The organism is Gilliamella sp. wkB108, assembly GCF_001690195.1.
Classification (GTDB): domain Bacteria; phylum Pseudomonadota; class Gammaproteobacteria; order Enterobacterales; family Orbaceae; genus Gilliamella; species Gilliamella apicola_L.
This window is the reverse complement of the sequence record NZ_LZGM01000066.1, coordinates 1-108,832: the sequence shown is the minus strand read 5'-3', so window position 1 is coordinate 108,832 and position 108,832 is coordinate 1. Positions and strand designations below refer to the sequence as shown.

Annotated in this window: 95 protein-coding genes, 1 rRNA gene, 4 pseudogenes and 1 riboswitch; of the genes and pseudogenes, 47 read left to right on the top strand and 53 right to left on the bottom strand. The window is 35.9% G+C overall.

The window, feature by feature from the left end:
* Nucleotides 1–597: ribosomal RNA gene (locus A9G11_RS06655) — 16S ribosomal RNA — on the bottom strand; the annotation flags it as partial.
* Between the two features lie 378 nt (nt 598–975).
* Nucleotides 976–1,791 (bottom strand): glutamate racemase, encoded by an 816-nt coding sequence (murI, locus tag A9G11_RS06650; RefSeq protein WP_065618716.1) that lies wholly within the window; start codon nt 1,789–1,791, stop codon nt 976–978.
* Between the two features lie 218 nt (nt 1,792–2,009).
* On the opposite strand from murI, the gene metK reads away from it, so the two are divergent.
* Genes metK through A9G11_RS06630 form a run of 4 tightly spaced genes read left to right on the top strand, consistent with a single transcriptional unit; the run spans nt 2,010 to nt 5,115 of the window.
* Nucleotides 2,010–3,161 carry a methionine adenosyltransferase gene (gene metK, locus A9G11_RS06645; protein ID WP_065618715.1) on the top strand — a complete coding sequence of 384 codons (1,152 nt, stop codon included), beginning with the start codon at nt 2,010–2,012 and terminating at the stop codon, nt 3,159–3,161.
* Nucleotides 3,145–3,648, top strand: coding sequence for a SprT family zinc-dependent metalloprotease (locus A9G11_RS06640; RefSeq protein WP_065618714.1), 504 nt, complete (start codon nt 3,145–3,147; stop codon nt 3,646–3,648). Before metK ends, A9G11_RS06640 begins: the two co-directional genes overlap by 17 nt.
* 13 nt (nt 3,649–3,661) lie before the next feature.
* Nucleotides 3,662–4,279, top strand: coding sequence for a hypothetical protein (locus A9G11_RS14175; RefSeq protein ID WP_141674365.1), 618 nt, complete (start codon nt 3,662–3,664; stop codon nt 4,277–4,279).
* Nucleotides 4,273–5,115 (top strand): 23S rRNA (adenine(2030)-N(6))-methyltransferase RlmJ, encoded by an 843-nt coding sequence (locus A9G11_RS06630; protein WP_065618712.1) that lies wholly within the window; start codon nt 4,273–4,275, stop codon nt 5,113–5,115. The genes A9G11_RS14175 and A9G11_RS06630 overlap by 7 nt, the downstream gene beginning before the upstream one ends.
* Nucleotides 5,116–5,232: 117 nt before the next feature.
* On the opposite strand, the gene A9G11_RS06625 is transcribed toward A9G11_RS06630, so the two are convergent.
* The 17 genes from A9G11_RS06625 to A9G11_RS06545 all read right to left on the bottom strand — a co-directional run bounded on the left by A9G11_RS06625 (nt 5,233) and on the right by A9G11_RS06545 (nt 23,891).
* On the bottom strand, nt 5,233–5,601 hold the full coding sequence (locus tag A9G11_RS06625) for a diacylglycerol kinase (protein ID WP_065618711.1): 369 nt from the start codon (nt 5,599–5,601) through the stop codon (nt 5,233–5,235).
* A 20-nt stretch (nt 5,602–5,621) separates the two neighbouring features.
* Nucleotides 5,622–6,581, bottom strand: a complete 960-nt coding sequence (gene accA, locus A9G11_RS06620; RefSeq protein ID WP_065618710.1) for an acetyl-CoA carboxylase carboxyl transferase subunit alpha — start codon at nt 6,579–6,581, stop codon at nt 5,622–5,624.
* A 243-nt stretch (nt 6,582–6,824) separates the two neighbouring features.
* Entirely contained in the window at nt 6,825–10,304 is a 3,480-nt protein-coding gene (gene dnaE, locus A9G11_RS06615; protein WP_065618709.1) for a DNA polymerase III subunit alpha, read from the bottom strand.
* A 199-nt stretch (nt 10,305–10,503) separates the two neighbouring features.
* Nucleotides 10,504–11,595, bottom strand: coding sequence for a glycerol dehydrogenase (locus tag A9G11_RS06610; protein WP_065618708.1), 1,092 nt, complete (start codon nt 11,593–11,595; stop codon nt 10,504–10,506).
* Between the two features lie 251 nt (nt 11,596–11,846).
* Nucleotides 11,847–13,091, bottom strand: coding sequence for a beta-ketoacyl-ACP synthase II (gene fabF, locus A9G11_RS06605; protein ID WP_065618707.1), 1,245 nt, complete (start codon nt 13,089–13,091; stop codon nt 11,847–11,849).
* A gap of 156 nt (nt 13,092–13,247) precedes the next feature.
* Nucleotides 13,248–13,481, bottom strand: a complete 234-nt coding sequence (acpP, locus tag A9G11_RS06600; RefSeq protein WP_034910452.1) for an acyl carrier protein — start codon at nt 13,479–13,481, stop codon at nt 13,248–13,250.
* 151 nt (nt 13,482–13,632) lie between these two features.
* Nucleotides 13,633–14,367, bottom strand: a complete 735-nt coding sequence (gene fabG, locus A9G11_RS06595) for a 3-oxoacyl-ACP reductase FabG (RefSeq protein WP_065618706.1) — start codon at nt 14,365–14,367, stop codon at nt 13,633–13,635.
* Between the two features lie 19 nt (nt 14,368–14,386).
* Nucleotides 14,387–15,322, bottom strand: coding sequence for an ACP S-malonyltransferase (fabD, locus tag A9G11_RS06590; RefSeq protein WP_065618705.1), 936 nt, complete (start codon nt 15,320–15,322; stop codon nt 14,387–14,389).
* A gap of 36 nt (nt 15,323–15,358) precedes the next feature.
* A complete protein-coding gene (locus tag A9G11_RS06585) occupies nt 15,359–16,312 on the bottom strand; it encodes a beta-ketoacyl-ACP synthase III (protein ID WP_065618704.1) in 954 nt (317 codons plus the stop codon).
* Between the two features lie 4 nt (nt 16,313–16,316).
* The gene (gene plsX / locus A9G11_RS06580) at nt 16,317–17,363 is read right to left on the bottom strand and encodes a phosphate acyltransferase PlsX (RefSeq protein WP_065618703.1); all 1,047 of its coding nucleotides are present in this window, start codon (nt 17,361–17,363) and stop codon (nt 16,317–16,319) included.
* Between the two features lie 33 nt (nt 17,364–17,396).
* Entirely contained in the window at nt 17,397–17,564 is a 168-nt protein-coding gene (gene rpmF, locus A9G11_RS06575) for a 50S ribosomal protein L32 (protein WP_025316508.1), read from the bottom strand.
* A 4-nt stretch (nt 17,565–17,568) separates the two neighbouring features.
* Entirely contained in the window at nt 17,569–18,078 is a 510-nt protein-coding gene (yceD, locus tag A9G11_RS06570; protein WP_065618702.1) for a 23S rRNA accumulation protein YceD, read from the bottom strand.
* Between the two features lie 303 nt (nt 18,079–18,381).
* A complete protein-coding gene (locus A9G11_RS06565) occupies nt 18,382–18,852 on the bottom strand; it encodes a hypothetical protein (protein WP_065618701.1) in 471 nt (156 codons plus the stop codon).
* 370 nt (nt 18,853–19,222) lie between these two features.
* The gene (locus A9G11_RS06560; RefSeq protein ID WP_065618700.1) at nt 19,223–20,164 is read right to left on the bottom strand and encodes a TPM domain-containing protein; all 942 of its coding nucleotides are present in this window, start codon (nt 20,162–20,164) and stop codon (nt 19,223–19,225) included.
* Nucleotides 20,165–20,169: 5 nt separating this feature from the next.
* Complete coding sequence (locus A9G11_RS06555; protein ID WP_065618699.1) at nt 20,170–20,769, bottom strand: LemA family protein; 600 nt, start codon at nt 20,767–20,769, stop codon at nt 20,170–20,172.
* Between the two features lie 179 nt (nt 20,770–20,948).
* Entirely contained in the window at nt 20,949–22,478 is a 1,530-nt protein-coding gene (locus A9G11_RS06550) for a PTS transporter subunit EIIC (protein WP_065618698.1), read from the bottom strand.
* A gap of 87 nt (nt 22,479–22,565) precedes the next feature.
* Nucleotides 22,566–23,891 carry a 6-phospho-alpha-glucosidase gene (locus A9G11_RS06545; protein ID WP_065618697.1) on the bottom strand — a complete coding sequence of 442 codons (1,326 nt, stop codon included), beginning with the start codon at nt 23,889–23,891 and terminating at the stop codon, nt 22,566–22,568.
* Between the two features lie 235 nt (nt 23,892–24,126).
* Here A9G11_RS06545 and A9G11_RS06540 point away from each other — a divergent pair, with 235 nt between their 5' ends.
* Complete coding sequence (locus tag A9G11_RS06540) at nt 24,127–24,831, top strand: GntR family transcriptional regulator (protein ID WP_065618696.1); 705 nt, start codon at nt 24,127–24,129, stop codon at nt 24,829–24,831.
* Nucleotides 24,832–24,854: 23 nt separating this feature from the next.
* Here A9G11_RS06540 and A9G11_RS06535 read toward each other — a convergent pair whose 3' ends face one another.
* The 10 genes from A9G11_RS06535 to pgk form a co-directional block, all read right to left on the bottom strand.
* Nucleotides 24,855–25,556 carry a GntR family transcriptional regulator gene (locus A9G11_RS06535; protein WP_065618695.1) on the bottom strand — a complete coding sequence of 234 codons (702 nt, stop codon included), beginning with the start codon at nt 25,554–25,556 and terminating at the stop codon, nt 24,855–24,857.
* Nucleotides 25,557–26,176: 620 nt separating this feature from the next.
* Nucleotides 26,177–26,488, bottom strand: coding sequence for an antibiotic biosynthesis monooxygenase family protein (locus tag A9G11_RS06530; RefSeq protein ID WP_065618694.1), 312 nt, complete (start codon nt 26,486–26,488; stop codon nt 26,177–26,179).
* A gap of 84 nt (nt 26,489–26,572) precedes the next feature.
* Nucleotides 26,573–30,790: a DNA-directed RNA polymerase subunit beta' gene (gene rpoC, locus A9G11_RS06525; RefSeq protein WP_065618693.1), complete on the bottom strand. Its 4,218-nt coding sequence runs from the start codon at nt 30,788–30,790 to the stop codon at nt 26,573–26,575.
* A 90-nt stretch (nt 30,791–30,880) separates the two neighbouring features.
* The gene (rpoB, locus tag A9G11_RS06520; protein ID WP_065618692.1) at nt 30,881–34,909 is read right to left on the bottom strand and encodes a DNA-directed RNA polymerase subunit beta; all 4,029 of its coding nucleotides are present in this window, start codon (nt 34,907–34,909) and stop codon (nt 30,881–30,883) included.
* Between the two features lie 247 nt (nt 34,910–35,156).
* A complete protein-coding gene (rplL, locus tag A9G11_RS06515) occupies nt 35,157–35,525 on the bottom strand; it encodes a 50S ribosomal protein L7/L12 (protein ID WP_065618691.1) in 369 nt (122 codons plus the stop codon).
* A 59-nt stretch (nt 35,526–35,584) separates the two neighbouring features.
* The gene (rplJ, locus tag A9G11_RS06510) at nt 35,585–36,082 is read right to left on the bottom strand and encodes a 50S ribosomal protein L10 (RefSeq protein ID WP_065618690.1); all 498 of its coding nucleotides are present in this window, start codon (nt 36,080–36,082) and stop codon (nt 35,585–35,587) included.
* A 232-nt stretch (nt 36,083–36,314) separates the two neighbouring features.
* Entirely contained in the window at nt 36,315–37,016 is a 702-nt protein-coding gene (rplA, locus tag A9G11_RS06505) for a 50S ribosomal protein L1 (protein ID WP_065618689.1), read from the bottom strand.
* A 3-nt stretch (nt 37,017–37,019) separates the two neighbouring features.
* Nucleotides 37,020–37,448: a 50S ribosomal protein L11 gene (gene rplK, locus A9G11_RS06500; RefSeq protein WP_065618688.1), complete on the bottom strand. Its 429-nt coding sequence runs from the start codon at nt 37,446–37,448 to the stop codon at nt 37,020–37,022.
* Between the two features lie 195 nt (nt 37,449–37,643).
* Complete coding sequence (gene fbaA, locus A9G11_RS06495; RefSeq protein ID WP_065618687.1) at nt 37,644–38,723, bottom strand: class II fructose-bisphosphate aldolase; 1,080 nt, start codon at nt 38,721–38,723, stop codon at nt 37,644–37,646.
* 75 nt (nt 38,724–38,798) lie between these two features.
* Nucleotides 38,799–39,962: a phosphoglycerate kinase gene (pgk, locus tag A9G11_RS06490; RefSeq protein ID WP_065618686.1), complete on the bottom strand. Its 1,164-nt coding sequence runs from the start codon at nt 39,960–39,962 to the stop codon at nt 38,799–38,801.
* A 227-nt stretch (nt 39,963–40,189) separates the two neighbouring features.
* Here pgk and rpsT point away from each other — a divergent pair, with 227 nt between their 5' ends.
* From rpsT to dtd, 4 genes are all read left to right on the top strand, one after another.
* Nucleotides 40,190–40,453 carry a 30S ribosomal protein S20 gene (gene rpsT, locus A9G11_RS06485; protein WP_025316521.1) on the top strand — a complete coding sequence of 88 codons (264 nt, stop codon included), beginning with the start codon at nt 40,190–40,192 and terminating at the stop codon, nt 40,451–40,453.
* 118 nt (nt 40,454–40,571) lie between these two features.
* On the top strand, nt 40,572–41,198 hold the full coding sequence (locus tag A9G11_RS06480) for an SPOR domain-containing protein (RefSeq protein ID WP_065618685.1): 627 nt from the start codon (nt 40,572–40,574) through the stop codon (nt 41,196–41,198).
* A gap of 8 nt (nt 41,199–41,206) precedes the next feature.
* Nucleotides 41,207–42,049 (top strand): virulence factor BrkB family protein, encoded by an 843-nt coding sequence (locus tag A9G11_RS06475; protein WP_065618684.1) that lies wholly within the window; start codon nt 41,207–41,209, stop codon nt 42,047–42,049.
* Between the two features lie 7 nt (nt 42,050–42,056).
* Nucleotides 42,057–42,491: a D-aminoacyl-tRNA deacylase gene (gene dtd, locus A9G11_RS06470; RefSeq protein ID WP_065618683.1), complete on the top strand. Its 435-nt coding sequence runs from the start codon at nt 42,057–42,059 to the stop codon at nt 42,489–42,491.
* A gap of 114 nt (nt 42,492–42,605) precedes the next feature.
* On the opposite strand, the gene A9G11_RS06465 is transcribed toward dtd, so the two are convergent.
* Nucleotides 42,606–43,961 (bottom strand): histidine-type phosphatase, encoded by a 1,356-nt coding sequence (locus A9G11_RS06465; RefSeq protein ID WP_065618682.1) that lies wholly within the window; start codon nt 43,959–43,961, stop codon nt 42,606–42,608.
* Nucleotides 43,962–44,272: 311 nt separating this feature from the next.
* On the opposite strand from A9G11_RS06465, the gene dauA reads away from it, so the two are divergent.
* Together dauA and A9G11_RS06455 are read left to right on the top strand one after the other, a co-directional pair.
* On the top strand, nt 44,273–45,946 hold the full coding sequence (gene dauA / locus A9G11_RS06460) for a C4-dicarboxylic acid transporter DauA (protein ID WP_065618681.1): 1,674 nt from the start codon (nt 44,273–44,275) through the stop codon (nt 45,944–45,946).
* A gap of 184 nt (nt 45,947–46,130) precedes the next feature.
* On the top strand, nt 46,131–46,676 hold the full coding sequence (locus A9G11_RS06455; protein ID WP_065618680.1) for an HdeD family acid-resistance protein: 546 nt from the start codon (nt 46,131–46,133) through the stop codon (nt 46,674–46,676).
* 153 nt (nt 46,677–46,829) lie between these two features.
* Here A9G11_RS06455 and rsgA read toward each other — a convergent pair whose 3' ends face one another.
* Nucleotides 46,830–47,858: a small ribosomal subunit biogenesis GTPase RsgA gene (rsgA, locus tag A9G11_RS06450; RefSeq protein ID WP_065618721.1), complete on the bottom strand. Its 1,029-nt coding sequence runs from the start codon at nt 47,856–47,858 to the stop codon at nt 46,830–46,832.
* A gap of 79 nt (nt 47,859–47,937) precedes the next feature.
* On the opposite strand from rsgA, the gene orn reads away from it, so the two are divergent.
* The 5 genes from orn (at nt 47,938) to A9G11_RS06425 (ending at nt 54,001) form a co-directional block, all read left to right on the top strand.
* Nucleotides 47,938–48,501, top strand: a complete 564-nt coding sequence (gene orn / locus A9G11_RS06445; RefSeq protein WP_065618679.1) for an oligoribonuclease — start codon at nt 47,938–47,940, stop codon at nt 48,499–48,501.
* Nucleotides 48,502–48,506: 5 nt separating this feature from the next.
* A complete protein-coding gene (gene waaA, locus A9G11_RS06440; protein ID WP_065618678.1) occupies nt 48,507–49,772 on the top strand; it encodes a lipid IV(A) 3-deoxy-D-manno-octulosonic acid transferase in 1,266 nt (421 codons plus the stop codon).
* A gap of 15 nt (nt 49,773–49,787) precedes the next feature.
* Nucleotides 49,788–50,759 (top strand): ferrochelatase, encoded by a 972-nt coding sequence (gene hemH, locus A9G11_RS06435; RefSeq protein WP_065618677.1) that lies wholly within the window; start codon nt 49,788–49,790, stop codon nt 50,757–50,759.
* 285 nt (nt 50,760–51,044) lie between these two features.
* On the top strand, nt 51,045–52,376 hold the full coding sequence (locus A9G11_RS06430; RefSeq protein ID WP_065618676.1) for a CoA-disulfide reductase: 1,332 nt from the start codon (nt 51,045–51,047) through the stop codon (nt 52,374–52,376).
* A 203-nt stretch (nt 52,377–52,579) separates the two neighbouring features.
* Nucleotides 52,580–54,001, top strand: coding sequence for a cation:dicarboxylate symporter family transporter (locus tag A9G11_RS06425; protein ID WP_065618675.1), 1,422 nt, complete (start codon nt 52,580–52,582; stop codon nt 53,999–54,001).
* A gap of 73 nt (nt 54,002–54,074) precedes the next feature.
* Here A9G11_RS06425 and galU read toward each other — a convergent pair whose 3' ends face one another.
* The 8 genes and pseudogenes from galU to A9G11_RS06400 form a co-directional block, all read right to left on the bottom strand.
* On the bottom strand, nt 54,075–54,989 hold the full coding sequence (gene galU, locus A9G11_RS06420; RefSeq protein WP_065618674.1) for a UTP--glucose-1-phosphate uridylyltransferase GalU: 915 nt from the start codon (nt 54,987–54,989) through the stop codon (nt 54,075–54,077).
* 532 nt (nt 54,990–55,521) lie between these two features.
* Nucleotides 55,522–56,025 carry a hypothetical protein gene (locus A9G11_RS06415; RefSeq protein ID WP_065618673.1) on the bottom strand — a complete coding sequence of 168 codons (504 nt, stop codon included), beginning with the start codon at nt 56,023–56,025 and terminating at the stop codon, nt 55,522–55,524.
* Nucleotides 56,026–56,085: 60 nt separating this feature from the next.
* A complete protein-coding gene (locus A9G11_RS06410) occupies nt 56,086–56,223 on the bottom strand; it encodes an entericidin A/B family lipoprotein (RefSeq protein ID WP_065618720.1) in 138 nt (45 codons plus the stop codon).
* A gap of 41 nt (nt 56,224–56,264) precedes the next feature.
* Nucleotides 56,265–57,458 (bottom strand): amino acid aminotransferase, encoded by a 1,194-nt coding sequence (locus A9G11_RS06405; protein WP_065618672.1) that lies wholly within the window; start codon nt 57,456–57,458, stop codon nt 56,265–56,267.
* A gap of 231 nt (nt 57,459–57,689) precedes the next feature.
* Nucleotides 57,690–57,794, bottom strand: a pseudogene (locus A9G11_RS14010) (Rid family hydrolase); the annotation flags it as partial.
* A 179-nt stretch (nt 57,795–57,973) separates the two neighbouring features.
* Nucleotides 57,974–58,075 (bottom strand): annotated as a pseudogene (locus A9G11_RS14005) (Rid family hydrolase); the annotation flags it as partial.
* Nucleotides 58,076–58,256: 181 nt separating this feature from the next.
* A pseudogene (locus A9G11_RS14000) lies at nt 58,257–58,358 on the bottom strand (Rid family hydrolase); the annotation flags it as partial.
* Between the two features lie 181 nt (nt 58,359–58,539).
* Entirely contained in the window at nt 58,540–58,923 is a 384-nt protein-coding gene (locus A9G11_RS06400; protein WP_065618671.1) for a RidA family protein, read from the bottom strand.
* Nucleotides 58,924–59,105: 182 nt separating this feature from the next.
* On the opposite strand from A9G11_RS06400, the gene ffh reads away from it, so the two are divergent.
* Nucleotides 59,106–60,473, top strand: a complete 1,368-nt coding sequence (gene ffh / locus A9G11_RS06395; protein WP_065618670.1) for a signal recognition particle protein — start codon at nt 59,106–59,108, stop codon at nt 60,471–60,473.
* A 111-nt stretch (nt 60,474–60,584) separates the two neighbouring features.
* Here the strand turns inward: ffh and A9G11_RS06390 are convergent, their stop codons facing one another.
* Together A9G11_RS06390 and ispB are read right to left on the bottom strand one after the other, a co-directional pair.
* Complete coding sequence (locus A9G11_RS06390) at nt 60,585–61,457, bottom strand: EamA family transporter (RefSeq protein ID WP_065618669.1); 873 nt, start codon at nt 61,455–61,457, stop codon at nt 60,585–60,587.
* A 111-nt stretch (nt 61,458–61,568) separates the two neighbouring features.
* The gene (ispB, locus tag A9G11_RS06385) at nt 61,569–62,555 is read right to left on the bottom strand and encodes an octaprenyl diphosphate synthase (protein ID WP_065618668.1); all 987 of its coding nucleotides are present in this window, start codon (nt 62,553–62,555) and stop codon (nt 61,569–61,571) included.
* Between the two features lie 162 nt (nt 62,556–62,717).
* Between ispB and A9G11_RS06380 the strand changes: the two genes are divergently transcribed.
* Nucleotides 62,718–63,521 carry a TonB family protein gene (locus tag A9G11_RS06380; protein WP_065618667.1) on the top strand — a complete coding sequence of 268 codons (804 nt, stop codon included), beginning with the start codon at nt 62,718–62,720 and terminating at the stop codon, nt 63,519–63,521.
* A 142-nt stretch (nt 63,522–63,663) separates the two neighbouring features.
* On the opposite strand, the gene pepP is transcribed toward A9G11_RS06380, so the two are convergent.
* On the bottom strand, nt 63,664–64,971 hold the full coding sequence (pepP, locus tag A9G11_RS06375; RefSeq protein WP_065618666.1) for a Xaa-Pro aminopeptidase: 1,308 nt from the start codon (nt 64,969–64,971) through the stop codon (nt 63,664–63,666).
* A gap of 32 nt (nt 64,972–65,003) precedes the next feature.
* Complete coding sequence (locus A9G11_RS06370) at nt 65,004–65,546, bottom strand: UPF0149 family protein (RefSeq protein WP_081298447.1); 543 nt, start codon at nt 65,544–65,546, stop codon at nt 65,004–65,006.
* A 127-nt stretch (nt 65,547–65,673) separates the two neighbouring features.
* Here A9G11_RS06370 and A9G11_RS06365 point away from each other — a divergent pair, with 127 nt between their 5' ends.
* The 4 genes from A9G11_RS06365 to crr all read left to right on the top strand — a co-directional run bounded on the left by A9G11_RS06365 (nt 65,674) and on the right by crr (nt 68,704).
* On the top strand, nt 65,674–66,015 hold the full coding sequence (locus A9G11_RS06365) for a hypothetical protein (RefSeq protein WP_065618665.1): 342 nt from the start codon (nt 65,674–65,676) through the stop codon (nt 66,013–66,015).
* 138 nt (nt 66,016–66,153) lie between these two features.
* A complete protein-coding gene (gene ptsH, locus A9G11_RS06360) occupies nt 66,154–66,411 on the top strand; it encodes a phosphocarrier protein Hpr (RefSeq protein WP_065618664.1) in 258 nt (85 codons plus the stop codon).
* A gap of 52 nt (nt 66,412–66,463) precedes the next feature.
* Complete coding sequence (gene ptsI / locus A9G11_RS06355) at nt 66,464–68,191, top strand: phosphoenolpyruvate-protein phosphotransferase PtsI (RefSeq protein WP_065618663.1); 1,728 nt, start codon at nt 66,464–66,466, stop codon at nt 68,189–68,191.
* 9 nt (nt 68,192–68,200) lie between these two features.
* Nucleotides 68,201–68,704, top strand: a complete 504-nt coding sequence (crr, locus tag A9G11_RS06350) for a PTS glucose transporter subunit IIA (RefSeq protein WP_065618662.1) — start codon at nt 68,201–68,203, stop codon at nt 68,702–68,704.
* 93 nt (nt 68,705–68,797) lie between these two features.
* On the opposite strand, the gene pgi is transcribed toward crr, so the two are convergent.
* Complete coding sequence (gene pgi / locus A9G11_RS06345; RefSeq protein WP_065618661.1) at nt 68,798–70,447, bottom strand: glucose-6-phosphate isomerase; 1,650 nt, start codon at nt 70,445–70,447, stop codon at nt 68,798–68,800.
* 267 nt (nt 70,448–70,714) lie between these two features.
* On the opposite strand from pgi, the gene A9G11_RS06340 reads away from it, so the two are divergent.
* Nucleotides 70,715–71,467: an IclR family transcriptional regulator gene (locus A9G11_RS06340; RefSeq protein WP_065618660.1), complete on the top strand. Its 753-nt coding sequence runs from the start codon at nt 70,715–70,717 to the stop codon at nt 71,465–71,467.
* A gap of 172 nt (nt 71,468–71,639) precedes the next feature.
* Here A9G11_RS06340 and A9G11_RS06335 read toward each other — a convergent pair whose 3' ends face one another.
* Nucleotides 71,640–72,782 (bottom strand): iron-containing alcohol dehydrogenase, encoded by a 1,143-nt coding sequence (locus A9G11_RS06335; protein ID WP_065618659.1) that lies wholly within the window; start codon nt 72,780–72,782, stop codon nt 71,640–71,642.
* Nucleotides 72,783–73,014: 232 nt separating this feature from the next.
* On the opposite strand from A9G11_RS06335, the gene A9G11_RS06330 reads away from it, so the two are divergent.
* The 14 genes from A9G11_RS06330 to A9G11_RS06265 all read left to right on the top strand — a co-directional run bounded on the left by A9G11_RS06330 (nt 73,015) and on the right by A9G11_RS06265 (nt 88,713).
* On the top strand, nt 73,015–73,920 hold the full coding sequence (locus A9G11_RS06330) for a dihydrodipicolinate synthase family protein (RefSeq protein ID WP_081298446.1): 906 nt from the start codon (nt 73,015–73,017) through the stop codon (nt 73,918–73,920).
* 35 nt (nt 73,921–73,955) lie between these two features.
* Nucleotides 73,956–75,476 carry a UxaA family hydrolase gene (locus A9G11_RS14170; protein WP_065618658.1) on the top strand — a complete coding sequence of 507 codons (1,521 nt, stop codon included), beginning with the start codon at nt 73,956–73,958 and terminating at the stop codon, nt 75,474–75,476.
* Between the two features lie 51 nt (nt 75,477–75,527).
* Complete coding sequence (locus A9G11_RS14165) at nt 75,528–77,045, top strand: UxaA family hydrolase (protein ID WP_065618657.1); 1,518 nt, start codon at nt 75,528–75,530, stop codon at nt 77,043–77,045.
* 45 nt (nt 77,046–77,090) lie between these two features.
* Nucleotides 77,091–78,389 (top strand): lactate racemase domain-containing protein, encoded by a 1,299-nt coding sequence (locus A9G11_RS06315; RefSeq protein WP_065618656.1) that lies wholly within the window; start codon nt 77,091–77,093, stop codon nt 78,387–78,389.
* Between the two features lie 80 nt (nt 78,390–78,469).
* A complete protein-coding gene (locus A9G11_RS06310; protein ID WP_065618655.1) occupies nt 78,470–79,747 on the top strand; it encodes an MFS transporter in 1,278 nt (425 codons plus the stop codon).
* A gap of 126 nt (nt 79,748–79,873) precedes the next feature.
* On the top strand, nt 79,874–81,190 hold the full coding sequence (locus A9G11_RS06305) for a LarC family nickel insertion protein (RefSeq protein WP_065618654.1): 1,317 nt from the start codon (nt 79,874–79,876) through the stop codon (nt 81,188–81,190).
* The gene (locus A9G11_RS06300) at nt 81,187–82,008 is read left to right on the top strand and encodes a hypothetical protein (protein ID WP_065618653.1); all 822 of its coding nucleotides are present in this window, start codon (nt 81,187–81,189) and stop codon (nt 82,006–82,008) included. The genes A9G11_RS06305 and A9G11_RS06300 overlap by 4 nt, the downstream gene beginning before the upstream one ends.
* 25 nt (nt 82,009–82,033) lie before the next feature.
* Entirely contained in the window at nt 82,034–82,711 is a 678-nt protein-coding gene (gene larB / locus A9G11_RS06295; RefSeq protein ID WP_065618652.1) for a nickel pincer cofactor biosynthesis protein LarB, read from the top strand.
* Between the two features lie 15 nt (nt 82,712–82,726).
* Nucleotides 82,727–83,506 (top strand): class I SAM-dependent methyltransferase, encoded by a 780-nt coding sequence (locus tag A9G11_RS06290; RefSeq protein ID WP_065618651.1) that lies wholly within the window; start codon nt 82,727–82,729, stop codon nt 83,504–83,506.
* Nucleotides 83,507–83,520: 14 nt separating this feature from the next.
* Nucleotides 83,521–85,134, top strand: coding sequence for a nickel ABC transporter substrate-binding protein (gene nikA, locus A9G11_RS06285; RefSeq protein WP_065618650.1), 1,614 nt, complete (start codon nt 83,521–83,523; stop codon nt 85,132–85,134).
* Between the two features lie 184 nt (nt 85,135–85,318).
* Nucleotides 85,319–86,254 (top strand): nickel/cobalt ABC transporter permease, encoded by a 936-nt coding sequence (gene opp1B, locus A9G11_RS06280; protein ID WP_065618649.1) that lies wholly within the window; start codon nt 85,319–85,321, stop codon nt 86,252–86,254.
* A 4-nt stretch (nt 86,255–86,258) separates the two neighbouring features.
* Nucleotides 86,259–87,131 carry an ABC transporter permease gene (locus A9G11_RS06275; protein ID WP_081298445.1) on the top strand — a complete coding sequence of 291 codons (873 nt, stop codon included), beginning with the start codon at nt 86,259–86,261 and terminating at the stop codon, nt 87,129–87,131.
* Nucleotides 87,128–87,994, top strand: coding sequence for an ABC transporter ATP-binding protein (locus tag A9G11_RS06270; RefSeq protein WP_081298444.1), 867 nt, complete (start codon nt 87,128–87,130; stop codon nt 87,992–87,994). The genes A9G11_RS06275 and A9G11_RS06270 overlap by 4 nt, the downstream gene beginning before the upstream one ends.
* Complete coding sequence (locus A9G11_RS06265) at nt 87,988–88,713, top strand: ABC transporter ATP-binding protein (RefSeq protein WP_065618647.1); 726 nt, start codon at nt 87,988–87,990, stop codon at nt 88,711–88,713. The genes A9G11_RS06270 and A9G11_RS06265 overlap by 7 nt, the downstream gene beginning before the upstream one ends.
* Before the next feature lie 326 nt (nt 88,714–89,039).
* Here A9G11_RS06265 and metA read toward each other — a convergent pair whose 3' ends face one another.
* The 6 genes and pseudogenes from metA to rne all read right to left on the bottom strand — a co-directional run.
* Entirely contained in the window at nt 89,040–89,972 is a 933-nt protein-coding gene (metA, locus tag A9G11_RS06260) for a homoserine O-acetyltransferase MetA (protein WP_065618646.1), read from the bottom strand.
* 193 nt (nt 89,973–90,165) lie between these two features.
* On the bottom strand, nt 90,166–90,981 hold the full coding sequence (locus A9G11_RS06255; protein ID WP_141674362.1) for an ATP-binding cassette domain-containing protein: 816 nt from the start codon (nt 90,979–90,981) through the stop codon (nt 90,166–90,168).
* Between the two features lie 21 nt (nt 90,982–91,002).
* A complete protein-coding gene (locus A9G11_RS06250; protein WP_065618644.1) occupies nt 91,003–91,992 on the bottom strand; it encodes a peptide ABC transporter ATP-binding protein in 990 nt (329 codons plus the stop codon).
* 2 nt (nt 91,993–91,994) lie between these two features.
* The gene (locus A9G11_RS06245) at nt 91,995–92,855 is read right to left on the bottom strand and encodes an ABC transporter permease subunit (protein WP_065618643.1); all 861 of its coding nucleotides are present in this window, start codon (nt 92,853–92,855) and stop codon (nt 91,995–91,997) included.
* Nucleotides 92,848–93,777, bottom strand: a complete 930-nt coding sequence (locus A9G11_RS06240) for an ABC transporter permease subunit (protein ID WP_065618642.1) — start codon at nt 93,775–93,777, stop codon at nt 92,848–92,850. Before A9G11_RS06240 ends, A9G11_RS06245 begins: the two co-directional genes overlap by 8 nt.
* 778 nt (nt 93,778–94,555) lie before the next feature.
* Nucleotides 94,556–96,532 (bottom strand): annotated as a pseudogene (rne, locus tag A9G11_RS06235) (ribonuclease E); the annotation flags it as partial.
* A gap of 753 nt (nt 96,533–97,285) precedes the next feature.
* Between rne and syd the strand changes: the two are divergent.
* From syd to A9G11_RS06200, 7 genes are all read left to right on the top strand, one after another.
* Nucleotides 97,286–97,819 (top strand): SecY-interacting protein, encoded by a 534-nt coding sequence (gene syd, locus A9G11_RS06230; RefSeq protein WP_065618640.1) that lies wholly within the window; start codon nt 97,286–97,288, stop codon nt 97,817–97,819.
* A gap of 119 nt (nt 97,820–97,938) precedes the next feature.
* Nucleotides 97,939–99,114: an amino acid aminotransferase gene (locus A9G11_RS06225; RefSeq protein ID WP_065618639.1), complete on the top strand. Its 1,176-nt coding sequence runs from the start codon at nt 97,939–97,941 to the stop codon at nt 99,112–99,114.
* A gap of 446 nt (nt 99,115–99,560) precedes the next feature.
* Nucleotides 99,561–100,922: an adenylosuccinate lyase gene (purB, locus tag A9G11_RS06220; protein WP_065618638.1), complete on the top strand. Its 1,362-nt coding sequence runs from the start codon at nt 99,561–99,563 to the stop codon at nt 100,920–100,922.
* A complete protein-coding gene (locus A9G11_RS06215) occupies nt 100,919–101,440 on the top strand; it encodes a GNAT family N-acetyltransferase (RefSeq protein ID WP_065618637.1) in 522 nt (173 codons plus the stop codon). Before purB ends, A9G11_RS06215 begins: the two co-directional genes overlap by 4 nt.
* Complete coding sequence (locus tag A9G11_RS06210; RefSeq protein WP_065618636.1) at nt 101,440–102,222, top strand: amino acid ABC transporter substrate-binding protein; 783 nt, start codon at nt 101,440–101,442, stop codon at nt 102,220–102,222. The genes A9G11_RS06215 and A9G11_RS06210 overlap by 1 nt, the downstream gene beginning before the upstream one ends.
* Nucleotides 102,219–102,890, top strand: a complete 672-nt coding sequence (locus A9G11_RS06205) for an amino acid ABC transporter permease (protein ID WP_065618635.1) — start codon at nt 102,219–102,221, stop codon at nt 102,888–102,890. The genes A9G11_RS06210 and A9G11_RS06205 overlap by 4 nt, the downstream gene beginning before the upstream one ends.
* An 11-nt stretch (nt 102,891–102,901) precedes the next feature.
* A complete protein-coding gene (locus A9G11_RS06200; protein WP_065618634.1) occupies nt 102,902–103,654 on the top strand; it encodes an amino acid ABC transporter ATP-binding protein in 753 nt (250 codons plus the stop codon).
* Between the two features lie 55 nt (nt 103,655–103,709).
* On the opposite strand, the gene A9G11_RS06195 is transcribed toward A9G11_RS06200, so the two are convergent.
* Nucleotides 103,710–105,071, bottom strand: a complete 1,362-nt coding sequence (locus A9G11_RS06195) for an MmgE/PrpD family protein (RefSeq protein ID WP_065618633.1) — start codon at nt 105,069–105,071, stop codon at nt 103,710–103,712.
* Nucleotides 105,072–105,305: 234 nt separating this feature from the next.
* Here A9G11_RS06195 and folK point away from each other — a divergent pair, with 234 nt between their 5' ends.
* From folK to gluQRS, 3 genes are all read left to right on the top strand, one after another.
* Complete coding sequence (gene folK / locus A9G11_RS06190; RefSeq protein ID WP_065618632.1) at nt 105,306–105,791, top strand: 2-amino-4-hydroxy-6-hydroxymethyldihydropteridine diphosphokinase; 486 nt, start codon at nt 105,306–105,308, stop codon at nt 105,789–105,791.
* A 135-nt stretch (nt 105,792–105,926) separates the two neighbouring features.
* Nucleotides 105,927–106,382, top strand: a complete 456-nt coding sequence (gene dksA / locus A9G11_RS06185) for an RNA polymerase-binding protein DksA (protein WP_065618631.1) — start codon at nt 105,927–105,929, stop codon at nt 106,380–106,382.
* Between the two features lie 42 nt (nt 106,383–106,424).
* Complete coding sequence (gene gluQRS, locus A9G11_RS06180) at nt 106,425–107,315, top strand: tRNA glutamyl-Q(34) synthetase GluQRS (protein WP_065618630.1); 891 nt, start codon at nt 106,425–106,427, stop codon at nt 107,313–107,315.
* On the opposite strand, the gene moaA is transcribed toward gluQRS, so the two are convergent.
* Nucleotides 107,295–108,269, bottom strand: coding sequence for a GTP 3',8-cyclase MoaA (gene moaA / locus A9G11_RS06175; protein ID WP_065618629.1), 975 nt, complete (start codon nt 108,267–108,269; stop codon nt 107,295–107,297). The genes gluQRS and moaA overlap by 21 nt on opposite strands.
* Nucleotides 108,264–108,395: riboswitch (molybdenum cofactor riboswitch) on the bottom strand. (Overlaps the previous gene by 6 nt.)
* Between the last annotated feature and the right edge of the window lie 437 nt (nt 108,396–108,832).

Below are 108,832 nucleotides of genomic sequence, written 5' to 3'. Positions count from 1 at the left end.
CTAACTTAATCATCCGCCTACATGCCCTTTACGCCCAGTCATTCCGATTAACGCTCGCACCCTCCGTATTACCGCGGCTGCTGGCACGGAGTTAGCCGGTGCTTCTTCTGTAATTAACGTCAATTGTTGCACCTATTAGATACAACACCTTCCTCATCACCGAAAGTACTTTACAACCCGAAGGCCTTCTTCATACACGCGGCATGGCTGCATCAGGGTTTCCCCCATTGTGCAATATTCCCCACTGCTGCCTCCCGTAGGAGTCTGGACCGTGTCTCAGTTCCAGTGTGGCTGGTCATCCTCTCAGACCAGCTAGAGATCGTCGCCTTGGTGAGCCTTTACCCCACCAACTAGCTAATCCCATATGGGTTCATCAAATGGCACATGGTCCGAAGATCCCATGCTTTGGTCTCTCAACTTTATGAGGTATTAGCAGTCGTTTCCAACTGTTGTCCCTCGCCACTCGGCAGATCCCCATACCTTACTCACCCGTCCGCCACTCGTCATCAAGTGCAAGCACTTATGTTACCGTTCGACTTGCATGTGTTAAGCCTGCCGCCAGCGTTCAATCTGAGCCATGATCAAACTCTTCAATTTAAAGTTTGATGCTCAATAACTGTCTCTGACATATTCAAATGAATCTTCAGTGTCACTTATCAAGACTTTATCTTTTAAGTCCGTAGACTTTATTCTTTCGTCTCGCAAGTGCCCACACAGATTGTCTGTTTCTTAATTTTTAAAGAGCTGACAGTATCATTTACGCTTTCGCTTTTACTGTCTCAAGGGCTGCGTATACTACGCTACACCTTCATATTCGTCAAGATCTTTTTTCAAAATTTTTGATCCTGTTCACTAAACTTTCGCTGCCTTGTTTTCGTTGACTGCGTGTCAGTGGATGCGCATTATAGGGACTTCTTTTTTTTTGGCAAGTAAAAAAGATCATTTATTATTTCAGTCGCGTAAGCTTTAGACACCTTAAATCTTAATTGTTTGATATTTATTAAGATTATAATTTTCAAATTTTGAGATTAGTTTTTCTACATATTGATTATATATTGTACTTAATACAATATTGTTGGTTAATGATGCCTTTTCTTTACTTAGATCATACTGTTCGTTGAGTAAGTTATAGACACGCGACGCAATAGCATTACCAGAATCAATAAACGTTGTATGTGGAAATATTTTTTGTAATTCATCTTTAATGAATGGGTAATGTGTACAACCTAATACTATGGTATCGGGGATAGTTGGTAGAGACAGCCATGGTTGTAATAATTTTTTTAATTGTAAAATATCAACCGCATTACCCTGTAATTTGCTCTCAGCAATAAGCGCTAACTCAGATAATCCCAGAAGATTAACAGTACAATCTTTGGCAAACTCTTGAATTAAATGAGTGGTATATGCTCTTTGTATTGTGGCTTTGGTTGCTAAAAGTCCGATACATTTATTTCGACTAATTTGACTAGCTGGCTTTATTGCTGGTACTACGCCCACGATAGGGAAAGCAAATTTAGAACGTAAACTTGGCAAACAAATTGTACTTGCGGTATTACAGGCTATAACAGCTAAACTAATAGAATAAGATTTTGTAATAGTTTCAATCACCGAAGTTACACGATCAATAATCACTTCTGCACATTTATCACCATAAGGAAACATCTCGTTATCAAAAGCATATAGGTAATGCAAATTAGGCATTTTTTTGTAGATTTCATCATAGACGGATAATCCACCAATACCAGAATCAAATATTAATACCGAAGGAGATTGTCTTACATTATTCATATCTTACAACTGAAAATTATTTGGGAGTAGATAAGTTAAAATGGCACTATCCTAAATTGATTGAAAATTAATGCAAGCAATTTTGTTTAAGGTAATGCTGGCTTTTTTTTATATAAGTTATTAGAATAGACGTCTAGATGTTAAAACTGCCAAAATAACAATCACACAGCTCAATTTAGTATTTCAAGACTCACAGACCATAAATAAGAAGGTATATCATGTCAGAATTTCTATTTACTTCAGAATCCGTTTCGGAAGGTCATCCAGATAAAATCGCTGATCAAATTTCAGATGCTGTACTCGATGCTATTTTAAAGCAAGATCCTAAAGCTCGTGTCGCTTGTGAAACATATATAAAAACAGGTATGGCTCTTGTCGGTGGAGAAATTACCACTTCAGCTTGGGTTGATATAGAAGAGTTAACTAGAAAAACGATTAATGATATTGGATATACTAGTTCTGAAATGGGATTCGACGCTAATTCATGCGCGGTCCTTAATGTAATTGGTAAACAGTCCCCTGATATTAATCAAGGTGTCGATCGACAAAATCCTTTAGAACAAGGTGCCGGCGATCAGGGCATTATGTTTGGTTATGCAACAAATGAAATGCCAAATTTAATGCCTGCAGCTATTAGTTATGCTCATGATTTGATGCGTCGCCAAGCAGAAGTTAGAAAAAACGGAGCGCTTCCATGGTTAAGACCTGATGCAAAAAGCCAAGTCACATTAATTTATGAAGATAACCAAATTAAAGGAGTGGATACCGTAGTCTTATCAACCCAGCACTCTCCTGATATTGAACAAAAAGCGCTACATGAAGCGGTAATGGAAGAGATTATCAAACCAACTTTACCAGCAGAATGGTTAACCTCTCGAACTAAATATTTTATTAACCCTACTGGACGTTTTGTTATTGGCGGTCCTATGGGTGATTGTGGATTAACTGGGCGTAAAATTATTGTTGATACTTATGGGGGAGCTGCTCGTCATGGTGGTGGAGCCTTTTCAGGTAAAGATCCTTCTAAAGTCGACCGTTCAGCAGCTTATGCTGCTCGTTATGTAGCAAAAAATATTGTTGCAGCAGGACTTGCTGATAAATGTGAACTACAAATATCTTACGCAATTGGTATTGCAAATCCAACTTCAATTTATGTTAATACCTTTGGAACTGGAAAAATAGATCAAGAAAAAATTGTCTCTTTGATCAAGGAATTTTTTGATTTAAGACCTTACGGACTTATTCAAATGTTAGATCTTATTCAGCCAATTTATCAAAAAACTGCAACTTATGGTCATTTTGGTCGAGACATGTTTCCTTGGGAACAAATAGATAAAGCAGAAGTTTTACGCGATGCAGCAGGATTATAAAAGAATACCAATTTATTTACACAACCAGGTCATGGCTTGCTTAAGAAAATACTTAACGCAAGCCAATAATCTCTTGCAAACCCACTATATTGAACCCAAAATCATCTATAAAGTTAAAGGAAGTATAGCTGGTAGTGCTTTTTTAACGCGTTGGGAAATTCAATTAAATTCAACGATGCTTAGTGAAAACGGCATCGTCTTTATTGAAGAAGTGGTACCTCATGAACTAGCACATCTGATAGTTTATAAAAAGTTTGGAAAAGTAAAACCTCATGGCAATGAGTGGCAATATATTATGTCTCAAATTCTGGGTAAAATACCAAAAACCACGCACAATTTTGCTATCAAACGTACAAACTTTATATATTACTGTCAATGCCAAGAACATTTCTTGACCAAAATAAGGCATAATAAAATTCAGCACAATAATACTGAGTATTTATGTCGTAAATGCGGTACTATACTTAGACTTAAACATTCTAGTTGATATTAAATATTACATGTGCAAATTTGATTTTCATTTTTATAAAAGTTCCGTATTCATTATAATTCTTGCCGTACTGCTTTACATTACAGGTAATTTCTTCATACCATTATACAATGGATTAACTGTTTCATTAGTTGAACACTCACAATCGCTATTTTTATTATTCATGTGTGGTTATACCTATCACTATACCAAACGTATAAACGGTAATAGTGATCTTCATAAATTCTGGATCTGGACAATATTTTGGTGGTTTATGCTCTTTGGACGAGGAATAAGCTGGGGACGTGATTTCTTCCCTGATGTACCTCGTTTTTACTACAAAATTATTGCAAGTTTTTTAATCGCCATCCCTATACTGAGCATGTTTTTACCCACAATACGTCGTGAAATTGTCAGACGCTTTAAATTTGAACCAATCCCTGTCTGGCATGTAATATTGGCGTTCTTATTTTTAGGTATTGCTGATATTGCTGAACATCATCGTATTGGTCATCAATTTTTAGTTTTATCTAGAGAACGAAAAGATTTAATTGAAGAGTTAATGGAAATACCTTGTCTTTTAAGTTTAGGTTTAGTCACCTTCTATATGCAAAAAAATGAACAAAAAAGGTTAAATTCATCATGTTAAGTTATCGTCATAGCTTTCATGCGGGTAATCATGCTGATGTCCTGAAGCATATTGTTTTAACCCTTTGTCTAGAAGCATTAAAAGAAAAAGAAAAACCTTTTTTGTATTTAGATACACACTCTGGTGCAGGCCGATATTTATTAACAAGTGAACATTCTGAAAAAACTGGAGAGTATTTATCAGGCGTCAATTTAGTGTGGCAACAAACTAATATTCCTGAACAACTTAATACTTATTTTTCTGTATTAAAACGTTATAACCCATTTGAAAATCTAAAATATTATCCTGGCTCTCCTTTAATTGCCAAACAATTATTACGTGAGCAAGATAAACTCAATCTTACCGAACTGCATCCTACTGATTACCCATTGTTACGGCAAGAATTCAGTAAAGATAAACGAGCTAAAGTATTACGTGAAGACGGATTTTCCCAACTTAAATCAAAATTACCTCCGGCATCTCGTCGCGGAATAATTCTGATCGATCCCTCTTATGAGATAAAAGAAGATTATCAAAAAATACCGGCTGCATTATTAGAAGCTTACAAACGCTTTGCTACCGGTATTTATTTACTTTGGTACCCAGTTATTTCGCGTACCCAAACGCAAAGAATGATTGACGGTATTGTAAACTTGGGGATTAAGCGAATATCGCAGTTTGAATTAGCAATAAAACCTGATAACAACCAAAAAGGTATGACGGCATCAGGGATGATAGTAATTAATCCACCTTGGAAATTACATCAACAAATGCAAACTATAATGCCATGGCTAACAGATATTTTAGATACAAAACAAACAGGAAGTTTCACTATTAAACAGTTAGTATCAGAATAAAATTATTATTTCAAATGCGAGGGTAACCTCGCATTTTTCACATTCTATTGGCTATAATTTAAATAACACTTATTGCAGAATATAATGCCTAAGAAAATAGTAATAGATAACCATAAATTATGGAAAAAAGTGACAAGAAAATAGATAAATCCACAAAACAATCGTGAGTAAAAGCGAAAGACAAACTGCCGCAGAACCATAATCCTTTGCTCTACCAGATAGTTCATGTCTCTCACTACCTATGCGATCAACAACACACTCAATTGCACTATTTATTAATTCTACAATCATCACCACACCGATAGAACCCAGTAATAAAATCCTTTCGTAAATTGAAAAATTGATCAACATAACCGTTATATAAGCTACTACCAATGCAATTAATTCTTGACGAAAAGCGGTTTCATATTTGAACGCCGATTTAAAACCTTTTATAGAGTATTTCGTTGCATTAATAATTCGTTGTAGTCCCGTCGCTTTTTCCATATTAAAATCCTATAACAAGTCTATCTTGCGTATCCATAATTCATCAAACGTTGGAATCGTCTCTCAAGTAATACCGACAACTCCATAGTTTCAAGTTCATCCAGATCGCTAATCAATTGTTGTTTAAGTGAAGCAGATACCGCGACATAATCACGATGAGCACCACCAAGAGGTTCAGCTATAACAGAATCAATAAGATTTAACTTTAACAATTTATCTGCTGTCATATTCATTGCTTCGGCAGCAATAGGTGCCTTATCTGCGCTTTTCCACAAAATTGAAGCACATCCTTCCGGTGAAATAACTGAATAAGTACTATATTGAAGCATATTTACCTTATCAGAAACCCCAATAGCCAAAGCTCCACCAGAACCACCTTCACCTATAACTGTACAAATTGTTGGCACTTTTAGGCGTGACATTTCCCGTAAATTGCGTGCGATTGCTTCTGATTGGCCTCGCTCTTCAGCGCCAATACCGGGATAAGCACCGGGTGTATCAATAAAAGTAATAATTGGCAATTTAAATCGCTCTGCTAATTGCATCAATCGTAAAGCTTTCCGGTAACCTTCGGGTGCTGGCATACCAAAATTACGGTAAATTTTTTGTTTCGTTTCACGTCCTTTTTGGTGACCAATAACAACCACCGGACGATCATCAATGCGAGCAATGCCACCTACAATGGCTTTATCATCAGCATAGGCTCTATCGCCAGCTAGTTCATCAAAGTCTGTAAAAATTTCTTTGATATAATCTAAGGTATAAGGTCGATTAGGATGTCTGGCTAATTGTGCCACCTCCCAGGGTGATAAACTTGAAAATATTTTTTTTGTTAATTCTCGGCTTTTTTTATTTAATTGTTTAATTTCTTTATCTAAATTAATATCTAATTCAACTTGTTGTGAATCAATATTCTTTAAGGAATTAATTTTTGCTTCTAATTCCGCGATCGGCTTTTCAAATTCCAAAAAATTGTTCATAACGCTTATGATTGCCTCTTATTTTATTTTGTATTTTTTCAAATACACTACCAACAACAGTATACTGACTATTTCTTAAGATAAAATTAAGCCAATTCTACTATGTAATACTCATTGAAGTCATCTATATTATCTCTAATAAGATCTAATAATTAAAATACTACTATGCCTTTATTAATAGGCATTTTATTAATCAAATACTTAACTTTAAAAGTATCACTCTTTATACAAATCCAATAATGATTAATCGAATTCAAATTCGATACGATCGTTGCCGAGTAATGTTTTCAACTCAACAATCAGGGCATCTTCTGGCACAATTCTCCATGTAGTACCAAATTGGATTCGCACCACAGAATCTTCTCGGTGATAATATAAATTAACCAGTACACTACCATGTCGATAAGGTTCAAACAGCTGTTGTAATCGCTGTAAAGTTGTACGATCTGCTTCATTTTCTGTTAACGTAATGGCTAAGCCTTTAACATATTTAGCTCGAGCATCTTTCAAATCGACTATATCACGCACCGTCATTTTAAGACCGCCATTAAAATCATCATGACTGACTTGTCCGGTTACAATTAAAATTTTATCTTTTACTAATAAATGCTCAAATTTTTCCAATGAATCGGCAAAAAGCATGGCATCAATACGACCCGATCTATCATCTAGGGTAAATAAACCAATTTTATTACCTTTTTTAGTAATTCTTACTCTAGCATCTACAACAATGCCAGCTAAGGTTATTAGTTTTCCCCAACCGGTAGGCGATGCTTCACTAATACGTAAGCCACCAGCATAACGATTCAATTCTTTTAAATATTGGGTGACAGGATGACCTGTTAAATAAAGCCCTAAAGCATCACGTTCTCCGTCAAGTAAGACTTGTTCTGGAAGCTCTGGTACTGCGGCATAAGCATGTTCAACTTGTTCTGGCTCTTCTGCTAGTACCCCAAACATATCTTCCTGACCAATATTTTGAGCTTTAGTATATTGATCGGCTGCTTGCATTGCATCATTAATACTATGCAAAATAGCTGCCCGATGAGGGCCTAACTTATCAAAAGCGCCTGCCATAGTTAATTTTTCTAGGACACGACGATTAATTTTTTTAATATCACTACGCGCACAAAGCTCAAAAATATTTTTAAAATATCCACCACTATTACGTGCTTCAACAATAGCCTCAATTGGACCTTCTCCTACACCTTTTATTGCGCCGATTCCGTATACAATTTCGCCTTTTTCATTAACATGAAAATGATAGAGTCCACTATTAATGTCTGGAGGATTAACTTTCAATCCCATTCGTAAACATTCATCAACTAAACCAACAATTTTATCAGTGTTATCCATGTCAGCAGTCATTACCGCAGCCATAAATTCTGCTGGATAGTGTGTTTTTAACCATAAAGTTTGGTAAGAGACTAGGGCATAAGCAGCAGAATGAGATTTATTAAAACCATAACCTGCAAATTTCTCTACCAGATCAAAAATGCGCATGGAAAGTTCACCATCCACACCTTGTTTTTCTGCCCCTTCTTTGAATACAGAGCGTTGTTTTGCCATCTCTTCAGGTTTTTTCTTACCCATTGCACGACGAAGTAAGTCGGCTCCACCTAATGTGTAACCAGATAATGTCTGAGCAATTTGCATAACCTGTTCTTGATATAAGATTATGCCATAGGTCGGTTCTAAAATAGGTTTTAAAGATTCATGTTGGTGATTAATGTCCGGATAAGAGACTTCCTCTCGACCATGTTTTCGGTCAATAAAATTATCTACCATACCTGATTGCAACGGCCCCGGGCGAAATAGAGCCACCAATGCAATCATATCTTCAAAGCAGTCAGGTTTTAAACGCCTGATTAAATCCTTCATACCACGTGATTCTAATTGGAATACGGCGGTAGTTTCTGCTTTCAATAATAATTCAAAAGATTTTTCATCATTAAGAGGAATGTGGGTAATATCAACTTTTTCTTTACCTTCTCGCACTTGTCGTTCATTAATCATTTTGATAGCCCAATCAATAATGGTTAATGTTCGTAGTCCCAGAAAGTCAAATTTTACTAATCCTGCATATTCAACATCATTTTTATCAAATTGGGTAACCGGATGATGTCCTTCCGGATCACAGTATATCGGCGAAAAATCGGTAATTTTTGTAGGTGAAATCACCACGCCACCGGCATGTTTACCGGCATTTCGAGTTACACCCTCTAATTGCCGAGCAATATCAATTAATGATTTAATTTCTTCATTGTTGTCATATAATTCTTGAAGTTGCGGTTCTACTTCAAATGCTTTTGCTAACGTCATTCCCGGATCTGGAGGAATTAATTTTGAGATTCGATCGACAAATCCATATGGATGCCCAAGTACTCGTCCTACATCACGAATTACCGCTTTAGCAGCCATTGTACCAAAGGTAATAATCTGGGAAACAGCTTCACGTCCATACATTTCAGCGACATGATCGATAACCAGATCGCGTTTTTCCATACAAAAATCGACATCAAAGTCAGGCATAGAAACACGTTCTGGGTTCAAAAAACGTTCAAAAAGAAGATCAAAAGCTAAAGGATCTAAATCAGTAATTTTTAATGCATAGGCAACCAGTGAACCCGCACCCGATCCCCTTCCGGGACCAACTGGAATATCATTATCTTTTGACCACTGTATAAACTCCATCACTATCAGAAAGTAACCGGGAAATCCCATTTGATTAATAACAGTTAATTCTGTTTCTAAACGCTCATCATACTCTGCTCGTTTTTGTTTTCTTACTTCAGGGTCGGGAAAAAGAAATTCAAGTCGTTCCTCTAATCCTTCGCGTGATTTGTGAACCAAGAAATCCTCAGTTGACATTTCACCTGTTGGAAATTTAGGTAAAAAATACTCCCCTAACCGGATTGTGACATTACACCGTTTAGCAATCTCTACACTATTGGCTAATGCCTCTGGTATATCTGAAAATAATTCACACATCTCTTGTTCAGAACGTAAATATTGTTCAGGTGAATAATTTTTAGGTCTATTAGGATCTTCAAGAGTATTACCGTCATGAATCGCAACACGTATTTCATGTGCTTCAAAATCAGAAGCAGTTAAAAATCGAACATCATTAGTGGCAACAACCGGCAACATATATTGTTCAGCCAGTTTTACTACACTATGGATAAATAACTCTTCATTTGCTCGCTTAGTACGAACTAATTCAAAATAGAAATGATCAGCAAAATTGGCAGTATAAAATTGTAAAGCGTTATCAACAATTGTCTGATTATTTCGGATAATACCTATACCAATATCGCTTTCTCGTCCGGCTAACAGGATTAATCCATTATGATACTCAATTAACCATTCATGATCTACAACGGGTAAATCACCAATATAACCACGTTGATAAGCTTTTGAAATTAAAAGAGTAAGATTTTGATAACCTTCATTGTTTGTTGCCAAAATGGTTAAACGAAAAACATCATCAGGCAAATCAGCGCTTTTAATCGCTAAATCAGCACCAATAATTGGTTTAATCCCTTTTGACATTGCTGATCCATAAAATTTCACCAGTCCACAGAGATTAGTAAAATCAGTGATTGCGAAAGCTGGCATCTGTAACTTGCTTACTTCATTTACTAAAGTACCCACTTTAGCAATTCCGTCAACCATTGAGAAATCACTATGCAAATGAAGATGAATAAACTTAGGTTCGGCCATAATTACCAAAAATGATTATACAAATAAAAAATTAAGCAAGATTATATCACAAGCAGCATGAATATTCTTAATCTCTTTGGGTATCGAAATTATAAGCGATACCTGATAATAAAAACTCTCGTTGCACAACCGCAACGAGAGTATCTTGCTACTGAAACTGATAATATAGTTTCAAAAAAAGAAACAAAGCGATAAAAAACTACTTACGACGTAATCCTTCGGCATTAGCTGCTTTTATGGCAGCAAATACAGTATCTGGATTGACTTGCGCTGGAGAGTTATGTATCGATTCCCCTTCTGCACAAGCTAAAATAGCTACCTTCATCAAATCTTCATCACTGACATTTGACAAACCTATTTCAGCAAGGGTAGTTGGTAAACCGACCGATTCACAAAATGCATAAACTGTTTCGATCATATTTGGATCACTATCAATCAACATGAGCATTGCCAGAGTACCAAAGGCTACCTTTTCACCATGCCAGTAATTATGTGTGGCTTCCAATGCTGTGAACCCGTTATGGATAGAATGAGCTGCAGACAATCCTCCACTTTCGAATCCTAAGCCTGAAAGAAGCGTATTAGCTTCAATTACATGTTCTAATGCTGGCGTAACCACTTTTTGCTCACAAGCATTTTTTGCTAACACACCATATTCCAATAATATATCAAAACAGAATTTTGCTAAGGCAAATGCTGAAATTGGTCCTGACCGACCTGACATATTAGCAGCTTTAGATTGACGGCAATCTTCAGCTTCGAACCATGTTGCTAAAGCATCTCCCATCCCTGCTACCAAAAATCGTGCTGGTGCTTTAGCGATAACATTTGAATCAACTAAGACTAAATCTGGATTACGTGGTAATACGAAATAGCGTTTGAACTCACCTGTTTCTGTATAAATAACAGACAAAGCACTGCATGGTGCATCAGTTGATGCTAGCGTCGGTACGACCACACATGGATAATTTAGTCCTGCGGCAACCGCTTTGGCCGTATCAATAGCTTTACCACCACCAATACCAACAATCACATCAATCTGCTGAGCTTTGACCAATTCACTGATTCTGTCAATCTCTTCATCACTACATTCCCGATTAAAAACATCAATAGCAAATTCAATATTGCTGGATAATGACTTTTCAATCACTTCCGATAAATTTTTATGTGCAGATGGACTTTCTAGCAAGAGTGCTTTTTTACCAAGTCGCGCCAACTCTTGACCTAAGCAATTTTCAATTGCATTAAAACCTTGAATATAACGATTAGGAAAAAGTGCAGTAGTAATCATAATAACAGCTCCTTAAATATAAAATAAAAATTTGTTTATCAATAAAACCTGTCATCAGCAATCAATAATGAAAGATGTTTATCAATATAATTTTTATAACATACGCTTTTATTTCCAATTAATCTAATCGGGTGTGACAAAAATGTGGTACAAACCACATTTTTATTTATCTAAGATGAACTGTTATTAGTGGTAAGGAAAAAACAAGGATCTGTTCCCATCACAAGATGTGATGGGAAAGTCAAATAGAATTAGATTTTCTTAAATAACACTGAACCATTGGTACCACCGAAACCAAATGAGTTACAAAGTGCATATTCCAAATTTTTAACTTGGCGGGCTGTATGTGGTACATAATCGAGATCACATCCTTCATCAGGATTATCTAAATTAATTGTTGGTGGTACTGCCTGATCTCGTAATGCCAATATAGTAAAAATGGACTCCACTGCACCTGCGGCTCCAAGTAAGTGACCTATCATGGATTTAGTTGAACTAACTAGCACTTTATTAGCATTTTCTCTAAAAATACTCTTTACTGCCTGAGTTTCTGCTTTATCTCCAGCCGGTGTAGAGGTTCCATGCGCATTAATATAACCAACTTGCTCTGGTGTAATACCTGCATCACGTATAGCACATTTCATTGCTAATGCCGCACCACTACCATCTTCTGGCGGTGAAGTCATATGATAAGCATCGCTGCTCATGCCAAAACCAACAACTTCAGCGTAAATCTTAGCACCTCGTTTTTTAGCATGTTCATACTCTTCCAAGAATAGAATTCCTGCGCCATCACCAAGTACAAAACCATCGCGATCTTTATCCCATGGGCGACTTGCACCTTTAGGATCATCATTGTTAGTTGATAAAGCACGTGCAGCACCAAAACCACCAATTCCCAGTGGAGTACTTGCTTTTTCACCACCACCAGCTAGCATTGCATCTGCATCGCCATAAGCAATGATTCTTGCTGCATGACCAATGTTATGCACACCTGAAGAACAGGCTGTTGCGATAGTAATACTTGGTCCTTTTAAACCGTAAATAATAGATAAATGACCCGCAATCATATTAACAATGGTTGAAGGTACAAAAAATGGACTAATTTTACGTGGTCCACCAAAAACTAATGCACTATGATTTTCTTCAATTAACCCAAGTCCTCCAATACCTGAACCAATCGCACAACCAATTCGTTCTGCATTTTCTTCCGTGATATCAATGCCAGCATCTTGCATTGCTTGCATACCTGCAGCTATACCATACTGGATAAAATAATCCATTTTGCGCGCATCTTTGCGTGAAATATTATAATCTTCACCATTGAAGTTTTTAACCATCGCTGCGAAACGCGTTGCGAAAGGGGCTGTATCAAAGTGTTCGATGAGTTCAACACCACTTTGACCTGCTAATAATGCTTGCCAAGTGGATTCAACTGTATTACCTACTGGAGATATCATGCCCATTCCGGTAACAACAACTCTGCGTCTAGACACATTGTCCTCCAGAAAAGGATTGAAATGAAATTTGAATCAATGAAAATTCTATCATTAAGCTTATTTAATTTATATTTAGTCTATTTTACTTAAAAAAAAGACACAAATACAAACTAGGCGATCATCTGACCGCCTATTGAGAAAATTCTGCCAACCTTATTGATTTGCAGTAATATAATCAATTGCTGATTGTACAGTTGTGATTTTTTCAGCTTCTTCATCAGGAATTTCAGTATCAAATTCTTCTTCTAAAGCCATAACTAGTTCAACTGTATCAAGAGAGTCAGCGCCAAGATCTTCAATGAAAGAAGATTCATTTTTCACTTCTTCCTCTTTCACACCAAGTTGCTCAACAATAATTTTCTTAACTCGCTCTTCAATAGTGCTCATACTCTTTTTTTTCCTATAAAAATCGCCGAAAGTGGCGGTGAATGTAAGTTTATAAAATGTTGAAAAAGATGCAAACCATTTTTCAACCCAATTGCTTATTTTTTGCTCAAACCATCAAAAATATCGGTCTATTTTACACTATTCTAACTCATTACACCATATACATGCCACCATTGACATGTAAAGTTTCACCTGTGATGTAAGATGCTTCATCAGAAGCTAGAAAAGCAACTACATTAGCTACTTCAGCAGGTTCACCTAACCGTCCAGCTGGAACTTGCGCAAGAGTTAATGCTTTTTGTTCATCGGTTAGTGCATCGGTCATATCCGTTGCAATAAATCCTGGTGCGACAACATTAACCGTTATACCACGAGATGCCACTTCACGAGCTAATGATTTACTAAAACCAATTAGTCCTGCTTTAGCTGCTGCATAATTAGCTTGCCCTGCATTACCCATAGTACCAACAACAGAACCAATTGTCACAATTCTGCCATAACGTTTTTTCATCATTGTGCGCATTAATGCTTTTGATAGACGAAAAACAGAAGTTAAATTAGTATCTAAAATAGCTTGCCATTCATCTTCTTTCATTCTCATTAGTAAGTTATCACGAGTAATACCCGCGTTATTCACTAAAATATCAATATCGCCAAATTCTGTTTTAATTGCACTAATCACTGATTCAATAGATGCATCATCAGTGACATTTAAAGCAAAACCTTTACCTTTTGAGCCTAAATATTGACTGATAGCATCAGCCCCTTTTTCGGTCGTTGCCGTACCAATTACTGTTGCACCACAAGCAACAAGTTTTTCTGCAATTGCTTTGCCGATACCACGGCTGGCACCTGTTACTAAAGCAATTTTTCCTGATAGATTCATAACTACCTCTTTTTATCTTTTACTTAGTATTTTCTAGTGCAACATCTAACGAAGTTTTATCATTAACCGCGCAACCAGAAAGTGAATCAACAATACGTTTAGTTAATCCTGTTAAAACTTTACCCGGTCCCATTTCAACTAAAAGAGTCACATCTTGTTTAGCCATTTGTTCTACTGTTTCAGTCCAACGAACAGGACTATAAAGCTGTGCAATTAAAGCGGCCTTTATATTTTCAGCAGAGGTTTCAACTTTTACATTAACATTATTGATAACGGCAAATTTCGGTGTATTAAACACAATGCTATCTAAAGTCGCCGCTAATTTCTCAGCCGCAGGTTTCATTAGCGCACAATGAGATGGAACACTTACTGCAAGTGGCAAGGCTCGTTTAGCACCCGCTTCTTTACATAGAGCGCCAGCACGTTCGACGGCTTCTTTATTGCCAGCAATGACAACTTGTCCAGGAGAGTTAAAATTAACAGGGGCTACAATTTGACCTTGGGCAGCTTGTTCACAAGCTTTACTGATTGATTCATTATCTAGTCCAATAATGGCATACATTGCACCTGTTCCACTTGGTACCGCTTCTTGCATTAATTTACCACGAAGTTCAACTAACTTAATCGCATCTTTAAAATCAATCACACCAGCACAAACTAATGCTGAATATTCGCCCAAACTATGACCAGCCATAAAAGCGGGTTGGCTACCATTCAAACTTTGCCAAACTCTAAAAATAGCTACCGATGAAGCCAGTAATGCCGGTTGAGTTTGCCAAGTTTTATTTAACTCTTCAGCAGGCCCTTGTTGTACTAAAGTCCATAAGTCATAGCCTAAAACTTCAGATGCTTCATCAAATGTTGATTTCACAATTGGATAATTATCGGCTAAATCTTTTAACATACCGACGGCTTGTGAGCCTTGTCCCGGAAATACCATTGCAAATTTGGTCATTATAAAATCCTTGATCATTCAAAACATAACATACTATTAAAATCTAATTAATGCCGATCCCCAAACAAAACCGCCACCAAATGCCTCTAATAAGATTAATTGGTCTCGCTTAATACGCCCATCGCGTACACCAACGTCCAATGCACATGGTACAGAAGCTGCTGAGGTATTACCCTGTTTATCTAAAGTAACTATTACTTTACTCATATCCATGTTTAAACGTTTAGCAGTTGCCGAGATAATGCGTAAATTAGCCTGATGAGGTACTAACCAGTCTAAATCAGATTTATCCAAACCAGATTCCGTTAAAAGCTCATCTACCAAATTTGAAAGCTCTTTAACAGCAATTTTAAACACTTCATTACCATGCATTGTCATATACACAGGATTAGTCATATCCCGACGATCAACATAAGGGTATTTTAATAACTCACCATAGCGACCATCAGCATGGAGATGTGAAGCGATAATACCAGGTTGTTCTGATGCACCCACCAAAACCGCCCCGGCACCATCACCAAAAATAATAATGGTTCCACGATCATTTGGATCAACGCCACGAGTTAACATATCGGAACCAACAACTAGGGCATATTTAGTTGCACCACTTTTAATATATTTATCGGCAATATCAAGCGCATAAACAAAACCAGAGCATGCAGCTGATACATCAAAAGCAATCACATCAGCAATATCTAATTTGGCTTGTAATTCAGTTGCAGAACTTGGGAACGCATTAACCGATGTGGCAGTGGCAACAATGATTAAACCGATCTCATTTTTATCAATATTAGCCATGTCAATCGCGTTGATTGCTGCCTGATAGGCCATAGTTGTTACGGTTTCATCAGGAGCTGCGATACGTCTTTCTTTAATACCTGTACGTGTTGTGATCCATTCATCACTAGTATCGACCATTTTTTCAAGATCGGCATTGGTTCTGATTTGTTTTGGAAGATAACTCCCTGTTCCTAATATCTTTGTATACATCTATTTATTCGCTCTTAGGTAGTGCAGAAGAAAGGCTACTAGCAATCTTCTCAGGTATATTTGTTTGTATAGCTAAAATAGCTTGTTCTATTGCTGCAAAAAATGACTTTTGGTTAGCACTACCGTGACTTTTAATTACAATGCTTTGGAGTCCCAACAAACATGCTCCATTATATCGTCCGGGATCTAAATAACCAAAATTTTTTGCGATCTTTCTTTGTAACCATTTACTCAATAATTTCATTAGTAATGAATGGTGACCTAAGGATAGTTTAAAAGAGGACATGAAAATTTTGATTAAGCCTTCTACGGTCTTAAGCGTCACATTACCGACAAAACCATCACACACTAATACATCTGTTTTACCGGTCAAAAGTTCGTTACCTTCCAAATAACCAATAAAATTTATCTGATCATTTGATTTCAAAATAGAAGCCGCTGAACGAATCTTATCCAATCCTTTAATATCTTCTTCGCCAATATTTAACAAAGCTACGCGAGGATGAGTGATCTTATGCACAGTTTTAGCCAAAATTTCACCCATTATCGCAAATTGTACCAGCATATTACTATCACATTCAGCATTGGCACCTAAATCAAGCACAACCGTATTTTGGTTATTTAGTGCTGGTATAGTCGCAACTAATGCTGGACGATCTATACCGGTAAGAGAATGGAGAAGTAATTTAGACAATCCCATCAATGCACCTGTATTACCTGCGCTAACACATGCCTGTGCCTGATTATCTTTGACCAGTTCAAGAGCCATTCTCATTGACGAACCTTGACTGTGTCGGATAGCGTAGGAAGGTTTCATATCATTAGCAATAACAGAGGTTGATTTAATCACCTTTAAGCGATTGTTAGCTTGATATTGATTAATAAGTTCTGCATTTTCTTTAGACAAAAAGGAGCCAATTTCTGTTGGATCGCCCACCAGAAAAATGGAAAGATTTGGATAACGATTTAGCGCTTGTATTGTAGCAGGAACAACAACACGAGGACCGAAGTCCCCGCTCATAGCATCTAACGCAATGGTTAGATTATCCAAAATGTCACCTGAGGATTTCTAATTATATAATAATTACTTAGAAATCACTTTACGACCACGATAATAACCATCAGCGGTTACGTGATGACGTAAATGTGTTTTTCCTGATTCATCAACTGAGATATTAGCTACAGTTAATGCATCATGAGAACGACGCATACCACGTTTTGCACGAGTTTTACGATTCTGTTGAACAGCCATGGATTTACCCCTTATTCTTTAAACTAACTAAAATTGCAAACGGATTTGGTTTTTCATTCTCAGCTGGAATTTCGCCAAATACCATATCTGCCTCTGACACTTCGCAGTGTTTACTATCATGTACCGGTGCAATTGGCAATGAGAGAATAATTTCGTCCTCAAGTAACGCTAATATATCTACTTCGCCAAACTCGTTCATTAGAACAGGTTCATAATGTTCCGGTAGCGTCTCTGCTTGAGCATCGCTCTTAACAGGACTAAATTTATTCATCACATGAACTTCTGTGATAAAAGGTTTAAAGCAACGTTGACATATCAACTCTAACGTCGCTTTTGCATCAATTGTGATAACGCAAAGTCTTTGCTCATCGTAATCAAAAGATAAGCGACACTCAATATCACTTTTCAGATTTTCAACCCGCTTGGCACTTTTTGCTGGATAATATCCAACATAATCAAGTCTCTTTTGTGCTGCTTTAATTGGGTCAATTGTTAATGGCAATTTATTTTGCATAAGATATGCATGTTACCTTAAAATTATTAAGTGTTGTTAAAAACTACACAATACTGTAAGGCGCGCATATTACCTTTAAATAAGGCTTTCGTCAATGGGCGCTTACAATATAATTTGTTTTAGTTATTGATTATTACCTTAATATTGTTATTGTTTAACGATTTATTTTTTGTAAAGAAGTTTCAGGTTAACTATACGTTTAAGTATAAATCAATCCTACATTCAACTAAAATAAGCATACATTTTGCTCATCACAATAGATGAGTCTATTTATCTTGTGACGCTATTATGTTCTTTATTTAGTTACTTTGATAAAAGTGTAGCGATTTTTTGTAAAAAAGATTGAATTTCTGGGGAGTAGGAATAGCTTGATTGAAAAATCCCCCAAGAGTTCTTACTGCCATCATCAAAAAAAATAACAATTAAAAAACCTCCACCATCGTTTAAACTAAAATGAATATTGTTTGATCCTTTTAAAAACTCTTGCGGTACCTGTCTTAATAGATTTTCTGGATAGTTGACAATCTCGCCTTTTCTATTAGCTAAATCACAAGACACTATTCCCTCTTGTGATGAACAAATAGGATCATCCAAAAATCTTTCGATGGAATCTTGCTTAATAACTAACCTAAGAATAGAAGGAGGAAATGTAGAATACACACTGCTTACTGAAACCATTACCACATTTTTATTCGTATCTGTTTGAGCATAAACTTGCATACAAAATAGAGATAAAAACAAGGCAAATATAGAAATTGATTTTGTAATTGTCATTACATATCCTTAATATCTAACACTTCTATCTTTTCTAATAAGATCCCATTGCCATTTATAGAATGAATACATTTTTTATAAAATTGGAAGATTAACGTTTGCGTTTAGATGATTGACAAATTATTGTTTAAATTCAATGTTAACTTTTTGGAGCAAGGTTTTTCTCATAATTATTGTGTATATGATTGAGATAACATATGTCTACTTTTTAGCGAGGATCATTTTTTTAATTGGTTAGTTAGATCATAATGATAATTATCCTATAAACTCTTATACTAAAACATATAGTTAACCTGAAACATCTTTACAAGCTAAATAGATATCTAATTATTAGCTATAGTATGGCTTTTTTGTTTTATGCTTAATCTATCTACCAACTACCAGATGCACCGCCTCCATTACTACGGCCACCTCCGCCACCTCTAAATCCACCACTTGAACGATTGCTAGATCCTGATCCACCTCCACGCCCTGTAAAGTTACCACCACCTCTACTGCTATTGCTTTTACGTAAATGTACAAAAACACATAAAAACATGGTACCCAAACAAGTAATCAATAATATTTTTAATGTAATAAGTAACGAATAACCATTGCAAAACGTAAATCCCCCCACCGACAATCCATTAAGTACTCCGGTGGCTAAAATCCGTAAACAATATTGTTTTAATGAACTCATCGATGATTTAAGTCCAAATACCAGATTTATAACAAGACAAAGAAAAAAACAAATGGCAAATGAAATCATACCATAATTAAGCAGGCGCTGACCAAATTCGCTATTCACTATAGTATTAAGACTAGCATCTTGGTTGTTAACAAATTCAGGTAAAGAATCACTCATATACGGTACTAACATCGATAAAGCATCTTTGATACCTTGATAATAGTTATTTTGTTTAAATTGTGGCTTTAACTGGTTTTGAATTATATTGTCAGCTATTAGATCAGTAATCGATCCTTGTAACCCCATACCTACTTCAATATGCATGCGTTTGTTTTCTTTGGCTATCAACAATAAAACACCGTTATCACGACTTCTTGCACCAATCTTCCATTTTTCAAAAACTCTAACAGCATATTGTTCAATCGTTTCATCATCAAGTTTTGCAATCATCAGTACCACAATTTGTGCGCCATCAGTACGTGTATTTTCAAAATTGTACAAGTAGGATTCAAGTTCACTACGTTGCGATGCTGTTAGCGTTCCAGACGTATCTATTACATCACTATTAAAAGGAGGAATGTTAGTCAGTCCGTAACTGTAGCAACTGATGATCAGCCAAAAAATCAGTATGAAAAAATTTTTCATTTTATTTACTGACTAAAATTGACATTTGGCGCATTAGATATTTCTTTCTCGTTTTCAACAGTAAATTGCTGTTTAGGTTGTTCATTTATTATATCAGCGACCCATTTTGTCGGTAACCCACGGATAAAACTATTATAGGCTTGGACTGCTTCAATATAACGACCACGTGCCACAGCTATTCGGTTTTCAGTGCCTTCAAGTTGAGTCATTAAATTTTTATAAAGTGTATCGGCTTTTAGCGCTGGATAATTTTCACTTACAGCAATAAGATGGCTTAATGCTGTACTTAATTCAGATTGCGCCTGTTGGAACTTGGCAAATATCGCAGGATCGGACAGTTGCTGCGCATTAATCTGAATGGAGCCTACTTTAGCACGGGCTTCTGTTACCTCTGTTAACACTGCTTTTTCATGCTCAGCATAACCTTTTACGGTATTAACTAAATTCGGGATTAGATCTGCTCGTCTCTTATACTGATTGAGAACTTCTGCCCAAGAAGCTGCTACTTTTTCATCCTGAGATTGAATGCTGTTATAACTATTAAAAAAGACAAACACTCCAACAACAACGAGTAACAAAATGAGATAAATCGGTTTTAATTTCATAGCAAGCCCTAATAGTTAATTAATTCACAATTAAGTTTGTAAAAAGGTAAAGTATTATATCAAGATTTGAAAAGAACTAAGACAGAGTTTAAGTCAATGAGAAAAAACTCTATCACTTGTTAAACAACAAGTGATAGTTAAGCATAAATAAAATATAAATTGAAGTATTATATTTTACATTAACTAATTGCTTCTCTGACTAAAGTAGCAATTTTTTCAACTTTCGGACCATATATAACTTGAACATGTGTATCACTGATAACAACTACCCCCATTGCACCTGTTTGTTTAAGGACTTCTTGATTAATAATGGTTGTGTCATTGACATCAACTCTCAGTCTGGTTAAACAATTATTAATCATACTAATATTATCTCGACCACCTAGTGCATCTATGATCATCTGTTCTAGTTGCCCTGTTTCTAGTTTATTTTCAAGATTTTTAGATGTATCAAGAAACTCATCACTCGTATCAATTGAGATATTCTTTTTGGTCAAATACCATTTGAAGACATAATAGTATATTGGCGCATAAAAAATACCCGCTACCAACTCCATATACCATTTCGAATTTTCAACCAACACACCATAAAGAATAAAATCAATAAAACCACCACTGGTATTACCGATTCCAACATCAAGTAAACTCATGGATAAAAATGCCAATCCCCCCATGATTGCATGAAATAGATACAATAATGGCGCGATAAATAAAAATGAAAACTCGAGTGGTTCAGTTATACCGGTAACAAAAGCTGCGGCAGCACCGGCTATCATCAGAGCTTTTACCTTGGTTTTCTTTTCTGTTGGTGTTGTTTTATAAATAGCATAAGCTGCTGCTGGTAATCCAAACATCATAAATGGCATTTTCCCTTGACCAAGGAATTTAGTGAAAGGTTTTAATTCCTCAATATTGACCGTACCGAAATAATGCATAAAGACATTAAGCGTACCATCAACACCACCTAAAGATCCACCAACTACCGTTGTTCTAAATAGTTGGTTGATAATGTGATGTAGCCCAGTTGGAATTAATATTCTTTCTAAAAAACCAAATAAGAAGACACCAATTGCACCTAAGTGACTTATCCCTGAACCGATGGATTCTATAGCAAACGAGATCGGCCCCCAGATAAATGGTAAAGCTTGACCTAAAATGGCCGACCAAAATATGACTGCAATTGATACAAAGCGTTTTCCACCAAAAAAAGCTATTGCTACAGGAAATTGAATTTTGTAATACTTATTATGTAGATAAGCACTCAAAATACCGGCAATCATGCCCGCAACCGCTCCCATTTGTAATGTATCTTGTATTCCCAGTATATTTGCTAATGTTTTAGGATCGATAGTCACTATTCCCGATTTTATCATTATCGATGCACTAAACAGCATCATGTAATAACCCATAAACCCAGCTAGTGCGGCTATCTCTTTCTCTTGTTTAGCAAGACCAAATGACACAGAGATAGCAAACATCACAGGAATTAACTCAAATGCTTTACCTGAAATTGATCTGATTGTACTAACAATATAGATAGCTATATCTGTTTTTAAAAATGGTAATATATCTTGTATTTGTGGTCGTAATAAGGCTGCAGAAAGACCTAACAACAACCCCGTTAAAGCTAAAATTGCGATAGGTAACAGCAGACTACGCCCAAAGTTTGAAAAGAAATCCATGATTCTTAATTTATTTTTTTTTTGCATGCTCAGTTCCCTCTCTAATACTGAAACTAGTATTTAATTTATTTACTCAAAAATAAGGGAAGTAAAAGCTTCCCTACAGTAATTAATCTATTTCAGTTCAGGCCAATACTCCTTGTTAGCATCAATCAATTCATCAAGAATAATGCGTGCTTTTTTAGCATCATTAACGGTTCTATTAATTGTTAATGATTCAAGGGCTTTTTGATATGAACCTTCAAAATATGCATCAATAGCAAGTTTTTCGGAGGCTAATTGATTTTCTAATAGACCTTTATAAAAGGTAGGAATGTTGCCTACTCGCATTGGGCTAGGTCCATTTGCACCAAGTTCGGCAACCACTTCGACCATACCGTCATCTGGCAAGTTATTAATAGCACCTTTATTTTCAATAATCACAATAAATCGATTGTTTTGGTTATAAGCAATTGACATGGCAACATCTATCATAAACTCAGCATGCGCATCTTCATGAATATTGATATATCCTTTAGTGGTATTGGCATCAATGATAGTTTGGCACTCTTGAAATACTCTTTTTTCCCGGCTATTCATAACTTCATTAGCACGGGTATAATTTGGATCAAGGTGGCTAGCTTTATAATCAGGATAGAGATAATATTGGTTATAAGTGTTTGGTAAATAATCAGGGAAATCTTCCATGAGTTGTTGAACCATACCATACGTTTCTAACCATGATTTATCACGCTGTTCAGCATCTTGAGGTAAAAATCCTCGTTCTTTAATTAATTCTCGGATTTTAGGTAACAGATCTACGCCGGTAGCTTTATCATAAATATGTGTAAACCAGCCATAATGATTCAGACCAAAATAGACAGGATCTAACTCTTTAAAATGACAACCTAACAAACGACTACATGAACGTACAACGTTTTCGGGTTGATCACAAATATTCAATATTTTAGTATCTTCAGGAAACTCTCTGCGTAAAGCTTCAGCCACAATAGCTGCTGGATTAGAATAATTTAATATCCAAGCATTAGGAGCATACTTTCGCACATCATAAATCGCTTTTATCATCTCTTTTGTGGAACGTAATCCATAAGCGAATCCACCTGGCCCACATGTTTCTTGACCAATAACACCATGTTTTAAAGGTATTTTTTCATCAAGCTCACGCATCTTATAACCACCAACTCTCATTTGCATAAATACAAAGTCCATATCTTTGTAAGCTTCAGCAATATCGGTGGTATAATGAAATTCCGCTTCGGGATATAATTCCTTAAACAAAATTGCACCAAATTTGCCTATTTTTTCTTGGCGAGCAGCATCAATATCAAATAAAACCAGCTTTTTTAATGGAAATTGCTCTTTCATTCGGCAAAACGATTTTAAAAAACCTGGCGTAAAAGTACTTCCGCCACCAACAATAACTAAATTATATTTCTTCATATAGGTTACCTCTGACAGTAAGTTATTTAGATGATGAATATCAGCATAAAATTATGCTCAAACAATAAGAGTGAATTGACTATAAAGGGGAAGGAAATACATTGATTATGTGGAAATCTACAATTCGTGATCTAAATCACAATATGAATATTTTCAACTTATATAAAATAGCTATTTTGATTTATATATGTTAATTAATCATCATAAATATCATAAGGTTAATATTATAAGTTGTATGAAAGTTGTCTATTTAAAAATTACTGAAAAAATTAGAAACAGAATCAATAATAACCAATATATGGTGGGATCTTTTTTACCTAGTGAAAAAAAGTTAGCCCTAGAAAATCACACTTGTGTATCAACTGTACGAAAAGCATTACTACCATTAGTCAAAGAAAAAATTATTCAACCGTTACAAGGAAAAGGTTATTTGGTTATAAAAAAAATTAACTATAAAAATCGACCATTAGCTGGTTTTCATAAAGTAATGGAAAATGCGGGTGAAAAAAATGTAATTAACTTAGTCACTCAATTTGAAGTTATTGCAGCAACAACTGAAATAGCCGATAAACTTGCAATACAAACAGGTGAGCCGGTCTATTCAATTGAAAGATTACGATTACTCAATGAAATACCTATTTTACTAGAAACAAGTTTTTTATCGGTTAGATTGTTTCCTAATTTAAGTATCTGTCACCTTGAAGTATCAAAATTCAAATATATTCGTGAGGAGTGTAATATTACCATTTGTGACGGTTATCGAACCTTTTTACCTTTACTTGCTGATGAATATGTGTCCAAGTTACTTCAAGTACCTATTGCTCATCCATTATTAGAAATGAAAACAATCGTTTTTTCAATTGATAATCAACCTATTGAAATATCGAAACAAATCCTTGTTACTGAGCGTTATAACACACAACACTATTTCAAAGCATAAACAAGTAAACCTTTTTATATCGATTAATCAACACCATATGGGCAAACAAAAAATACACTATTTTTTTCCACACTATATGTCGTTATCATATATCCTAAAGAGAGATTAGTGATACTGGTCACCTGCAAAATCATCTGTTGCAACAACTTACCTTTAATTATGTTTAATAATTCTGCTTGGGTTGAATCAGCACTTGCTGGAATAAAATGCAAACGACTGATAATTTCATTTTGTGGTTGGTATTTTTTTATAACATTAAGAAGTGGTTGTAACATATCGCTATAAGTGAGCATTGGAAATTGTTTACATGGCAAAAATATTTCTTGTATTTTGAGTGGGTTACCATCTTTATAGATAAGGCGCTTAATAGAATAAACCTTATCATTTATAGATAGATCTAAACTCTGAGCAATAGAGGCTGGGACGGTCATAATTTGATATTTAATAATATCTATACTTTCTTGATTATTAACAATATTATCCACTTTAGGCAGTGGATACACCAACTCATTTCTTTTCTGACGTATAAAATGTCCCTTCCCTTGTACACATTCAATCATCCCTTCTTGATTGAGCCGATTTAAAACCTTTCGAATAGTACTGCGAGATACTTCAAAATATAAAGATAACTGTTGTTCGGTCGGTAACCTGTCTCCAACTTGATAATGACTATCAGTTGAATGAATTTGCTCTTTGAGCTGATTATAGATCAAATCATATTTCATGCTAAATGCTCATATAAAAAATATATATGATAAATTAATTTTACTATAGTAATAATAATAGCTTAACCAAAACAACTGGTTTTCATATTAGGGTAATGCCACTTATAATGATTTTAGTACATTAAGCATGTACATATAATATGGACATTAATTTACAACTTAAGTTATCAATAAACAGAAGTTAAAAACCGTGAACAAAACGATCCCAATTTTGTTGATCATCTTTAAAATTCAGCAACTAATCAGACATACGCTTGCAAAACCAAATTCTATACCAACCAATTTTCCCTATTGTATTAAGGTATCAATGACAATAGATCAACAGTACGGGTACTTAGTATTGAATTTAGCTGATTTTAATCACGGACGAAACTCAAACTTCGCATTGATTTCGTCCTAATTGGGAAATAGCACTGATCAGCAATTAATCGATTAAACGATAAAAGAGTTTTCCCAAAAATCAGTACCTTTGAATCTCATATTAAGTTAACTTAAAAAATATAAATCACCTCAGTGATTTGCGCTTAAAAGCTAAAACTGTTCACTAAAATTACATTGGTGATCCTCGTATATTTGTTATTTTTATCTTGTCGTAATACCAAGAATCTTAATAACAACTACTATAAAATAACTTCAAAAAACTCTAATTGAGCAGGTTCAAAGTAAATATCTTTGTTATTTGGTCGGCTACCAGTATTTCGGTGTGTTGAATGAAACTGTTCAGAGTTTACCCACGCTTCAAAATCAGCTTTGGTTTCCCATTCGGCAAAAGATGAAAACAGCGTATATTCTTCTTCTGTTTTTCCTTTTAAGAAATAGAAGCGATTAAACCCCTTCATTTCATTCAAATGTGTTTCACGGTTACGCCATATTTCAATGAAAGCATCTTCACTGCCATGTTTAATTTTAAAACGATTCATGACGATATACATATAATTCTCCTTTTTTCACCAGTAAATAGACAAAAAAATAGCACGCCTATGCGTGCTATTTTATAAATAAAACCTGACTTAGGTCTATTGATTTTCATCTGCAGAATTCAGTAACTCAGCTAAATTCGCTGTGGCTTCTTCTGCTGAAATTGTCGGTTGAATTTCTTCATTTGAAGGTACTGCCCGTTTACGTAAACGTTCTTTATGATAAGCATAACCAGTACCGGCTGGAATTAAACGACCCACAATTACGTTTTCTTTTAATCCACGTAATTCGTCGTTTTTACCTGCAACTGCTGCTTCTGTTAACACTCGAGTCGTTTCTTGGAACGATGCCGCTGAAATAAACGATTCTGTTGTTAATGACGCTTTAGTTATACCTAATAAATCATGTAAATAAACAATCGGCTCTTTACCTTGTGCTTCAAGTTCACGGTTAATAATCTTCAAGCGTGAAACTTCAAGTTGTTCACCATCAAGTAGACGAGAACCACCCGGATGAATAACCGTTGCTTTACGCAACATTTGACGCACAATAACTTCAATATGTTTATCATTGATTTTTACACCTTGCAGACGATAAACTTCTTGAACTTCGTTAACAATATAACGCGTTACTGCATTTACACCACGTAGACGTAAAATATCATGAGCTGATTCTGGACCGTCTGAAATCACATCACCACGTCCAACTTGTTCACCTTCAAATACGTTAAGTTGACGCCATTTTGGAATCATCTCTTCATATGGTTCACTACCATCTAATGGAGTGATAATTAAGCGACGTTTACCTTTAGTCTCTTTACCAAATGAGATAATACCGTCAATTTCTGCAAGAATCGCTGGTTCTTTCGGTTTACGCGCTTCAAACAAGTCCGCAACTCGTGGTAAACCACCTGTAATATCTTTGGTACCAACAGATGCTTGTGGAATACGTGCAAGTGTATCACCGATGTTGATTTCCGCACCGTCTTCTAACTGTACTAATGCTTTACCCGGTAGGAAATACTGTGCTAGCATTTCTGAACCTGAAACGTAAACATCTTTACCTTTGGCATCAACAATTTTAATTGCCGGACGCAAATCTTTACCAACACCAGTACGCTCTGCAACGTCTAATATAGCGATAGAAGATAAACCGGTTAATTCATCAGTTTGACGAGTAATGGTTTGACCATCAATCATATCGACAAAACGAACAAAACCTTTTGCTTCTGAGATTACTGGCATAGTATGCGGATCCCAGTTAGCAATGGTTTCACCAGCTTCAACAGCTATGCCATTACCTTTAGTCAAGATCGAACCATAAGGAACTTTGTACGTCTCTTTCATTCGACCTAATTCATCAATGATCGTCAACTCAGCATTACGCGAAGTAATGACTAATTTCTTATCTGGGTTAATTACAAATTTAGCATTAGTAAGTTTAATACTACCTTTATTTTTAACCTGAACACTTGATTCAGCCGCTGCTCGAGATGCCGCACCACCGATATGGAACGTACGCATGGTTAACTGAGTACCTGGTTCACCGATTGATTGTGCTGCGATAACACCAATTGCCTCACCTTTATTCACCAAGTGACCACGCGCTAAGTCACGACCATAACATTTAGCACAAACACCGAAATCAGTATCACACGAAACTACTGAACGGACTTTAACACTATCAACAGATTCTGCTTCTAGTAAATCACAATAGCTTTCATCTAGTAAGGTATTACGCGGAATTAAAATATCTGCACTACCTGGTTTTAATACATCTTCAGCTGTTACACGACCTAAAACGCGTTCACGTAAAGGCTCTTTAACATCACCACCTTCAATAACCGGTGTCATAACCACACCTTCTAAGGTGCCACAGTCATCTTCGATAACCACTAAATCTTGGGCAACATCGACTAAACGACGGGTTAAATAACCTGAGTTTGCTGTTTTTAATGCTGTATCAGCAAGACCTTTACGCGCACCATGAGTGGAAATAAAGTACTGAAGTACGTTTAACCCTTCACGGAAATTTGCCGTAATAGGTGTTTCGATAATCGAACCATCTGGTTTTGCCATCAAACCACGCATACCTGCTAACTGACGAATCTGAGCCGCAGAACCACGCGCACCAGAGTCGGCCATCATATAGATGCTATTGAAAGAAGATTGAACTTCTTCTTCACCCTCACGGTTGATGACTTTTTCAGTTGAAAGGTTATCCATCATCGCTTTAGCAACGCGTTCATTGGCTGCTGCCCAAATATCGATAACTTTATTATAACGTTCACCAGCAGTCACCAAACCTGATTGGAATTGTTCCTGAATTTCAGCAACTTCAATTTCAGCTTCATTGATGATCTGTAATTTTTTCGCTGGAATTTCCATATCATCAATACCAACTGACACACCTGAACGTGCAGCATAAGCAAATCCTGTGTACATGACTTGGTCAGCTAAAATAACGGTTTCTTTCATGCCTAATTGGCGATAACAGATATTTAAGATCCGTGAAATCGCTTTTTTACCAAGCGGTTGGTTAATCACAGAAAAACTCATACCTTTTGGCATAATCAACCATAAAATCGCACGGCCAACAGTAGTATCAATGACTGATGTTGTTTCTTCCCATTCGCCAACAGCATTTCGATGATTTTCAGTAATACGTACTTTAACTTTTGCATGCAACTCAACTAAACCTAAACGATACAGTTTTTCTGCTTCTTTAGGACCAGTTAAGATCATGCCTTCACCTTTAGCATTAATCTTGTCGCGAGTCATATAGTAAAGACCTAATACCACGTCCTGAGAAGGAACGATGATAGGCTCACCACTCGCAGGTGAAAGAATATTGTTAGTTGACATCATTAACGCACGCGCTTCTAATTGCGCTTCTAGTGTTAATGGAACGTGAACCGCCATTTGGTCACCATCGAAGTCAGCATTGAAAGCCGCACACACTAATGGATGTAACTGAATCGCTTTACCTTCAATCAGGATTGGCTCAAACGCTTGAATACCTAATCTATGTAGTGTTGGCGCACGGTTTAGTAATACCGGATGTTCACGAATGACTTCGTCTAAAATATCCCAAACAATTGCATCTTCGCGCTCAACCATTTTCTTAGCTGCTTTAATGGTTGTTGCATAACCACGACGTTCTAATTTACCGTAAATAAATGGTTTGAATAATTCCAGTGCCATTTTTTTCGGTAAACCACATTGGTGTAATCGTAAGTAAGGACCTACAGTAATTACTGAACGGCCAGAGTAGTCAACACGTTTACCTAACAAGTTCTGACGGAAACGACCTTGCTTACCTTTAATCATATCGGCAAGTGATTTTAATGGACGTTTGTTTGAACCAGTAATAGCACGACCACGACGACCATTATCTAATAATGCATCAACCGATTCTTGTAACATACGTTTTTCGTTACGTACAATGATATCCGGAGCAGCTAGATCTAATAAACGTTTTAAACGGTTATTACGGTTAATCACACGACGGTAAAGGTCATTCAAATCTGATGTTGCAAAACGTCCGCCATCAAGTGGTACTAATGGACGTAAATCTGGTGGCAACACAGGTAATACATTTAAGATCATCCATTCAGGTTTATTCTCTGATTGGATAAATGCTTCAATAATCTTGATACGTTTAGTCAGTTTTTTACGTTTAGTTTCTGAATTAGTGGTTGCTAGTTCATCACGTAGTGCTTCACACTCAGCTTGCACATCAATATTACGTAATAACTCTTGGATAGCTTCCGCACCCATACGTGCATCAAATTCATCACCAAACTCTTCTAACGCATCTAAATACTGCTCTTCAGTTAAGATTTGACCGCGTTCTAAGTTGGTCATTCCGCCGTCAAGCACCATAAATGATTCAAAATAAAGCACGCGCTCAATATCACGCAGTGGCATATCAAGTAACAAACCAATACGAGACGGTAATGATTTTAAAAACCAGATGTGTGCAGTTGGTGATGCAAGTTCAATGTGACCCATACGTTCACGACGTACTTTAGCTTGGGTAACTTCTACACCACATTTTTCACAGATCACACCACGGTGTTTTAAACGTTTATATTTTCCACATAAACATTCATAATCTTTTACCGGTCCAAAAATACGCGCACAAAACAACCCATCACGTTCTGGTTTGAACGTACGATAGTTGATTGTTTCAGGTTTTTTAACTTCACCAAAAGACCATGAACGGATCATATCAGGAGAGGCAAGACCTATCTTGATTGCGTCAAAATCTTCTGTTTTTGTTTGTGCTTTTAGAAACTTTAGTAAGTCTTTCACAATTGACTCCTATGGAGTTAAACCAATTAGATAACTTATTATTGCTAATAAGTTATCCCTATAAATAGAAATCATTGGAGTTAGTTAAGATTACTCTTCATCTAACTCGATATTGATACCTAACGAACGAATCTCTTTTAATAGTACATTAAATGATTCAGGGATCGCAGGTTCCATACGATGATCACCATCTACAATATTTTTATACATCTTAGTACGGCCGTTTACGTCATCTGATTTAACCGTTAACATTTCTTGTAAGGTATAAGCAGCACCATATGCTTCTAATGCCCATACTTCCATCTCACCGAAACGTTGACCACCAAATTGAGCTTTACCACCCAATGGTTGTTGGGTAACCAGACTATATGAACCTGTTGAACGCGCATGCATCTTATCATCAACTAAGTGATTCAATTTCAACATATACATGTAACCAACAGTAACCGGACGTTCAAATTGTTCGCCCGTACGACCATCATATAATGTAATTTGACCAGATGTTGGTAAGTCACCAAGTTCAAGCAATGATTTAATCTCTTGCTCTTTCGCACCATCAAATACTGGTGTAGCAAGTGGCATACCGTTACGTAAGTTTTGCGCTAAAGTCATCACTTCTTGATCGGTAAACTCATCTACATTAACTTTTTGAGCTGCGCCTAATCCAAGATCATAAGCTTTTTGGATAAACTCACGTAATTTAGCTAGCTCTTGTTGCTCTTTAAGCATTGCATCAATTTTTTGACCAATACCTTTAGCCGCCATACCTAAGTGTGTTTCTAGGATCTGTCCGATATTCATACGAGACGGTACACCTAGTGGATTTAACACGATATCAACTGGACGACCTTTATCATCATATGGCATATCTTCAATTGGGTTGATCTTAGAGATTACCCCTTTGTTACCATGACGACCGGCCATTTTATCACCAGGCTGAATTTGACGTTTAACCGCTAAATAAACTTTAACAATTTTCAGTACACCAGGTTGTAAATCATCACCCTGTGTAATTTTCATGCGTTTTGCTTCAAGTTTTTTATTAAATTCAGTTTTAATTTCTTCGTGTTGTTCAGCAAGTTGTTCTAATTGCGCTTGTTTATCTTCGTTGGCAATGCCAATGGTTAACCATTTTTCACGTGGTAAAGCATCTAATTTATCAGCTTTAATACCACCTGAGATTAACACATCACGGATACGAGCAAACAATGCAGCTTCTAAGATTTTCAGCTCTTCTGTTAAATCTTTTCTTGCTTGTTTAAGTTGCATATCTTCAATTTCAAGTGCGCGTTTATCTTTTTGCACACCATCACGAGTAAAGACTTGCACATCAATAACTGTACCAGAAACACCATTTGGTACACGCAAAGAAGTATCTTTAACATCAGAGGCCTTTTCACCGAAAATTGCTCGTAGTAATTTCTCTTCTGGTGTTAGCTGTGTTTCGCCTTTAGGTGTCACTTTACCAACCAGAATATCACCACCTTTAACTTCAGCACCAATATAAACAATACCTGATTCATCAAGTTTCGAAAGTGCTGCTTCACCAACATTAGGGATATCAGCTGTAATTTCTTCTGCACCTAACTTAGTATCACGAGAAATACATGATAACTCTTGAATATGAATTGAAGTAAAACGGTCATCTTGGACAACTTTTTCAGAGACTAAAATAGAATCCTCAAAGTTATAACCATTCCATGGCATAAATGCCACACGCATATTTTGACCTAATGCCAATTCACCTAAGTCAGTTGAAGGTCCATCAGCAAGTACATCACCACGTTCAACTTTCTCACCTAATTCCACACAAGGAATTTGGTTAATACAGGTATTTTGGTTAGAACGGGTATATTTAGTTAAATTGTAAATATCAATGCCCGTTTCACCAGCATACATTTCATCAGCATTAACGTTAATTACGATACGTGATGCATCAACATATTGTACAGTACCACCACGACGAGCAACGGCTGTTACACCTGAGTCGACAGCTACAGCACGTTCCATACCAGTACCAACAAATGGTTTTTCCGCTTTTAATGTCGGCACGGCTTGACGTTGCATGTTAGCACCCATCAAGGCACGGTTAGCATCATCATGCTCTAAGAACGGAATCAATGAAGCACCAACCGATACGATTTGCTGTGTTGATACGTCCATATAATGAACTTGTTCTGGACTATATAATCCTGATTCGCCATTTAAACGACAAGTCACTAAATCTTCTTTGAAACGTCCATCATCATCCAGATTTGAGTTAGCTTGGGCAATAACAAATTCACTCTCATCAATTGCAGACAAATAGTTAATTTCATCTGTAACAACACCATCGATAACTCGACGATAAGGTGTTTCTAAAAATCCATACTCATTAGTACGCGAATAAACCGCTAATGAGTTAATCAAACCGATATTTGGACCTTCCGGAGTCTCAATCGGACATACACGACCATAGTGTGTTGGATGTACGTCACGTACCTCAAAGCCTGCACGTTCACGAGTTAAACCACCCGGACCTAACGCAGAAATACGACGTTTATGTGTAATTTCAGATAATGGATTATTCTGATCCATAAATTGTGATAATTGGCTTGAGCCAAAGAATTCACGAATTGCTGCTGAAATCGGTTTAGCATTGATCATATCTTGTGGCATCAGAGAATCGAGATCACCTAAAGATAAACGTTCTTTTACGGCGCGCTCTACGCGAACTAAACCAATACGGAATTGGTTTTCTGCCATTTCACCAACACTTCGGATACGACGATTACCTAAATGGTCAATATCATCGACTTCACCATGACCATTACGGATAGCAATCAGTTTTTTCATTACATCGACGATATCGCCTTTGGTTAAAACACTTTCACCTTCGATATCATCACGTCCTAATGAACGATTGAATTTCATACGACCAACCGCTGATAGATCATAACGTTCATCAGAGAAGAATAAATTATCAAATAACGCTTCAGCCGCCTCTTTTGTTGGTGGCTCACCAGGACGCATCATGCGATAAATTTCAACTAACGCACCTAATCTGTCACGAGTTGAATCAACATTCAATGTTTCAGAAATAAAAGAACCATGATCAAGGTCATTAGTAAATAACGTTTCAATTTTTTTATGACCTGCATTGGTTAATTCAAGCAATAATTCAAGTGAAATCGGCGTATTGGCAAACGCAATAACTTCACCTGTTGCATCGTTAACATAATTTTTGGCAAGCACCTTATTGACAATATATTCAACCGGCACATCAATTTTAGTAATTTTATCTTTTTCTAATTCACGGATATGACGGGCTGTAATACGTCGACCTTTTTCAGCATAAACTTTACCTTTTGATTCAATATCAAATAGTGCAGTTTCACCACGCAGGCGCTCTGGAACAAGGTCCATTTTTAATTTTGACTTGCCAACTTCGAAAATAGTCTTCTCAAAGAAAATATCTAAAATTTCTTCTGTTTCATAACCTAAAGCACGTAAAATGATTGTTGCAGGTAGTTTACGACGACGGTCAATACGAGCGAAAAGATTATCTTTTGGATCAAACTCAAAATCAAGCCAAGAGCCACGATAAGGAATAATCCGTGCATTATATAAAACTTTACCAGAAGAGTGTGTTTTACCTTTATCACTATCAAAGAACACACCTGGGCTACGATGCAACTGTGATACGATAACACGTTCTGTACCATTGATCACAAATGTACCATTGTCCGTCATTAAAGGGATTTCGCCCATATAGACGTCTTGCTCTTTAATATCTTTTACTGTTCCTTCTGGCGCATCTTTATCATAAATTACTAAACGTAATTTCACACGCAACGGTGCTGAGTATGTGATCCCTCTAATTTGACATTCTTTAACATCAAATACAGGTTCGCCCATTTTAAAGCTCACGTATTGTAACTCAGCGTTACCACTATAACTTTTTATCGGAAATATTGAACGGAAAGCGGCTTCCAAGCCATATTGACCTTCTGGATCTTGCTCAATAAATTTCTGGAACGAATCAAGTTGAATAGAAAGAAGATACGGTATATCCAAGACTTGTGGACGCTTACCAAAATTCTTACGAATTCGTTTTTTCTCGGTATAAGAGTAAACCATTAGTTCCTCAACTTGCTTATCTGCTATTTTAGCATGATTAAATATTCATCAGGGGTACTACCAATTAAATAATAACGCCTGACACCTCATCGAAAATATCTATAAATATCAGTTGATTAGGCTCAATAAATATACTATTTCTTTATTACTTTTGTTAATAGTCTTCAAATATAATTCTTGGACTTTTTACAGCGCAAAAAGGCTGGAGGTATAAAACCCCCAGCCATTTATGGTGTTATCGATAAACTTATTTAAGTTCGACAGCTGCACCTGCTTCTTCAAGTGCCTTTTTAAGTTCATCTGCATCAGCTTTGCTAACGCCTTCTTTAACTGTTGCTGGAGCTGATTCAACTAGATCTTTAGCTTCTTTTAAGCCTAAACCTGTTGCACCACGAACCGCTTTGATAACAGCTACTTTGTTAGCGCCAACATCTTTTAAGATAACATCAAATTCAGTTTTTTCTTCTGCTGCTTCAGCTGGACCTGCTGCTGCAACTGCAACAGCTGCTGCTGCAGAAACACCAAATTTTTCTTCCATCATTGATACAAGTTCAACAACGTCCATTACAGACATTTCTGCAACTGCATCTAAAATTTGTTCTTTAGTGATAGACATAATATAGTTTCCCAAATTTACAATTTTTTAATTAATAAAATTCACAATCGAACTGCCAATTATGCAGCTTCTTTTTGATCGCGAACCGCTGCAAGAGTACGAACCAATTTGCCAGCTGCGGCTTCTTTCATGGTTGACATCAAGCGAGCTAATGCTTCTTCATAAGTAGGTAATGTTGCTAAGCGATCGATGTTCGCTGCAGTAATCAACTCACCTTCAAAGGCTGCGGCTTTAATCTCAAATTTTTCATTTTCTTTAGCAAACGCTTTAAAAATACGCGCTGCAGCACCTGGATGCTCATTTGAAAATGCAATTAGAGTTGGACCAACAAACGCATCTTTTAAACACTCGTACTGAGTACCCTCAACAACTCGGCGTAATAGCGTATTACGAACAACACGCATATAAACACCAGCTTCACGAGCAGATTTACGTAATGCCGTCATTTTTTCTACAGTTACGCCACGAGAATCGGCAACAACTGCAGATAGCGCACCTTTGGCGATTTCATTAACTTCAGCAACAATTTCTTGTTTATTTTGAAGATTTAGTGCCATTGGTATTGCTCCTGGATTAAACTAGGCTAAGCCTAGACTTATTTTAACTAACTACAAATGTAGCTAGCATAACCACGATGAGCAGAATTCCTGTATTATATCTTATCAGGCTCTGTCACCGTCTACGTAGGAAAATTAAGTAATTAAACAGCAATTACACCTACGGTCTTGGACGGGGTCTGGTTAAGGCCAGACACCAACCGATTTTATTGTTTAATAACTAAAAATGTAATTAAACAGTTGCATTTAATGTTGCTTGATCGATTGCAACACCAGCGCCCATTGTTGTAGATAGGCTAACTTTCTTCACAAATACACCTTTAGAAGATGCTGGTTTTGCACGTTTTAAAGCAACAAGTAATGCTTCTAAATTTTCTTTAAGTTTATCTGCATCAAAATCTGCTTTACCGATAGTGGTATGAATAATACCATTTTTATCGTTACGGTAGCGGATTTGACCAGCTTTAGCATTTTTAACTGCTTCTGCAACATTAGGGGTTACTGTTCCAACTTTAGGGTTTGGCATTAAACCACGAGGCCCTAAAATTTGACCTAATTGACCCACAACACGCATAGCGTCTGGTGATGCAATAACTACGTCGAAATTCATTTCGCCTTTTTTGATTTGATCTGCAAGATCGTCCATACCGACTAATTCAGCACCAGCTTCTTTAGCAGCATCAGCATTTGCACCTTGAGTAAATACTGCAACACGCACAGTACGGCCAGTTCCGTGAGGAAGAACAATTGCGCCACGAACATTTTGATCTGATTTACGAGCATCGATACCTAAATTAACGGCAACATCAACACTTTCAGTAAATTTAGCTGTTGCGAACTCTTTTAATAAAGCAATTGCTTCGCTAATTTCATATTGCTTAGTCGCGTTCACTTTTTCGCGGATAAGTTTAGCTTTCTTAGATAATTTAGCCATTAATTAACCCTCCACTTCCAAGCCCATTGAACGAGCTGTTCCTTCAATAGAACGCATCATCGTTTCAATAGTAGCACCATTCATATCTGCAGCTTTTAATTCAGCAATTTCGCGAATTTGAGCGCTTGTCACTTTACCTACTTTTTTCTTGTTAGGTTCACCAGAACCTGACTTAATTTTAGCAGCTTTTTTCAGTAATACTGCCGCAGGAGGTGTTTTAGTTACGAATGTAAATGAACGATCAGAATAAACTGTAATAACCACTGGAATTGGTAAACCTTTTTCAAGGCTTTCTGTTTTCGCATTAAATGCTTTACAAAATTCCATGATATTAACACCATGTTGACCAAGTGCTGGACCAACTGGCGGACTAGGATTTGCTGCACCAGCTGCAACTTGCAACTTGATGTAAGCTTGTACTTTTTTTGCCATTTTAGTTTCCTTTTCTCGGGTGCAAACGCCTCTTCTATTAACAATTGCTATTAATAAATAGACAGCTCCCCTAAGTTAAATGAGGGCAGAATTATCCTACAACTAAAAAAAAAATGCAAGGTTTATTTATGAAAGATTAATGAAAAGAGCAAGGTGATTTACCTTGCTCTAGTTTGAAGCTAAAAAAAGAAAAGATTAAAGTACATCAATTGCATTAAGTTCTTTAAATGCAAGTTCTAAACGTGCCACTAATGAATCTTGACCTTTACGTAACCAAACTCGAGGATCATAATATTTCTTATTTGGTGCATCAGGTCCTTCAGGGTTACCCAATTGACCTTGCAAATAAGCTTCATTTGCTTTGTAATAATCTAAAATACCTGCCCAGTTAGCCCATTGAGTATCTGTATCAATGTTCATTTTGATAACACCATAACTCACAGCTTCACTGATTTCTTCAGCAGTTGATCCTGAACCACCATGGAAAACAAAATTCAATGATTTAGCAGGTAAATTATATTTTTCAGATACATATTTTTGAGAATTATCTAAAATTTTTGGTGTTAATTTAACATTACCTGGTTTATAAACACCATGTACATTACCAAATGATGCGGCAATAGTAAAACGTGGACTAATTGCGCTTAAACGTTCATAAGCATAAGCCACATCTTCAGGTTGAGTGTAAAGTGCTGAACTATCCATATGGCTGTTATCCACACCATCTTCTTCACCACCAGTACAACCTAATTCTAATTCTAAGGTCATTTTCATGGCAGACATACGAGCTAAATATTGACAGCAAATATCAATATTATCTTTTAATGTCTCTTCTGAAAGATCAATCATATGAGAAGAAAAGAGTGGTTTACCTGTTTTAGCAAAATGAGTCTCACCTGCATCAAGTAAGCCATCTACCCATGGAAGTAATTTTTTAGCACAGTGGTCAGTATGGACAATAACTGGTACACCGTATTTTTCAGCCATAAGATGTACATGTTTAGCGCCTGAAATTGCACCTAAAACAGCACACTCTTGACCTTCAAGTTTTAAGCCTTTACCAGCAATAAATTGAGCGCCACCATTTGAAAATTGGACAATAACAGGTGAACCCACTTTAGCTGCTGTTTCAATAACAGCATTGATTGTATTGGTGTCAACGCAGTTAACTGCTGGTAATGCAAAATTGTTTTCACGTGCAATTTGAAACACTTTTTGCACATCATCACCAGTAACTACACCGGGTTTAACGACATCAGAAATCTTTGTAGCCATTCTATTACCTATAATTTTATTTATATAAAAAGTAAAGGATGAGTAAGTAGCTCATCCTTTCTATTGATATGTATATTACGCTTTTGCTCTCGCTTCCAACATTGCAACAGCTGGTAGTTTTTTACCTTCCACAAACTCAAGGAAAGCACCACCGCCAGTTGAAATATAAGAAATTTTATCTTCAATACCAAATAAATCAATTGCAGCTAATGTATCACCACCACCTGCGATTGAAAAACCTTTACTATCAGCGATTGCTTTAGCAACAATTTCAGTACCTCGACGGAAATTAGGGAATTCAAAAACACCTACAGGACCGTTCCATAATATAGTTTTGGCATTTTTGATAATATCCGCTAATACTTCTGCTGATTTATCACCTAAATCCAAAATTTGTTCATTTTCTTTTACATCTTTAACTGATTTTTCAGTTGCTGTTGCTGTTTCACTAAATTCAGTTGCGACACGAACATCGGTTGGAACTGGAATTTCGCAATTAGCCATTAATTTTTTCGCTTCAGGAATTAAATCTGCTTCATAAAGCGATTTACCCACATTATAACCTTCGGCTGCAATAAAGGTATTAGCAATACCACCACCGACAATTATTTGATCAGCGATTTTAGAGAGGGAATCAAGAACGGTTAATTTAGTAGAAACTTTAGAGCCAGCAACAATTGCCACCATCGGACGAGCCGGATTATCAAGTGCTTTACCTAGTGCATCTAACTCAGCAGCTAATAAAGGACCAGCACAAGCGATCGGTGCAAATTTACCGGCACCATGAGTTGATGCTTGAGCGCGGTGAGCTGTACCAAACGCATCCATTACATAGATATCACAAAGAGCAGCATATTTTTTAGATAAAGTTTCATCATCTTTACCTTCACCGACATTGAAACGAACATTTTCAAGGACAACTAATTCGCCTTCTTTAACATCAACACCATTAAGGTAATCTTTCACTAAACGAACAGGGAAAGATACATGTTCTTTTAAATAATCAACAACAGGTTGTAAAGAAAATTCTGGGTTATATTCCCCTTCAGTTGGACGACCGATATGAGAAGTAACCATCACTTTTGCGCCTTGCTTGATTGCTTCTTCAATCGTAGGTAATGATGCTTTAATACGTGCATCAGAGGTTACTTTACCATTTTTAACTGGCACATTAAGATCTGAACGAATAAATAAACGTTTCCCTTTTAGATCAAGATCTTGCATTCTTATAACAGACATGAGAGTTCCTCTTGTGAAATATAAACAAAATAAAATTTGCATTATTCTAACATAAAAATTCTTTTTAGGTTACTCTCATTAACGGTTAAATTATGAACGTAATTAAATTAGATTATATCCACAAACCCCAATTTTTTTTCTTGAATGCCATTGACAAAAGGAATAAAATCAGGCATATTTCGTCGCCTTATTAATATGTAATTTTTATTTAAACTTGGGAGTTGACTTTGGCTAATATCAAATCAGCTAAGAAACGTGCGGTTCAATCCGAAAAACGCCGTAAACATAATGCTAGTAACCGTTCAATGATGCGTACTTATATTAAAAAAGTTTACGCAGCTGTTGCAGCTGGTGATAAACAAACAGCTGAAGTAGCATTCAAAGACATGCAGGCAGTTGTTGACCGTCAAGCGGCTCGTGGTTTAATCCACAAAAATAAAGCTGCACGTCATAAAGCAAATTTAATCAAACAGATAAAAGCATTAGCTTAATACTGTATTACTGTTAGATATATTTATAGCAAGATAATAAAAAGTGGTGAAAGCCACTTTTTTTATTTATATACTACTTGTTTATTCAACATTTGCGAGAGAAAAAAGAGAGTATATTGTGGTTCAGCGTGATTATGTTAGAAAAAAGAGCCAATCAAAAAAAAATAAGTCTCGAATCATGCCTAATTTAATGATATTCATTGCTACTACCCTTATCATTTTATTTTCTACTTTTCTCTACCTTATTTCTAACAACAAACCAGATAAACCCATTGAACTGCCAAAAGTAAAAACACAGCCGCCGACTGAAACCCTTCCTGAACAACCTCAAGAGCGCTGGGCATATCTTAAAGCACTGGAAACCCCTAATAATACTACCGGAACGAATTCAATTTCAGTTGCCAGTGAACGACAACAAATTCTAGATAGTTTTATGAATAACAGCAGGGTTGTTGCACAACAAAACCCTACAAATACAGAACAAACAACTACAGCGCCTACATTTACATCACCAACAACTGCGCAGACAAATAAATGGATATTACAATGTGGTGCATTTAAAGATAAGTCAAATGCAGACACGTTAAGAGCAAAGCTTGCTATGTCTGGTTTAAGTAGTAATATAACTTCTGGACAGTTATACCGCGTTACTGCTGGACCTTACATAAGCAAAAGCGAAGCTGATAAAGCGATGAGCTTATTAAAAAGTAATGGTATCAATAATTGTATTATATCTAACAAATAATATAGCCTATGAAAACATTTAAACCGATACAGATATTTGCAAAGATGTTGTGGATTCGTATAAATCAAGATCGTCTAACAACATCAGCAGCTGGGCTAGCCTATACCACAATTCTTGCATTGGTACCGCTAATTACTGTTATTTTTTCATTATTATCGGCTTTTCCTATGTTTAATGAAATTAGCCAATCATTAAAGCAATTAATTTATAATAATCTTGTTCCCACCGCGAGTGATACCATTCAAAATTATCTTGAACAATTTATTGCCAATACCCAAAGAATGACTATTTTAGGTGTGGTAGGATTAATTGTAACCTCTTTATTATTAATCAATTCGATTAATAATGCACTCAACTTAATTTGGAAAACTAAGCGTAAACGGTCATTTATCTACAATTTAACCATATATTGGACCATATTAACTTTAGGTCCTATTCTTGTAGGTTCAAGTATCGCGGTGAGTTCCTATGTTTTCTCTTTGTCATGGTTATCAACCGCCAAAACAGGAAACATATTGATCAGTTCCTTGCCATTTTTTATTTCTATAGCTGGATTTTGGTTACTTTACTGCATTATTCCAACTGAAACAGTACCGTTTAAAGAGTCAATAATTGGTGCAATTGTCGCAGCAATATTGTTTGAACTAGGTAAACGAGCATTTGCGCTTTATGTGACTTCGTTTCCAACTTATCAGCTTATTTATGGCGTGGTATCATCCATTCCAATTATGTTAGTATGGATCTACTGTTCTTGGTGCATTGTGTTATTTGGTGCCGAGTTTGCAGCAACACTCACTGACTATAATCGACAAAAAAAACAGCACCCCAAACAAGAGCCACAATCGGAGTAACTACTGTATGATAGCCTTAATTCAACGCGTTAAACAAGCCAGCGTTAGTGTTGATAATCAAATTATTGGACAAATTAATCATGGATTGCTTGTTTTACTTGGTGTAGAACAAGAAGATGATCAACAAAAAGCAATCCGTCTTTGTGAAAAGGTACTTGGTTATCGTATTTTTAGTGATAGTGAAGGCAAAATGAATCTCAATGTTGGACAAGCAAATGGTGAAGTTTTAGTGGTTTCTCAGTTTACACTTGTTGCAGATACACATAAAGGGATGCGACCAAGTTTTACTAAAGGTGCTAAACCGGATGAAGCTGAAAAACTTTATCAATTTTTTGTCGAACAATGTCAAAAACAGATCAACACACAAACCGGGCAATTTGCGGCTGATATGCAAGTATCACTAATTAATGATGGCCCTGTTACCTTTTGGTTACAAGTTTAAAAACATAGACAACACAATTATTTGTTTAAAACTCACAAATAAGCCTTGCTTACCTGTTCTTCGTAAGCAAGGCTTATTAACAATAAATTGTCAATTTTGGTTAAGAGTACAAAGCTATTTCAAATTTTTCAACATTTCAAGCTCAGTTTGATTGTCTGATAAACCTAATTTATTAAGTTTATTTACATAAAATTGTTTAACATCATTCCAACGATAATAAGGGTAATAATTAGTTGATACAGGGAGCTTAACTTCCTGCTCATTTAATAACGCTTTTACTAAAACTGGTTGATTAGCTTGATTGCTTTTATAAAAAATCAATTGTAGATTTGCACTCATCGGGATAATTTTATCTGCCCGCCAAACCGTTGGATAATCAAAGAGGGAATTAGCCACCGTTGATGTACCTGCAATTTCAAGTAATGTTACTAAGGGTGAAATCGTTTCGGCATGCGCAAATCGCAAATTAGCATCAATATTAGAGTTAGCGACTGCCTCATCAGCAGTATGGATTAAATCCCAAACTAACGGTGCTGCAATTTTAATTTGAATACCATTGGCGTCAAAAGCGGGGCCTATTTGTAAATAGTTTTTTACGGTAGCTACGGTACTAAACCATTGTTGTTGTTCTTCGGTAAAATAAGCAGTGAGATCGAGATGATTATCCGTTAAAACTTGCGACGGAAAAGCTAGTAATTCTTGATAAAGTTGATAAACCGCAAAAACAAAATCCCGAGATTTAATTGGTGATTTTCCAATTATTTCAATTCCTTTGTTTAACTTATTTGAAAAATCATGATTAAAGATTTTTTGAGCAATATCATAACTCACTTGTATTGTTTTAGTCGCATCTTCTAAAGATGAGATCCCTTTTTTAACTACTTTACTACTTTTATATTCATCATAAGCGGGAGAATATTCAAAAAAACGTAATAATGTTTGTTTATCATCAGGTTGCTGCGTTATGGTAATATTGGGATATTTAGCTTGAAATGCTTTGATAAAAATTTCTGCGGTCTCTTTTGCTCTGGGTGAGCTTGAGGTAATGGCTTCAATTTTCTGTCCTTTGAAGACAGTCGGATTATTAGCCAGCATTCGTTGACTAATTAAACCAATATCTTGACGACCAAGATCAGTAAGCTCACCATAATGATTTTGATTGAATTGCTTAATAATGGTAACTTGCCTGAGTAAATCTTCCCCTAAAGCCGTTAATTGACCTTCTTTTTCAGCTAATAATAGCGTTTGGTAAGCAATATCTTCATATTTAGATTTACTAATATAACGCGAACCATGACGTCCAATGTGATCAATATAAAAAGCTTGATAACCTTTTGGTGCTGGAGTTAAAGTCTTAGCTGTATCATATTGATAAGCTGTTTTAGAACCCGAAACGATGACTTGTTGAGCAAAACTCATCGACGAAAAGACAAATAAAAAAATAGAAAGAAACTTTTTAGAGTAATCCATAAAATACCTCTTTTCTTTAAATAGCGGTTTTATTGGTGGTAAAAAGAAAAATATCCATTAATAGAATTAATAAATAAGTAGCGATAAGGTAACTTTGCTTTAACGATATTGATTGCAATACTAAGACAGTAGTATAACAAACGAAATGGATTTACTGCTATTATCAATAAAGACGCGGTGAGATTTTACCTGTTATCACACAAAGCGTCAAAAAATAGGCGATTATTTTAACAACACCCTTTTATTTTTCGTAAAAAAGATTATCTTATTAGGCTACTAAAGATAACCTCAGCTTAATTGATTAAAAAATAATGAAATTATATGGATTCACCCGCACAAAAATTTGTTGTGCTTTTATTTCAGCCTGTATAAACAATCCTTACAACACCACCCGCTTTTTCAAAGACCTAATTGCAGGAATAACCGTCGGTATTATTGCTATACCACTCGCTATGGCACTCGCAATCGCTAGTGGTGTACCTCCTCAGCACGGACTGTATACTGCTATTATTGCAGGATTTATTATTGCTTTAACTGGTGGTTCACGATTTAGTGTCTCGGGTCCAACAGCCGCATTTGTGGTTATTTTATATCCTGTTTCACAGCAATTTGGGTTATCAGGACTATTAGTTGCAACATTATTATCCGGTATTTTTCTAATTTTAATGGGAATAATACGTTTAGGCAGATTAATTGAATATATCCCGTTACCTGTAGTATTAGGTTTTACCTCAGGTATTGCCATAACCATTGCGACTATGCAAATTAAAGACTTTTTTGGTTTGACACTTGAACATATGCCAGAAAGTTATGTGACTAAAGTAATTGAACTAGCCAAAACACTCCCCACTATCAACTTGGCTGATACGTTAGTAGGAATAGTCACTTTAGTTGTATTAATTGTATGGCCAAAACTACGCGTCAAAATTTCGGGTCATTTACCTGCTCTGGTTGCAGGTATTATTGTCATGTTGATATTCAATCAATTTGGTTATCAGATTGAAACCATTGGCTCACGTTTTACCTATACTTTAGACGATAATACTGTTGGGCATGGTATTCCGCCTGTATTACCTGAATTTATCTTACCATGGCAACATGCTGATTTTCGCTGGGATTGGACCATGCTGTCCGCGCTATTACCAATTTCATTAACCATGGCCATGCTTTGTGCAATTGAATCATTACTTTGCGCGGTAGTATTAGATGAAATGACCCACACAAAACATCACTCAAACAGTGAACTGATTGGACAAGGTCTAGGAAATATCATTGCGCCATTTTTTGGAGGGATTTCCGCTACTGCCGCCATTGCCCGTTCGGCAGCTAATGTCAAAGCTGGGGCAACATCACCCATTGCCGCAATATTACATTCATTAATAGTATTATTGGCACTTATCTGCTTTGCACCCATTTTATCATTTATTCCATTATCTGCTATGGCGGCCCTGTTATTAATTGTGGCATGGAATATGAGTGCTATTCAACGCGTCATTTATATTATAAAAAGAGCGCCCAAAGATGATGTAATGATTATGCTTATTTGCATGTCACTTACGGTATTATTTGACATGGTCATTGCCATAACACTTGGGATAGTATTAGCCTCCATTTTGTTTATGCGCCGTATTGCACGCATGACTCGATTAGTTGAACTTAACCGCAGTGATGATAAAACGTTAGTTCTGCGTATTAACGGGCCACTATTTTTTGCTGCTGCTGAGCGTACTTTTTTAGAGTTATACCAAAAAATCAATGGCTATCAACATATTGTACTGCAATGGGACGCCGTGCCAATTCTTGATGCTGGTGGGCTTAATGCCTTAATCCATTTTATAGATGAACTGCCTGAGCATGTAGATCTATCAATATGTGAATTACAGTTTCAACCACTTAAAACATTAGCTCGTGCAAAAATTATCCCTATTCCAAACAAATTGATGTTTTTTTCAACGCTTGATGAAGCACTGAAAGATAAAAGCTAGTTTTGAATTTTGATTTATTATAGGCAACATTCAACAAACACAATGGTGTAGTAATCAACTATCATCATTGTGTATGCCTTCTCGTGTTCTCTTCTTCTGCCAATTACCTTTGGTAGATATATTGATCTGAAAGATGTTTTTACATATAACCTGAAGTTAAACAAGACGAAAATAGGAAAATGATATGATATCTGACATAAACAATATTAATGCACTTAAACAAAAATCAGGCTGGTTTATCTTAGTTGGTATAATTTTAATAATATTAGGCTGTTTGGCATTAGGTTACCAATTTATTGCCACTGTTTTTTCAGTCTATTTTATTGGATCATTACTCGTCATTGCCGGCGTTGCTCAAGCTTTGCATTCGTTTAGTATTAAAGGATTTGGGCAAAGCGCTTTATGGGCAATTATGGGGGTTTTGTATATTTTCATTGGACTGCTATCCTTTTTCCAACCTGTTACTGTCTCTTCTGCCTTAACCTTAGTTATCTCTTTCTTATTGATTATGAGTGGCTTTACGCAAATCTTTGCCGCCTTTAATAATCGTAATTTACCTAGTTGGGGATGGGTATTAACCTCAGGGATTATTACTCTAATTCTCGGATTAATCATTATTGGTGGTTGGCCATACGATAGCCTTTGGGTGCTAGGGATGTTTTTAGGCATTGACTTAGTTTTTCAAGGCTGGGCTTATGTAGCAATTGGTCTAGCACTTAAAAATCGATAATTTTTGATATTGATGATTACTGCCCACAGACCTTATTTTAGCGTTGTGGGCAACAAATAATTATTAAACCCTAACCTATTTTTGCTTTGCAGTGTAAACAATGATGATTAACCCGCATTCTTAAACAGTTGGTTTATCATTAACCACAGATGATTACTTATAACTTTTATTGGTTTTAGCTTTAACTTCCTTCATCGTATGTAATATTCGTTGATAGTTATCAAGTCTTGATGAGGCTATCTTACCTTCTTGTACTGCTTTTTGTAATAAACAACCGGGTGTATCGAGATGATTACAATCCCGAAACTGACATCCACCTAAATAAGCACCAAATTCCTTAAAACCATTTATCACTTGCGCAGGCTCTAAATGCCATAAACCAAATTCACGAATACCGGGCGAATCAATAATATCACCACCATTTGGCAAATGGTAAAGTCGGGTTGAAGTGGTAGTATGTTGGCCAAGACCCGATAATTCCGAAACGTCTCCAGTCATAACCGATTGAGATTGATGAGGTAATAACAATTTAATAATACTCGACTTACCCACACCAGATTGACCGACTAAAATTGATATTTTATCTTGTAACACCTGCGTTAATGTTGCAATCCCTTGTTGATTTTGGCAGGAAACCAATAAAACCTGATAACCAATCTCTGTGTAAATGGCTAATTGCTTTTCAACTTCTGCATATTGCTCACTACTAAGCAGATCAATTTTATTTAGTACAATAATAGGTTCAATATTCGTTACTTCACAAGCAACTAAGTAACGATCAATGATATTGAGAGACAATTCGGGTAATACTGCCGAAATAATAACGATCTGATCTACATTGGCAGCAACGGGTTTAACACCATCATAGAAATCAGGTCGCACTAGTTCAGAATGACGTGGATGTACCGCTTCAATAATACCATTTGTGTTAGGCTCTAAACTTTCACGCCATATAACTTTATCTCCAGTAACTAATGAAGGCAAAGTACGACGGATGCTACAACGATGAATAAGTCCGTTACTATCTTCGACATCAGCCGATTTACCAAAGCGACTAATCACCACTCCTTCACGCGGTAATGAGAAATTAGACAGATTATCATCTTGATTGGTTTTTAAACGTTGTTGATGTTTAGCTGCAACACGTCTTTTTTGATTTTGGGATAGTTTATTTTTTGCCACAGTCACTAATTTTTTGCTAAAACAGTTTGCCAGTATGCTACACTACTCAGCATTAAAAAGAAAATCTCTAAAGTAAATTATGACTAAACCATCACTAATTAACAGCAATAATCTTATTTGGATAGATCTCGAAATGACGGGATTAGATCCCCGTGTTGATCGCATTATCGAGATTGCCACAATTGTTACCGATTCTGAGCTTAATATCCTTGCCGAAGGGCCTGTAATTGCCGTACATCAAACCGATGAACAATTGGCTTTAATGGATGATTGGAACAAAAACACGCATGGTAAATCCGGATTAATCGATCGTGTACGTCAAAGCACCATTACCGAACAAGAAGCTGAATTGCAAACTATTGCGTTTTTAAAGCAATGGGTACCAGAAAATAGTTCACCAATTTGTGGTAATACAATTGGACAAGATCGTCGTTTCTTATTTAATTATATGCCCAATTTAGAAAAATATTTTCACTATCGTTATTTAGATGTAAGTACTATCAAGGAATTAGCCAAACGTTGGAAACCTCAGATTTTAAAAGGAATATGTAAACAGAGTTCACATCAAGCATTAGATGATATTCGTGATTCAATTGCAGAGCTAAGTTACTATCGCCAACATTTCTTTGATCTCCAAGATTAGTTTGTATGCAAACCTTATACACGATTTTACTTTATCTCATTCAACCATTAGTTTGGTTAAAATTACTCTGGCGTAGTCGTAAAGCGCCAGCTTATCGCCAGCGTATACTTGAACGTTATGGTTTTTGTAAAAATAAAGTTAAATCAGGCGGTATTTTAGTTCATGCAGTATCTGTTGGTGAAACCATCGCTGCAATCCCTTTAATTAAGGCTTTACAGCAACGTTATCCAGATTTACCAATAACCATAACAACCATGACACCAACTGGCTCACAACGAGTAAAGGCACTATTAAATGATAGTGTTAGTCATGTCTATTTACCTTATGATTTACCTTGTGCGCTCAACCGATTTCTGAAAAACGTTCAGCCAAAGTTAGTGATTATTATGGAAACTGAGCTGTGGCCTAACTTTATTAGTCAATGCTATAAACGGCAAATTCCTTTAATTATTGCAAATGCAAGATTATCTGAGCGTTCAGCTAAAGGATATCGTAAATTAGGTAAGGCAATTACAAACTTACTAGCTAAAATTAGTATGGTGGCAGTACAAAATCAACAAGACGGCGAACGATTTATTTCACTTGGTTTGCTAAGTGATCAGCTATCGGTTACCGGAAGTATTAAGTTTGATATAGCTTTAACTTTAGAACAACAACAAAAAATTACTGAATTAAAACGGCAATGGCAATTACAACGCCCTGTTTTTATTGCGGCGAGTACTCACCTTGGTGAAGATGAAATAATTTTGTCCGCTTTTCGGCAAATATTAAAAAAATACCCAGATCTTTTATTAATTATAGTACCTCGTCATCCAGAACGTTTTAAGGAGGTAGGTAAATTGATCAGCGAGAATGGATTTAATTATTTATGTCGCAGTACCAATACCGCCCCGACCGATCAAACACAAGTCATTTTAGGTGATACCATGGGGGAACTGTTGGAACTTTATGGACTTGCCGATATTGCCTTTGTTGGTGGTAGTCTTGTTAAGCACGGCGGGCATAATCCATTAGAGCCAGCCTTGCACCATATTCCTATCATTATTGGTGAACACTTTTTTAATTTTAAAGTGATTTGTGAACAATTAATTTCAGCCAATGCAACGATAGTTTGCTCAAATTCAGCAGATGATTTATATTCAGCAGTAATACATCTCTTAGATGATAGAATTAACAGTAAACAAATTGGTGAACATGCATATCAAGTATTGAAACAAAATCAAGGTGCGCTCAATCGACTACTTGATGTGATTAACCGTTATCTTCCCTAAAAATAAGGATTGCCTGTGGATAAAAAACACGGTCTACTGCTGATTAATTTAGGCACGCCAAGTGCAACTACGCCCGATGCAATTAAACAATATTTAACTGAATTTTTACTCGATCGGCATGTTGTCGATCTACCTCATTTTTTTTGGTATCCGTTTTTAAAATATATTGTACTGCCTAAGCGCGTTCCTTATATCGCTAATCATTATCAAAAAATTTGGATAGAAAACCGTTCTCCTTTATTGCATTACAGCCAAATATTGCGTGATAAAATACAATATTATTTACCTAAAGTTAGATGTGAACTAGCAATGACCTATGGTGAACCAAGTATGCAATCAGCGTTAAATAATCTTAAATCCTGTGACAAAATCACCGTGTTACCACTGTTTCCTCAATTTTCTACCACTACGACCCTTGCAGTATTTGACAAATTAAAACAGATTGCGCCCAATAATTCTGCTATTGCTAATGCTTATTATATTCGTGATTATGCAGATCATCCGAGCTATATCAATGCCCTTTACTTGCAGATCAAGCAAGCTTTTTTAGAACAGGGTCAACCTGAAGTATTACTCCTTTCCTATCATAGTATTCCTGAACACTACATTAATAAACGACAAGACGATTATGTTGAACGTTGCGAACTTACCACTCAACTGTTAATTAAAAAATGCCAAGAAAATGGTATTAATCTACCAATAGAAATGGCTTATCAATCTAAGTTTGGTAAAGGTAAATGGGTTGAACCGAGTACCAGTAATATTTTGCAAAAACTAGCTACAGAGGGTGTAAAAAACGTACAGGTTATGTGTCCCGGATTTGCAACTGATTGCTTAGAAACAATTTATGAAATTGATGAAGAAAATCGAGACATATTTTTAAGTACACATGGAGAAAAATTTTATTACATCCCTGCGTTGAATGACTCTGAATTACAGATCAATCTAATATTAGATTTAATGCAACATACTGAAACGTATAGTTAACCTGAAACTTTTTTACAAAATATTAGCAAGTTTTGCAATAGCTATTCACTTTAGTTAATTATAAAAATTAGATAACAACTTAAATTCAAAATTTATTGCCCCCATTTTTGCATAATTCTATGTAAACTTAAGGGTCAGTTTTTTATAAAACTGTAGCAACCAATCTAATTGGCTATAGTTAAAAAATGGATTTATATCTATACTAAAAATATCATTTACAGCATAGTTTTAAAAAGGTAATAACATGATCGAATTTCGCAATGCGAGCAAAAAGGAGAATAATCTATGAAAATCATCATTATAGGCGCTCAAGCTGCTGGAGCAAGTGCCGCAGCAAAAGCGAGAAGAACCGCTCCTGATGCAACCATTCGTATTTATGAAAAATCTGATATCGTTTCATTTGGTGCTTGTGGATTGCCCTATTTTATTGGTGACAATTTTACCGATCCGAATGAAATGATTTCCCGAACGCCAGAACAATTTCAAAAAGACGGAATTGAAATAAAATTATTACACGAAGTCATCAATATTGATATTAATAGCAAAAAAATAACGGTTAAAGATCTTCGTTCTGGTCAAAATTTTGATGATAATTATGATAAATTACTCATTGCAGTCGGCGCAAATCCGATTAACCCTATCTTAAGCAATAGACAGCTTAAAAATATCTTCACTTTACGCGATCTACACGACGGTCTTGCGATAAAAAAAGTACTGACCAATCCAGATATTAAAAATGTTGTCGTTGTTGGCGCCGGATATATTGGACTTGAAATAGCTGAGTCATTAGTTTCACTTAAAAAAAATGTCAGAATTATTCAATTGGATGAAAGAGTACTAATTGAATCCTTCGACCAACAAATTACTGACGTGATAGAAGAAAATATAAAACAGTATTGTGATTTACATCTACAAGAACGGGTTCAAGGTTTTGAAGGTGAACATATCGTTACGCATGTCATCACCAATAAAGGATTATATCCTGCCGATGCCGTCATCATTGCTACAGGTGTAAAACCTAACAGTGATATTTATAAAAATATTGGCATAAATATGCTTGGCAATGGCGCAATAATTACTGATAGTTTAGGTCAAACCAATATTGCAGATGTTTATGCTGCCGGAGATTGTGTGGCACTTAACCACAGAGTAAGTCAATCCATGGTCTATATCCCACTCGCCACTGGAGCCAATAAATTAGGTAAAATAGTTGGTGAAAATATGGCTGGAGGACATTATGAATATCCTGGTACCATTGGCACTTCAGCACTCAAAACATTTGATATTGAAGCAGGTCGAACCGGTTTGACCGAAAACGAAGTAAAAAAAGCGCAAATCCCCTATAAAATTGTTGTAGTAAAAGATAAAAATCATAGTAACTATGTAGCAGGACAGACCAGTGTCATTGCCAAACTGATTTACCATGCAGATACCCGTGTTATTTTAGGCGGACAAATTGCAGGTGGAAGTGGTTCAGCCTTGCGAGTTAATACCTTAGCAACTGCAATTTGGTCGCACTTGAGTATTGATGAATTAACAATGATGGATTTTTTATATGCTCCACCATTTTCAAGACCATGGGATATTTTAAATATTGCAGGATCAATTGCCAAATAGGTTAACTAACATTTCAAAACATTAATCTGAATGAATCATACTTATTTAACAATGTAACAAATAAGTATGATTTACCAGCAAATAACATGAGATTTGCAATCTTAGCTTTAGTTAAGTGCTTTTTATAGTAAAGTTAATCAGAATTATTAACACTATATTTTTTTAGATAATTAAATTTATCATTAGTAGCTCGGGGGTCAATTATGCCAGATGCCATTTTTCATGGAACTTTTTTTGAAAAGTTCTTATCTATTACCCATTACCAAACATTAATTGGTATTGCTCTATTACTCATTTGTTTTTTTGCTATTATGCGCCCACTACAAAATAAGAAAGTTAACTTTTCTATTCGGATGCTAGTTGGGTTAATTCTTGGTATTGTACTAGGTTTAGGAATTCAAGCTGTCGCTGGTTTCCCGAGTACATCAAACTATTGGATGCAAGAAACAGCAACATGGTATGGCCTTTTTGGGCGAGCATTTATTGCTTTTATTCGAATGTTGGTTATTCCACTTATTTTTGTCTCCATTGTTAAAGTCATTATTGATTTTTCAGGTAAAGAGAATCTTCCCAAAATAGCTTTTAAGGGGATCTTTTGGCTACTATTTACTACTGCAATAGCGTGCCTTGTTGGTATTGTATTAGCCAATTTATTCTCATTGGGTGAAATGAGTTCTACCACTGTTCATCAAGCACAAGCCAAACAATACACCAATATTATAGATACTTTTATTAAATTGATCCCAAGCAATATTATTGCTTCAATGGTAACTGAAAACATCGTGGGATTAGTCATTTTCTCTGCTTTAATGGGAATCGCTGCTAATCGTATGGAAAAAAAGAACCCAGAGCCTATTGCCCTTTTTAAAACATTTATTCAAGCGCTATATAAAATTGTGATGTCCATTGCCATGACAATTATTAAATATATGCCTTACGCCGTGATTGCATTACTTGCCCGCACCATTATTTCCAATGGTATTCCTGCAATCATTGAAGTTTCTAGCTTTGTCGTTGCTGTCTATATTGCCACTTTAATTATGATAATTGTCCATATATTACTGGTGGTAATACATGGTGTATCACCCATTATGTTTATAAAAAAAGCACTCAGTACATGGCTATTGGCTTTCACTAGTCGTTCTTCTGTCGGTACATTACCAATGACCATTTCGACATTAACAGTCCGAATGGGTGTAAATACTGGGACAGCAAATTTAGTAGGTTCGCTTGGTAGCACCATTGGCATGAATGGTTGTGCTGGTTTCTTTCCAGCTTTACTTGCCGTTATGGTAGCACATATGGTTGGTATTGATACCAATATCCAATTTTACATTATGCTGGTAATTGTAGTGGTTATCGGATCTATTGGCATCGCCGGTATTCCCGGTACAGCAACAGTCGCTGCTACTGTGGTTTTATCCGGAATGGGGATGGCGGAATACTTCCCATTAATTGGTATGGTTCTAGCCGTTGATCCTATCATCGATATGGCCCGGACTTTAGCTAATGTATCGGGAGCAATGACAGCTGCATTAGTCACCGATCGCGAACTTGGACTTATGGATATGGATGTATACAATGATCCTAATGTTACACTCGATAACGATCCTTCCGACTCTTAATACGATTAAGTTAAAATAATAAAAAGGACGCTTCGCCGCGTCCTTTTCTATTTATGCTAAGTTAAATCAAAGATTAAATTGTTTTTAACCATGCTTTAACGTCTTTACCTAAACTTTTGTGACGCATTGCATATTGAACAAAAGTTTGTACATAACCAAGTTTATTACCACAATCATGGCTGCGACCTTTAATGCAGTATGCATCTACCGGATCTTCTTCTAATAACATAGCAATAGCATCGGTTAACTGAATTTCGCCACCAGCGCCTAATGGTGTTTTGGCTAGCATTGGCCATATTTTCTCAGATAAGACATAACGTCCAACCACTGATTGATTAGACGGTGCTTCTTCAACCGAAGGTTTTTCAACGACACTATACATCTGAGTTACATTACCCGCCGATAATGCCTCACCACGACAATCAACAATACCATAAGATGAGACTAATTCTTTTGGTACAGGTTCAACCATGATTTGACTATGCTTAGTTTCATGATAATTATTAATCATCGCAGCTAAATTATCACTGGTAAGATCACTATCATATTCATCAATGATCACATCGGGCAAAACCACCGCAAAAGGTTCATCTCCTACCAAAGGATAAGCACACAATACAGCATGACCAAGACCTTTAGCTAAACCTTGACGAACACTGGTAATAGTTACGTTTTTAGGTAAGATCCCTTGAACTTCCTGAAGTAATTGACGTTTAACACGAGCTTCTAGCATTGCTTCTAATTCAAAACTGGTATCAAAATGGTTTTCGATCGAGTTCTTTGATGAGTGGGTTACAAAAATAATTTCAGTGATCCCTGCGGCAATACACTCTTTAACGACGTATTGAATAAGCGGTTTATCCACAACCGGTAACATCTCTTTTGGAATTGCTTTGGTCGCTGGTAACATCCGTGTACCCAGTCCTGCTACAGGAATAACCGCTTTTTTAACTTTCCCATTAATCGAAGGTTCTAAATTGAATGACATTTTCTTTCCTTAAAACAAATTAACTAACAATGCCGTTGTAGTTAACTTCACTACGACGCCCATTAACAAAAGTATTTTTAACTCGTACTAAACTTAGCATATATGAGATCCAAATCCCCATGTGAAAAGTTGTAATATACACTGTCTAATGTTATCTCGATCAAGATCAAATCCTATTACCACATGACCAAGTCATGGTATCAAATATTAAAAAGCCAAAATAACTAACTTCAAAAAAATAAAAACTTTTGGAAATTTATAATTCTTACGAAAAATATATAGGTAACATAACCGTTCAACAACAAAAAAATAACATTAAAAGACAACTCTAATGGATATCCCCAATCGAAATTGGGAATATAATATAGCGAATCTGGATCAACTAATTTTGACCATAACTCACTAACAATAACAGTATCTACACTAGACTTAATAGTACGACTGAGTGTAGAAAACGAACAAAAAACCAATTGCGAGTAAAATTAACCAGCCACCTAATCCATTTAATTCTGTTTCTTCTTTCATTTTATACTTATTTAATAATCGATAAGTATGCTGATTGAATTAATTCAGGATTATTTCTATCTTGAGCTAAAGAATCAATAGAGATATAAACAATTTGACAATTTTGTAAAATAGCTTCCCTTACTACAAATTTAGCTTTGCGATCCCGTCGCTCTTTTTGAGCAGGGCTAATATAAAGATCATCGTAGCCGTCATCATATAATGATGTTCTTTCCAATAATGTCGGCGCACGCCAAAAAGTCTCTTTAGGGTAATCTCGTACAAAAATTTGATCGGTCAATTTACCTTTCATGCCAACGTAATTTGCAGATAAATGCTTACTTTCTCGGCTTTGCGCAATATATATATCTTGATAACTTGGTATATTGATAGGTAATTGATTAAATCGAAATTCCACACCGGATAAAGTAGAGTACTGACAATTTTCCATAACAACAGGTGCAGTTCGGTAATTTAACGAACCACACCCAAGTAATAAAAATAAACTTATAACTATTAAAACTCGTTGCATTTTTTATTCAAACATATTGGTTAGGTAGAACATATTATACATATGAATGATAAGATAAACTTACATCTTTTCACTAACTTTTTCAGCTGATTTTGAAATAGCTTTACCACCTGATTGAACATCCTCACCGACACCTTTAACTGTATTACATCCTACAATAACTGTAGTCATAGCGATACCTAATACTAGAATTAACATTTTGTGGAACATAAACAATACTCCTTTTATTAATAACATGGTTATTTTAATGTAGCAAATGCATCAACTACACGGTAAATATTATGGTGATTTAAACCAGCCACACACATTCTGCCACTACCCACCAAATAAACAGCAGAATTTTCTTTTAATTGTGTAACTTGTTCTTTGGTAAAACCGGTGTAACTAAACATACCTCGTTGCTTAACTAAAAAATCAAAATTACGCTCAGGCACAGCTCGCTTTAGAGAATCCACTAAAGTGGCTCGCATAGTTACAATACGATTACGCATTGATTCGACTTCTTTAAACCATTTTGCTTTAAGATCTGCATTATTTAGTACATAAGAAACAAGTTGCGCACCGTAAGCCGCAGGGCTTGAATAATTTCGACGCACAGTAGCTTGGAGTTGACCCAATACCCGATTGGCTATATCACTATTATCACATAAGACAGATAACCCACCTACCCGTTCACCATATAGTGAAAACGTTTTTGAAAATGAGTTACTGACAAAACCACATAAACCTTTTTCAGCCACTTTTTTTATGGCATAGGCATCATCTTCGATACTCTCTCCGAATCCTTGATAAGCAATATCCATAAATGAGATAAGAGAGCGTGCTTGCAGAACCTCTATTACTTTATCCCACTGTTCATGGGTTAAATCGGCACCAGTTGGATTATGACAACAAGGATGAAGTAACACAATACTTCTCGCCGGCAATTGATTTAATGTGGCCAACATTGCATCAAATTTTACACCACAAGTTTGAGGATCAAAATAAGGGTATTTATTGACTTTAAATCCTGCCCCACTAAAAATCGCAATATGATTTTCCCATGTTGGATCGCTGACCCAAACTTCAGATGTTGGAAAATAACGGAATAAAAAATCTGCACCAACTTTTAAAGCGCCAGATCCACCTAATGTTTGAATGGTTGCAATACGTTTATCTTTATATGCGCTATGGTTTTCACCAAATAATAAAGATTGGATCGCCTGACAGTAGGGTGGTAAACCACTCATGGGTAAATAGAGCTGAGCCTCTTTGTTATTATGATAAAGATAGTCACGAGCAATTTTAATACACTCTAATTGGGGGACAACGCCATTTTCATCATAATAATAGCCAATACTTAAATTCGTCTTATTATCGCGACGATCATTATTAAAATCAGCAACTAATGATAAGATGGGATCACCAGCATACGACTCTACTTTTTCAAACATATTTATAACCTAATTTACTTAGTAAACCTCAATAATTATTTGTAGATTATTGCACCAACTCAACAGCCAATCAATCACTAAATGATAGTTTAACAACAGATTATAGTATTGATGAAAACAACTCGATTTAATTAGTTGAATGTAAGCTCATTCTTATATTTAAACGTATAGTTAACCTGAAACTTATTTACAAGACCTAGCACCTGTCGGTGCTAATTAAACGAGTTGATTTTATTTAGCCACAATGACTTCAATTTCAATTTTGGCATCTTTAGGAATTCGAGCGACTTGTACACATGAACGAGCAGGAAAAGATGAATTATATTGAGTGAAATATGGACTTAATCATCGTTCAAGAAAAAGGCTCAAATATAAAACACCTTACCAAGCCTTTTACTAACTCGATTCGCACTTAGATGTTGAATTCATCTTTATATTCATACTGAAACGTATAGTTAACCTGAAACTTCTTTACACAGCTTAGCACCTATCGATGCTAATTAAATGGGTTGATTTTATTTAGCCACAATGACTTCAATTTCAATTTTGGCATCTTTAGGAATTCTAGCAACTTGTACACATGAACGAGCAGGAAAAGATGAATTATATTGGGTGAAAATCGACTTAATCATCGTTCAAGAAAAAGGCTCAAATATAAAACACTTTATCAAGCCTTTTACTAACTCTATTCGCACTTAGATGTTAAATTCATCTTTAGATTCATACTGAAACGTATAGTTAACCTGAAACTTCTTTACAGGACTTAGCACCTATCGGTGCTAATTAAATGGATTGATTTTATTTAGCCACAATGACTTCAATTTCAATTTTGGCATCTTTAGGAATTCGAGCGACTTGTACACATGAACGAGCAGGAAAAGATGAATTATATTGGGTGAAAATCGACTTAATCATTGTTCAAGAAAAAGGCTCTAATATATAACATTTTATCAAGTCTTTTACTAACTCGATTCGCACTTAGATGTTGAATTCATCTTTATATTCATACTGAAACGTATAGTTAACCTGAAACTTCTTTACAGGACTTAGCACCTGTCGGTGCTAATTAAATAGGTTGATTTTATTTAGCCACAATGACTTCAATTTCAATTTTGGCATCTTTAGGAATTCTAGCAACTTGTACACATGAACGAGCTGGAAAAGATGAATTATGCTCGGTAAAGAAGGCTTCATACACACCATTTACTGCCACAAAATCATTCATATCTGCTAAAAAAATGGTCGTTTTAACGATATTATTGACCGTATAACCGGCAGCAGTAATAATCGCTTTCACATTGGCCAAACTTTGTTTAGCTTGCTCTTTAACACAACTTGGCATTTCACCAGTAGCCGGATCAATAGGGATTTGCCCTGACGCAAACATCATATTACCTAAATCAATAGCCTGAACATAAGGACCTATTGCCGCTGGCGCTTTGTCAGTTTTAATAATTTTTGCCATTTTTACTCTCTCTCCTTTACTTTATTTGCAATTGGTTTTTGATGACAAAAAACACAATTCTATGTTTTATCATTTGAACAGGATCATAATTTTGTGTCAAGTCAGTACCCACTAATGATCATGGGACTTCTTGTAATTTTCTGTTATGATAACCATAATTTTGTCATTTATTGAGAGTCAATATGTTTGAGAATTTAACCGACCGTTTATCGCAGACATTCCGAAATATCAGTGGTCGCGGACGATTGTCTGAAGATAATATCAAAGAAGCTCTGCGCGAAGTACGTATGGCACTACTTGAAGCAGATGTGGCTTTACCTGTAGTGCGTGAGTTTATTAATCAAGTCAAAGAAAAAGCTGTCGGCCTAGATGTCAGCAAAAGTTTAACCCCCGGCCAAGAGTTTATTAAAATTGTTCAGGCGGAACTAACTAACGCAATGGGTGAAGTAAATAGTTCACTCAATTTAGCCACTCAGCCTCCCGCCGTGATATTAATGGCAGGTTTGCAAGGTGCTGGTAAAACAACCAGCGTTGCCAAACTAGCTAAATTTTTAAAAGAAAAGCATAAAAAGAAAGTGTTAGTCGTGTCAGCTGACGTCTATCGTCCAGCAGCGATAAAACAACTTGAAACACTCGCTAAAGCCATTGATGTAGAATTTTTTCCGTCTGATATCAACCAAAAACCAGTCAATATTGTCGACAAAGCAATCGCTTACGCAAAATTGCAATTTTTTGATGTGCTAATTGTCGATACAGCGGGTCGCTTACATATTGATAGTGACATGATGAATGAGATCAAAGCACTTCATCAGGCTATTAATCCTATCGAAACCTTATTTGTCGTTGATGCAATGACCGGTCAAGATGCAGCCAATACAGCTAAAGCCTTTAATGATGCATTACCACTTACTGGGGTAATTTTGACTAAAGTTGACGGTGATGCTCGTGGCGGTGCTGCTCTATCTATCCGCCATATTACTGGTAAGCCTATCAAATTTTTGGGAATGGGTGAAAAAACAGACGCTTTAGAGCCTTTCTACCCAGATCGCATTGCCTCACGTATTTTAGGTATGGGCGATGTGCTTTCATTAATTGAAGAGCTACAAAGTAATGTCGATCGCGAAAAAGCAGAAAAAATAGCTAAAAAACTTAAAAAAGGCGATAAATTCGATTTTAATGATTTTCAGGATCAACTTAAACAGATGCGAAATATGGGTGGTATGGGCGCCATGTTAGCTAAATTGCCGGGTGTGGGTCAATTGCCTGATCACATCAAAGCGCAAATGGATGATAAAGTCACCATTAAAATGGAAGCCATTATAGGTTCAATGACTTTAAAAGAAAGAGCAAATCCAGAAATCATCAAAGGATCGCGTAAACGCCGAATTGCTAATGGTTCTGGAACTCAAGTGCAAGACGTCAATAAACTACTTAAACAGTTTGAAGACATGCAAAAAATGATGAAAAAAATGAAGGGTGGTGGCATGATGAAAATGATGCGCCAAATGAAAGGCCTAATGGGCGGTGGTGGTATGGGTTTCCCACGCTAAACCAATACACTTAATCCAACCCTCAGGCTAAAAAACCAGTTTATAATCCAATATTATATATCAATTACTATCATTAATATCGCGCTATCTAAAGCGCGATATTTACCGATATCAGCTATTATTCTTAATCGATTTGATCTTAGTTGGGCGATTCATCGTTAGTACTGTTCCGATAGATGAGATGATAATAAACACAATAGCTAACCATTGATAACGATTTAACTGTTCATGCAAAACAATTAAACCGGAAAATGCCGCAAAAACCGGTGATAAACTCATCAAAGTACTAAAAGTTTGTGCTGGTAATCTTGGTAGGGCGATCATATCCAGACCATATGGAATAGCAGAGGCTAACAATGCCACAACAAACACCAATGGCAAAAGTTCTAATGAAAACATCACACTACCACTTTGCCATACGCCAATAGGGAATAACAAAAATGAAGCAATAATAGAACCAATAGCGACACTAGAAGCACCATGAATAGCTCCAGCTTTACGCCCAAATAAAATATAACATGCCCAACAACTACCCGCCCCTAATGCTAATAAAATACCAATAGGATCGATATTATTTGATGCTTGATGAATAGGTAATAATATAGCTAAACCTGTCACTGCAATTCCTAACCAAACAAAGTCTGCTAATCGACGCGATGAACACATTGCCACCATAATAGGTCCTGTAAGTTCAATCGCCACTGCTACACCAAGTGGAATTCGTGCTATCGCATTATAAAAACAGAGATTCATACACCCCATAGAAACACCATATAAAATAATGTACTTCAAAGCTAATCGAGTGATAGGTTTGCGCCATGGTTTAAAAATCGCCACTAATAAAATTGATGAAAAAACTAATCGCCATGCCGTCATCCCTTCTGGTCCCAGTACAGGAAAAAGGTATTTTGCCATTGACGCACTACCTTGCACCGAAATCATTGAAATAAAAATTAAAAAAACAGGCCAAGACCGTTTAAGCATAAATAATACCTTGTTTCAAATAATGAGATTATTGTAAGTATAGTTACTGACAAGATCTTTCAGGTTAGACATATGTTTAAATATAAAAACTCCAAATAAACATGGTGTTAATTAGTTTTCCCTTTTAACCGAAAGTAATGCAAGATCTTGCAAGGCTTGTTTATAAGGTGAATCCGGCAAAATAGCTATAACATCAAATGCCTTTTTTGCCTCATGTTGCGCAGTTTGAAGGGTAAAATCTAGCGAACCGCACTCTTGCATAATTTGTAAGATTCGATCTAACAGATGCCTACCATTGCCCTGCTCAATTGCTTGACGAATTAAGATTGCATCCTGTGGATTTTTAGTATGATGCATCGCATGTAAAAGAGGTAATGTTGGTTTACCTTCATTCAAATCATCACCTAAATTTTTGCCCAATTTTTGATTACTATCAGCACTGTAATCCAACAAATCATCAATGATTTGAAACGCCGTTCCCAGATATTTACCATACTCTTGCAGCGCAAATTCCTGTTGCTCATCGGCGCCAGCAAGTACAGCGGCTGAGTGTGAAGTCGCTTCAAATAAACGCGCCGTTTTACGATAGATCACTTCTAAATATTGCGCTTTGGTTATGTCCGGATCGTTACAATTAATTAATTGCTGAACTTCGCCTTCTGCTATTACATTAGTTGCGGCCGACATAATGGTTAATACTTTAAAAGACTCTGTGCGTACCATCATTTGAAAAGATCGGGTATAAATATAATCTCCAACTAAAACGCTTGCTGCATTACCAAAAAGCGCATTTGCCGTTGATTTGCCTCGTCGTAAATCAGATTCATCCACCACATCATCATGCAATAATGTTGCTGTATGGATAAACTCAATAAAAGCTGCGGTGATAATATGTTTATCACCTTGATAATTCAGAGCCTTTGCCACTAACAATGCAATAATAGGACGAATACGCTTCCCACCACTACTGATAATATAATTACCCAATTGATTAATTAAGGCTACATCAGAACTCAATTCTGCTTGAATTGCTTCATTCACTTTATGTAAATCATCTTTAACGAGGTCGATAATTTGATTTATTGATGGATTATTCATCAGACTAACCATTACAAATAATAGATATTTAATAGATATTATCTGATAAATATTATTCTTCAACAAGTTTAGATATGTGATATTTTTAGTTTTAAGAAAAAGCTACAAATGATAAGCATTTTCATCTAAAATAAGCGCCTTAAGTTAGAAATGATAATTGTTATGAAAATTAACTTTGATATAGACATCAATAACGAACAGATCCCGCAATCCCCCTTAAAAAAACGATCTAAAGGGGTGTATCTGTGTACTTCGCTTTCTGTATTGTCACACTGTTGTTTAGCGGGACTACTATTTAGCTCAGTACTATTCGCCAATAATATCGTGGTTGAAGAAGGCGATAATTCGATTAAAGCCATTATGGTCGATTTATCTCAATTAGCAGCGCCAGAACAGTCTATAGTTGAAGATACTCCCGATATTCAGGGTACAGAAAATAGTGAAATAATTGATAATAAACCTATCGAAGAACCGCCTATCGAACCCGTTGTAGAACCAGAAGTTGTCAAAGAGGAGCCAAAACCAGAACCAGAACCGGTAAAAGAGGCGATAATTAAAAAAGAAGAAAAACCGAAAAATAAACCCAAAAAACCACCTACACAAAAAGCTTCAAAGCAACAGGTCAGGCAAGAAGTTGCGAGCAATAATCTTGCTCAAACCGCTGTAGCGCCATCGATTTCAGACAATCAACGATTTGCAAATAATCCGTCACCTATTAGTCGTAACTATCCCGAATATCCACGTAGAGCATTAGACATGCGTTTAGATGGTTATGTTATAGTAAAATTTGATGTCAATAGTGAAGGACGCGTTGAAAATATTCGCTTCATCGAAACAAATCCAAATAATATCTTCAACCGATCAGTCATTACCGCAATGAAACAATGGAAGTATAAACCTATAGCGGCTAAGGATCTGACTATTAAGATCATCTTTAAACATAATGAATCAATTAAGTTACAATAATCGTTATTTGTTCAGCTCAAAAAGATTAGTTACTAATAGCAACCAATTATCAAGTAACCAGTAAGCAAAATCGGCGCGAAAACGGTTACGGTTACAATCGAATTGATAGTTGACTAACTATTAATGAACTTTACTATGCGACTCAAGTTCGCATCAATTTTTCAATTTCATCAGGATCTTTCGGCACGTCCGAGGTTAACACTTGATTACCAGATTGTGTGATTAAAATATTATCTTCAATACGAATACCAATACCTTTATAGCGATCAGGTACATCAGAATCTTGATTAATATATAATCCCGGTTCAACAGTCAGCACCATGCCTGGCTCTAATAAGCGATCTCGACCGCTACCGACATCATGTACATCCATACCCAACCAATGGCCTAAACCATGCATATAGTAAGTGCTGTAGGCTTTATCAGCAATTAAAGTCTCAACATCACCTTGCATAATGCCAAGCTTAACCAAACCTTCAACCATTGTTCGAACAACTTTTTGATTAACTTCTTGTATTGACGTACCTGGTTTAAATAATTTGATAGCTTGATATTGTGATGCCAAGACAATGTCATATATCTCACGTTGCGCTTGACTGAATTTGCCATTAATCGGAAAGGTTCGAGTAATATCACCGGCATAATATTGATATTCACATCCCGCATCAATCAACACTAAATCACCAGTATTTAATGGTTCACTGTTATTTTCATAATGTAATATGCAACCGTTATTCCCTCCACCAACAATCGTATTATACGACGGCCAACGCGCACCATGTCTGGCAAATTCATGTAAAATTTCAGCTTCCAGTTGATACTCATACATAAGTGGTTTACATTTTTGCATCGCTCTTACATGAGCTTGCGCACTAATCTTGCAAGCTTCTCGCAAAATAGCCATTTCAAAATCAGATTTAAACATACGCATTTCATGAACAACTGGTCGCCAGTCAATCAGAGTAGTAGGTGCGGATAAATTTAACCTCGCACCTTGTCGTAAAGTAGTAAGCGCTTGTTTAACAAGCTGATCGGCATAATCATATTGTTGGTCGGCATGATAAATTGCCGTTTTTCCGTTTAATAAATCAGGCAGTACGGTACTTATTTCATCAAAAAGGTAAGCTTCATCGACAAAAATTGTTTCTAATGCTGCTTGTTGACCTAAACGATAGCCCGTCCAAGTTTCTGCAACAGGATCTTTTTTTCGATTAAATAACACATATCGGCAACTATTATCTTCTTGTTTAATAATGGCTAAAACGGCTTCTGGCTCAGCAAAAAACGTAAAATACCAAAAATCACTATTTTGCCGATATGGATAGTGTGTATCATTACTCCGTACTACCTCGGGTGAGGCAAAAAAAAGTGCAACACTATTAGGTTTCATCTGTGCCAACAATTTTTCACGACGGGCAAGCAGTTCTGTTTTGATATTTGGTTTTATCATGATCAATACCTTAAGATGATTCACTAGAATGATTAATGTATAGTTGGAGTTATATCTGGTTCATTAAATTCGTCGAAACATAATATAGATGTTATGCGAACATACTCTTTAATCTCCTCAAATGCAAACCCTAGTTCCTCAGGATCTTCACTTTCATCATAACCCAATTTAACGATTTGGCGTAAATCATAAATAGCCTCGCCAACATCACCTTTTAATCGGTTAATCTTAGGTTGAACTAAACCAATACCAAGCAGGAAATGATTGACCCAACCAACAAGATCATCTATTTGTGAAAATAGATCATGTTCATTTAACAACAACTGAAATTCAAAGTTTTCATCAAAAAAAAGTCGTCTGGTTAAACTATAGAGTTTTTTAATTTGCTCAGCTAAAGGATCAGCTATGCTTTGCCCGTTATTTAACATATCCTCAACTAATGGCCACCAACTCTCATCATTATTGCCACCCGCTAATATACCTGATATAAAACCATGTAACTCAGCTGCTGTAACACCTATTTTATCTTGAATTAGTTGACGATTAAGTTTGTCATAATTAATCATATCAGTCATTAATACCACCTTACTCTTGTCATATCACCAAAAAATACACCCCTGCACTTTAACTGATTATTAGTATATAATTCATTGCTAATTTATAACTGATAAACAAGTTATTACACATTATAAAGGAATTATTTTGAACATTGTAAGATTAGTCACAAAATGGCAAGCGCTATTGCTACTCTCGACCATATTATTAACTGCATGTAGTTCGAGAACCAATAAAGGTACAATCATTCTTGATGTACAAGATAAAAAACAAACAAGTGTCATAACTCAAGACTTACCAAACTATTACCATATAGGTAATGGAGAACAGGAATTACAGAAATTTGAATCATTCTGTCGAGATGAGATTCGTATCTCACAGCTTGACGGAAGTGAAGAAACTGTGTTTAACAACATTAAAAAAGGTATTCACGGACAAGTTGAATTCAACAAATGTAGTGATAAAATCATTCGGATATACCGATATTGATAAAATGCGACTATCTTTATATATTAGTAAAGATAATTTGACTGATTCAAAAAGATCTATTAAATCTTACTAGCCTTTCTGACGGTTTTTATTTATATTGGTCGCACAAATGAAAATATTTTTGGGAGTAAAATAACTATGTATAAACAAGATGTAACAATTACTGCATCAAATGGTCTTCATACCCGCCCTGCCGCACAATTTGTAAAAGAAGCAAAAAACTTCAATGCTGAAATTACTGTCACTTCAAATGGAAAAAGTGCAAGCGCTAAAAGCCTTTTCAAACTACAAACATTAGGTTTAGCACAAGGTACAGTAATTACCATTTCAGCCGAAGGCGAAGATGAGAAAGAAGCAGTAAATCATTTAGTGAAATTAATTCCGGAATTGGAATAGTCACTCCCAATTGCTATAAAACGGTTTTAAAATTGAATAAGGATTAAATGTTATGGTATCAGGTATACTTGTTTCCCCCGGTATCGCTTTCGCAAAAGCGTTATTATTAAAAGAAGAACCTATTATTATTAATAATAGACAAATTCTTGATAACAAAATTGATGCTGAAATAGAACGTTTTAAAGAAGCTCGCAAAAAATCAAGCGAACAACTACATGCTATCATGGAACGTGCAAAATCAACATTAGGCGAAGATAAAGCAGCTATTTTCGAAGGACACATTATGCTTCTTGAAGATGAAGATCTTGAACAAGAAGTCATTTCACGCATTGAAAGCAAGCATTCTACCGCTGATGCCGCAGTCCAATCAGTATTTGAGACTCAAGCTAAGGAGTTAGAAAACCTAGATGATGAATATTTAAAAGAACGTGCTGCAGATATTCGTGATATAGGTAAACGTTTACTCAAAAATATTTTAGGTGTTGAAATTGTTGATTTAAGTGCAATTAGTCACCCATGTATCTTAGTGGCTACCGACTTAACACCATCTGAAACTGCACAATTAAATTTAGACATGGTATTAGGCTTTATTACTGATGCTGGTGGACGAACCTCTCATACTTCAATTATGGCGCGTTCTTTAGAAATTCCAGCCATTGTTGGTACATCAAATGCGACCCAAAAAATCAAACAGGGTGATTTTATTATTTTAGATGCTATCAATAATGCGATTTATATTGAGCCAGATCACACCACGCAAGAAAGATTAAAACAAGTTCAAGCTAAATATATTGCTGATAAAGAAGAACTTGCAAAATTGAAAGATTTACCCGCGGTTACCCTTGATGGTCACCAAGTTGAAATTTGTGGCAATATCGGAACTGTCCGTGATATCGCAGGTGCAGAACGTAATGGCTATGAAGGAGTAGGTCTTTACCGTACTGAATTTTTATTTATGGATCGCGATGCTTATCCTGATGAAGAAGAGCAATTCAAAGCCTATAAAGAAGTAGCCGAATCAACTAATGGATTACCGGTTATTGTACGAACTATGGATATTGGTGGTGATAAAGATGTACCTTATATGCACTTACCAAAAGAAGAGAATCCATTTTTAGGCTGGCGAGCAATCCGAATTTGTCTTGATCGTAAAGATGTACTTCATGCTCAATTAAGAGCAATATTACGTGCATCAGCCTATGGCAAACTACGCATCATGTTCCCGATGATTATTTCTGTTGAAGAAGTTCGTTTATTAAAATCAGAAATTAATATTTTAAAAGAACAATTAACTGCTGAAGGTAAATCCTTCGACAAAAATATTGAAATTGGTGTAATGATTGAAACACCAGCAGCCACAGTAATTGCACGTCATTTAGCGAAAGAAGTTGATTTCTTCAGTATCGGAACCAACGATTTAACACAATATACGCTAGCAGTTGACCGTGGTAATGAATTAATTTCTCATCTTTATAACCCACTATCACCTTCTGTATTAAACCTAATTAAAACTGTTATTGATGCTTCTCATCAAGAAGGTAAATGGACAGGAATGTGTGGTGAACTAGCTGGAGATGAAAGAGCAACTATCCTGTTATTAGGTATGGGGCTTGATGAATTTAGTATGAGTGCAGTTTCAATTCCTAAGATTAAAAAATTAATTCGTAATACTAATTATGAAGAAGCGAAAAAGCTTGCTGATACAGCATTAGGAAAAGCAACTGCTAAAGAAATAGTTGATTTAATAGAAAATTTTTCCGCTGAAAAGCAAATTAGTTAGGAGGCAGTAATGGGGATATTCGATAAAATCAAACAATTGGTGTCCGATGATAACAAAAATAGCATCGAAATTATTGCACCGCTAAGTGGTGAAATTGTAAAAATTGAAGATGTACCTGATGTTGTTTTTGCGCAAAAAATTGTTGGTGATGGTATTGCGATTAAACCAGCTGGTAACAAAATCGTCGCACCACTTAATGGTAAAATTGGCAAAATCTTCGAAACCAATCATGCCTTCGCTATTGAATCAGACGAAGGGATTGAACTTTTTGTTCACTTTGGTATTGATACCGTTGAATTAAAAGGTGAAGGTTTTACGCGTATAGCGGAAGAAGGTCAACAAGTCAAAGTTGGTGATACAATTATTGAGTTTGATTTACCACTGCTAGAAAGCAAAGCCAAATCAGTATTAACACCTGTGATTATTTCCAACATGGAAAGTATAGTTGAATTAACTAAACTCTCTGGTACGGTGGAAGTTGGTAAAACACCGGTAATGCGAGTTAAAAAATAATATACTTCTTACAAAAAAACCTTCAGCTTATAACTGAAGGTTTTTTTATAATCGTTTTTCAACCTATAATGTTCATATTTACACCAAAGCGCATTAACGCCACTTCTTATATTGATTAATCAAATTATTGGTTGAATTATCATGAGAATTTACTGGTTTATCATCTGTTAATTCAGGCAAAATTCGTCCAGCTAACTGTTTACCTAACTCAACACCCCATTGATCAAAACTAAAGATGTTTAAAATAACACCTTGTGTAAAAATCTTATGCTCATACATAGCAACTAAAACACCTAATGTATAAGGAGTGATTTTTTTGACTAAAATAGAGTTAGTTGGTTTATTGCCGTCAAACACTTTAAATGGTACTACTGATTTTACATCATCAAGTTTTTTACCCGCTGCAATAAATTCTTGTTCAACTTGCTCAGCTGTTTTACCAAAAGCTAATGCTTCAGTTTGCGCAAAAAAGTTAGAAAGTAATTTCGGATGATGATCACCAACAGGATTATGGCTAATCGCAGGAGCAATAAAATCACAAGGAATTAACTTAGTTCCCTGATGAATTAATTGATAAAACGCGTGTTGACCATTAGTACCCGGTTCACCCCAAATAATAGGTCCGGTGGTATAAGTTGTTTTATGACCATTACGATCAACGCTCTTACCATTAGACTCCATATTACCTTGTTGGAAATAAGCAGCAAAGCGATGCATATACTGATCATAAGGTAAAATCGCTTCGGTTTCTGCTCCAAAAAAGTTATTGTACCAAATACCTACCAGCGCGAGTAAGGCAGGGATATTTTTATCAATCGGCGTACTTTGAAAATGCTTATCCATGGCATGACCACCAGCTAAAAACTGCTTAAAGTTCTCATAACCTATTGATAAAACAATTGATAACCCAATTGCAGACCAAGATGAATAACGGCCACCGACCCAATCCCAAAACTCAAACATATTGGCGGTATCAATACCAAATTTTTCAACTTCTTTAGCATTGGTTGAAAGAGCAACAAAATGTAATGCTACTGCTTTCTCATCTTTTGCCGCATCTAATAACCAATCACGAGCTGTTTGTGCATTGGTCATTGTTTCTTGAGTAGTAAAGGTTTTAGATGCGACTAAAAATAGCGTTGTTTCAGGATTTAGACCTTTTAATGCTTCAACGATATGTGTTCCGTCAACATTCGAAACAAAATGCATGGTCAAATGGTTTTTGTATGGTCTTAAAGCCTCAGTTATCATATGTGGACCAAGATCAGAACCACCAATCCCGATATTGACAACATCAGTAATGGCCTTACCGGTATAACCTTTCCATTCACCACTTATCACTCTATTACTAAATTTTTCCATTTTCGCTAATACCGCATTAACATCATCCATGACATTTTTACCGTCAACGTAAATAGGTGTATTTGATACATTACGTAGCGCAACATGCAATACCGCTCGATTTTCAGTTCGATTAATTTTTTCGCCACTATACATAGCTTTAATTGCGCCGTTTAAATCACACTCATCAGCTAGTTTATACAGAATGGATAAGGTTTCTTGGGTAATACGATTTTTTGATAAATCGACGAGCAATTCATCTTCAAAAGGGATCGTAAGTTTTTCAACCCGATTCGGCTCTTCTTTTAATAGTTGGGCGATGGTTTTATTTTTGTGTTGTTGATAACTTGTTTGCAGGGACTTCCAAGATGAGGTAGTTGTTGGATCAATTGACTTTAACATAATTAATTCCTTAAATAATAAAGCGTTGTCTCCATAATATAACTATGCCTAAGATGATGCAAGATAAGGATTTTACTGATTAAAAATAACTTAATTTTTGAATATAAATAATAAACGTTATTTTCTTTTCCTAATTAAATAACTTGAATATAATGTTGAAGATAACATATTTGATACTCATAATCATTCGTGATGTAATTTTGTCAATCGACTATCATCGTTAGAATACATGAGATTCCTTCTACTATTATTGCAATGGGAAATTTAATGCAAATTATTCAAACCCTTGTACCAGCACTTGATAAAATAGTGCGTATTTGTGACTATCTAGATAGTCACCGAGGTGCTACATTTAGTCAGATTTTTCAGGATCTTAATCTACCTAAAAGTAGTACTTCTACTTTACTCAATGCGCTAATCATGCACGGTATATTACGCCAAGAAAAGAATAAATATTATCTCGGATTAAAATTACATGAATGGGGTGATAAATCACTTGAACAATTTGATATCGCAAAAATAGCCAAACCTATCATGTCTAAATTACGAGATGAAACTAATTTAACTTGTCATTTGGGCGTTCTTGACGGTCTTTATCCTGTTTATATCGCTAAAGTTGAGAATGATCAAGCTATTGGTATTCGTACCTGGATTGGCAAAAAACTGCCTCTACATAGTTCTGGTGTAGGTAAAGCGTTAATCGCATGGCTACCTGAAGAGAAAATTGACCAGCTAATTCCTGAGGAAAAGCTCACTAAATTTACTGATACTACGATTACTTCTAAAAAACAGCTAAAAAAGGAACTTGCAGAGATCCGTGTAAAAGGCTGGGCTTATGACAATCAGGAAGATGTTCAAGGTGTACACTGTATTGCAGCCCCAATATTTGATAAAAATGGCGAACCCATAGCGGCAATCAGTATATCTGGCGTGCTTTTTCAGTTACCTGTAGATAAAATTGAAAATTATTCGATTTTAGTTCGCAAAGCGTGCCAAGCTTTATCTAATAAACTTCAATAAATAGTATAAAAAAGAGTGATTCAATGTTCATTGTCCTTATAGATAAAGTTATCTTGTTTATCCATAATGACAAAACACAAAAAATAACCCTCATTAATTAATCATTAATGAGGGTCAGTTAAGCTACTGTAACTTGTTTTAAATCCTTTACCTTTAATTAGGTATATTCTAATTATGCGATTTTTTTAAATAGTTCAATAAGCTTCTCTTTATCAAAGAAAACCGGATTAGCACCAGCACAAGCATCTTTCATTGAATTTTCAGCTAACAGATCAAAATCTGGATTATTAACACCTAACTCTTTCAATGATTTAGGAATACCTACTTCTTCTGCTAGATCTTTAATGCGTTTAATTACATAATCAACACACTCTTGATCGCTTTTATTGCTAGTATCAAACCCTATTGTCTCGGCAATAACGCGGAATTTTTTAGGTGCATGTTTCGCATTTTCTTCTTCCACCACCGACAACAACATTGCATTACATACACCATGCGGTAAATCATAAAGTCCACCTAATTGATGCGCCATAGCATGCACATTACCTAATCCAGCATTACTAAATGCAATACCATTTAAAAAGCATGCAAAACTCATCTGCTCTCTTGCTTCGACATCATTACCATTTTTTACTGCTCTTGCTAAATAATCAAATGTTTGACGAATTGCATAAAGGGCAGTTGAATCAGTAACATCCATAGCGCCTTTAGCAACTACCGCTTCAATGGCATGTGTTAAGGCATCCATACCTGTTGCTGCGGTTAAATTAGCTGGTTTAGAAATCATCAAATCAGGATCGCTTACGGTTATTGACGCAAGAGTATTAGGGTCAACCATAATCATTTTTACATGTCGTGATTCATCGGTGATGACATAATTAATGGTAACCTCAGCAGAAGTACCGGCGGTGGTTGCTATAGCCACAATCGGCAAACATTTATTTTTGCTCTTATGCATGCCCTCATAATCAGTAATTTTACCGCCATTAGTTGCAAGCACAGCAACAGCTTTACCACAATCTTGCGGAGAACCACCACCAATTGAAACAATAAAGTCACAACCAGATTCTTGACATAGTTTTAATGCATTTTCAACATTGGTCACAGTTGGATTAGGTTTTACATCATAAAACACAACTGACTCAATCCCTTCTTGCTTTAAAATATTAACAACTCTATCTACTGTGCCATTGCCCACTAAAAATTTATCACTTACAACAAATGCTTTTTTACAATTCAATTTTTTAACTGGTACACCTAATTCAGTTAAACAACCCTTACCTAATAAATTCACAGGTGGAATGTAATAAATCATATTTTTTCCTCTTAAATTAAAATTTTCATCCAAAATTAATTTCTATTGATAGAACTATATTTCATTATACAGAAACATATTAATTGCTTAAAAAAATATTTTTCACAATGAGATAACGATCACAAAATTCATTTTCTTTTCATTAATGCATTGCAATTCAGTTTTTTTTTACCAATAATTTGTTCACGAAACAGAAATATAGTTCTATACAAAGAACAAAATAGGAGAGAAAATGAATTTGAATAAATTTAAAGGTATATTTCCACCCGTCCCAACTATCGTGACTAAAAAGGGAGAATTAGATAAAAAAGGGATGGCTACACTTTTAGAACATCTTATCAGTAACGAAGCTGACGGACTTTTAATACTCGGTAGTGGTGGTGAATTTTGCCATATGACACCTAAATTACGTCTCGAAGTCGCTGAGTTTGCAGTTAAATATGTTAACAAACGCGTTCCTGTCATGATTGGTATATCCAGTCCTAGCACTAAAGAAACAATTCAATTCGGTCAACATGCAGCTGAAATTGGTGCTGATGCCGTATTAGTTGTGAACCCATATTATGCATTATTAAACAGTGAAGCAATTTATAACCATTACCAAACGGTTGCTGAAAATATCACTATACCTGTTCTACTCTATAACTTTCCTGCACTAACAGGACAAGATATTGGTATTGATGTCATTACTAGACTGGCAAAGGATGTGCCAAATATTGTTGGATTAAAAGACACCATTGATAACATTAGTCATACACGCGAAGTTATTAACCGAGTTCATGCTTTCCGCCCTGATTTTATCATTTTCAGTGGTTTTGATGAATATATGCTAGACACACTTATTTTAGGTGGGCAAGGTGGTATTCCTGCAACGTTCAATTTTGCACCCAAACTTACCAAAGGGATCTATAAAGCCTTCATCAAAAAAGACTACGAAACTGCCTTTAAATTACAACGTCAGCTAGCCAAACTCATGCCTGTTTATGCTATTGAATCACCATTCTTCGGTGTGATTAAACAAGCGATTAAATTAGTTGGTGTGGATATTTCAACTGAAGTATTACCGCCAGTAATGCCATTAGCTAACGAGAAAAAGAAAATCTTAAAGAAATTATTAACTGACTCGAAAATTATATAACTATTTATTTGATCATTACTTTCAGGAGCAAATTTATGAGCGAAGTATCTAAAACAATCATACTTCATCCTAATGATGATGTTGCTATAGCTCGCTTTCCTATATCTAAAGGATATGTCATTAAAGAACGAAATGTAACGGTACTATCGGATATCAAAGAGGGACATAAAATAGCCCTCCATGATATTAAACAAGATCAACCTATCAAACGTTACAACCAAATCATTGGTTACGCCATTTGTCCTATTAAGGCTGGTGAACATATTCACCTACAAAATTTAAAAATGGGTGATTATGGACACGAATATGATTTTTGTGCAGACAAACATGAAACCCCAAAAGCCAGTGAAATCAAAACATTCATGGGTTATAGACGTAAAAATGGACAAGTCGCAACCCGTAATTACATCGGTATTTTAACCTCAGTAAACTGTAGTGCGACAGTAGCTAGACGCTTAGAAGATCACTTTAAGGCTAAAGGACTTAAAGATTATCCAAATATTGACGGAATTGTTGCTCTTCCACAAAGTTTCGGTTGCGCTATGGATATGAAAGGCGACCTGATGAAAATGATGCAACGCACCATGAGTGGCTATGCTAATCACCCAAATTTCGCTGGAGTTTTAATTATTGGTCTAGGCTGTGAATCAAATCAGATTAAAGATCTTATTCAAGTCAAAGGATTAAATGAAGGACTAATGCTTCAACACATGACGATTCAAGAAACGGGTGGATCACAAAAGACATTTGATAAAGGTGTAACCATTATTGAAAGTATGTTAAACGAAGCAAATCAATATACTCGTGAAGAAATTCCTGCCTCAGAATTAGTCGTTGCCCTTGAGTGTGGTGGATCTGATAGCTATTCGGGTATATCAGCAAACCCAGCACTTGGCGTGGCTGTCGATCTACTTGTTCAACAAGGTGGCACAGCAATACTTGCCGAAACACCTGAAATTTATGGTGCGGAATATATTCTCACCCGCCGTGCTGTGTCTAAAGAAGTAGGTCAAAAACTCATCAACCGAATTTTATGGTGGGAAGATTACGCCAAACGTTGCCATGCTGAATTAAATAACAATCCGTCAGCAGGTAACAAAGAAGGCGGATTAACAACCATTCTTGAAAAATCATTGGGTGCAATTTGTAAAGCGGGCAGTACCAACCTTGTTGACGTCTATGAATATGCAGAACCTGTTACGGCTAAAGGGTTAGTCTTTATGGATACTCCTGGCTATGACGCATTTGCCTGTACTGGTCAAATAGCTGGTGGTGCAAATCTGATGTGTTTCACAACCGGACGAGGCTCTGCCTATGGAGCAAAACCAACACCATGTATCAAAATTGCATCTAATAATTTCTTATGGCGCAGGCAAGAAGAAGATATGGATATTAATTGTGGTGACGTAGCTGAAGGCCAAGAAACATTAGAAGAAGCGGGTAAACGTATATTTGAAAAGATGCTAGCTGTCGCTTCCGGAGAACGAACCAAAAGTGAAAAATTTGGTTATGGTTCACTTGAATTTGTCCCATGGCAACCAGGCGCAATTATGTAAATATGAATAATCTTACCTCTATTAGCAGTGAATATTAAAGAGGAGTAATGAATGAGCAATATAAGTCCTATAATTAAATTAAATGAGAAAGATGACGTTGTTATAGCCAGAATTCCTATTAGCAAAGGAACGTGTTTACCCAATGAACTTGTAGTATTAAATAACATCCCCGAAGGTCACAAAATTGCTCTTCGCAATATTGAACAAGGGTCACCAATAAAACGTTATGGACAAACCTTTGGATTTGCAACAAAACCAATTCAAAAAGGCGAACATGTCCACGTTCACAACGTTGGTGTAGATAATTTTGATAAAGACTATGCGTTTGGTAAAGACGTACATACACTGCCTCCTACAGATAAAATTGATACTTTTTTAGGTATCAGGCGAAAAAATGGCAAAATCGCTACCCGTAATTATATTGGGGTAATGTCATCAGTAAATTGTAGTGCAACTGTAGCTAAGGCTGTCGAAATTTACTACAACAAAGTTGGTCTAGCCAATTACCCCAACGTCGACGGAGTCATCGCTCTACCTCAAAGTTTTGGCTGCGGTATTGGTCAAGACGGCCCTTCTATGACAAATATGAGGAGAACTTTATCAGGTTACGCAACACATCCTAATTTTGCAGGCATGATTATTGTTGGGCTTGGCTGCGAATCATCACAAATAAAAGATATGATGAATTTTGCTCATTTAACTGAAAATGAAAATTTACACACACTAACTATCCAAGAAACAGGAGGTTCCCAAAAGACAATTGATAAAATTATATCAATTATTGAGGAAATGTTACCTATAGCCAATCAAGTTCAACGTCAAGAAACCCCAGTATCAGAACTTATCCTCGCTTTAGAGTGTGGTGGTTCTGATGGTTATTCAGGCATATCAGCCAACCCTACATTGGGTTATGTAGCAGATAAAATTATTCAACAAGGTGGAACGGCTATTTTATCTGAAACGCCCGAAATATACGGCGCAGAGCATCTACTTACCCGACGAGCCGTATCTCAGCAAGTTGGGGAAAAACTGATACAACGAATCAAATGGTGGGAAGAACACTGTAAACAAAATAAAAGTGAAATGAACAACAATCCTTCTGCAGGAAATAAAGCCGGTGGTTTGACCACAATTTTAGAAAAATCACTTGGTGCTATCACAAAAGGAGGAACATCAAATTTAGTCGCTGTTTATGAATATGCAGAACCAGTCACAAGCAAAGGATTAGTGTTTATGGATACGCCCGGATTTGATCCTATGGCAGTAACCGGTCAAATTGCAGGTGGAGCTAATATTCTTTGTTTTACAACTGGACGAGGCTCTGCACTAGGTTCATCTCCAACGCCTACCCTAAAAGTCGCTTCAAATAATTTCTTATGGAACAGACAACAGGAAGATATGGATATGAATTGCGGAGATATTATCGAAGGAAATGAATCGATTACTCAAGCAGGAGAACGCCTCTATTCAATGCTCCTTGAATTTGCATCAGGGAAAAAAAGTAAAAGTGAAAAATTTGGTTATGGAAGTTTGGAATTTGTGCCATGGCAAATGGGCGCTTTTATGTAATGTATTGCTTTAAATTTTAATGATATTCCAAGTGAGGAGAAAACTATGTCATTTGTTGATGAACTACTCAATGATGTAAAACTACCAAGAATGGTAAGGATCAGGCAACGCTTTGACTCGCCTGCTGAAATTCAGGATATTGATGCCAAAATTCACGCTGAATTTTCGAAACCAGAAATAAAAAATACAATAAAAAAAGATATGGTGATTGCGGTGGGTCTAGGCAGCCGTGGTGTTGCTAAAATAGACTTAATTGCAAGAGCTGTTATTAATGAATTAAAAGCCTTAGGGGCTAAACCTTATGGTGTACCAGCAATGGGAAGTCATGGCGGCGCCACTGCTGAAGGACAAATCCATGTTTTAGAAAAATTAGGCATGACAGAAGAATTTCTTGGTTGTGAAATTCGCTCCTCAATGGAAACAGTAAAAGTAGGAGAACTACCTAACGGACTAGAAGTATTAATGGATAAAAATGCGATGCAAGCTGACGGCATTATTTGTATCAACCGAATCAAAGCCCACAACGCATTTACTGCACCTATTGAAAGTGGCATTATCAAAATGCTATCTATTGGATTTGCCAAACAAAAAGGGGCTGATTCCTGCCACACTTATGGCTTTGGCAGTATGGCGAAAAATATTGTCGATATGGCAAGAATTAAAGTCGCTAATACTCCTTTCCTATTTGGTATTGGCACTATTGAAAATGCCTTTGATCAGGTCGTTGATATTGAAGCTATCCCAGCTAATAAACTTGAAGAACGCGAAAAAGCCTTACTGGCAAAATCAAAAACTTATTTCCCTAAAGTAATGTTTGATAACGTTGATATCTGTATTGTTGATTTAATGGGTAAAATTTACTCTGGTGGTGGCATGGATTGCCATGTTACAGGTAGAGCTTGTACACCATTTATGCAACCCATTGCTTCAATACGCCCAGATAGAATAGTGGTACTCGATCTTCATGAAAAAAGTGGCGGCAATGCAACCGGTATGGGATTTGCTGATTTCTCTACAAAACGTTTACTTGATAAAGTCGATTTTCCTGAAACCTACCCAAATGTACTTACATCACGCTTAAGTCAAGACGGTTACGTCCCGGTAATACTAGCTAATGATAAACAAGCCATGCAAGCTGCTGTTAAAACCTGCATTATTTTAGATGGACGAACAGAAGCACGTATTATCAGGATTGCCAACACTTTACATATCGATGAATTGTATATCTCAGAAAATATGCTTGAAGATGCAAAAGCAAATGCACAAATCGAGATTTTAAGTGAGCCTGAATATATTGCATTTGATGAACATAACAATGTAACTGATATAGGAATTAGCTTATAGATATGTAATTTCTAACAGCTTAATAATCAGATTATAACAAAATTAATATAGTCTCTATAACGAGGCTAGGGAGTCCCTTTATGAGTAATATTACATTATTGTCGGTAATAAAAAAGACAAAACTTCGGTTAATTCCTTTTATGTTAATACTTTACGTCTTAGCATTTTTAGATCGTTCAAATATCGGTTTCGCCAAAGAGAGTTATCAAATTGACATTGGTTTAAGCAATGAAGCTTATGCTTTAGGTGCTGGATTATTCTTCGTAGTATATGCATTTTTAGGCGCGCCAGCTAATTTATGTTTAAAAAAGTTTGGCGCCAGATACTGGATCGGTGCAACTACCTTGGCTTGGGGGCTTTTATCCGCTGGTATGGGATTTGCCGACAGTGAAGCAAAATTCTTAACCATTCGTATCTTATTAGGTGTCACCGAAGCTGGTTTCTTCCCAGGTATGATCTATTTAACATCACAATGGTTCCCGCAAGCCAATCGTGCAGCAGTAATGGGCTTGTTCTATATGGGAGCGCCTTTAGCAATGGCATTTGGTTCACCGCTTTCTGGCGCACTTTTAGAATTACATGGTTTCCTAGGTCATCCGGGATGGTTTTGGATGTTTGTAATTGAAGGTGCGCTTGCATTTATTGCAGGTATTTGGACATTCTTCTATTTAGATGACACCCCAGCAACCGCTAGATTCCTCTCTGAAGAAGAAAAAACCTTACTGGCTAATCAAATGCTATCAGAAGAGAACAATAAAAAAGCAGCGTCAGCTAAACTGATGGACGCATTGAAAAACCCAAGAATATGGCACTTTGCTATTATTTATGGTTGTATTCAATGTGGTGTATATGGACTTATCTTCTTTTTACCGAGCCAAGTGGCCAGTATTATGGCAAGTAAAGTTAACTTTATGACTTCTCTCGTCACTTCTCTACCATGGTTATGTGCATTATTAGGAACATTTTTTATACCGCGATATTCTGATAGAGTTCAAGAAAGACGTAATACCTGTGCAACTACATTATTAGTTGGCGGACTTGCATTAGGTTTATCTGCTTACGTTGGTGCTGTACCTGCCATTATTGCCTTATGTATTGCCGGTACGGCTTATTTTGCCTGCCAACCTATTTTCTGGGTCATGCCTTCATCAATTTTAACTGGTAACGCGTTAGCTGCTGGTATTGGCTTTGTCAATATGTTTGGCGCACTGTTTAGTTTTGGCGCACCTATTTTAAGACAACACTCTGAAAATATTGTAGGTACTCCTGCAGCTGGTTTATTGTCAATCGGTCTTGTTGTGGTAATTGGTTCAATCCTGATTTTCATCTTACCGAAAAATGTGGGTACAAATAACTAGGAAATATTAGCAAAATAATTAATAAATTAAATAATATACGATAGAAGTAACTAGTATAACTAATACAATGTATTTAGAATTAATTTTAAGTACATTGTATTTTAAAAAAATCTGAAAGGTTACATAATGCATATTCATCTAGACATAGTGGGTGGTATAGCTGGAGATATGTTCTGTTCAGCAATGCTAGATGCATTTCCTGAACTGGAAACCCCATTACGCACATTTTTATCTTCATTAGCTATTTTTAAAAAATATCAGCTCGAAATCAAGGCAACACGACAAAAAGAGATCTTGGGTAAACAATTTATTGTCTTGAAAAATCACCAAGCCATTGAGGATACTCAGCATCTCATTTTGACACCATTAAAAGATCAATCCCACGCAATAATAAAAAATAGATTAATAAGCGATCAACACGAACATTATAGTTGGCAAGAGATTTTAACAAAATTAGAACAAATCAAAGCTAATGATAAGATTTATCAATGTGCTAAAGCAATTTATACCATTTTGGCTAAAGCTGAAAGCGAAGTACATGGCATTACATTAGAAAATATAGGATTACATGAAGTTGGCGCAGATGATGCGATTATCGATATTATTGCAGCGGCATTTCTGATCACTCAGAGTAACGTATCAAGTTGGTCTTGCTCTGCTCTACCTTGGGGGCAAGGTACAATAAAGTGCGCACATGGCACTCTACCTGTACCCGCGCCAGCAACATTAAAGATACTCACTAATTTTCAGTGGACTTATGATGATGAAATCGGTGAACGAATTACTCCTACTGGGGCAGCTATTCTGGCTTGGATTATGCAACACTGTTCTGGCTCCATAAATGGTACGCTCATTAAGAGTGGTTATGGTTGTGGCAATCGGTCTTTTAAACAAAAACCTAATATAGTACGGGCAAACGTTTTTACCACTAAACCTCAAACAGATTTAGAACATGATAGTGTCTATATTATTCAGTGTGATATTGATGATATGACCGCTGAAAACCTGGCAATATCTGAAGATAAATTAAGATCATCATCAGGTGTGATTGATTTAGTCAGTCAACAAATAAAAGGCAAAAAAGGACGCTGGATGAACAGGATAGAGATACTATGCCAACCAGATAAATTAACGGATATCTGTCATCAACTATTTACTGAAACAACAACTTTAGGTGTAAGGTATTGGCAAGTTAAACGTTCTAAACTACCAAGAGAGCAAATCACGATAAATGTAGCTCAACAATCCTGGCCGGTTAAAATTGCTACCCGACCCAATCACAACTTTACTGCAAAATTAGAGTCTGACTGTGTTCAATTACTACAAACATCCTATGCAGAGCGTCAAAATATAAAATATAAAATCGAACTATCTGCACTAAATACCTATACCGAGCAATTAAGTCATCATGAAAAGCCGAATGAGAAGGAAATCAAATCATGACTAATCAAGATATTCAAGCAACCATATTAACCCTTACATCATGGTTCAAAACAATAGAAAAATGTACCATTGCAACCAGTGGCGGTATAGATAGCATGTTACTTGCTTATATTGCCCATAATGCGTTAGGACAAAATGCACTTATTGCACATTCAACTTCGCTTTCGGTACCAACATTAGATGCTAAACGAGTTAGAAATTATGCACAAAAATATCGTTGGCATATCGAATTTATCCAAGCTGGAGAGTTAGATAATGAATCTTACCGAAATAATCCAGTGAATCGGTGTTATTACTGTAAAAGTTGTTTGTTTGATCGGCTTAAAAAGTTACAACATGGCGTGCTAATCACCGGAACCAATCAAGACGATTTAGGTGATTATCGACCGGGATTAATTGCCGCTAAGGAACAAAATGTAAGACAGCCTTATGTTGAACTCAAGATTGACAAAACAATGATACGTAAGATGGTTGCACATCTACAACTCAATGATTTAAAGGATATTCCAGCATCTCCTTGCCTATCAAGCCGTATTGAGACAGGGATTGAAATCCACCCAGATTATCTACAAGCGGTCGATCACGTTGAAAACTTTGTTCGTTCAGAACTAAAAACCGATCTTGTTCGCTTTAGAATACGTAATGATAAAGTTGAGCTTGAGCTAGAACCCTTTCTTTTTAATCAGTTATCCGATCATCAAAAAGATTCACTTGTTAACAAAATAAAACTGATTATAACGCCTCTGGCTATCTCACATAATGTTCAAATTTCAACCTATAAAAAAGGTAGTGCTTTTATCGGGGTAAAAAATATCTAATAATAATTGGAGGGAGCAATAAAAAATGAAAACACCGGATATTGTCATGGACTTTGAACGTTCTCAACGATGTGGCATCTCAGAAGCTGTATTTTGCCAGTATAAAACGGTTGAACAACTCGAAACAATATTGTCACTTGCTAAACAAAATCAACACTCATTATTGTTTACTCGTTTAACTCGTGAAAAATATCAGCGTTTAAAACCCAATTGGCAAACACAAATCAATTATCATGAAAATTGTCAATGTGCTGTATTTGGTTCATCCAAACCATTAAATGAAGAGCAATCAACCCATATTGCCATTGTTTCTGCCGGCTCATCTGACGCCCCAATTTGTGAAGAAACGCAACTGACGTTAAATTATCACGGAATAAAAGTCGATCTATTTCAAGATATGGGTGTTGCGGGATTATGGCGTCTACAACAACAATTACCCCAATTACAAACCTACAGTATTATTATTGCTATTGCAGGCATGGAAGCAGCCTTACCTACTGTTTTAGCTGGTTTAATTGATACCCCTATTATTGCCGTTCCTACCTCTATTGGTTATGGTGTTGCCGCCGGAGGTCATGTTGCTCTTAACGCTTGTTTATCAAGTTGTACCGGAGGAATTATGACAATGAATATCGATAATGGATACGGCGCTGCTTGTGCGGCAATCAAAATTTACAAAAAAATAATTAAAAACAATATATAAAAGCGAGAAGAGCGAGTGTTACAACCATATAACAATAGCGATGAGGACATTGTAAAAGATCTTGTCATTTATTGGACCAATCGAGCCCAAGGATATAGTCAAACTAATCAAGAGGAACTAGCAACACAAAAAAGAACTATTTGGCAAAAGTTAATTTTAACTCATGCCCCTAAAAAAGATAAATTACGTATTTTAGATGTAGGTACTGGTCCTGGTTTTTTGGCTATCACATTAGCGTTAGCCGGTCATGATGTAACGGCAGTTGATGTGACTGAAGCGATGTTAGTTCAGGCTCAAAACAACGCTACACAATATGGCGTGAAGGTTAATTTTGTGTTATCCGATGTACAATGCTTGCCATTTGAGGATAATAGTTTTGATTTGATTGTATTACGGAATGTCACTTGGAACTTGAATAACCCAACATTAGCTTATCAAGAGTGGTTTCGGGTATTAAATTCCGGAGGTCGATTACTTAATTTTGATGCTAACTGGTATCTATTCCTGTTTGATAAACATCGCTATTTTCAATATAAACAAGATAGACGCAATACGGCCAATCAAGATATTGACGATCATTATGCACAAACAGACACCCAAGAAATGGAACGCATTGCAAGGTTATTACCATTAAGCCAAGAGATCAGACCGCAATGGGATATCAATACCTTACTGTCAATTGGTTATAAGAAAGTCTGTATTGATACTGATATATCAAAAAATGTTTGGGATAAAATTGAACAGATCAATTATCATTCTACCCCAATGTTTATGATCAGAGCTGAAAAAGAGTAAGAGGCATAATAGCTATGAAACTTTTTATTAATTTACCCCATATAAAATGGTTCATACTCTTTATAGCGACAATATTGAATTTTGCTTGCAAACCAGCAACTAACCACGAAACTAACCAAAATTCACTGAATCCTAAACAACAGATAAATTACGCAAATACCCTCGATATTCGTGATATTAACCCTCACCTCTATTTAGGTGAAATGGCTGCACAAAATATGGTATTTGAATCGTTGGTAGTTAATACTGCTGAAGGTGTTAAGCCACTATTAGCCAGCAGTTGGCATATCTCAAACAATGGCAAAACTTATACTTTTACACTTCGCCAAGACGTTACATTTTCAGACGGCGCTAAGTTCAATGCACAAGCAGTAAAACTCAATTTTGATGCAATACTGTCAAATTATAGTCGTCATGCATGGCTTGAAATGGTGAAACAGATACAAGAAGTAAAAGTCATAGATGAATATACTGTACAAATAGAACTCAAGAACGCTTACTATCCACTGTTAGTCGAACTCGGTTTAACTCGCCCGTTTCGGTTTCTCTCACCTAATGACTTTATTCATGGAGAAACTAAAAACGGAGTTAAAGGCTATCACGGAACCGGACCTTGGATATTAGCTGAACATCAAAAAAATTCGGTTGCTAAGTTTGTTCGGAATGATAATTACTGGGGAGATAAAACCAAATCCGCAGCAGTTTACTGGAAAGTAATGCCAGATCCGCAAACTATTTTATTAGCATTAGAAAAAGGGGATGTAGATATTGTTTTTGAGACTGATAGTTTAGTGTTAGTAGATACAGATACTTACCAAACTTTTCAGCACGATAGTAAATACATAACCAAAATGAGTTCACCGATAGCTTCCAGAGCGTTAGTTTTAAATACCCAACGTCCTATTTTAAAAGACAAAAATATTCGTTTAGCATTACAATATGCCATTAATAAACAGGCAATTGTCGACGGCATCTTTAATGATACTGAAGTCAAAGCTGATACCTTACTTGCGAAAACCACTCCCTATTGTAATGTCGATATTACGACCTATGATTATAATATAAACCTAGCCAAACAAATTCTTGAAAAGAGTGGTTGGCAAAAAGTTTCAGGCTCTGAATATCGACAAAAAAACGGACAAAAACTACAAATCACCCTTAATTTTATTAATAAAAATGCGATTGATAAAACCTTGTCACAAGCAATACAAGCCGATTTAAAAGCTATTGGTGTTGATCTTGTATTACAAGGTGAAGAAAAACAGATCTACTTAGATCGGCAACGCGCAGGTGATTTTGATATGCAATATATTGTCTCTTGGGGAACACCTTATGACCCTCAATCTTATGTCTCATCATTTAGAGTACCTGCTCATGCTGATTATCATGCCCAACTTGGATTACCAGAAAAAAAACAGCTAGATCAATGGATTTCAACTTTACTCATTACACCAGATGATAATTTACGCCAACAATTATATAAACAAGTATTAACCACGCTGGCAAACGAAGCAGTTTATATACCTTTAAGCTACTCAAGAATTAAAGTCGTGTATAATAAACAATTAAATGGTGTGGAATTTAATCCTTCACAATATGAAATACCATTTGAAAAAATGTACTTTTAACTTGGTATAGACTTAATAAAATAGTTATTTAGTTATTTATTATTAATCGATAGCAAAAAAGACAATAACAGATGACACTCATCTTATTTAAAAATGAGTGCTGATAGTTTCATTTTAGTGATCTATTGGGTTATTTAACATCATCATTGGTCGCAAATATAGTGATAAAAAAAGGAAATATATTGTGTTATCTCACTTGATCAAAAGGTTATTATTTATTCCTTTTATTCTTTTGATCATCTCATTTATAACATTTTGTTTAATTAGTCTTGCCCCTTCCGATCCTGCAGAAGTCATATTGCGCGTTAATAATATCCAAGTAACGCCTCTGGCTATTGAACAAGTTAATCAGGAATTTGGGCTTAATCAACCCTTTTTTTATCGTTATCTATGCTGGTTAAAATCAGCTCTATATTTGGATTTTGGCAATTCTTATATTACTAAAGAGTCGGTATCAACGATTTTAACGCGTGCAATGTTACCCACTCTCTATCTGGTTAGCTGTGTTGTACTCATTACTATCTGTTTATCTATACCAATCGGTATTTTACTTGCCAGAAATGCAAATAAACTCATTGATAAAATTGGGCGTTTTATCACTTTTTCATTTGTTGGTATGCCTGATTATTGGATTGGATTACTACTGATATGGTTAATTAGCGTTAAACTCAATTGGTTACCTATGGGTAAAATGGATTCAACTTCATCGGTAATATTACCGACAATTACCCTTTCTCTTGCTTACATTGGACTGTATGTAAAATTAATCCGTAATACAATTCTTGAACAACTACCACAATATTATGTACTGTATGCCAAAGCGCGAGGGTTAAAAAATAGCCTTATTATGAATAAACATATTATGATTAACGCTATCCAGTCATCGTTAGTCGTTTTTGGTATGAGTATTCCTCGGCTAATTGCTGGGACCGTTATTATCGAAAATATTTTTGCTTGGCCGGGAATGGGAAGAGCTTGTGTAACCGCAATTTATGAACACGATTATCCAGTGCTACAAGCCTATATCTTGTTAATCTCTTTACTCTACCTGATATTTAATTTACTCATAGATATGGTTCAAATTTATATCAATCCCAAACTATGTTATAACAATGGATAATAGGATGCGAAAACGAATCTTTCAATTCGGTGTAATGGGTAATATTTGTCTATTTATGATAATAGTTATTCTATTAATGAGCATTTTCGCCCCTTTAATTGCCCCCCATGATCCATTATTAGTGTCATTGGTTAACAAATTTAAGCCACCGAGTTTTCAATACTGGTTAGGTACCGATCAATTAGGTCGCTGTATATTATCCCGACTTATTTATGGAATTCGAGCAACGGTACTTACCTCTTTATTGGCTATGTTGGCAACAATACTATTTGGAAGCATCATTGGTATCATTTCGGGTTATTTTGGTGGCAAAATAGACTCACTATTAATGCGAATATGCGATATTGTCTTATCATTTCCTAGCGATGTGATGATCATTGCCATTATTGGTATTATTAGCCCGAGTTTATTTAATATCATCATAACTATTGTCGCAATAAAATGGGCTTGGTATGCTCGGATTATTCGAAGTGCAGTACTTCGCTATAAACATCAAAATTACATCTACTTTGCCAAGATTCATCACGCTTCTTTTTTTTATATTATGAGTAAGCACCTATTACCTTCAATTGGTGGTGAAATATTGGCTTTAGCCACTATCAATATTGGGGGAGTAATATTAATGATCTCAGCGTTATCTTTTTTGGGTCTTGGCATTCAAGCTCCCACACCTGAATGGGGAACGATGCTGAGTGAAGCCAAAGACTATCTAATTAATCGACCTTATTTAATGTTACCGGCTGGTCTTGCTATCACTTTAACCGTAATTATCTTTAATTATCTGGGCGATATCATGCAAGAGAAAATAAACCAAAAATCATCTACTCGTCACTTAATCGCTATTTCAGATGAAAATCAAGTAGAGGATAAATCATGAAAAATAACATTACAGATCCACTACTTAATGTGATTAATTTGACGGTGACACTTTGCAATAAAACAACAAATCACCAACATCAACTTTTACACAATCTCTCTTTTACACTTAATCGCAACCAGTGTCTTGCGGTGATTGGTGAAAGTGGCAGTGGTAAAACCATTATGTCAAAAGCGATAATAGGATTATGCCCACAGGAATTTAACCTCAGTGGCGAAGTTATTTTTCAGCATCAGAATCTATTAACTTTGCCAAAAAATGATGCGCGCTGGAGTCAAATTCGTGGTCGTAAAATTGCAATGATCCCACAAAACAGCCTTAATGCTTTTAATCCATTATTATCTATCGGTACACAAATCGAAGAGACACTGAAACAACATCTAATCCTATCTAAATCACAGTTGTTAGCACAAATTAATCATGTTCTGGAAAAAGTCGCTTTACCCGACTATTCACATTTAGCCAAAAAATATCCTCATGAGATCTCCGGAGGCATGTTACAACGCATCACCATCGCGTTAGCATTTATCCTTAAACCAGATATCATTATTGCCGATGAACCAACTTCTAGTATTGACTGGTTAACTAAAAAAGAGGTATTAGCTTTTTTTAAACAACTATTAAACGATCATCAAACAGCACTACTACTAATCACCCATGATTTTGCTGAAGCAAATGAGTTATCGGATCACTTAATTGTACTTAAACAAGGGAAAATCGTTGAAACGGGTGCAACTAAACAGATATTAAGTCATCCACAACATACCTATACACAAAATTTGTTGAATGCGCGAAATAAATTAGATACGTTTTTCTTAAAACATCGACAATCTGACAAAGCACAAAGAGAACCAGCATGTTAATAGTTAATAAAATTAGTAAACGCTATGCTAAAAGCAAGTTCGGATTTAAGACACAATATCAACAAGTTTTGCGCGATATTTCTTTTGTCATAAAAAAAGGGGAATCTTTGGGGATTGTTGGTGAAAGTGGCAGTGGTAAAAGTACTTTATCTCGTTTGATCCTTGGGCTAGAAAAGCCAGATAGTGGCAATATTCATTTTAATATTGATGATAGTTCATCCTTACAAATCAGTGCTGTTTTTCAGGACTACTTATCGTCTGTCAATCCGGCGATGAATGTTAGCCAAATTTTACTTGAACCTTTACATATCCAAAAAATAACCATCAAAAACCCGACACAATTAATTGATGATTTATTAGATAAAGTTGGTTTACCTTGTCACTTAAAAAAACGTTATCCACAAGAATTATCTGGCGGGCAATTACAACGACTCTGTATTGCCAGAGCGCTTAGCTGCTATCCATCATTAATTGTGCTTGATGAACCTACCAGCTCCCTTGATGTTGTTAATCAACTAAAGATCTTAGATCTACTTAAATCTCTACAACAAGAGTTTGGACTGAGTTATTTATTTATCTCGCATGATCTACAAGCTGTAACTTACCTTAGTCAGCATATCGCTTTTTTATATCAAGGAGAGCTGATTGAACAAATTCCTACTACCCAACTATCACAAGTAACCAGTGATTATGCTAAAAGCCTACTCAATGCATTTTAACCTACTTATTTTGGTAGGCTTGCAACGGTTAACATCATTTCAACGTAAAGGATAAATTTGCTACTCCCGCGCAATTTGGAGAGTTAGTCATTATCTAATCATCTATTGTCATATTTAACATATCGCTTTTTTATATCAAGGCGAACTGATTGAACAAATTCCTACTCCCCAACTATCACAAGTAACCAGTGATGATGCTAAAAGCCTACTCAATGCATTTTAACCTACTTATTTTAGTAGGCTTGCAACGGTTAACATAATTTCAACGTAAAGGATAAATTTGCTACTCCCGCGCAATTTAGAGAGTTAGTCATTTATCCAATCATTTAATCATCTATTGTCATATTACGGGTATTTAAATCAAATGGTGTTAATTGATAAACGTAATAGTTAAGCCAATTACTAAATAACAGATAAGCATGACTTCGCCAAGTCGCTTTCGGTGTTAAATCAGGATTATTATCAGGAAAATAATTTTCCGGAATTTCTGGATTAATACCCGCTTTTAAATCACGGTGGTATTCATTGGCTAATGTAAAAGAGTCATATTCAGGATGACCTGTAACAAAAGCCATACGTTTATCGGCGGTAGCCATTAAATAGGCTCCGGTAATATCAGATTCAGCTAGAATATTTAAATCAGTGTAAGCCCTGATTTTATCCAAAGGAAAATCAGCATTACGGGAATGAGGCGCTAAAAAGGTATCATCAAAGCCACGCGTTAAAATCGCATTAGGTCTAACGGTATTATGCTGATAAACACCTGATAATTTATGAGTCCGCGTAAATTTAGGAAGATCATATAAAACATTTAATGCCGCTTGTGCAGCCCAACAAACAAACATAGTTGAAGTGACATGTTCTTTTGCCCAATTAATAATTTCAACCAGTTTTGGCCAATAAACAACATCAGAAAAAGCCACTTTACCGAGAGGCGCCCCGGTAATAATTAACCCATCGAAATTTTGTTCACGAATATTATCAAAATCACAATAAAAGCTATTTAAATGTTCAATTGGTGTATTTTTTGATTCACGCTGATCAATACGCAATAATTGAATATTAATCTGTAAAGAGGAGTTAGATAATAAACGTAAAAATTGATTTTCAGTCTCAATTTTTTTAGGCATTAGATTTAGAAAAAGGAGTTTAAGAGGACGAATTTCTTGGGTATTAGCACGAGACGATGTCATTACAAATACATTTTCATTACGAAGTACATCAACTGCAGGTAATGAATCAGGAATACAAATAGGCATAAAAAAAGCTCCACAAAAACATTCATCTATTTTTGAACATGCCGACAAAAATAGACGTCTAGAAATCTGTATAGCTAAATATAGAGTGTTTTAGATTATTTGTCGAGATTTTTTATTAAACAAAAAACGATTAAAATAGGACTCATTAAACAGTATCAACAACTACAACACAGCAAGCTAAAATCACATAAGATTAAAATGCTCGTGTATCAGTACGCCAAGTATCGGCTGTTAAAGCCTCGCCAAAATAGCTATGTACCAGTTTTTGGGTAATTTCACTTAATGGCGAAGCGAGAACTTCAGCAGTATTACCATATTCAACTAAATCACCATTATGCATCACCAGAATTTGATCACTAATATGTTTCATCATCCCAATATCTTGAGTCACATAAACATAGGATATTTTTTGCTCCTCTTGTAACGTCAACATTAAATTCACAATTTGCGATCGCATCGAAATATCTAAAGCTGCTAAGGCTTCATCAAGAATGATCACCTTAGGTTTTAAAATTAATGCTCTGGCTAATGCCACACGTTGCTTTTGCCCAGCTGCCATAACCGAAGGATAGTACGAAGCATGCTCCGGTAACAACCCGACTTGTTTTAATACAGCATAAATCAGTTTTTCACGTTCATTGGCATTATAATTAGCGTTACGTTTTAATGGAATTTCAAGTAATTGCCCGATACGAAGTCTTGGATCAAAAGAGCTTTCAACATGTTGAAAAATCATACGAATAAGCTGATAACGACTATCATAATCGCCATATTTAACTTTAAGATCATCAATCCAAATGTTACCGCCTGTAGGTTTTATCATCCCCACTAACATTTTAGCCAACGTTGACTTACCCGAACCATTCTGCCCGATAATCGCTAATGTCTTACCTTCATTGAGTGAAAACGAAAGCGGTTTGACCGCATCGATGCGCAAATGTCCAAATAGCCCTTTGGGAATAACAAATTGTTTAGATAAATTACGCACTTTTAAAATGGGATTCATGATTATTCCTATTTTGCTCTATACCTACTCATCCGTATTCAATGGAAAATGACATGCCACCGAGTGATCTTTTATCGCTATCAATTCAGGGGTTTGAATACATTTTTTTTGCGCATAAGGACAGCGAGGTCCCAATCTACACCCTATTGGAAGATGTTCCAATGACGGGATCACTCCGGGTAAAGTATTTAAAGGACTTTTATGAGGCATTGCTTTACCAAAATCAGGGATCGCATAAATCAATGCTTGGGTATAAGGATGATAAGGCGATTTGATTAAATCCTTACTATCAGCGATTTCCACTGTTTGTCCACAATAAAGTACATTAATCTTATCTGTCCACCGAGTTACCATTTGTAAATCATGACTTATTAATAAAATAGTTGTACCCATATTTTGATTCATGCTAGCGAGTAATCTAAAGATTTGTGCCTCAGTTGTGGCCTCCATGGCATTAGTTGGCTCATCAGCTATAAGCAGTTTGGGTTGATTAGCAAGAGCAATAGCAATCATCACTTTTTGGCACTCGCCTTCTGTTAATTCAAAAGGATAAGATTTTAAGATTTCTTTATGATCTTTAATACCAACCCGATGTAGTAACTCAATAGCACGATTCTTCCGCCAAAAAAGCCTTTGCCACCAATGCCCCTTAAAAGTTCTTCTTGGGATTGCACCAATTAACTGTTGACCTATTTTCATGGAAGGATCTAAACAAGATTGCGGCTCTTGAAATATCATTGAAATATTAGCACTAATGACTTTGCGTCGTTGCTTGGGGGTTAGGCTCAATAAATCAATATTATTAAAATGAAAACGATCCGCTGAAATTTTCCAATTATTATTAGTGACGCCTAAAATTGCTTTTGCTATCAGGCTTTTTCCGGAGCCTGACTCACCCACTAGACCACGAATTTCACCGTCTGACAGTTTTAAGTTTACTCGATCAATAGCGCGTAAAAGCCCATCAGGAGTGATAAACTCTATAGTTAAATTACGGATATCTAACAATGCCATAATTAATTTCCTGCCTGACGGCCATATAATCCAAAGATAAATAAATACACTAATGTTATAGTAAGCGCGATAGCAATACCGGGTGATAAAAATGCCCAACAATTGGTATCAATAATATCTTTCATCTGAAACATCATCATACCTAAATCCGGGCGAGAATTATCATTAGCAAAACCTAAAAATGTTAAGGTGGTTAAAGCTAAAATAGCAGAGCCAAATAATGAGACAATCTCGGTTAAAAAAACAGGTAAAATATTAGGTACAATGTAGTGATTTAAAATTGAAAATGAAGATAAACCATCTAATCGATACGCTGTAATATAGGTTTTATTCCACTCTTTAATCACCTGTTGATGAATATTAAAAATAAAACGCGGCATATAAGACAAACCTATAACCACCAACATATTGGTGATATTATCTTCAATTAATAAGCTAGTTACAATAACCCCTAACAAAGGCGGGATCACAGTACAGAAGCGGAAAATCAGCAATACAAAATTACGTAAAATCGGAATAAAAAATAACAAGTAATTCAAAATACTACCGATCACAACCACATAAAACACCGCTTTCATCGTCATGGCTATTGTAGAACGATAGCCGATCAAAAGATAATCAAATATGTCTTGTCCTTGCGCATTTGTTCCTAATATATGATTGATATCACCACTTGCAACCCATGCTGGTGGTAATGAAGTCACGTAGATAGGATCTATATGGGCATGGAAAAACCACCGAGTTGATAGAGAGACAAATAAGATTGCTAATATGCCATAAAACCCGACCAGGCAATAGAGATTGCTATGTAATTTATTAACACATAGCGCCACATAATTAAATAATTTAGTTTGACTAAACATATTTTTCTTTATGCCTCATTGGATAAATCAAAACCGCACAAATTTCACCTAGCAGTGTTAATAAGCTAATGACTGAACCACATGCAAAAATCGCAATGGCAATAATAGAATAATTATGTTGATGATAAGCCATCATGATCCATTGCCCTAGCCCAACCCGATTAAATAAGATCTCAATAACCATCGTTGTAAATAAAAGTGTGGTGGTATTATAGGTTAACTGCGGAATAGTTGCCGGAATGGAGTTAGGCAGTAAGTGTTTACGTAAGATTTTAAATGGTGAAGTTTCACGAATAATCGCCATTTTAATGAAATTTTGTTGTGCGGTATTTTTTACATTTTGGCTGACAAGTTGAATCGTCACAATACTCGGTTGAATAGATAAAATAGCAATCGGTAAAAGTAAATATTGCAACTGTTCTAGTAGTAATGTCACTTTATCTTCTTGTGAGGAAAAAATAATATCTAGCAGTGAAGTATTTGTCATTTGTGGTGCAATATTAAAGTTAATAAATAATGACCATGTAGATGAAGACAAATACATAGTCACAATAACAATTAATACTAATGGGCATGAGTAAAGAAGCAAACAGCCTAATCTAATAGCGTTATTCAACCAGCTTATATTACTCAGTCCTAAAAAAATACCCAATGGCATGCCAATAAGTAATGTAACAATCAAAGCTAAGATACAAAGTTCAAATGTTGCTGATAATATATGAAAAAAAGGAACACTTTCACCAGATGACAGTATAAATTGCCCATGCAATAACTGCTCAAAAAAAGCACTATAGGCATCAATAAAACTTAAATTATAAAATAGTGACTGAGGAACAAAATAGACAAGACAAAAACTTATCTGAGCCAGTACACAGACAATAAATAAAAATGTCACTATTTTCTTTAAAATATAGATAATCATTGTTCATCTTTATCGTTATCATTGACCCAAATTTAAACGGGGGTGACATAAGTCACCCCACTCGATTCAATATCGGTTTTATTTACTCTGAAGGTATTACCGGTTTACTTGCTTCGGCATAAGCATGCTCCGAAGCGTTTATACCAACTACATTACTTTTACCTTCACCATGCTCAGATTCTTCCCGTAACTTGATTGTTACGTCGGATGCCACATAATCTGGAGCCGGTGCTTTAGTCATCTCAGAAGATGAATAACCTACATATTGATCAGAACTATTTATCTGCAATTGAGGTTCACTCTTATGCTCATTATCCTCTTGAGATGTGGCTTTAGTAATCACCTGAGTTTGTGGTTGCTCAACAATTACTTCTGTTTTAACTTCCTCATTTTTAATGATAATCGGTAATAACAGTGAAGGAATTATTGGAACAATCGTAGTTGAATCGTCATTATTAATCAAAGAGTAATCTATTGTAACACGCCCTAATGCCAATTCGAGTGAAGCGGCAGCAAACGGTAATGGTACAGCTGATTGTTTGAGATAGTTATTTTTGGTACGTCGTTTATTACGTTGACCGTTCATTCGTAAATGTCTGGAGGTACGGCGCTGACGTTTTGGTTGTGACTCTAATCCAGCAGAATATCCCACATCATTTGCTTCATTGACAATAATTGGCAATAAAAGAGAAGGAATAATTACACGATCTTGTTCATCTGGCATAATCGATTCACTAACAAGTTCTGGTGATCTTACTCGTACACTTTTAGTTAATGCACGTTGCTGGCGTCTTGCTTTTACTTCTCGTTGTTTCGGTTGGACTACTTCATTAACAACTTTAGCGTTGGCATTAGGTACACTAGCATTACCATTTTGTTTAGTACGTCGAGTATTAGTTTTAACAGGCTCTTTGGTTTCATCCGCGATAACCGCGACTGTGTTAGTCGTATTGGTTGTAGCAGCACTATTATTTCTATTATTACGCTGGCGTCGATTATGTGAACGCTGATTATCGCGTCGTTTTACTGGCTCTGCTTTAACTTCCGGTTGAGGCTCCTCTTTTTCAGCTACAAATAGTTTACGTAACTTAGTGAATAAGCCACCAAATAGACCTGCTGATTTATCTGCTTTCGGCTCTACACCGGCTTTTGGTGCTGTGCTTACTTCAACTTTAGGCCCAGAAAGGACGGCTTGTTCAACCACCGCTTCTACAACTTGATCTTCTTCCTCTTCTTCAAGTTCACGAATCAATTTAGGAAGATTATAGCTCAGTACATCAGTCTCTTCACCCGTTCGCTTACGAATGACTTTATACAATGGCGTTTCCATTTCTTCATCGCTTGCAATCACAATTTTAACATCCGGATGCATGCGTTCTATATTGGTGATCGCGCGACGCTTTTCGTTAAGCAAGTAACTGGCAATAGGTACAGGGACAATTACATCAATTTGCACTGTATTATCTTTCATTGCTTCTTCTTGAATTAATCGAAGAATAGAAAGAGAGAGTGAATTATTGTCTCTTATCGTACCGGTTCCTTGACAACGAGGACAGATATGATGCGTCGCTTCTCGTAATGAAGGACTTAAACGTTGACGCGACATTTCGAGTAGTCCAAAACGCGAAATACGTGTAGTTTGAATACGCGCCCGATCCGTTTTCATCGCTTCTTTAAGACGATTTTCAACTTCACGCTGATTACGAATTGGGGTCATATCAATGAAGTCAATAACAATCAATCCACCTAAATCACGTAAACGTAACTGGCGAGCGATTTCTTCGGCTGCTTCAAGATTGGTATTAAACGCTGTTTCTTCAATATCACTTCCGCGGATTGATTTTGCTGAGTTGATATCAATTGCCGTTAACGCTTCGGTAGTATCAATAACAATTGAGCCGCCTGAAGGTAAACGAACTTCACGCTGAAATGCTGACTCTATTTGACCTTCGATTTGAAAATGATTAAATAGTGGTACATCACCTTCATACAGTTTAAGGCGATTAGCATATTCCGCACGACCTAAATCTGCCAATCGTTTTTTGGCAATTTCTAATACCTTCGGATTATCAATTAAAATATCACCCACATCATCACGTAAATAATCACGAAATGCTCGAGTAATAATATCACTTTCTTTATGAATCAAACTTGGAGCCGGATGATTTTTCGACTCATTTTGAATAGCCGTCCAATAGGTTACTAATGCATCTAAATCTTGTTGTAGCTCTTCTTGTGTTTTACCAACGCCGGCTGTTCTGGCAATGACGCCCATACCTTTTGGTTTTTCAATTGCGTCAATAATTCGTTTTAAATCAGCTCGCTCTTCACCCTCAATACGACGAGATACGCCCCCTGCTCTTGGATCATTTGGCATTAACACTAAATAACTACCCGCTAAACTAATATAAGTAGTTAATGCCGCCCCTTTTTTGCCCCGAATCTCTTTTTCGATCTGAATTAATACTTCCTGACCTTCTTGTAGATGTTTAATACTACGACGACCAGTGATATTTGCAGGGAAGTAACTTTCGGCAATCTCTTTTAATGGCAAGAAACCATCTCTTTCACCACCATAAGAGACAAAAGCAGCTTCTAAACTTGGGTTGATTTTTGTGATTTTGCCTTTATAGATATTGGCCTTTTTTTGCTCATGACCAAGGCTTTCTATATCTAAATCATATAAGCGTTGACCATCAACAAGAGCAACTCGCAGCTCTTCTTGCTGGGTTGCGTTGATTAGCATTCTTTTCATTATTCTACACTCTTAATTAGTTATAATTAATTGTATGTAGAATCCTAATATTGATAGGGTGCCTATTTTAACAATGATAACAATTTATACTAAACGTTATATTTCTACTCGGTATTCATTATTTTATTTATGTTATTTTTTTTATTATTTTATGTGAACCCGGTATCGCTTAAATAATATCAATCAGACAGTCAAGGCATAACCTTAAAATCGAAAATGTTACTTACTTTCCGAGTTACCCCTTAACATATAATCAGTTGATACTATCTGTATGGTTAATTTGCAAACTACCGCCTTATATCGATTTTTGGCAAACAAACTAAATCTTCATGTAATTGTTTAAAATAAACATATTATCTAATTATAATGATTCTACTTACGCTATGGTTGGATAAAATTGTAATGTCTAACGCCATTGCTGCATTACAAAAATAAATTATCCCCTCTTATTATTCACGTTTCAGCAAAGGATAGCAAGAAAATTAAACTTGCTATTTTATAAACAGTTAGGTAATTATTTTACTAAGTTTTAAATATTCTTAAGTATATTAATGAAGTAGTGTTTTAAACTTTTTGCGATATTATACTAAAACGTTAGTGTAACCTGAAACTTCTTGTCAAAATTATGCTAAATAATTTACCTAAGCAAGCTGCAAATAAGCAACGAGTTGAATTATGCATATTTAATGTTAATCAGTATAATATTTTTAGATAAAGCTATTTGTACTACAAAATAAGAGATTAAATTTGTTTATGAACTCACCCGATAAAATTGCACTAATTGGATTTACCACGCGTTGGTGTAATCAATTTGAAGATGCACCACAAAGTGAAGATTTGCATGCCATACCTTCACCATGTATTTTAAAAACTAAGCAATTAACCGTATTTTGGCAGGCTTTTTTACTTGAGCCACCAAGAAACTTGATGATCATTGAAGAAGTCGTAGGCATTACGTTACATCCTAGCGCCCATGTTTTTTATGGCACTCAATATGCAGGCAATATGACGGCAAAATTTGAAGATAGAAACTTATTGCTTATTCAAGCTTGGAATGATGAAGATTTTTCAACTTTAGAACAAAATATGATTGCCCACTTATCCCAACAAAAAAAACTAAAGCGAGTACCGACTATTTTTATTGCTTCAACGGATGAAGGAAGTGAAATAATTGCATTAAATAATTTAACGGGCGAAGTAGTAAAAGAGAATTTAATTACAGGAGAGTTAACCATATTAAGCAATAATTTAGCGTCATTTCTAGATAAACTTACCGCTATTTGCTAGAAAAATCACAAATAAACAAGTTGTTATTTTCCTTTTTTATAACGCAATTATCTAGATTGTATCTTGCAAAATAATGAGTATATAATGCTTTTAAAGTAATTAGACGAAATAGGTGATTTATGTTTGAAAATTTAACTGCAGCTCCAGCTGATCCCATTTTAGGGCTAGCGGATCTTTATAATAAAGATGAACGCATCAATAAAATTAATCTAAGCGTTGGCGTTTATAAAGATGAAACGACCCAAACACCTATTTTAGCGAGTGTAAAAAAAGCAGAACATGTTTTACTTGATGAAGAGAAAACTAAGAGTTATTTACCCATTGATGGTGTAAATGCATTTAATGTTGCAACTCAAATTCTGCTATTTGGAAGTGAAAATGAACGAGCCAGAACAGCCCAAGCGCCTGGAGGAACAGGCGCATTACGTATCATGGCTGACTTTTTATCCCGTAGAACCAAAGTCAAACGCGTTTGGATCAGTAATCCTTCATGGCCAAACCACCGTAGTGTATTTCAAACTGCCGGACTTGAAGTGCGTGAATATCATTACTACAACCCACAGAGTCGCGATCTTGATTTTGATGCGATGATGAATGATCTTAGTGTCGTTGCTGCCGGTGAAGCAGTACTATTTCATGGTTGTTGCCATAATCCTACTGGAATCGACCCAACACCAGAGCAATGGCAAGCAATATCTGATTTGGCTTTAAAAAACGGTTGGTTACCACTTTTTGATTTGGCCTATCAAGGATTTGGTCAAGGTTTAGATGAAGATGTTTACGGTTTGAGATTATTTGCACAATCACAACCCGAATTACTGATTGCTAGCTCTTATTCCAAAAACTTTGGGCTTTATAATGAACGTGTAGGTGCATTTACCTTAATCGCTGCAAGTCCTGATATTGCCGATCGCGCCTTTAGTCAGGTTAAGACAATAATTCGAGCAAATTACTCCAATCCACCAGCGCATGGCGCAAAAACTGTTTCTTACATATTAAATAGTGCTGAATTAAAAGAAGAGTGGATTGATGAATTAACCAGTATGCGTCAACGTATTCATCGTATGCGACAACTATTTGTCAAAACGCTACAAGATAAAGGTGCAAATCAAGATTTCAGTTTTATTGCCAAACAAAATGGTATGTTCTCATTTAGTGGTCTTAGTGAAGAACAAGTCATTAAATTACGCAATGATTACGGTATCTATATTATCAACTCAGGGCGCATCAATGTGGCAGGTATGACACTGGATAATATGTCTCGACTTTGTGAATCCATTGTTGAAGTATTATAACTAATAGGATATTGGGCTTGGTGAACGGTATTCGTTTCATCAAGTCATTGATATTATAGCGCTCCCCCCCTTTAGAACCCGTCAAACAGCTTATATTCTACCGGCCAATTTCTTTATCTAATCCTAAGCATAATAATATCATTGTCGATAATTGCTCATTGGTATTCAACTCAGGGCGTTGATTCTGGGAAGCGTTTTTACTTAATCACAAGATTAAAAAACTGCATTTCTTGTGCTGATCTCCTTATCCTAAATCCCTAAATGTTGGTCATAAAATACAGCACGTTGACTGTAACGTTATATTCAGACCATTTAATAGGATCTTCATATTATTTTTAATTATTCCTTTTAGTTATATCAATATGGAAATTGATTATTAGACGATAACATAAATATTATTAATAATTTATGCTCAGGAGATAGAACAATTATTGAGGATAGCTTCGGTGGTTTCACACATTATTGATTTTTTAATTTTAGGTAATAATTTTAGTACAAGCGAAATGCGATCTATTTGGTCAGAACAACATCGCCTTGAAAAGCAAGTCGATGTCGAAGTTGCTTTGGCAAAAGCAGAAGGTGAGTATGGTGTCATTCCTTTAGAGATTGCAAATTCAATAGTCAAAAACGCCGATGCATCCAAATTATCCATTGAACAAATTGCCGATGAGGCGGCTAAAGCCAAACACTCTTTGATGTCTACTATCAATGCACTTCAAAAACAAGTCGGTGATGCCGGTCAATTTATCCACTACGGCGCAACAACCCAAGATATTGTTGATACCGCAACAGTCTTACAATTAAAAGAGTCCTTTGCCATTATTGAGCGTGACAGCAAATTAGTTGCTCTTGAATTGCAACGCTTAGCTAAACAGTATCAATATTTACCTATGGTAGGACGCACACATGGTATGCAAGCGCTGCCAACAACATTTGGTTTCAAACTGGCTGTTTGGTTAGATGAATTCATTCGCCATTTACAACGCCTATCAGAAATAAAACAACGCGTGTTGGTGGGTAACATTAGCGGTGCAATTTGTACTTATGCATCAATGGGGCAATTAGGGCCTAAAGTTGAACAACGGGCATTAACCTTGCTTGGACTAAATACCCCCAATATTGGTTGGCAAGCGGCGCGCGATCGGTTTTCCGAATATGCATCGGTTATCGCTTTGATCAGTGGCACACTTGGTAAAATTGGCAATGAGTTTTATAACTTAATGCGCAGTGAAATCAATGAGGTAGAAGAGCCTTTTTCTGAAGGGAAAATCGGTTCAACAACCATGCCTCATAAACGTAACCCTGCAGCCTTAGAAGGACTGGCAAGTTTAACCGCACCATTATTAAAAAGCGTCGCATTAATCCATGAGTCAATGAAAGTTGAACATGAACGCGACGCCATGAGTTGGCGTGCAGAGTGGATAGCACTGCCTGAAATTAATCTTTATATCTCTGCACAGTTACAAACTGCATTAGCGGTACTAAAAGGCTTAAAAGTCAATGCCGAGCAAATGCTTAACAATTTATCGTTACAAAATGGTTTATTGTTGTCCGAAAAAGTGATGTTTGAAATAGGAAAACGTTTAGGCAAACAGACAGCACATCAGCTTGTGTATAAAAGCGCCATGAAAGCTTTTGAGCTTAACAAACCATTTAAACAAGTATTATTAAACGATCCACAACTCAATCAAACATTTACTGAATCTGAACTTGATAATTGGCTCGATCCTATTAACTATCTAGGCTCCGCACCTGAAAAAGTAGAACAAGTCATTAATTACGCAAATAAAAGTGGAGTGTTAGCATGAGTTTTCGCTTAATTAGCCAACACGATATCCCGGCCTACCAAGTGCTATTACATGATGCCTACCAAGCCACCACCCAATTGGGGATCCATTTTGCAGCAGCAACCGTTGATCGTGAACAAATTAATCAACACATTGACGCTAATGCTGTTTATGTATTTACCAAAAAAAATGAACTGGTTTCCACTTTAAGTATTCGATTCCCATGGGGGAATAATCCCGGACCTTATGGATTGCCTCATTTGGGGTGGTTTGCAACCTCTACCAAATACAAAGGGCAAGGATATGGTAATCAATTATGGAATTGGGTTGAACAGCAAATCTTAATAATGCAATTGAAACTACCAGCGGTGACACTTGGCACCGCAGCTAATCATCCTTGGCTAGCAAACGCTTATATAAAAAAAGGCTTCAAACCAATAGGACAAGCCGATTTAACTGATGATCATACCACGATCTATTTCGAAAAAATCCTTAATCATAAAAGTTATACCGAATGGAAAAAAAGGAGTACCAGATAATGAATAAAATAAAAATATTACTTTCAGCGCTGTTAGTAACCAGCTTAACATTAGTTGGCTGTGATAATAAAGCTAATAACCAAACCACAGAACAAAATGTCATTAAAGTGGGTTCTACTGGGCAAAGTTATCCTAATGGTTATAAACAAAATGATCGTTTAGTTGGTTTTGATGTTGAAGTAACCGAAGCCATTGCCAAAGAGTTAGATTATAAGGTTGAGTGGGTGACTGCTGAATTTGGTGGCTTAATGGGACAATTTGATGCTAACCGCTTAGATACGGTTGCCAATGCGGTAGCTATTACACCGGCACGTCAGGAGAAATATGATTTTTCTTCCACATATAGCTTTTATGGTAGTCAGATTGTAACGCATGATGAGAATCAAGATATCAATAAGCTAGCGGATTTTAAGGGTAAAACTATTGCTGGTGTACTTGGTTCAAATCACATCAATAACCTTAAAAAGGCATTTCCTAATGGCGAAGTGACAATAAAAACCTACGAAACACGTGATGGTGCAATGTATGATACCGAATACAAACGCGTTGATGGTTATATAAATTCGAAACCTATCTTACTGGCTGAAATCAAACGCAAAAACCTCCCTTTTAAATTAGTCGGTGAACCGATAACGATTGAGCAAGTTGCCTTCCCATTTAGTAAAGACGAAAAAGGTCAAGCGTTGCGCGAAAAATTTAATCAAGCAATCGAAAAATTACGCGCTAATGGCACATTAAAAAACATTTCAATTAAATATTTCGGTGAAGATATTACCTCATGAATTTTAATATAAACTATTTTCTGAACGTTTTTCCTCAGATATTGCCCTATTTGCCGGTAACACTTTTTATTGCCATTGTATCTATTTTTTTTGCAATTATATTTGGACTGGCAATAGCGTTGTTACGCAATCAGAAAATTATTATTTTAGATCCTGTTTTTGCGCTATTTATCTCCTTATTTCGCGGAATACCTTCGGTAGTGTTACTTTTTATTATTTATTATGGATCACCTCAGTTATTCCCAGTGTTAAAACTTTTAAATGCAACAAGTGCCGCTATTATCTGCTTTAGTTTGAAATACTCCGCTTATTTAGCCGAAATTTTTCGGGCAGGATTAGCCTCGGTTGATCATGGACAAAAAGAGGCAGGACTTACAGTAGGATTAAGTACTTTCCAAGTTTACCGCGGAATAATTTTGCCTCAAGCCATGATCAATGCATTACCCAATACGGGGAATATGTTTATTTCATTACTTAAAGACTCTTCAGTCGCTTTTTTTGTTGGTGTACAAGAATTGTTAGCAGCAGGAAAGATGTTAACCGTCGATTCGTTCCGCTATTTTGAAACCTATTTAGCCGTTGGTATTGTTTATTGGTTAACTGTTGTGATCTATTCATGGATACAAAAACAATTAGAACGAAAACTGAGTACACCGTATCACCGTTAAGGGAAAAGGTTATGATTTGTGTATCACATTTATCTAAACGATTTGCTCACAATGAAGTATTAAAAGAGATTAACCTAAATATTGGGCAAGGTGAAGTCGTTGCTATTATAGGTCCTTCGGGTTCAGGCAAATCAACGTTATTACGTTGTTTAAATTTATTAGAAAAACCCAATACAGGCATTATTCGCATTGGCAATGTTACACTTGACAGCGAACATTATAGTAGTAAAGAAGAGAGCAATTTACGACGACAATCAGCAATGGTCTTTCAACACTATAATTTATTTAAAAACAAAACCGCACTAGAAAACATTACTTACCCTTTGATTGCTGGACAGAAAATGGACAAAACCGAAGCAAAACAGCGCGGATTATCCTTATTAGAGCGGGTTGGTATGTTGCCCTACGCCAAACAATACCCTGTTACACTATCAGGAGGACAACAACAACGTGTTGCCATTGCCAGAGCGCTAGCAGTTAGACCCAAAGTCTTATTGTTTGATGAACCTACTTCAGCTTTAGATCCCGAACGGGTTCATGAAGTATTACAGGTTATGTTACAGCTGGCTAAAGAAAAAATCACCATGGTGATCGTCACGCATGAAATGGAGTTTGCCAAATATGTTGCCGATCGTATTATTTTTATGGCTAATGGCGTAATTGTTGAAGAAGGTATTGCGAAATCCGTTATCAATAATCCACAACATGAACTGACTCAGCGATTTTTACGTCAACTAACTGATGAATTTGATTTTGAAATTTAAGCAATAAATAGCCAGATTGTTAAAACCTGAGATTTTCTAATTTTGCTTCTTATTGCTAAAGCGTATAAATATGTGTTGTAACAAACTGATAAACATCAATACCTGACGAGAGTTTGTATATATCGTTCAATAGATTTTCTGCTTTTTGTTGATCGCCTATTGCCCTTATTAACTTTGATATCATCTGCTCTTGATTATAAGGATTTTTAGGTGAACCTTTCGGAATATCAATACGCTGGCTAATTTTCTTGCCGGTTTTTAACACAATTTCAACCACAACATAACGTTTATTGTAGGCATCGCAATGTGGTGTGAGTTGTATTTGATAACTACGTTGTATCCTACTCATTAAATTTTGTACATCCTTTGAAATGGGTATAGGGCTAAATTGTTCAAAATTAAGTGGGATACCTAATAGGGTTAATGCCAAAATATATTCGGCTGAAAAGCGCCCTTGCTCTGCTAATAACGGGTGATGATAAATCAATGCCGCATCACTTTTAGGTGGCGCAAAATAAATAGTTATATTTTCAATTTGTTCAACAGCAAATTGTGGGTGTTGATAAAGTAATTGACCAGCATCAGCAATATAAGCGGCGGCAGAACAATAACAATACGTTTTAAACCAAAGACCCGGATCGGCTATTTTCCATGGTTTTCCCCAATGGCTTAAATCAACATTAGCATTGCCCTGACCATAAACAGCTAAAAAACCGAGTTTATCGTCTAAAAAATTCTTATCTGCCTGTATCCCTGCTCTTAGCCATTCCACTGACTGGATAGCTGTTTGTGCTGCAAGTCCTGCATGTAAAAACTTAATGGGAGTTCCCATAACCAGACGTAATCCTGAGGCTTGGGTTGCGGCTAAAGTTAATGCTTGATACCCAAAAGATTCATCATAGAGATAACAGATAGCCGCTGTCGCAGCTATTCCACCTAAAGTAATTGTTGTATGCCAACCTTTCTCGTAATGTTGTGGATTGACGATTTTTCCCAATAAGGCCATGACTTCAATACCGACAATATAAGCGGTTAGAAAACGACGCCCATCAATCTTTGATAATGGTTTATCCAGTTTTATACTTGCAATTAATGCAGATAAAATGACTGCTGACGGATGACCGCGTATATCTGAATGCACATCATCATAATCTAAACAGTGTGCTTGAAATCCATTAAAAAGCGCAGCTTGTCTGGCACTAGCTAGCTTTTTTTGACCAACTAACCATGCTCTTGCTGTTCCGCCTTCATCATCAATCCAAGCTAATAATTTGCGAATATCATTTTCATTTTTTGCCTGTAAACTACTAGCAAAATAATCAATCACACCCTTTATCGCCAGATTAATAATCATAGGATCTTCAATCAGTGGTGTATGCTTTATCAACGAACTTAATTGTTGGCCAAGATTTACCATAAAATATCTCAATGTAGACATAAAATAGTTATGCCATAAATTTGTAAATTAGATTATTAAGCGATTAACATAAACAAAAATAGGTAAAAAGTTAACAATCATCTGGTTATATCTAAATAACTACAACGCATAATTGTAAATAATAAATCAGCCTTAATGATTTTATCCGCATTTTTGATAGCCAGTTTATATGCTAATATGTTGCTATATTTCACTTAAAATAAAAGTCTATTTATGTCAATTTGTTATATTGCTTTAGGCAGTAATCTTGAAGATCCCTTTGCGCAAGCCAATCGAGCCATTGCCGCCTTACACCAGTTACCACAAACGACCGTAACCAATATTTCACCTTTTTATCGCAGTAAACCGCTTGGTCCTCAAGATCAGAACGATTACCTTAATGCAGTGGTAAAACTCAATACAACATTATCGCCGACGGAATTACTTGATCAGCTTCAATCGATAGAAAAATCACAAGGACGTGTACGTAAAAATAACCGTTGGGGAGCAAGGACTTTAGATCTAGATATTTTACTTTATGATAATTTGATTATTAACACTGACAGACTTACCGTTCCGCATTACCATATGCAGCACAGGGAATTTGTTCTCTATCCTCTCTATGATATTGCACCTGATCTTACTTTACCTGATAAGCAAAAGTTAAGCGATTTAGTGAATAAATGCCCTAAAAATGGGTTAAAAAAGTGGGAGGAGTAATTATATTGATTAATAACATAGAGTTGGATTAATTTATCTTACTTACAGCAAAAAAATTATAAAAAAAATTTGCCAACGGCTAATTTATTGCTATAGTTTAGCGCTTGCAAATAATCTGTACTTAAGGGGATTGCTGTGAAAAAGGAACAAAAAATAAATACGTCTTCTCTTAGCCTGCTTTCAATTGCAGGACTTGAGCCTTATAAAGAGGCTAAAGGTGAGGAATATATGAATCCTAAGCAATTGAAACATTTTAAACTTATCTTGGAAGCATGGTTAGCCCAATTACAAGGTGAAATGGGTAAAACGGTTTCTCATATGCAAGATGAAGCTGCAAATTTTCCTGATCCCGCTGACCGCGCAACTCAAGAAGAAGAGTTTAGCTTAGAACTTCGTGCTAGAGATAGAGAGCGCAAACTTATCAAGAAAATTGAAAAGACGTTAAAGAAAATCGAAACTGACGATTTTGGCTATTGTGAATCTTGTGGTGTTGAAATCGGTATTCGTCGTTTAGAAGCAAGACCAACGGCTGATTTGTGCATTGATTGTAAAACACTCGCAGAACTTCGTGAAAAGCAAATGGGAATATGATCCTAATTTGAACTAATTGTCTTTAACTCTACGCCATACACTATGTGTTATATTGGTCGTTTTGCCCCTTCACCATCAGGGCCATTACATTTCGGTTCGTTGGTGACGGCACTTGGTAGTTATCTACAAGCTAAATCTTGCCGAGGGAAATGGTTAGTCCGCATTGAAGATATCGATCCACCTCGTGAAGTCAAAGGGGCTGCAACAGCTATCCTAACTACACTAGAAGCACTAAATCTGTATTGGGATGGTGAAATCTTATATCAATCGACATGTAGCAAACGCTATCGAGCCGTTTTACAATCTTTGCTTGATAAACAACAGGCTTATTACTGTGATTGTACTCGTCAACGTATTCATCATCTTCCTTCTGGTCTTTATGACGGCTTTTGTCGTAATCGACATTTAAACCAAACATCGCAACAACAACTGGCTATACGTTTAAAACAAAACCAGCCAATTTACCAATTTACTGACAAAATTCGTGGTTTACAAAACGTCGACACGGCTAATGCTCAAGAGGATTTTATTATTCATCGTAAAGATGACTTATTTGCTTATAATTTGGTTGTGGTACTTGATGATAATGAGCAAGGTATTACTGAAATTGTACGTGGTGCAGATTTATTGCCGGTGACAGCGAAACAGATTTCACTTTATCAATTGCTGGGCTTACCTGTGCCAACTTACTGTCATTTACCATTAGTACTTGATAACAATGATAATAAACTCTCTAAACAAAACCATGCAACGCCAATTGAATTGAATAATCTCAAAACATTAACCGTTCAGGCGCTACAATTTTTAGGGCAAGTCATTCCAGAAAATTGGCAAGATGCTAACCAAATGCAACTTTTAGATTGGGCAATTAAACATTGGGATATTACCAATGTTCCCAAACAAAATAGTCGTTTATCCACCAATATAGGATAAGTTAGGCGTTATACCAACGTGATGATCATGCAAGAGGTGTTTTTCAGGCTTACTCATTAAGGAAGCAAAAATTCTTGCTTTTAACTGTTCTTTTTGGTCTGCCTTTACCAATAAATCGCGTAAATCAACGGCCGCGTCACCAAACAAGCAGTAATGCAATTTTCCTAATGAGGAGACTCGCAATCGATTACAACTTTTACAAAAATCCTTTGAATATGGCATAATCAGTCCAATTCTACCTTGATAGTCGCTATGCGCATATACCTTAGCGGGACCAGATAAAGCCATCTTTGGTTGTAATTGCCAACCTTGAGCAATTAACTGGCTTTCAATGGCATTACCGGCTAAATGATAACGATTAAAAACCTCGTTAGTCTCCCCTGTCTCCATAAGCTCAATAAAACGTAAATCCACTGGTCGCTGTTTAATCCAAGCTAAATAATCTTTCAGATTATCATTCATATTCTTCATTAATACAGTGTTGATTTTTACTTTTTTAATCCCTACTTCTAACGATTTTTCAACACATTCAATGATCTCTTTCAGTTTATCTTGACCAGTGATTAATTTGAACAAATGAGGAGAAAAGCTATCAATACTAATATTAATCGCATTTAAACCGGCTTGATGCCAATGATGAATATTTTTTAATAACCGTGAACCATTTGTGGTAAGAGCAAGCTCTTTAACGCTTGGATAAGAGGATATCATCGATAAAATATCGGTAAAATCACGACGTAACGTCGGTTCCCCTCCCGTTAATCGGATTTTATGCACGCCAAGCTCGGTAAATGTTGCTACCACATTATTGATTTCGCTCAGCGATAAAAACTTGTGATCTTTATTAGGATGATAACCGTTAGGTAAACAGTACTGACACTGAAAATTACACTGCTCGGTAATCGACAAACGTAGATATTGAAATCGACGTTGATAATTATCCACTAATTGCATATCTTAAAAACACCTTATCCAAATCGGGAAGCATAGCCATTTCTGTACTATACCGCGGCTAATTCACCTTATGAAAACAAGTATTGCTATCACTTAGGTGAAATAGCTTCAGAGTTTATTTAAGTTTAGCATAACCTACTTTTTTTGCATATCACAAAGCCATGCTATTTAGATGCGCACACCCTTCAAAAACTTCATATATTAAAGTTAATTCATCTAGATCGGTTTCACTCGATGATCTGTTGGGAAGTTCTCTAACTAACCAATCAATCCCATTCACTTAATTTCTTTAAATTTTCTCCTTCATTTGACATCCAATCGACAATTAAAAGATTTCACTCATTGTAATTAGCACCAAATTGCATATCATAATTATTTATTGATTTGACTTTCAAAGGGAAAATAACATCCTTTTTATAATTTATTAGCATCATTTTACAAATATTTAATCAGGTGAATAAACTGTTATTAATTTTGTTTTATTACCTTGGTAGATAAAAGTATAGGTAGTCACTCCACCATCAAAATTTTGTGTGATTTTTAATTTGTTTTTACCAGACCAT

Bases quoted from the DNA above. Each gene is read 5' to 3' on its own strand.
- murI (WP_065618716.1), bottom strand. From the start codon at position 1,791: ATGAATAATGTAAGACAATCTCCTTCGGTATTAATATTTGATTCTGGT.
- metK (WP_065618715.1), top strand. From the start codon at position 2,010: ATGTCAGAATTTCTATTTACTTCAGAATCCGTTTCGGAAGGTCATCCA.
- A9G11_RS06640 (WP_065618714.1), top strand. From the start codon at position 3,145: ATGCAGCAGGATTATAAAAGAATACCAATTTATTTACACAACCAGGTC.
- A9G11_RS14175 (WP_141674365.1), top strand. From the start codon at position 3,662: ATGTGCAAATTTGATTTTCATTTTTATAAAAGTTCCGTATTCATTATA.
- A9G11_RS06630 (WP_065618712.1), top strand. From the start codon at position 4,273: ATGTTAAGTTATCGTCATAGCTTTCATGCGGGTAATCATGCTGATGTC.
- A9G11_RS06625 (WP_065618711.1), bottom strand. From the start codon at position 5,601: ATGGAAAAAGCGACGGGACTACAACGAATTATTAATGCAACGAAATAC.
- accA (WP_065618710.1), bottom strand. From the start codon at position 6,581: ATGAACAATTTTTTGGAATTTGAAAAGCCGATCGCGGAATTAGAAGCA.
- dnaE (WP_065618709.1), bottom strand. From the start codon at position 10,304: ATGGCCGAACCTAAGTTTATTCATCTTCATTTGCATAGTGATTTCTCA.
- A9G11_RS06610 (WP_065618708.1), bottom strand. From the start codon at position 11,595: ATGATTACTACTGCACTTTTTCCTAATCGTTATATTCAAGGTTTTAAT.
- acpP (WP_034910452.1), bottom strand. From the start codon at position 13,481: ATGAGCACTATTGAAGAGCGAGTTAAGAAAATTATTGTTGAGCAACTT.
- fabG (WP_065618706.1), bottom strand. From the start codon at position 14,367: ATGAATCTATCAGGAAAAATTGCTTTAGTAACAGGTGCCAGCCGTGGT.
- fabD (WP_065618705.1), bottom strand. From the start codon at position 15,322: ATGACCAAATTTGCAATGGTATTTCCGGGACAAGGCTCACAAGCCGTC.
- A9G11_RS06585 (WP_065618704.1), bottom strand. From the start codon at position 16,312: ATGTATACAAAGATATTAGGAACAGGGAGTTATCTTCCAAAACAAATC.
- rpmF (WP_025316508.1), bottom strand. From the start codon at position 17,564: ATGGCTGTTCAACAGAATCGTAAAACTCGTGCAAAACGTGGTATGCGT.
- yceD (WP_065618702.1), bottom strand. From the start codon at position 18,078: ATGCAAAATAAATTGCCATTAACAATTGACCCAATTAAAGCAGCACAA.
- A9G11_RS06565 (WP_065618701.1), bottom strand. From the start codon at position 18,852: ATGACAATTACAAAATCAATTTCTATATTTGCCTTGTTTTTATCTCTA.
- A9G11_RS06560 (WP_065618700.1), bottom strand. From the start codon at position 20,164: ATGAAAAATTTTTTCATACTGATTTTTTGGCTGATCATCAGTTGCTAC.
- A9G11_RS06555 (WP_065618699.1), bottom strand. From the start codon at position 20,769: ATGAAATTAAAACCGATTTATCTCATTTTGTTACTCGTTGTTGTTGGA.
- A9G11_RS06550 (WP_065618698.1), bottom strand. From the start codon at position 22,478: ATGCAAAAAAAAAATAAATTAAGAATCATGGATTTCTTTTCAAACTTT.
- A9G11_RS06545 (WP_065618697.1), bottom strand. From the start codon at position 23,891: ATGAAGAAATATAATTTAGTTATTGTTGGTGGCGGAAGTACTTTTACG.
- A9G11_RS06540 (WP_065618696.1), top strand. From the start codon at position 24,127: ATGAAAGTTGTCTATTTAAAAATTACTGAAAAAATTAGAAACAGAATC.
- A9G11_RS06535 (WP_065618695.1), bottom strand. From the start codon at position 25,556: ATGAAATATGATTTGATCTATAATCAGCTCAAAGAGCAAATTCATTCA.
- A9G11_RS06530 (WP_065618694.1), bottom strand. From the start codon at position 26,488: ATGTATATCGTCATGAATCGTTTTAAAATTAAACATGGCAGTGAAGAT.
- rpoB (WP_065618692.1), bottom strand. From the start codon at position 34,909: ATGGTTTACTCTTATACCGAGAAAAAACGAATTCGTAAGAATTTTGGT.
- rplL (WP_065618691.1), bottom strand. From the start codon at position 35,525: ATGTCTATCACTAAAGAACAAATTTTAGATGCAGTTGCAGAAATGTCT.
- rplJ (WP_065618690.1), bottom strand. From the start codon at position 36,082: ATGGCACTAAATCTTCAAAATAAACAAGAAATTGTTGCTGAAGTTAAT.
- rplA (WP_065618689.1), bottom strand. From the start codon at position 37,016: ATGGCTAAATTATCTAAGAAAGCTAAACTTATCCGCGAAAAAGTGAAC.
- rplK (WP_065618688.1), bottom strand. From the start codon at position 37,448: ATGGCAAAAAAAGTACAAGCTTACATCAAGTTGCAAGTTGCAGCTGGT.
- fbaA (WP_065618687.1), bottom strand. From the start codon at position 38,723: ATGGCTACAAAGATTTCTGATGTCGTTAAACCCGGTGTAGTTACTGGT.
- pgk (WP_065618686.1), bottom strand. From the start codon at position 39,962: ATGTCTGTTATAAGAATGCAAGATCTTGATCTAAAAGGGAAACGTTTA.
- A9G11_RS06475 (WP_065618684.1), top strand. From the start codon at position 41,207: ATGAAAACATTTAAACCGATACAGATATTTGCAAAGATGTTGTGGATT.
- dtd (WP_065618683.1), top strand. From the start codon at position 42,057: ATGATAGCCTTAATTCAACGCGTTAAACAAGCCAGCGTTAGTGTTGAT.
- A9G11_RS06465 (WP_065618682.1), bottom strand. From the start codon at position 43,961: ATGGATTACTCTAAAAAGTTTCTTTCTATTTTTTTATTTGTCTTTTCG.
- dauA (WP_065618681.1), top strand. From the start codon at position 44,273: ATGAAATTATATGGATTCACCCGCACAAAAATTTGTTGTGCTTTTATT.
- A9G11_RS06455 (WP_065618680.1), top strand. From the start codon at position 46,131: ATGATATCTGACATAAACAATATTAATGCACTTAAACAAAAATCAGGC.
- orn (WP_065618679.1), top strand. From the start codon at position 47,938: ATGACTAAACCATCACTAATTAACAGCAATAATCTTATTTGGATAGAT.
- waaA (WP_065618678.1), top strand. From the start codon at position 48,507: ATGCAAACCTTATACACGATTTTACTTTATCTCATTCAACCATTAGTT.
- A9G11_RS06430 (WP_065618676.1), top strand. From the start codon at position 51,045: ATGAAAATCATCATTATAGGCGCTCAAGCTGCTGGAGCAAGTGCCGCA.
- A9G11_RS06425 (WP_065618675.1), top strand. From the start codon at position 52,580: ATGCCAGATGCCATTTTTCATGGAACTTTTTTTGAAAAGTTCTTATCT.
- galU (WP_065618674.1), bottom strand. From the start codon at position 54,989: ATGTCATTCAATTTAGAACCTTCGATTAATGGGAAAGTTAAAAAAGCG.
- A9G11_RS06415 (WP_065618673.1), bottom strand. From the start codon at position 56,025: ATGCAACGAGTTTTAATAGTTATAAGTTTATTTTTATTACTTGGGTGT.
- A9G11_RS06410 (WP_065618720.1), bottom strand. From the start codon at position 56,223: ATGTTAATTCTAGTATTAGGTATCGCTATGACTACAGTTATTGTAGGA.
- A9G11_RS06405 (WP_065618672.1), bottom strand. From the start codon at position 57,458: ATGTTTGAAAAAGTAGAGTCGTATGCTGGTGATCCCATCTTATCATTA.
- A9G11_RS06400 (WP_065618671.1), bottom strand. From the start codon at position 58,923: ATGGCAAAAATTATTAAAACTGACAAAGCGCCAGCGGCAATAGGTCCT.
- ffh (WP_065618670.1), top strand. From the start codon at position 59,106: ATGTTTGAGAATTTAACCGACCGTTTATCGCAGACATTCCGAAATATC.
- A9G11_RS06390 (WP_065618669.1), bottom strand. From the start codon at position 61,457: ATGCTTAAACGGTCTTGGCCTGTTTTTTTAATTTTTATTTCAATGATT.
- ispB (WP_065618668.1), bottom strand. From the start codon at position 62,555: ATGAATAATCCATCAATAAATCAAATTATCGACCTCGTTAAAGATGAT.
- A9G11_RS06380 (WP_065618667.1), top strand. From the start codon at position 62,718: ATGAAAATTAACTTTGATATAGACATCAATAACGAACAGATCCCGCAA.
- pepP (WP_065618666.1), bottom strand. From the start codon at position 64,971: ATGATAAAACCAAATATCAAAACAGAACTGCTTGCCCGTCGTGAAAAA.
- A9G11_RS06370 (WP_081298447.1), bottom strand. From the start codon at position 65,546: ATGACTGATATGATTAATTATGACAAACTTAATCGTCAACTAATTCAA.
- ptsH (WP_065618664.1), top strand. From the start codon at position 66,154: ATGTATAAACAAGATGTAACAATTACTGCATCAAATGGTCTTCATACC.
- ptsI (WP_065618663.1), top strand. From the start codon at position 66,464: ATGGTATCAGGTATACTTGTTTCCCCCGGTATCGCTTTCGCAAAAGCG.
- crr (WP_065618662.1), top strand. From the start codon at position 68,201: ATGGGGATATTCGATAAAATCAAACAATTGGTGTCCGATGATAACAAA.
- pgi (WP_065618661.1), bottom strand. From the start codon at position 70,447: ATGTTAAAGTCAATTGATCCAACAACTACCTCATCTTGGAAGTCCCTG.
- A9G11_RS06340 (WP_065618660.1), top strand. From the start codon at position 70,715: ATGCAAATTATTCAAACCCTTGTACCAGCACTTGATAAAATAGTGCGT.
- A9G11_RS06335 (WP_065618659.1), bottom strand. From the start codon at position 72,782: ATGATTTATTACATTCCACCTGTGAATTTATTAGGTAAGGGTTGTTTA.
- A9G11_RS06330 (WP_081298446.1), top strand. From the start codon at position 73,015: ATGAATTTGAATAAATTTAAAGGTATATTTCCACCCGTCCCAACTATC.
- A9G11_RS14170 (WP_065618658.1), top strand. From the start codon at position 73,956: ATGAGCGAAGTATCTAAAACAATCATACTTCATCCTAATGATGATGTT.
- A9G11_RS14165 (WP_065618657.1), top strand. From the start codon at position 75,528: ATGAGCAATATAAGTCCTATAATTAAATTAAATGAGAAAGATGACGTT.
- A9G11_RS06315 (WP_065618656.1), top strand. From the start codon at position 77,091: ATGTCATTTGTTGATGAACTACTCAATGATGTAAAACTACCAAGAATG.
- A9G11_RS06310 (WP_065618655.1), top strand. From the start codon at position 78,470: ATGAGTAATATTACATTATTGTCGGTAATAAAAAAGACAAAACTTCGG.
- A9G11_RS06305 (WP_065618654.1), top strand. From the start codon at position 79,874: ATGCATATTCATCTAGACATAGTGGGTGGTATAGCTGGAGATATGTTC.
- A9G11_RS06300 (WP_065618653.1), top strand. From the start codon at position 81,187: ATGACTAATCAAGATATTCAAGCAACCATATTAACCCTTACATCATGG.
- larB (WP_065618652.1), top strand. From the start codon at position 82,034: ATGAAAACACCGGATATTGTCATGGACTTTGAACGTTCTCAACGATGT.
- nikA (WP_065618650.1), top strand. From the start codon at position 83,521: ATGAAACTTTTTATTAATTTACCCCATATAAAATGGTTCATACTCTTT.
- A9G11_RS06275 (WP_081298445.1), top strand. From the start codon at position 86,259: ATGCGAAAACGAATCTTTCAATTCGGTGTAATGGGTAATATTTGTCTA.
- A9G11_RS06270 (WP_081298444.1), top strand. From the start codon at position 87,128: ATGAAAAATAACATTACAGATCCACTACTTAATGTGATTAATTTGACG.
- A9G11_RS06265 (WP_065618647.1), top strand. From the start codon at position 87,988: ATGTTAATAGTTAATAAAATTAGTAAACGCTATGCTAAAAGCAAGTTC.
- metA (WP_065618646.1), bottom strand. From the start codon at position 89,972: ATGCCTATTTGTATTCCTGATTCATTACCTGCAGTTGATGTACTTCGT.
- A9G11_RS06250 (WP_065618644.1), bottom strand. From the start codon at position 91,992: ATGGCATTGTTAGATATCCGTAATTTAACTATAGAGTTTATCACTCCT.
- A9G11_RS06245 (WP_065618643.1), bottom strand. From the start codon at position 92,855: ATGTTTAGTCAAACTAAATTATTTAATTATGTGGCGCTATGTGTTAAT.
- A9G11_RS06240 (WP_065618642.1), bottom strand. From the start codon at position 93,777: ATGATTATCTATATTTTAAAGAAAATAGTGACATTTTTATTTATTGTC.
- syd (WP_065618640.1), top strand. From the start codon at position 97,286: ATGAACTCACCCGATAAAATTGCACTAATTGGATTTACCACGCGTTGG.
- A9G11_RS06225 (WP_065618639.1), top strand. From the start codon at position 97,939: ATGTTTGAAAATTTAACTGCAGCTCCAGCTGATCCCATTTTAGGGCTA.
- A9G11_RS06215 (WP_065618637.1), top strand. From the start codon at position 100,919: ATGAGTTTTCGCTTAATTAGCCAACACGATATCCCGGCCTACCAAGTG.
- A9G11_RS06210 (WP_065618636.1), top strand. From the start codon at position 101,440: ATGAATAAAATAAAAATATTACTTTCAGCGCTGTTAGTAACCAGCTTA.
- A9G11_RS06205 (WP_065618635.1), top strand. From the start codon at position 102,219: ATGAATTTTAATATAAACTATTTTCTGAACGTTTTTCCTCAGATATTG.
- A9G11_RS06200 (WP_065618634.1), top strand. From the start codon at position 102,902: ATGATTTGTGTATCACATTTATCTAAACGATTTGCTCACAATGAAGTA.
- A9G11_RS06195 (WP_065618633.1), bottom strand. From the start codon at position 105,071: ATGGTAAATCTTGGCCAACAATTAAGTTCGTTGATAAAGCATACACCA.
- folK (WP_065618632.1), top strand. From the start codon at position 105,306: ATGTCAATTTGTTATATTGCTTTAGGCAGTAATCTTGAAGATCCCTTT.
- gluQRS (WP_065618630.1), top strand. From the start codon at position 106,425: ATGTGTTATATTGGTCGTTTTGCCCCTTCACCATCAGGGCCATTACAT.
- moaA (WP_065618629.1), bottom strand. From the start codon at position 108,269: ATGCAATTAGTGGATAATTATCAACGTCGATTTCAATATCTACGTTTG.